The sequence below is a fragment of the Rubinisphaera margarita genome, from assembly GCF_022267515.1.
GTDB lineage: Bacteria > Planctomycetota > Planctomycetia > Planctomycetales > Planctomycetaceae > Rubinisphaera > Rubinisphaera margarita.
The window spans coordinates 230686-334569 of sequence record NZ_JAKFGB010000020.1; the positions used below are offsets into that span (position 1 = coordinate 230686).

Annotated in this window: 84 protein-coding genes (1 of these 84 only partly in view); 48 read left to right on the forward strand and 36 right to left on the reverse strand. The window is 57.9% G+C overall.

Going from position 1 to position 103884, the window contains the following annotated elements; all coding sequences use genetic code 11:
* Positions 1 to 940 carry the 3' portion of a proline racemase family protein gene (locus L1A08_RS19565; RefSeq protein ID WP_238758221.1) on the forward strand. It extends 14 nt beyond the left edge of the window, so 940 of the gene's 954 nt are visible here — the last part of the coding sequence; its start codon lies off the left edge, out of view; it ends in the stop codon at positions 938 to 940.
* Between the two features lie 103 nt (positions 941 to 1043).
* Positions 1044 to 1730, forward strand: a complete 687-nt coding sequence (locus L1A08_RS19570) for a response regulator transcription factor (protein WP_238758222.1) — start codon at positions 1044 to 1046, stop codon at positions 1728 to 1730.
* 46 nt (positions 1731 to 1776) lie between these two features.
* Here L1A08_RS19570 and L1A08_RS19575 read toward each other — a convergent pair whose 3' ends face one another.
* Complete coding sequence (locus L1A08_RS19575) at positions 1777 to 2286, reverse strand: peroxiredoxin-like family protein (RefSeq protein ID WP_238758223.1); 510 nt, start codon at positions 2284 to 2286, stop codon at positions 1777 to 1779.
* A gap of 287 nt (positions 2287 to 2573) precedes the next feature.
* On the opposite strand from L1A08_RS19575, the gene L1A08_RS19580 reads away from it, so the two are divergent.
* Genes L1A08_RS19580 through L1A08_RS19595 form a run of 4 tightly spaced genes read left to right on the forward strand, consistent with a single transcriptional unit; the run spans position 2574 to position 9460 of the window.
* A complete protein-coding gene (locus L1A08_RS19580) occupies positions 2574 to 4118 on the forward strand; it encodes a sulfatase family protein (RefSeq protein ID WP_238758224.1) in 1545 nt (514 codons plus the stop codon).
* 57 nt (positions 4119 to 4175) lie between these two features.
* Positions 4176 to 5585, forward strand: a complete 1410-nt coding sequence (locus tag L1A08_RS19585) for a sulfatase family protein (protein WP_238758225.1) — start codon at positions 4176 to 4178, stop codon at positions 5583 to 5585.
* 50 nt (positions 5586 to 5635) lie between these two features.
* Complete coding sequence (locus tag L1A08_RS19590; RefSeq protein WP_238758226.1) at positions 5636 to 7780, forward strand: sulfatase family protein; 2145 nt, start codon at positions 5636 to 5638, stop codon at positions 7778 to 7780.
* A gap of 60 nt (positions 7781 to 7840) precedes the next feature.
* On the forward strand, positions 7841 to 9460 hold the full coding sequence (locus tag L1A08_RS19595; protein WP_238758227.1) for an outer membrane protein assembly factor BamB family protein: 1620 nt from the start codon (positions 7841 to 7843) through the stop codon (positions 9458 to 9460).
* On the opposite strand, the gene L1A08_RS19600 is transcribed toward L1A08_RS19595, so the two are convergent.
* The 3 genes from L1A08_RS19600 to L1A08_RS19610 form a co-directional block, all read right to left on the reverse strand.
* Positions 9436 to 10695 (reverse strand): outer membrane protein assembly factor BamB family protein, encoded by a 1260-nt coding sequence (locus L1A08_RS19600; RefSeq protein ID WP_238758228.1) that lies wholly within the window; start codon positions 10693 to 10695, stop codon positions 9436 to 9438. The genes L1A08_RS19595 and L1A08_RS19600 overlap by 25 nt on opposite strands.
* A 95-nt stretch (positions 10696 to 10790) precedes the next feature.
* Positions 10791 to 13160, reverse strand: coding sequence for a serine/threonine-protein kinase (locus L1A08_RS19605; RefSeq protein WP_238758229.1), 2370 nt, complete (start codon positions 13158 to 13160; stop codon positions 10791 to 10793).
* A 116-nt stretch (positions 13161 to 13276) separates the two neighbouring features.
* The gene (locus L1A08_RS19610; RefSeq protein ID WP_238758230.1) at positions 13277 to 13879 is read right to left on the reverse strand and encodes an EF-hand domain-containing protein; all 603 of its coding nucleotides are present in this window, start codon (positions 13877 to 13879) and stop codon (positions 13277 to 13279) included.
* 168 nt (positions 13880 to 14047) lie between these two features.
* Here L1A08_RS19610 and L1A08_RS19615 point away from each other — a divergent pair, with 168 nt between their 5' ends.
* From L1A08_RS19615 to L1A08_RS19680, 14 genes are all read left to right on the forward strand, one after another.
* Positions 14048 to 14608, forward strand: coding sequence for an ECF-type sigma factor (locus tag L1A08_RS19615; RefSeq protein WP_238758231.1), 561 nt, complete (start codon positions 14048 to 14050; stop codon positions 14606 to 14608).
* A 68-nt stretch (positions 14609 to 14676) separates the two neighbouring features.
* Positions 14677 to 15612 carry a beta-propeller domain-containing protein gene (locus L1A08_RS19620; RefSeq protein WP_238758232.1) on the forward strand — a complete coding sequence of 312 codons (936 nt, stop codon included), beginning with the start codon at positions 14677 to 14679 and terminating at the stop codon, positions 15610 to 15612.
* 244 nt (positions 15613 to 15856) lie between these two features.
* Complete coding sequence (locus L1A08_RS19625) at positions 15857 to 17023, forward strand: zinc-binding metallopeptidase family protein (RefSeq protein ID WP_238758233.1); 1167 nt, start codon at positions 15857 to 15859, stop codon at positions 17021 to 17023.
* Positions 17024 to 17275: 252 nt separating this feature from the next.
* A complete protein-coding gene (locus L1A08_RS19630) occupies positions 17276 to 18676 on the forward strand; it encodes an MBL fold metallo-hydrolase (protein WP_238758234.1) in 1401 nt (466 codons plus the stop codon).
* Positions 18677 to 18703: 27 nt separating this feature from the next.
* Positions 18704 to 19231 (forward strand): YeeE/YedE thiosulfate transporter family protein, encoded by a 528-nt coding sequence (locus tag L1A08_RS19635; protein ID WP_238758235.1) that lies wholly within the window; start codon positions 18704 to 18706, stop codon positions 19229 to 19231.
* Positions 19224 to 19808 (forward strand): YeeE/YedE thiosulfate transporter family protein, encoded by a 585-nt coding sequence (locus L1A08_RS19640; protein ID WP_238758236.1) that lies wholly within the window; start codon positions 19224 to 19226, stop codon positions 19806 to 19808. Before L1A08_RS19635 ends, L1A08_RS19640 begins: the two co-directional genes overlap by 8 nt.
* A gap of 53 nt (positions 19809 to 19861) precedes the next feature.
* Entirely contained in the window at positions 19862 to 20458 is a 597-nt protein-coding gene (locus L1A08_RS19645) for a YeeE/YedE thiosulfate transporter family protein (protein WP_238758237.1), read from the forward strand.
* Between the two features lie 216 nt (positions 20459 to 20674).
* Positions 20675 to 21136, forward strand: coding sequence for a YeeE/YedE thiosulfate transporter family protein (locus tag L1A08_RS19650; RefSeq protein WP_238758238.1), 462 nt, complete (start codon positions 20675 to 20677; stop codon positions 21134 to 21136).
* 16 nt (positions 21137 to 21152) lie between these two features.
* A complete protein-coding gene (locus tag L1A08_RS19655; protein WP_238758239.1) occupies positions 21153 to 21644 on the forward strand; it encodes a cysteine dioxygenase in 492 nt (163 codons plus the stop codon).
* Positions 21645 to 21843: 199 nt separating this feature from the next.
* The gene (locus L1A08_RS19660) at positions 21844 to 22380 is read left to right on the forward strand and encodes a sigma-70 family RNA polymerase sigma factor (RefSeq protein WP_238758240.1); all 537 of its coding nucleotides are present in this window, start codon (positions 21844 to 21846) and stop codon (positions 22378 to 22380) included.
* On the forward strand, positions 22377 to 23762 hold the full coding sequence (locus L1A08_RS19665) for a FecR domain-containing protein (RefSeq protein ID WP_238758241.1): 1386 nt from the start codon (positions 22377 to 22379) through the stop codon (positions 23760 to 23762). The genes L1A08_RS19660 and L1A08_RS19665 overlap by 4 nt, the downstream gene beginning before the upstream one ends.
* A gap of 31 nt (positions 23763 to 23793) precedes the next feature.
* Entirely contained in the window at positions 23794 to 25065 is a 1272-nt protein-coding gene (locus tag L1A08_RS19670; protein WP_238758242.1) for a DUF1552 domain-containing protein, read from the forward strand.
* Positions 25066 to 25356: 291 nt separating this feature from the next.
* The gene (locus tag L1A08_RS19675) at positions 25357 to 27621 is read left to right on the forward strand and encodes a DUF1588 domain-containing protein (protein ID WP_238758243.1); all 2265 of its coding nucleotides are present in this window, start codon (positions 25357 to 25359) and stop codon (positions 27619 to 27621) included.
* Between the two features lie 223 nt (positions 27622 to 27844).
* Positions 27845 to 29449, forward strand: coding sequence for a sulfatase family protein (locus L1A08_RS19680; RefSeq protein WP_238758244.1), 1605 nt, complete (start codon positions 27845 to 27847; stop codon positions 29447 to 29449).
* 91 nt (positions 29450 to 29540) lie between these two features.
* Here L1A08_RS19680 and L1A08_RS19685 read toward each other — a convergent pair whose 3' ends face one another.
* From L1A08_RS19685 to ppdK, 3 genes are all read right to left on the reverse strand, one after another.
* Positions 29541 to 30539 (reverse strand): DUF1559 domain-containing protein, encoded by a 999-nt coding sequence (locus tag L1A08_RS19685; protein WP_261362968.1) that lies wholly within the window; start codon positions 30537 to 30539, stop codon positions 29541 to 29543.
* Between the two features lie 305 nt (positions 30540 to 30844).
* Positions 30845 to 31045, reverse strand: coding sequence for a hypothetical protein (locus L1A08_RS19695; RefSeq protein WP_238758245.1), 201 nt, complete (start codon positions 31043 to 31045; stop codon positions 30845 to 30847).
* A 305-nt stretch (positions 31046 to 31350) separates the two neighbouring features.
* Positions 31351 to 34083, reverse strand: a complete 2733-nt coding sequence (ppdK, locus tag L1A08_RS19700; RefSeq protein ID WP_261362969.1) for a pyruvate, phosphate dikinase — start codon at positions 34081 to 34083, stop codon at positions 31351 to 31353.
* 313 nt (positions 34084 to 34396) lie between these two features.
* Between ppdK and L1A08_RS19705 the strand changes: the two genes are divergently transcribed.
* Together L1A08_RS19705 and L1A08_RS19710 are read left to right on the forward strand one after the other, a co-directional pair.
* On the forward strand, positions 34397 to 35164 hold the full coding sequence (locus L1A08_RS19705) for a sialate O-acetylesterase (protein ID WP_238758247.1): 768 nt from the start codon (positions 34397 to 34399) through the stop codon (positions 35162 to 35164).
* A 33-nt stretch (positions 35165 to 35197) separates the two neighbouring features.
* The gene (locus L1A08_RS19710; RefSeq protein ID WP_238758248.1) at positions 35198 to 35518 is read left to right on the forward strand and encodes a hypothetical protein; all 321 of its coding nucleotides are present in this window, start codon (positions 35198 to 35200) and stop codon (positions 35516 to 35518) included.
* 193 nt (positions 35519 to 35711) lie between these two features.
* On the opposite strand, the gene L1A08_RS19715 is transcribed toward L1A08_RS19710, so the two are convergent.
* The 3 genes from L1A08_RS19715 to L1A08_RS19725 form a co-directional block, all read right to left on the reverse strand.
* Positions 35712 to 36821: a hypothetical protein gene (locus L1A08_RS19715; protein ID WP_238758249.1), complete on the reverse strand. Its 1110-nt coding sequence runs from the start codon at positions 36819 to 36821 to the stop codon at positions 35712 to 35714.
* Positions 36722 to 37279 carry a hypothetical protein gene (locus L1A08_RS19720; protein ID WP_238758250.1) on the reverse strand — a complete coding sequence of 186 codons (558 nt, stop codon included), beginning with the start codon at positions 37277 to 37279 and terminating at the stop codon, positions 36722 to 36724. Before L1A08_RS19720 ends, L1A08_RS19715 begins: the two co-directional genes overlap by 100 nt.
* A 321-nt stretch (positions 37280 to 37600) precedes the next feature.
* Positions 37601 to 39244: an Nramp family divalent metal transporter gene (locus L1A08_RS19725; RefSeq protein ID WP_238758251.1), complete on the reverse strand. Its 1644-nt coding sequence runs from the start codon at positions 39242 to 39244 to the stop codon at positions 37601 to 37603.
* Positions 39245 to 39598: 354 nt separating this feature from the next.
* Between L1A08_RS19725 and L1A08_RS19730 the strand changes: the two genes are divergently transcribed.
* From L1A08_RS19730 to L1A08_RS19745, 4 genes are all read left to right on the forward strand, one after another.
* On the forward strand, positions 39599 to 39877 hold the full coding sequence (locus tag L1A08_RS19730) for a ferredoxin family protein (protein ID WP_390896928.1): 279 nt from the start codon (positions 39599 to 39601) through the stop codon (positions 39875 to 39877).
* Positions 39878 to 40118: 241 nt separating this feature from the next.
* Positions 40119 to 41921 (forward strand): aspartate kinase, encoded by a 1803-nt coding sequence (locus L1A08_RS19735; RefSeq protein WP_238758252.1) that lies wholly within the window; start codon positions 40119 to 40121, stop codon positions 41919 to 41921.
* A gap of 269 nt (positions 41922 to 42190) precedes the next feature.
* On the forward strand, positions 42191 to 43201 hold the full coding sequence (locus L1A08_RS19740) for a DUF1559 domain-containing protein (protein ID WP_238758253.1): 1011 nt from the start codon (positions 42191 to 42193) through the stop codon (positions 43199 to 43201).
* 53 nt (positions 43202 to 43254) lie between these two features.
* Positions 43255 to 43587 carry a hypothetical protein gene (locus L1A08_RS19745; RefSeq protein WP_238758254.1) on the forward strand — a complete coding sequence of 111 codons (333 nt, stop codon included), beginning with the start codon at positions 43255 to 43257 and terminating at the stop codon, positions 43585 to 43587.
* Positions 43588 to 43725: 138 nt separating this feature from the next.
* Here the strand turns inward: L1A08_RS19745 and L1A08_RS19750 are convergent, their stop codons facing one another.
* The 8 genes from L1A08_RS19750 to L1A08_RS19785 all read right to left on the reverse strand — a co-directional run bounded on the left by L1A08_RS19750 (position 43726) and on the right by L1A08_RS19785 (position 53583).
* Positions 43726 to 44073 carry a hypothetical protein gene (locus L1A08_RS19750; RefSeq protein WP_238758255.1) on the reverse strand — a complete coding sequence of 116 codons (348 nt, stop codon included), beginning with the start codon at positions 44071 to 44073 and terminating at the stop codon, positions 43726 to 43728.
* Between the two features lie 216 nt (positions 44074 to 44289).
* Complete coding sequence (locus tag L1A08_RS19755) at positions 44290 to 45447, reverse strand: hypothetical protein (RefSeq protein ID WP_238758256.1); 1158 nt, start codon at positions 45445 to 45447, stop codon at positions 44290 to 44292.
* A 67-nt stretch (positions 45448 to 45514) separates the two neighbouring features.
* Positions 45515 to 46954: a glycosyltransferase gene (locus L1A08_RS19760; protein WP_238758257.1), complete on the reverse strand. Its 1440-nt coding sequence runs from the start codon at positions 46952 to 46954 to the stop codon at positions 45515 to 45517.
* Positions 46955 to 47100: 146 nt separating this feature from the next.
* Positions 47101 to 48276 carry a glycosyltransferase gene (locus L1A08_RS19765; protein WP_238758258.1) on the reverse strand — a complete coding sequence of 392 codons (1176 nt, stop codon included), beginning with the start codon at positions 48274 to 48276 and terminating at the stop codon, positions 47101 to 47103.
* Between the two features lie 84 nt (positions 48277 to 48360).
* A complete protein-coding gene (locus L1A08_RS19770; RefSeq protein WP_238758259.1) occupies positions 48361 to 49503 on the reverse strand; it encodes a glycosyltransferase in 1143 nt (380 codons plus the stop codon).
* A 10-nt stretch (positions 49504 to 49513) separates the two neighbouring features.
* Complete coding sequence (locus tag L1A08_RS19775; protein WP_238758260.1) at positions 49514 to 50713, reverse strand: GNAT family N-acetyltransferase; 1200 nt, start codon at positions 50711 to 50713, stop codon at positions 49514 to 49516.
* Between the two features lie 14 nt (positions 50714 to 50727).
* Entirely contained in the window at positions 50728 to 52227 is a 1500-nt protein-coding gene (locus L1A08_RS19780; RefSeq protein ID WP_238758261.1) for an MATE family efflux transporter, read from the reverse strand.
* A gap of 27 nt (positions 52228 to 52254) precedes the next feature.
* Positions 52255 to 53583 carry an O-antigen ligase family protein gene (locus tag L1A08_RS19785; RefSeq protein ID WP_238758262.1) on the reverse strand — a complete coding sequence of 443 codons (1329 nt, stop codon included), beginning with the start codon at positions 53581 to 53583 and terminating at the stop codon, positions 52255 to 52257.
* A 261-nt stretch (positions 53584 to 53844) separates the two neighbouring features.
* Here L1A08_RS19785 and L1A08_RS19790 point away from each other — a divergent pair, with 261 nt between their 5' ends.
* The gene (locus tag L1A08_RS19790) at positions 53845 to 54822 is read left to right on the forward strand and encodes an MDR/zinc-dependent alcohol dehydrogenase-like family protein (protein WP_238758263.1); all 978 of its coding nucleotides are present in this window, start codon (positions 53845 to 53847) and stop codon (positions 54820 to 54822) included.
* Positions 54819 to 55301: a DinB family protein gene (locus L1A08_RS19795; RefSeq protein ID WP_238758264.1), complete on the forward strand. Its 483-nt coding sequence runs from the start codon at positions 54819 to 54821 to the stop codon at positions 55299 to 55301. Before L1A08_RS19790 ends, L1A08_RS19795 begins: the two co-directional genes overlap by 4 nt.
* Positions 55302 to 55526: 225 nt before the next feature.
* Here L1A08_RS19795 and L1A08_RS19800 read toward each other — a convergent pair whose 3' ends face one another.
* From L1A08_RS19800 to L1A08_RS19810, 3 genes are all read right to left on the reverse strand, one after another.
* Positions 55527 to 56933 (reverse strand): UTP--glucose-1-phosphate uridylyltransferase, encoded by a 1407-nt coding sequence (locus L1A08_RS19800; protein WP_238758265.1) that lies wholly within the window; start codon positions 56931 to 56933, stop codon positions 55527 to 55529.
* A 193-nt stretch (positions 56934 to 57126) separates the two neighbouring features.
* The gene (locus tag L1A08_RS19805) at positions 57127 to 57498 is read right to left on the reverse strand and encodes a DUF5658 family protein (RefSeq protein WP_238758266.1); all 372 of its coding nucleotides are present in this window, start codon (positions 57496 to 57498) and stop codon (positions 57127 to 57129) included.
* A gap of 48 nt (positions 57499 to 57546) precedes the next feature.
* Positions 57547 to 58251, reverse strand: coding sequence for a zinc ribbon domain-containing protein (locus tag L1A08_RS19810; RefSeq protein WP_238758267.1), 705 nt, complete (start codon positions 58249 to 58251; stop codon positions 57547 to 57549).
* 343 nt (positions 58252 to 58594) lie between these two features.
* Between L1A08_RS19810 and L1A08_RS19815 the strand changes: the two genes are divergently transcribed.
* A complete protein-coding gene (locus L1A08_RS19815; RefSeq protein ID WP_238758268.1) occupies positions 58595 to 59416 on the forward strand; it encodes a metallophosphoesterase in 822 nt (273 codons plus the stop codon).
* Between the two features lie 12 nt (positions 59417 to 59428).
* On the opposite strand, the gene L1A08_RS19820 is transcribed toward L1A08_RS19815, so the two are convergent.
* From L1A08_RS19820 to L1A08_RS19845, 6 genes are all read right to left on the reverse strand, one after another.
* The gene (locus L1A08_RS19820; protein WP_238758269.1) at positions 59429 to 62002 is read right to left on the reverse strand and encodes a CehA/McbA family metallohydrolase; all 2574 of its coding nucleotides are present in this window, start codon (positions 62000 to 62002) and stop codon (positions 59429 to 59431) included.
* Positions 62003 to 62226: 224 nt separating this feature from the next.
* A complete protein-coding gene (locus tag L1A08_RS19825) occupies positions 62227 to 63162 on the reverse strand; it encodes a hypothetical protein (protein ID WP_238758270.1) in 936 nt (311 codons plus the stop codon).
* A gap of 66 nt (positions 63163 to 63228) precedes the next feature.
* Positions 63229 to 63702 (reverse strand): 30S ribosome-binding factor RbfA, encoded by a 474-nt coding sequence (gene rbfA, locus L1A08_RS19830; RefSeq protein WP_238758271.1) that lies wholly within the window; start codon positions 63700 to 63702, stop codon positions 63229 to 63231.
* 60 nt (positions 63703 to 63762) lie between these two features.
* On the reverse strand, positions 63763 to 66567 hold the full coding sequence (infB, locus tag L1A08_RS19835) for a translation initiation factor IF-2 (protein ID WP_261362970.1): 2805 nt from the start codon (positions 66565 to 66567) through the stop codon (positions 63763 to 63765).
* A 131-nt stretch (positions 66568 to 66698) separates the two neighbouring features.
* Positions 66699 to 68237, reverse strand: coding sequence for a transcription termination factor NusA (gene nusA, locus L1A08_RS19840; protein ID WP_238758273.1), 1539 nt, complete (start codon positions 68235 to 68237; stop codon positions 66699 to 66701).
* Between the two features lie 651 nt (positions 68238 to 68888).
* The gene (locus L1A08_RS19845; RefSeq protein WP_238758274.1) at positions 68889 to 72494 is read right to left on the reverse strand and encodes a class I tRNA ligase family protein; all 3606 of its coding nucleotides are present in this window, start codon (positions 72492 to 72494) and stop codon (positions 68889 to 68891) included.
* An 88-nt stretch (positions 72495 to 72582) separates the two neighbouring features.
* Between L1A08_RS19845 and L1A08_RS19850 the strand changes: the two genes are divergently transcribed.
* Together L1A08_RS19850 and L1A08_RS19855 are read left to right on the forward strand one after the other, a co-directional pair.
* A complete protein-coding gene (locus L1A08_RS19850; RefSeq protein WP_238758275.1) occupies positions 72583 to 72756 on the forward strand; it encodes a hypothetical protein in 174 nt (57 codons plus the stop codon).
* Between the two features lie 213 nt (positions 72757 to 72969).
* Positions 72970 to 75102: an ATP-binding protein gene (locus tag L1A08_RS19855; RefSeq protein WP_238758276.1), complete on the forward strand. Its 2133-nt coding sequence runs from the start codon at positions 72970 to 72972 to the stop codon at positions 75100 to 75102.
* 75 nt (positions 75103 to 75177) lie between these two features.
* Here the strand turns inward: L1A08_RS19855 and L1A08_RS19860 are convergent, their stop codons facing one another.
* Positions 75178 to 76770 carry a sulfatase family protein gene (locus L1A08_RS19860; RefSeq protein WP_238758277.1) on the reverse strand — a complete coding sequence of 531 codons (1593 nt, stop codon included), beginning with the start codon at positions 76768 to 76770 and terminating at the stop codon, positions 75178 to 75180.
* Between the two features lie 374 nt (positions 76771 to 77144).
* Between L1A08_RS19860 and L1A08_RS19865 the strand changes: the two genes are divergently transcribed.
* The 4 genes from L1A08_RS19865 to L1A08_RS19880 all read left to right on the forward strand — a co-directional run bounded on the left by L1A08_RS19865 (position 77145) and on the right by L1A08_RS19880 (position 83415).
* A complete protein-coding gene (locus L1A08_RS19865; protein ID WP_238758278.1) occupies positions 77145 to 78239 on the forward strand; it encodes an alpha/beta hydrolase family protein in 1095 nt (364 codons plus the stop codon).
* A gap of 90 nt (positions 78240 to 78329) precedes the next feature.
* Positions 78330 to 79184, forward strand: coding sequence for a squalene synthase HpnC (hpnC, locus tag L1A08_RS19870; protein ID WP_238758279.1), 855 nt, complete (start codon positions 78330 to 78332; stop codon positions 79182 to 79184).
* A 302-nt stretch (positions 79185 to 79486) separates the two neighbouring features.
* Positions 79487 to 82489 carry a M28 family peptidase gene (locus L1A08_RS19875; RefSeq protein ID WP_238758280.1) on the forward strand — a complete coding sequence of 1001 codons (3003 nt, stop codon included), beginning with the start codon at positions 79487 to 79489 and terminating at the stop codon, positions 82487 to 82489.
* A 374-nt stretch (positions 82490 to 82863) separates the two neighbouring features.
* Positions 82864 to 83415, forward strand: coding sequence for a hypothetical protein (locus L1A08_RS19880; RefSeq protein ID WP_238758281.1), 552 nt, complete (start codon positions 82864 to 82866; stop codon positions 83413 to 83415).
* 69 nt (positions 83416 to 83484) lie between these two features.
* Here L1A08_RS19880 and L1A08_RS19885 read toward each other — a convergent pair whose 3' ends face one another.
* Positions 83485 to 84006 carry an FHA domain-containing protein gene (locus tag L1A08_RS19885; protein ID WP_238758282.1) on the reverse strand — a complete coding sequence of 174 codons (522 nt, stop codon included), beginning with the start codon at positions 84004 to 84006 and terminating at the stop codon, positions 83485 to 83487.
* Between the two features lie 280 nt (positions 84007 to 84286).
* Between L1A08_RS19885 and L1A08_RS19890 the strand changes: the two genes are divergently transcribed.
* The 6 genes from L1A08_RS19890 (at position 84287) to L1A08_RS19915 (ending at position 89559) form a co-directional block, all read left to right on the forward strand.
* Positions 84287 to 85207 (forward strand): aminotransferase class IV, encoded by a 921-nt coding sequence (locus L1A08_RS19890; RefSeq protein WP_238758283.1) that lies wholly within the window; start codon positions 84287 to 84289, stop codon positions 85205 to 85207.
* 313 nt (positions 85208 to 85520) lie between these two features.
* Positions 85521 to 86444, forward strand: a complete 924-nt coding sequence (locus L1A08_RS19895; protein ID WP_238758284.1) for a hydroxypyruvate isomerase family protein — start codon at positions 85521 to 85523, stop codon at positions 86442 to 86444.
* Between the two features lie 111 nt (positions 86445 to 86555).
* The gene (locus tag L1A08_RS19900; RefSeq protein WP_238758285.1) at positions 86556 to 87596 is read left to right on the forward strand and encodes a phosphatidate phosphatase App1 family protein; all 1041 of its coding nucleotides are present in this window, start codon (positions 86556 to 86558) and stop codon (positions 87594 to 87596) included.
* 414 nt (positions 87597 to 88010) lie between these two features.
* A complete protein-coding gene (locus tag L1A08_RS19905; RefSeq protein ID WP_238758286.1) occupies positions 88011 to 88364 on the forward strand; it encodes an STAS domain-containing protein in 354 nt (117 codons plus the stop codon).
* A gap of 217 nt (positions 88365 to 88581) precedes the next feature.
* On the forward strand, positions 88582 to 89010 hold the full coding sequence (locus tag L1A08_RS19910) for an ATP-binding protein (protein ID WP_238758287.1): 429 nt from the start codon (positions 88582 to 88584) through the stop codon (positions 89008 to 89010).
* A 90-nt stretch (positions 89011 to 89100) separates the two neighbouring features.
* A complete protein-coding gene (locus tag L1A08_RS19915) occupies positions 89101 to 89559 on the forward strand; it encodes an ATP-binding protein (protein WP_238758288.1) in 459 nt (152 codons plus the stop codon).
* 894 nt (positions 89560 to 90453) lie between these two features.
* Here L1A08_RS19915 and hisA read toward each other — a convergent pair.
* The 7 genes from hisA to L1A08_RS19950 form a co-directional block, all read right to left on the reverse strand.
* Entirely contained in the window at positions 90454 to 91194 is a 741-nt protein-coding gene (gene hisA / locus L1A08_RS19920; RefSeq protein ID WP_238758289.1) for a 1-(5-phosphoribosyl)-5-[(5-phosphoribosylamino)methylideneamino]imidazole-4-carboxamide isomerase, read from the reverse strand.
* A 123-nt stretch (positions 91195 to 91317) separates the two neighbouring features.
* Entirely contained in the window at positions 91318 to 91926 is a 609-nt protein-coding gene (gene hisH, locus L1A08_RS19925; RefSeq protein ID WP_238758290.1) for an imidazole glycerol phosphate synthase subunit HisH, read from the reverse strand.
* A gap of 85 nt (positions 91927 to 92011) precedes the next feature.
* Complete coding sequence (locus L1A08_RS19930) at positions 92012 to 93313, reverse strand: prepilin peptidase (RefSeq protein WP_238758291.1); 1302 nt, start codon at positions 93311 to 93313, stop codon at positions 92012 to 92014.
* Positions 93310 to 93849, reverse strand: a complete 540-nt coding sequence (locus tag L1A08_RS19935) for a shikimate kinase (protein ID WP_238758292.1) — start codon at positions 93847 to 93849, stop codon at positions 93310 to 93312. Before L1A08_RS19935 ends, L1A08_RS19930 begins: the two co-directional genes overlap by 4 nt.
* A 4-nt stretch (positions 93850 to 93853) precedes the next feature.
* On the reverse strand, positions 93854 to 95368 hold the full coding sequence (gene aroE, locus L1A08_RS19940) for a shikimate dehydrogenase (RefSeq protein ID WP_261362971.1): 1515 nt from the start codon (positions 95366 to 95368) through the stop codon (positions 93854 to 93856).
* An 808-nt stretch (positions 95369 to 96176) separates the two neighbouring features.
* Positions 96177 to 97199, reverse strand: coding sequence for a hypothetical protein (locus tag L1A08_RS19945; protein ID WP_238758294.1), 1023 nt, complete (start codon positions 97197 to 97199; stop codon positions 96177 to 96179).
* Entirely contained in the window at positions 97200 to 97820 is a 621-nt protein-coding gene (locus L1A08_RS19950) for a DUF447 domain-containing protein (RefSeq protein ID WP_238758295.1), read from the reverse strand.
* 163 nt (positions 97821 to 97983) lie between these two features.
* On the opposite strand from L1A08_RS19950, the gene L1A08_RS19955 reads away from it, so the two are divergent.
* From L1A08_RS19955 to L1A08_RS19985, 7 genes are all read left to right on the forward strand, one after another.
* A complete protein-coding gene (locus L1A08_RS19955; protein WP_238758296.1) occupies positions 97984 to 98697 on the forward strand; it encodes a 3-keto-disaccharide hydrolase in 714 nt (237 codons plus the stop codon).
* Between the two features lie 239 nt (positions 98698 to 98936).
* Entirely contained in the window at positions 98937 to 99305 is a 369-nt protein-coding gene (locus tag L1A08_RS19960; protein ID WP_238758297.1) for a hypothetical protein, read from the forward strand.
* A 16-nt stretch (positions 99306 to 99321) separates the two neighbouring features.
* Complete coding sequence (locus L1A08_RS19965; protein WP_238758298.1) at positions 99322 to 99927, forward strand: hypothetical protein; 606 nt, start codon at positions 99322 to 99324, stop codon at positions 99925 to 99927.
* Positions 99928 to 100002: 75 nt separating this feature from the next.
* Positions 100003 to 101025, forward strand: coding sequence for a GTPase ObgE (gene obgE / locus L1A08_RS19970; RefSeq protein ID WP_238758299.1), 1023 nt, complete (start codon positions 100003 to 100005; stop codon positions 101023 to 101025).
* A gap of 91 nt (positions 101026 to 101116) precedes the next feature.
* Positions 101117 to 101722 (forward strand): hypothetical protein, encoded by a 606-nt coding sequence (locus L1A08_RS19975; protein ID WP_238758300.1) that lies wholly within the window; start codon positions 101117 to 101119, stop codon positions 101720 to 101722.
* 251 nt (positions 101723 to 101973) lie between these two features.
* Positions 101974 to 102792, forward strand: coding sequence for a sugar phosphate isomerase/epimerase family protein (locus L1A08_RS19980; protein WP_238758301.1), 819 nt, complete (start codon positions 101974 to 101976; stop codon positions 102790 to 102792).
* 123 nt (positions 102793 to 102915) lie between these two features.
* Positions 102916 to 103617 (forward strand): PTS sugar transporter subunit IIA, encoded by a 702-nt coding sequence (locus tag L1A08_RS19985; protein ID WP_238758302.1) that lies wholly within the window; start codon positions 102916 to 102918, stop codon positions 103615 to 103617.
* The last annotated feature ends 267 nt before the right edge of the window (positions 103618 to 103884 follow it).

Consider the following 103884-nt stretch of genomic DNA (forward strand, 5'->3'; position numbering starts at 1 on the left):
CTCACATACCGAAGGTGAACCAACCCGCGTCATTATTGCAGACGGTCCGGACCTGGGATCGGGCTCGCTGACAGATCGTCTCGCTCGTTTTGCCAGAAACTTCGACCACTACCGGCGAGCCGCAATGCTCGAACCTCGCGGGGCAGAGTCACTCGTGGGGGCACTGCTGTGCGAGCCGGATCATTCGCACTGTGCGGCGGCAGTTATCTTCTTCAATAACACGGGCTATCTGAAGATGTGCGGTCACGGCACGATCGGTCTGGCGGTGACGCTGGCACACATGGGGCGTCTGGAGACAGGGATCGCCGAGATTCAGTCACCGGTCGGAATCGTGAAAGTCGAACTGCTCGCCCCGAACGAAGCCGCCGTCGAAAATGTGCCGAGCTATCGCTACCGGAAGAACGTTGAAGTGAACGTCGACGGGCTGGGACTTATTCAGGGGGACATCGCCTGGGGCGGGAACTGGTTCTTCCTGGTCGAGCGGTCGCCAGCACCTTTGACGCCGGCCAGTATCCCGGAACTCTCCCGATGCGCCCGACTGATTCGGAGAGAATTGGGTCGGCAGGATATTACCGGAGAGAACGCCGAGGAAATCGACCACATCGAGTTCTTCGGCCCTCCAGCGGCCGCTGAGGCCCACAGCCGAAACTTCGTCTACTGCCCCGGCGGGGCGTTCGATCGCTCGCCGTGTGGAACTGGCACCAGTGCCAAACTGGCCTGTCTGGCAGCGGATGGGAAACTCGCCCCGGGCGAAATCTGGATCCAGGAAAGCATCATTGGCAGCCGATTTCGGGCTTCGTATCGAACGGGGGAATCGGGCACGATCATTCCCCGAATTGTCGGTACCGCCTTCATTTGCGCCGAAGGACGATTGATTCAGCAACCGGACGATCCGTTCCGGGATGGAATTGTACTTACCGACGGATGGGCGACGCTTTGAGAAGATTTTCAGGAAAATACCGATTGGCTTTCCGGGAATCTCGTCTAAGTTGAATGTTGGGACCCCAACGACTTCGAACTAGACGCAGTGAAAGGAGGCTCCGATGGCAGCGGCAGTCGCTACATCTCGCCTTGCGGCCCATCAGGTAATCAAAGTCTTCATCGTTGACGATCATCCCATTGTCCGGCAGGGATTGAGGCAACTGATCAGTCAGCAGGAAGATCTGATCGTCTGTGGTGAAGCCGAGGGGATGTCCCAGGCAATGCAACTTTTCTTCGAGACGAAGCCCCACGTCATGCTGGTGGACATCTCTCTGGAGAACGGCAATGGAATCGAACTGGTCAAGGAGTTGATCGCCCACGATCGGGGGCTGAACATCCTTGTCTGCTCCATGCACGACGAAGCTCTGTATGCAGAGCGGGCTCTTAGGGCGGGAGCGAAAGGGTACATCAACAAGGACGAAGCAACCGACCGGCTGATTGAAGCCGTGCGTCGTGTGGCGTCCGGACAGATCTTTCTCAGCGATGAAATGACGCACCGGTTCCTGTCACGGCAAGTCGGAAAGGGGGAAGTCGCCCCACCGGGTCCGATGGAATCGCTGTCAGACAGAGAACTTGAAGTCTTCGAGCAAATCGGCCATGGCATGAAGACCCGCCAGATCGCTGAACGACTGCATCTTAGTCCGAAGACCGTGGAGACCTATCGCGAAAACATCAAACGCAAACTGAACCTGGCGAACTCCGTGGAACTGACTCAGCACGCCGTCCAGTGGGTGTTGGAGAATACCTAAGCGGGTAAACTGCTCCAGAGCGAGGGACAGGTCATCAGGCTCGGTCTCAGGCTTCGCCGCGGCCGGGGTAGTCTTTCTCGATGATGAAGTCGATACCGGTGAGCAGTTCATCAATATCCGGTCGCGTAAACGGCATCGTCTGAATCGAAGCGGCGTACAACTCGCCATCCGGCCGCACGATGAACAGCCCCGGCTCACTAAAGATATCGGGCTCTCCCTGCTTGATGCCCTTCGAGACATACAGTCCCCACGTTCTCGCTTCCTCGATCGGCAGGCCATACCCGAGGGGAATCTTGCTGATTTTCCATTCTTCAGCCGAACGCTCGGCTCGCTCTTGAGTATCGCTGCTGATCGCGATTGCGGTGATTCCACGCGATGTGATCTCATCCATCTTCCGGTCGATACTGTGGAGATATTGCCGACAGATCGGACAATGGTAACCTCGGTAGAAGAACAGGAAGGTGAAGTGCTCCGGAGACTGGTCACCGAGGCTCCAGTCCTGACCACCGACCGTTTTGACTGTGAGTGATGGCACCTGCGTCTGCGGCTTCAGCATCTTGATCTCCCTGGTTGAATCTCCTGTCTGAGAGCTCCGTCCACGCTGGGAGAGAGGTCTCTATTCCGATTGTATCCGTCAGAAGAGAGATGCCCATCCCTTGGTCTGGAGACTCGGAGAAATCCGCGTCGAGACGGGAGTCTTTCCATCTGCTTCCGTTCTACGGGTGGCGGCGTACCGTCGAGCGATTAGCCGGAATGCTCCGCTTGTCGTTGACGGAACGTTCGCGTCGATCAATACTCGATCACATGCGCAAGTCTTCTTTGATCCATCGAGGGAAGTGTGAAATGCGACGAGCGTTCCGACGTACCGGTTTGATCGGGCCGGCAACTCAGAAACTGCCGCTCCTGATTGTCGCGGCGACATGGTTTCACTTGGCAGGCGGTTCGTCGAGCACCTGGGCCGAATCGCCCAAGGACGCTCCGAATTTCGTTCTGATCTACACCGACGATCAGGGTTATCAGGATGTCGGCTGTTTTGGTTCGCCGGACATCAGGACTCCTCGACTTGATGCGATGGCGGAGGCGGGGATGAAGTTCACCAGTTTCTACGCTCAGCCGGTCTGCGGGCCGTCACGGGCCTCACTGATGACGGGCTGTTATCCCATGCGGGTCGCAGAACGCGGCAACACGAAGCAGGTCCATCCCATTCTGCATGAGAATGAAATCACAATTGCCGAAATCCTGAAAACGAGAGGCTATGCCACCGCATGTTTTGGGAAATGGGACCTGGCGAAACATGCCCAGGAGGGATTCTTCCTGGACCTGTTTCCCACGCGGCAGGGATTCGATGAGTTCTACGGAACGCCGACCAGTAACGACCGAGTCGTCAATCTTTACCGCAACGAACAGTTGATCGAAAAGTCGTCCAACATGGCGACGCTCACCCGACGTTACACTGACGAAGCGATCGAGTTCATCAGGAAGAGTCAGAACGAGCCGTTCTTCGTCTACATGCCCCATACGATGCCGCACACGCGCCTGGCGGCCTCGGCGGAGTTCAAAGGAAAAAGCAAACGCGGGTTGTACGGCGACGTGATCGAGGAAATCGATTTCAATGTCGGCCGAATTCTGGATGTGCTCGACGAGCTGGGCCTGACCGACAACACGTATGTGTTCTACACAAGTGACAACGGTCCCTGGCTGATTAAGAACCGGAATCACGCAGACGGACATTTACCGGGCGACCACGGGGGATCCGCCGGACCACTTCGTAGCGGCAAGACCTCGACATTTGAAGGGGGTGTTCGCGTCCCGGCGATTCTGTGGGGGCCCGGACGCGTGCCTGCCGGAACAACGTGCGAGTCCATCGCAACGACGATGGACATTCTGCCAACGCTGGCGGCTCTGGCTGGTGCAGACGTTCCTGCTGATCGGGTGATCGACGGCGAAGATATTACTCATCTCTTTCAAGGCCGCTTCGAAGAGGCCGATCCCGACAAAACCTACTTTTATTATCTGCACGTTCATCTCCAGGCCGTGCGACAGGGACGATGGAAACTGCACCTGCCGCGGAAGCCGGAAGCGAGCGAGACGTCTCAGTTCCACCACAACCCGCACATCGCTCCCGCGGACAAGGCCGGATTCGACAGCCCGTTTCTGGTTGATCTGCACGAAGACCTCAGCGAGACTGAGAACGTCGCCGCCGAACACCCGCAGGTTGTTGAACATCTGCTGGAACTCGCGGAATCGATGCGGGCCGATCTCGGTGACTACGATCGCGTTGGCGAGAACATGCGGTTTTTCGATCTGGCGGATGTACGTCCGGCGAAGCCACCGGTTCCACCGCCCCGTCATCTACGGCGACAAAAGGCTCCCAGAGCGGAAAAGTGAACCGCTCCAGATCCCCGGCTCGAACTCCATTGAAACACTCCTTCGGACCCGCCATTTATGAAGCATGCATTCTGCGTTCTCGGCCTGATCTGCCTTGTCCTGAGTCCCTCGTGGAGAGGCGAAGCTGAAGCAGGGGACCGTCCCAATATCATTCTGTTGCTGGCGGACGACCTGGGCTACGGAGACCTTTCGTGCTTTGGAAGTCCCGCCGTCGAAACTCCTCACCTCGATCGGCTCGGGAAAGAGGGGATGAAGTGGACGCGGTTCTACGCTGCGTCGGCGGTTTGTTCTCCGACGCGAGCTTCGGTGTTGACCGGTCGCTACCCGTTACGTTTCGGAATTACGAAACATTTCAACGATGTGAATCGATGGCTGCCCGAGTCCGCAACGACCACGGCCGAGCTGCTGAAGGACGCCGGGTACAACACGGCTCACGTCGGCAAGTGGCATCTCGGCGGTCTGCATGTCGACGAAGAGGGGCAGCGGCTCGATAATCAACCGGGGCCGCGACAGCACGGGTTCGATTTCTATCAGACTCAGATCGAACAGCAGCCGGTTCGAGGCCGCATGGGCCGGGAGAAGACGCTCTTTCGCGAGGGAGGAACGGTCCTCCTGCGTAACGATCAACATGTCGGTCAGGACGATCCTTATTTCGACAAACATCTGACGGACGCGAATGGCGACTTCGCCGTCGAACTCATTGAGAAATTCGCCGACGAGAACAAGCCATTCTTTCTCAACGTCTGGTGGCTGGTCCCCCACAAACCGTACGAGCCTGCTCCCGAGCCCCACTGGTCAGAAACCGCGGCTGAAGGGATCAGCGAAGATCAACATCGTTTTCGCTCGATGGTGCAGCACATGGATGCCAAAGTCGGGCAAATTCTCGACAAGCTCGACGAACTGAAGATCGCCGACCGCACGCTCGTGCTTTTTACGAGCGACAATGGAGCGGCCTTCGAGGGATTCATCGGAGACCTGAAAGGGGGGAAGACCGATCTGCATGACGGCGGATTGCGCGTGCCAATGCTCGTCCGCTGGCCCGCGTCGATCCCAGCCGGCCAAACCTCGGAGACGTTCGGCCATACCAACGATCTGTTGCCCACATTCTGTGAAGCAGCCGGAGTTGAAGTGCCGGATCAACTGCCCCTTGATGGACTGAGCTTGTTAACGCACATGACGGGAGGTCCTCCCCCGGACGACGACGAACGGGGCACCGTCTTCTGGCAGCTTGATCTGTATCGAAGCATTCAACGCCATTATCCGAAGCCGAAACCATTCGCGACCGAAGTTGCCATGCGCGGACAATGGAAGTTGCTCGCGCTCAATGGGAAGCCTGTGGAGCTCTTCAACATCGAAGCGGACCCGAACGAGCGGCGAGACGTTCTCGACGATCACCCGGAACTGGTGGAGTCGTTGACAGCCGAACTCAATGCCTGGCTGCAGGCCCCTCGAACTGTCAGCGAGTAAAGCCTGAGGAAGAACTCTTCAAGACAGCCTCGATCTTCACAAGGGACACCATGAACCGATTGTCAGAACGTTGGATTCTGGGGCTCGTGATCGCCTCGACTGTCGCGATCACGTCTGCACCTGCTTTTGCGGATCGCGGTCCGAATGTCGTTCTGATCTTCGCCGATGATCTCGGTTATGGCGACCTCGGCTGCTACGGCGCGACGAAAGTGCAGACGCCCAATATTGACCGACTGGCGTCGGAAGGGCGGCGATTTACGGACGCGCACTCGGTCTCGGCTGTCTGCACACCGTCCCGTTATGCGCTGCTCACTGGGGAATACCCGCTGCGAGCCAACGGGGGGAGAGGCATCTGGGGACCGGCTCCTGTAACGTCGTCCCTGTTGATCGATACGGAGAAACTCACGATCGCTGACGTCTTCAAAATGAACGGCTACGAGACAGCAGTTCTGGGGAAATGGCACCTGGGATTCAAGGACGGATCGAATGACTGGCGGGAGCCGTTGCGACCCGGGCCGCAGGATCTCGGATTCGACTATTACTTCGGAATGCCTGTCGTGAACAGCGCTCCGCCGTATGTCTATGTGGAGAACGATCGTGTTGTCGGTAGCGATCCCGACGATCCGCTGGTCCATCGGCCGGGGAATGCCAAGGAAGTAACACCGATCACCCCCATTCCTCCAGAGGCCGCACAGCGATCACGCAATCAGTTCGGTGGGGCGGTGGAAGCTCACCAGCGATTCAACGACTATGAGGTCGGAACCACGTTTGCGAAGAAGGCGGTTGAATGGATCGAGGAACGAAAGGAGAAACCGTTCTTCCTGTATCTCGCGACGACCAATATTCATCACCCCTTCACGCCTGCCAAACGGTTTCAGGGCACTAGTCAGTGTGGTCTCTACGGGGACTTCATTCACGAACTCGACTGGATCGTTGGGGAAGTTCTCGCCTGTCTCGAAGACAACGGCCTGACCGAAAATACCCTGGTGATCTTCACCAGCGATAACGGCGGCATGTTCAACCACGGTGGACAAGCCGCGTTCAAAGCCGGGCATCGGCAGAATGGCGACCTGCTGGGCTTCAAGTTCGGCGTCTGGGAAGGCGGGCACCGTGTGCCATTCATCGTCCGCTGGCCCGGCAAAGTGAAGGCCGGGACGACATCCCATGAGCTGATCGGCCATGTCGATCTGCTGGCGACGTTTGCGGCTGTGACGGAGCAGGAGTTGAATGACGATCAACTGGCAGACAGCGTTAACATGCTGCCCGCGTTTCTGGGCGAACCGGAAACGCCGATTCGGGACCACCTGGTGCTCGCCCCGCATAAGGGAACGCATCTGTCGATTCGCAATGGGAAATGGATGTTTATTCCCCGGCAGGGAAGCGGCGGCTTCTCCGGCAGAAAGCCCGGCGACCATACGTTTGCCGGACCGCCGGCCGTCAGCTTCGTGGGATCGGTGAACAGCGACATCGAAGACGGCCGAATCAAAACGGATGCCCCGCCGGCCCAGCTTTACGATCTGGCGGCTGATCCCGGCCAGTCGGAGAATCTGTTCAACGCGTATCCTGAAGTCGTGAAGGAGCTGAGTTCTCTGCTGGAACGTTACAAGCCGCAAGTCGAGCCTGGTGTCGGAAACTCCAGACAGCGAGGATCGAGTGACCCTGCCAGGAAGACGCCAGCTCGGAAAAGTCCCCGGACCGCGTCTTTCGACTTCGAGTCTGGCAAGCTCGATCCGTGGAGGATAGTGGCAGGAGAGTTCGGCCATCTGATCGGAAGCCGATCCGAGTTTTTCAGAAGCGAAAAAGAATACAACAAGCAGGGGACTTACTACCTGACCACGCTCGAACCGTCGGCGACTGCGGAACGAGGGCAGGACAGTCAGACCGGCGTGATCGTTTCGCCGCTGTTCATCCCCACTCGAGGCACAATGACCTTTCGAATTGGGGGCGGGCGGGGGAAGGCAACTTATGTCGCGCTCTGCACTGCTGACGGTAAAGAGGTCGAGTTCGCCCGTGGCATTAACGATCAGGTTATGCAGAACGCCACGTGGGATCTCACGCCATACGCGGGGCGAAAGATGTTTATAAAAATCGTTGACCATTCCACGACCGGCTGGGGCCATATCACCGTCGACGATTTTCAGTTCGATGCTGAGGTGCTGAACGAGTACCCCGACACCCGTGTCCATTCGAAATAACCGATCTCGCTCTCTGCGAAGTTGTCCCCTGACTCGATAGCGTTCTGAACCGAGATGACTATGACAATCTTCCGCGCCGTCTTTGCCGGTCTCCTCCTGGCGTTCTGTCCTCAGATCAATGCCGATGACAACTGGCATCAACCGGCCGGCCCGAATGGCAACTGGCAGGTCAGCGGCAATCCGCCTGTTAAATGGAGCGTGACACGAAACGAGAATATTCGCTGGCGGACTCCGATGCCGGAAGCGGGGATGAGCGGCGTGACGGTCTGGGACGATCGAGTGTTCGTGACCACGCACGTGCCCATTCAGTCGCTGGAAGAGAAGAATGCGGTCACGGATATTCTCGGCTTCTGTCTGGACGCCAACACGGGAGAGGTGCTGTGGAAAGTCACGCTGCCCGGTAGCGCTTTCATCTCCCTCGCCGGCGGATTCACCGATGGAACAGTGTTCGCACCCGTCACCGACGGTGAACACGTCTGGTTCTTCAACCGCTGTGGTTCGATGGGCTGCTACGACTTTTCGGGCAGACAGGTCTGGCTTCGGGAGTGGAAGCCGCGATTCAAGCACAACAACCGTCAGGCCGAACCTTACCTCGTCGGAGAGACCATTCTGAATGTGGAAGTCGCCGACAAGAAGTTCGGTGCGAAGATCCAGAAATGGGCGGCTCCCGGAGTGAAGTCCCCGAACACCGACGTGCCGGAGGGGATTGATGAGAAGGCTGTGTGGACTTATCTGCACGGGATCGACAAACATACCGGCCAAGTTCTGTGGCGAGAAAACGTCGGCACGGTCATTCACAACACGCCGGTTGTGGGTGTCACGGCTGATGGCCGGCTTGCTGTCTCTCATGCACGCGGCGGCCCGCATCAGCCATTCGAGAAACCGGCCGGTCAGAGTCTGACCAGTCTGGCTCCTGGTGAAGAAGGCAGAACGCTGTGGAGCACCGAAATGGCGGGATACGATCCCTCGTTCGCCAATCACTGGAACGCGAAGTACGTCTTCGGTTTTCGCCGTGGTCATCACGTCGTGCTCGACGCTTCCTCAGGGACGCTCTTGCGCGAGCAGCCCCTTTATACCGGTGCGACGGTCTGGAAGTGGGGTTCCGCGGACAGGAAATGGACGAAGCAGATCAATGTCTCGGTGAAAGCCGGCAAAGGACACCCAAATACGAACCAGGCCAACATCGTCATTGGCGACTGGCACTGGTTCCTGTCTCACAACGTCCACTACCTCGGCCGCGTTCATGTCGAAACAGGAGTCGTGGAGTACCTCGAACTGCCCGCCCAGCTGATGGCGAGCCGGGATTCGCGAGATCAGGATGTCTGGCTCTGGGACAAAGGCCATCCTAAGAACCTTCCGCTCAATGCGTCTGGTTTCGCTGTTGGCGATCACGGACACACCGGAACCGGCTGGGGGCACATTTCGGCGGCGAGTCCAACTCTCATCGGCCGATACCTGTTTTTACCCGTCGTGACGGGAACGGTGTATGTGATCGACACGGAACGGGAAACACTGACTCCCGACGCTCTCGTCGCGATCAACGATCTCGGTCCGGGCGGAGAGACGTGGACACTGGCGACGGTCACCTCGGCGAAGAACCGTCTGTATGCTCACACGATGCAGGAGATCATCTGCATCGAAGCAGAATCTCGTCCTCATTCGGAAGCGGAAATACAGTAGAGTGCCTGGTTGCTGCGGAGATACAGCCTGCCATCTGAGACGACGGGAGAGGCGTTGAAGTCGGTTTCGTCGCCGGCGATGACGTTTCGCTTCATGGGCTCGAACGAATCCCCCGGCTTGTAGACGATCGTTCCATCACGTCTCGTCACGACATAGATCGAATCACCGATCAGAACGGGCGAGGCGTACACCGGACGACCGCTGCTTAAATCGGGGACGCGCTCCCGGTAGACGAGCTCTCCATCCGCCGAAGAGGTGCAGTAGGCGATGCCGTTGTCATCGATCCAGTAGAAACGACCGTCGTGGAGCAGCGGCGTGGCGACATACGAGCTCGTTCGGCTGGTCCATGCGACATGCGACTCGGTCACGTCATTCTCCCCGCCCGCCCTCACGGCGATGCTGCCCGATCCACGATAGCCGCCAAAACTGTAGATCGTCTGACCATCGACGATGACGGACGGGCAGACGTTCCCGGTCATCGGCGACTCGCAATACCATTTCAATTTTCCGCTTGCTGGATTCAATGCCCAGATCTCGCCCGGTACGCTGATGACGAGTTCATGACTGCCATCTTCGAGAGTGACGATGCGAGGCGTGCCGTACGTCAGTTCGAGCATGGCCGCTTCCTGCTTCCAGATCACCTTCCCGGTTGCCTTGTTCAGAGCGACGATCGCCTGCGATTCCTCGGAAGCATTCACGATGAGCATGTCCTTGAAGAGAATCAGGCTGGTCGCCGAACCCCACTCCCGGTTGCTCGATTCCTTGCCGACGTCGACGCTCCAGTTCTTCGTCCCGTCCAGACTGAGAGAGTGAACGCCCCCTTTGCCGAGAAAGACGTAGACGTTCTCACCATCGGTGACCGGCGTATTACTGGCGTAGCCGTGTTCGGTGATGTAGCCCTGATAGCGATCCTCACTGTAGTCGATTGGGAAATCGACGGACCACTGGGGAGTCCCCGTATTCTTGTCAAAACAGAGCACTTCGCGTTTCTGGTCCGTTTCGCTGGCGACATAACAGGTCACGATCAATTTCTTCCCGACGACAATAGGACTCGACGAGCCGGACCCGGGCAGATCGATCTGCCATGCAAGATTCTCCGAGTCGCTCCAGGTTGTGGGGACAACGTCAGCGGTTCGCGCGTCACCGTCGGGTCCGAGGAACTCCGGCCAGTCGGCGGCGACCAGTTGGGATGTGATCAGGAGTAGACAGAGAGAGGACATCGCAACGCGTTGCATCGGTTTGTGATTCCTTATATGGAATGAAGTCTGGGGGCGGATGGCCCGGTCTTGTTCGTTGGGCATAGACGCGTGGTTTTCACGAAGAGCGTCTTTCATTGCGACGATACTCCGTTGAGGAGCTTCTTCGCCGCGGCTCGGCGCTTATCGAGTTGTGCTGCCAGTGGTGAGGTCGTTCCGCGAATCACCTGCCAGGCTTCCCGATGAATCAACAATCCTTCCACGAGATCAAACCAGGGAGCCTGCGTGCTCTGCAGGGAACCTTCTTCGGAAGCCGAAAGCCATTCGCGGATCCCGGCGTCCGAATGTTCCAATGCCTCACTCGCCAGAGCAGTATCCCCATTCCAGTAGTGAGCCAGTGCAGCTGGGGCGTGCACGAGATATTGACCGGGCCACCGCCGATCCTGTTCAGCCTTCGCGAGTAAGTCGAGCGCCTGGTCAAACTCGCCAGCGCGGAGGAGGACCATTGCGGCGATGTAATGCCGAACCGCCAACGGCGTACTGTCCGAGAGAACGGGTTGTCCCAGATGATCCCGCCTCGGGCCGTGTTCTGGTCCACCCCGCATCCGGTCAGCAGGCGGTCCGAAGTCGAGATCCATCGGAGGCGGTTTCGGGCGGTGATCGAACTCACGTTCCCTCAGCCATTGCCGGGTCAGCTCGATGAATGGTTCGAGTTCACCCGAGGAGATCGGTCGATTGCTGACTGCGATATCCCGCAACAGCATCCATCCCGGAGTCGACGGGTTTCGCAAGATCTCTTCGCGTCGCCGTTCCAGGATTCTCTCGCACGGCTCATCGTAACCCGTGTAGAGAAACAGAGCGGGAACGCCCCACCACTGCGGTTGAGAGGTCGAGGCTCCCATGTTGATTGCTTTCGCATAATCCTGTGCCGCCTCGGGCCAGAGTCCCAGTCTCGTGAAGAGCTGCGCTCGCTGAACTCGAGGAAGATAATAGCTGGGCTGAATCTCGACCGCCGCCTCGTAGTCCCGCATCGCATCCTGCCAGCGACCGGCGTCGGCGTGGGACTGACCACTGACGACCAGTTCATTGGCTCGCACCAGGTCGGCCGCAAACCGTTCTACTTTTTGTTTGGCTGCGATGGCATCGGTCTTCGCCTGTGTCGCTTCCCGTAACGCGGTGTCTTTGGCGTTCCGTTCGCCGATGGCTTTCGACATCTGCCAGAGGCTTCCCGCTGTTCCCAGAATCAGACTGATGCTGACCAGTGTGGCGGTGAGGAACGCGACGCGATGTCGTCGGGCATACTTCCGCACGCGATAGAGAGTGCTCGGCGGTCGAGCCTGAATGGGCTGGTTTTCAAGATAGCGTTTCAGATCGTCGGCCAGTGCCGCCGCTGAGTCGTATCGGCGGGATCGATCTTTTTCGAGCGACTTCATTACGATCCAGTCGAGGTCGCCCGCAATCGCCGAAGCCAGACCACGGGGATCGATATGACGGCGATCCGCGATCGTGGTCGCTGCTTCGTTGCAGGTGGAAAGTCTTGTGCTGGGACGCGGCGGTTCTTCTTCCCGAATGATCCGCCGCAGTTCATCAAGTCCTGCTGAGTCGAGCCGCTTACGGTCGAAGGGAGTCTCTCCGGCGAGCAACTCGTACAGAACCACGCCGAGTGAAAAGATGTCGCTCCGCGTATCGACGTCCAGGCTGCTCATCTCGGCCTGTTCGGGGCTCATGTATAACGGCGTCCCGATCATCGAGAGAAAACTGGTGTAGATCGATTTGTCGGTCAGTTTCCCTCCGAGGGCCTTGGCGACGCCGAAGTCGATGACCTTCACCACGGGCCTGCCATCGTGAAGCGTGACCAGCACATTGGAAGGCTTCAGATCGCGATGGATTATGCCCTTCTGATGGGCATGATGAACGGCCGAGCAGACATCGATCATCAGCTCCAGACGCTGTGTGATGTTCAACCGCTTTTTGTCGCAAAACTCCGTGATCGGCAATCCGCGAACCAGCTCCATCACAAAATAAGGTCGGCCATCTTCGGTGACGCCAGCGTCAAACACCTGAGCGATGTTCGGGTGGTTCATCATCGCTACCGCCTGACGCTCCGCTTCAAAGCGTGCAATGATGGCTTTGGAACCGAGGCCCGGCTTAACGATCTTCAATGCGACCTTACGGCGGACCGGCTGTTCCTGTTCGGCGACAAAGACCAGGCCAAACCCGCCTTCGCCAATCTGCTCCTTCAATTTGTAGGGGCCGATCTGCGAGCTGATCTGATCGATCGATTCGCCCGGGACGGAAATCAGGAGGGTTGGGTGGCTGTCATCGGCTCCGATGGGATGGTCGAGCAACGCAGCCGGTTCGTCATGGGCGGCGAGCAGGGCTTCGATCGAAGCTCGCAACTCCCGATCATCGCCACATGCGGAATCGAGATACGCCTGGCGATCGTCGAGGTTCTCCTCTTCGACCGCTTGCAGAAAGATGGCTCGTTCTGTGGGATTGGGCATGATCGAATTCTACTTCATCTCGATTCGCACCGGCCAGTAGACGCTGTTGCGGAGTCGGGCCTCCGTCTCTCCCCCCGGTCATTCAACTGACAGGGAGAGAAGACCCGGGCCGAAGACTATTCCGCTCGCTGCGGACGTTGAGGCCGATCCACGGGACCTTCGCCTTCGTGGTGGGAGCCGTGAGGGGGCCGAGCGTTCTTCAACTGATCCATCTGCTTCTCTGTAAGAATCGACGCCAGACGCTTGTCGACGCCTGCCTGCAATGCGGCAATCTCGCGTGTCTGTTCCCGGCTCAACTTCAGTGATTCCGCGACCGGTTCCGGAAGGATCTGTCCCGGTTCCGGCGGCGGACCGTGATGGCCATGGGGATGATCTCCGTCGTGTCCTTCACGACCTTCGTGCCGTTCATGTCCTTCGTGAGCCGGCCGGCCCTCGGCTCCACGTTTCTCGCCCGACTTGTTGTGCTCCGGCGGCGGACCGTTACCTTCCGGATGGTTACCGCCCTTGTGATTCTTCAGTGCGGCAGTCAGTTCCGCTTTCGTCACGCTGCCATCGCGATCGGCGTCGGCTTGTTGAAAGAGGCGGAAGATCATCTCAGGTGGCGGAGCTCCTTGGGGGCCACCAGGCGGGCGGCCGCGTCCCGGCGGCTGAGCAGCAAGGACAGCCGGAACCGCGATGATCCCGGACAGGACGACACATTGGACACTACGACGAAGCATTCGACTTCTCCTCAGATTTCGTACTCTGTGAGTCGTTTCAAGGGTTGATCATGGCAAGACATTCGCCTGACAAACTACAATGCGCCCTTCCGGAACGGGGTGGGCCACGTTTTTCTGCTTTTCTTCGTTACTTCCAACTCATGCCGTTCGGCTCGACGAAGATGCCTCATGGATCGCGACGTTACACGCATTCTTTCCGCCATCGAAAATGGTGATCAGGCAGCGGCGAGCGAACTGCTGCCGCTGGTGTATGATGAATTGCGACGTCTGGCAGCGATCCGAATGAAACAGGAGCAGCCTGATCACACCCTGCAACCGACCGCATTGGTGCATGAGGCTTTCTTACGGCTCGTCGGGAACAATTCCCCGCAATGGGATGGTCGTGGTCATTTCTTCGCGGCAGCCGCCGAAGCAATGCGGCGGATTCTCATTGAGAATGCCCGTCGAAAAGGACGCATCAAACGGGGAGGCGAACTGCAGCAGCAGGAGTTCAACGACACCATCGGGGTGGACAGTGCTGAGAACGCCGAGGAGCTGCTCACGCTCGACGAAGCCTTAACGAAGCTGGCGGAAGAAGATCTGCAGCTGGCAAAGCTGGTTGAACTCAGATATTTCACAGGTCTGACAATCGAGGAAACGGCCAAAGTCCTTGGCGTCTCACCACGCACCACCAAACGCAACTGGACCTACGCCCGGGCGTGGCTTCAAAGGGAGATCAGCAAAGAATGAACGGCTCACAGATTTGCGGAACCGGAGAATCCCATTGCGAAATGTTTCCACAGAAAGCCAGGAAGACCATGAAACATCATCTGCTGTTGACCCTGTTCGTCCTCACCGTCCTTTCCGGTACGACGAAAGCTCAGGAGATCACCCATAGCTTTCTTGCCTGTGGTCAAAAGACCTACATCATGGGAGCCGACGGGCAGCCGAGTTGGATGTACCCGGTCGCCACTCGCGACGGCTATGTGCTGGATGACGGAACGATCATTCTCACGCTGAGCAAAGGAAAACGTTACAAGGGTGGGGCGGTCGTCAGCATCGACTCGAATAACAAGGCGTCTGTCATCTGGGCCGGCACGCAGAGTGAAGTGAACAGCGCACAGCCCACGGCCGAGGGCACGTATGTGATTACTGAAGCCGGTAACAATCCCCGGCTGCTCGAAGTCAGTGCTTCCGGCGAAGTGATGCTGGAATTCCCGCTGGCATGCCAGGTCAAGAACCATCACATGCAGACCCGAATGGCCCGCAAGCTGGACGACGGGACCTACCTCGCACCGCATCTTTTGGATTTCGCAGTTTTCCACTACGCCCCGGATGGAAACGTTCTCGAAAAGCTGGACACCACTGTGCCGGGCGACGACGAGCACCGGATTCATACCTGGCCGTTCACCGCGATCCGACATGCCGATGGACATACGCTGGTCTGCTGCACTCACGGGAACCGAGTCGTCGACTTCGACGCCGACGGCAACATTGTCTGGACGTTGACCAACGACGATCTCCCCGGGAACTGGTTACAGGATCCCTGTGGCGGCCAGGTCCTTCCCAATGGCAACGTCGTCATCACCAGCTATGCAGCCGGCCGTGCAGATCTCGACGCTCCCAAGATGTTCGAAGTGACGCGCGAGAAGAAAGTGGTGTGGCAGTACGCCGATGGCCAAAAGGGGGGAATCCATCACTTTCAGATTCTCACGACCAACGGCGAGAAACTATCGGGTCCCCCACTCAAGTAACTCCCGCCGAGCTTCGCTCGCTCTTCAGGCGAGCGAATACGCCTGAGGACGACGGCGAGTCAGCCGTCGATTTGCTGACACGACGCAAATGGTCCGGCTTGCCATTTGCAGTGTGATGTTGCTGACCCGAGTGACTGGTCACGATCGAAAGTATCGGCGTCTGTAACGAACGCACAATGCGTCGTTCTGCGTTAACTGCGACCCCGATGGGTCGAACATTCCCGCCTCTCCTGATGGAAATTGCATGTTAGAGATCTTTGAGTCGATCACGAAACGACTGATGGAGGCCTGGAAGCTGGGCGAGCCCTCCGGTCGGAAAGATGTCTTCACCTGTCGTTGTGAGAGGCCAGTTTATTTCGACAACAGCCTCTGTCTGGCCTGCGAGGCACCGCTGGGTTATGAGCCGTACATCCAGCAGGTTCGAGCGTTGTATCCCGGGCCCGAACCGGGAATCTGGATGCTTGAGGAAGAGCCGGAGGAAGCCGAGTACTGGAAACGCTGCGAGAATTTCAATTCACCGGCCGGTTGCAACTGGCTGGTTCGGGCGGATCAGGAGGAACCACTCTGCCGTTCGTGTCGGTTGAACAACACGATTCCGGATCTGAATGATCCCGACAATTGTCTCGGGTGGCGTAAAATCGAGAACGCGAAGCGCCGCCTTGTCGCCCAGTTAATGAACCTGGGGTTGCCGGTCGTCTCCAAGGTGAGTGAAGACCCGGAACGGGGCGTGATGTTCGACTTTTTGCGTTCCAAGGAGGGGGAGCCGAAAGTTCTCACCGGACACGCGAACGGCCTCATCACTCTGAATATCGAAGAGGCGAACGACTCGATTCGTGAGAAGATCCGACACGAGATGAACGAGCCCTATCGGACGCTGCTCGGTCATCTGCGGCACGAAATCGGCCACTATTACTGGGATCGCCTTATCGCCAATACGCCCTGGCAGGAGAAATTCCGCGATCTGTTTGGCGATGAGCGCGAGGATTACGGCGAGGCATTGAAGCGCAATTACGAGAACGGGCCCCCGGCGGATTGGGCCACCAATCACATCAGCTCCTATGCCTCCGTTCATCCCTGGGAAGACTGGGCGGAAACCTGGGCCCACTATCTGCATGTCGTCGACAGTCTCGACACCGCCCTCCGATTTGGACTCCGCGGCGAAGATGTCGAGCAGGAGATCGAACCCTTTACTCTTGATGATCTCTACGATCCGGAAGCCCCTGATGCGGAGAACATGATTCTCCTGATCAACTCCTGGGTCAAATTGACAACTGTTCTCAACGAACTTGCCCGCAGCATGGGGCAGCCTGACTTCTATCCGTTCGTCATGTCGAGTTCCGTTCTCCGAAAGATGCACTTCATTCAGATCGTTGTGAAAGATGCGCGCGGCGGAAGCGCGGTCGTTGAATAGATGCTTTCGCTGAGTCCACAGAGGTTGTGAACAGCAGTGAAGGATCGAGTCTGTTCACGTCTGATAGCCAACTGACCACGCTGGACAGTCAGGCGTCACTCCGCACGTTGGACGGCACGTCTGGAGCAGGTTCGGAAGCACTTCCCGCATTAATCCGTCGAAGACTCGGGACGGTACGATTGTTGCTATTTCTTATTGAACAGCACGTCACAGAGTTATCGCGACTGAAATCACCTGAGGGGAGGACGGACTATGACGATGGTCTTCGAGCGAGTACAGACGGATGGTATCGCACAGATCTCTTATCTGATCTCCGACGACAGCACCGGCGAAGCGGCAGTTATCGATCCGCGCCCCAATGTGGACGTGTATCTGGAATTGAGCCGGAAGTCGGGAGTGGCCATCACCCATATTTTTGAAACGCACATTCACGCGGACTTTATGAGTGGGGCCCGTGAACTTCAGAACCGACTCGGCTCGGCCAGCATCTACGCCAGTGGTGAGGAGGACGCCAGCTACGACTTCCCCGTGGAGCGGATTCACGCAGGGGACCGCTTTAAGTTCGGTTCGATCACGATGACCGTTCGCCATACTCCCGGCCATACGCCGGAGCACGTCGCCTATGAGCTGGCGAAGACCGGCAGTGAAGGGGCCCCTTGGGGCGTCTTAACGGGGGATTCCCTGTTCGTCGGGTCGGCAGGACGACCAGACCTGCTCGGCGAAGAAGAAACTGAAGAGCTGACAGAGAAGCTGTTTCACACTCTCCGGGACTATTACCTCAAGCTTGATGACGGCGTCATTATTTATCCCTGCCATGGAGCCGGTTCCGCCTGTGGAGCCGACATCGGCGAGCGGCCGATGAGCACGATCGGATTTGAACGGCGAACCAACGACTTCCTGCAGTACGACGACTTTGAGAAGTTCAAGAAGTTCGTGAAGGAAGGGGCTCCTCCAGTTCCTCAGCACTACCCAATCCTGAAGAAGATCAACGCTCGGGGACCAGAGGTAATTGGCAGCTCACCTGCGATCCCTCCGTTGTCTGCGGAGCAGTTTCAAAAGGCGATCGAGAGCGATGCCGACCAGCTGGTTGATACGCGACAGATGCTCGCCTTCGGCGGCGGACATATCCCGGGGGCGATTAATATCGGAGACCGGCCATCCCTTTCTGTCTGGGCCGGAGACATGCTTTCTTACGATCGTAAGATTCTGCTCGTGGTTGAGGATGAAGAAGACCTCGACTGGATTGCCTGGCATTTCGCGTACGTCGGGCTGACGAAATTCGCGGGATATCTCGCCGGGGGAATGAAGTCCTGGGAGAACAAAGGATTGCCCCTGCAGGCCCTTCCGCAAATTCCGGTGCAGGAGTTGGCGGAGAGGAAGGACGAGTTTCAGCTCCTCGATGTGCGGTCGCCGAGCGAATTCGAGTCGGGGCGGATCGCCGGAGCAAAACACAAGTTCGTTGGTGAGATGCGGGACGGGGTCAACGGCGATCTCGGCTTGAATCGCGACAACCCGATTGCCGTGTACTGCGGAAGTGGATACCGGGCGAGTATTGCGGCCAGCCTGCTTCAGCGGGAGAACTACAGCCGCGTCTACAACGTCCCCGGGAGTATGTCTGCCTGGAAGAATGTCGGCCTGGATGTCGAGAAGTAAATCTCTCCCGGAGAAGGGAAATGATCTATGTCCAATCCATTGAGCAGGAAATCGTGGTCTCCGTATCTGGTGGGGATCGCAATAGGAATATTGAGCTGGTTTGCGTTCTGGAGCGCGAATCATCCTCTCGGGATCACAACAGCCTTTGAGCATACGGCCGCGTTAATCTTCCAAGCCGTCTATCCGCCGATTGTCGAAACCAACAGTTATTTCGATGCGGAGTCCCCGAAGATCGGGTGGGAATGGATGGTCGTCCTTGGGGTATTTCTTGGAAGTCTACTGAGTACCCTTAGCTCCGGAGATGTCGAACGCATCAAGGTCCCGCAGATGTGGAAAGACCGGTTTGGATCGAGCGTCGCACTCCGGTTCACTGTCGCGGCACTCAGTGGAGGAGTGATGATGTTCGGAGCGCGGCTGGCTCAGGGCTGCACAAGCGGGCACGGAATCAGCGGCAACCTTCAGCTGGCGGCATCGAGCTGGTTGTTCTCAGTCACCTTCTTTGGAGCAGCCGTAGTCACGGCATTCCTTTGTTACGGGAGGACCCGCCATGTTTGACCCCATTTGGAAACTCCTGCTCGGACTGTTCACCGGGATCATCTTCGGCATCCTTCTGCAGAAAGGTCGGGTCGCCAAGTTTCGCGTGATTGTCAGCCAGTTTCTGTTCCGCGACTGGACCGTGGTCAAGATTATGGGAACGGCGGTCGTGGTGGGAGCCATGGGCATCTATGCCCTGCTTCCAGCCGGTCTTGTTTCGTTGCACATCAAACCGCTGGTCTGGCTGGGTGTTATCGCTGGTGGGGTTCTATTTGGCGTCGGCATGGCGTTATTTGGGTATTGCCCGGGCACCAGCGTGGCAGCCTGCGGGGAAGGGCGACGCGACGCCATGGTTGGTGTCGGAGGAATGCTCCTGGGAGCGGCTGTTTATGTCTGGTTCTACCCGCAGATCCAGTCGGTCATCACCATGTGGGGAAGTGCCGGCAAGCTCACGCTGCCAGAATGGACCGATGTGTCACCGTGGTTATGGATTACCGGACTTACGCTGGTCGCCATTGTGGCTGTTCTCTGGAGCAATCGGCGACGGATGCCTTCATTGGGAACAGATCCTCTGGCAGGGCAACAACACCCGACTTAGACATCCACCACACGTTAGACATCCGCTCGAATCGACAACTGGGGAGTTATCGAATGAAAACGACAGCACTTGCGATGGGCCTGGGGATCTCCCTCCTTCCGGGAGTCGCTCAGGCGGCAAACGCACTGCCCGATCCTTACCCTTATCCGGAGCCGGCGTGGTCTCCTTATCTCGCCGGTGGACTCATCGGAGGACTTGTCCTGCTCACACTGGCTCTGGCCAGCAAGAAAATCGGTGCCTCGAGCGCCTATGCCGACGGGGCAGGGTTAATCGGCCGGCTCGTCGCACCCCGGCACATCGCTTCGCTCCCTTATTACCGGGACAGCAAGCCGATGATTGGCTGGACCCTCGTGTTCGTTCTCGGAGCGATCATCGGCTCCTGGTTCGCCGCGTGGACGGGCGGTGAAATCGACGGGACTTACCTTCAGGAAATGTGGGTGGCCCGCTTCGGGGCCGACACCGTCGCGATGAGGACGTTCGTAGCCCTGGCGGGCGGAGCATTGATGGCCTTTGGAGCCCGAATGGCCGGCGGCTGCACGAGCGGACATGGTATCAGTGGGACGTTGCAGCTGGCGGTCAGCTCATGGATCTCGGTGATCTGTTTCTTCGTCGGCGGAATCGTGGTCGCGTTAACACTCTATCGCCTGTAGTCAGAGAGTCGATCAGCTATGAATACACCATCAACAGTTCAAACTCCGAAACCCAGCACATCATCCGTGGACACGTCGAAGCCGGCTGCTGCAGACAGTGACCGGCAGGTCGACGACGATCCACGCACGTGGAGTTGGCTCGAAACTTCTCCGGGAAAACTCACTGCCGCCCTTTTGTTTGGTGTACTGTTCGGCTTTCTCCTTCAGAAGGGCGGCGTGGCCAAATTTGATATCCTCATTGGCGTTCTTCTCCTGGAGAATTTCGTTGTCGTCAAGATCATGCTGACGGCGATCATCGTGGGGATGGTCGGTACTTACTTCATGCGAAAGCAGGGGATGATCGATCTCAAGATTAACGAGACGCGTTTGGGGGGAAACATTATTGGCGGACTGATCTTCGGCGCGGGCTTCGCACTTCTGGCCTATTGCCCTGGCACAAACGCAGCCGCCTTGGGGGAAGGGAATCTCGACGCCATTACCGGCGTGGCGGGACTTCTCCTCGGCTCTTATCTCTTTGCTCTATCTTCAAGATTCAGCGGAGGATCCGTGAGCAAGTGGGGGAGCTACGGAAAACTGACCCTCCCCGAAGTCGTGGGAATGCGTCAGGGTGTGTTCATCGCGATTGCGGTTCCGGTTCTGGTTGGTATCCTCGTCGCACTCGAAGTCGCTGGCTACTAACGGTTCCCCGCACCCAATGCATCGCCCCTGTGAGATCCTGACACTTAACGACCTCACCCACCGGCTGCGGTCCTGCGACCGTCCGCTGTCGATCGACGAACTTCGCGAGTTCGTCCGCGGCATTATCCTGCCGCCCCAAGAATGGAAGGCACTTCTGCGGTTCGATCCGGAAGAGTTCTGTTATCAAACCCTCTTTGAGTCGGCTTGGTTCGAGCTCAACCTGATCGGCTGGAAGCCCGGCCAGTTCAGTTCCATCCATGACCATCGCGGCACCGCCTGTTGCGTACTCGTACTGGACGGCACGCTGACGAACCGCGACTTTCAACGCGACGCGACCGGAAACCTGACGGAGCTCTCAAGCTTCGAGCTTCAGCCCGGAGATCTTCTCTGCCGCGAGAACCAACAGATCCACTCCTGTGGAAACGAAGCTTCGTCCCTCTCTGATCTCGCGACTCTCCACCTCTATTCCCCACCGCTCGCTCCGCTGACGCAAAGACGTCACGACTGAATCGGAGCAGCCAGGCCCTTCCGTTGACCGCGCGGCACAAATTCGAGACCCAAATGGACCGCGGAGTCACAGTCTAATCAGGTTGCCAGGGTTTGGAGGACATCGAATCAACCCGCTACGTCTGGCGATGCCAGGCTTATCTGGAAATAATGTCAGGAATACTTGCTAATTCCAGGCGTTGTAGCGGAATTACTTTTCGATGAGCGAAGAACCAATCCATCTCGACGAGCATACTCTGCGGGTTCAAACGCTGTTCGTGCAACACCAGCAGGCGGTAACGGCCTTCGTATTATCGTTTGAACCGGCGATTCATGACGCTGAGGAGATCGTTCAAGAGACGTTCGTCACGGCCAGCCGAAAAGCCTCGACGTGGACCGCCGGAACGAACTTTCTGGCTTGGGCCTGCGCAATCGCACGGTTCAAGACGATGAGTTTTCAACGGGACCGTGGACGGAGAAGCCGTCGGTTGGCGGAAGATGTCGTTGAACTCCTGGCGGGACACGCGGAAGACGACTTTTCGGAGTTTCAAAGACGAGTAGCGACGCTACGGGATTGTTTGAGAAAACTGGCCCCGAAATCACGCGAGCTCGTCAATCTTCGATATCACGCGGGCTTAATGCCTGAGCAGATTGCAGTCGACATCGACTGGACTGCCAATGCGGTTCGAGTCGCCCTGACCCGGGCTCGCAACGCACTTCGGGAATGTCTCGGGCGATCTGGGGAGAAGGCACTATGAATGATGAGCGGCTGAGCCAGTTAATCGACTCATGGCGTGATGATGATCTCTCTGAAGAGCAGGCCGACGAGTTGAATCAGATCCTTCGTGAGTCGGAAGAAGCGCGTCGGAAGTTCTCGGCGGAATCGCGGTTTCACGGCCTGTTGCACTGCGCAGCGGCAGAGGATGCCGTTCAGCGAGTCTCAGAGCTGTCTGCTGCGACCTTGCAAACCGGAAGCCGAACATCTCGAGCCACTTCGTGGCCCGCATGGCGGATGATGCTTTCAGCGATCGCAGCCGGCCTGTTTGTCGCAATCGGGTTTCAGTGGTGGCATTGGTCCTCCGAGTCCGGCTCTGTTGCAACGCTGACGTCGAGTGAGAACGCGGCCTGGGAAAGCGAGTTGCCAACAACACCGGGGTCGGAGTTAACGCCAGGCGTGCTGAGCTTGCGGACGGGTGTCGCCACGGTACGGTTTCATTCGGGCGCAGAGGTGATCGTTGAAGCACCAGCGCAACTGCAGTTGATATCCTCAATGCGCGGCAAGTTGTTGTCCGGGGCGGCTGTGATCGATGTGCCAGACTCGGCAATAGGGTTCGTGATCGAAACGCCCGATGGCTACGCCGTGGATTACGGGACTCGATTTGCAGTGCGCGTCGACCAACAAGAGCAGCAATCGAACTTTGAAATCCTCGAAGGCGAGATCGTTGTCCATCACCCCAGCAACGGCGAAGAGCTGCGTTTGACCGGTCAGGGCAAAGCTGCGCGAGTCTCCGCGGAGTCGGTGATCGCCATCGATCTCCAGCAGCAGGACGACAGTCCAGAACCGGACTTGAACGTTGTTCGCATTGATACCCAGGGGCGATCGAGTTCCGCTGTACGGAACAACAAACGGCGGAAGTACATTCATCCGGATTTCCTGTCTGTGAAGAATACAGAAGGCGGAAAGTGGGATCACCGTTCGTATTTCGATTTCGACCTTTCAACGGTGGACTTGAACCAGGCGGGCTCGGCACGGTTGCGGCTCAATCTTGTCCCCAGCCACCTTGGATTTGCGACCCGTCTCCCCCGAATCAATCGTTTTGGTATTTATGGATTGACGAACCCTGTCAAATCCAATTGGTCGATGACGAGTCTCTGGGAAGAATCGCCAGGGCCGGAAGATGGCGTCCTGCTGGGAACTTTTGAAGTCCCTCGCAGTCAGCAACAAGGCAGCTTTGGAATACGGAACGACGAACTGCTGGACTTCCTGAAGCAGCATCAGGTTGATGGATCAGTCACGCTGATTCTTGTTCGCGAAACAACTCAAATCGAAGGCAACGTCCCAGGTCTGACTCACATGTTCGCAAGTGATTCGCATCCCGAGTACGTAGGGCCAATGCTGGAGTTTGTCATGACCCGGTAGTGGTAGCTTCCACACTTATTGAGGATTCCACATGATTAATCGACGTTCATTTATCCAGACTCTTGGAGGTGGCGCGCTCGCTCTTCCGTTGCTTGAGTCGACCGCTCTGGCGACAGCGGCTAGCGCAAAGGGCACGCCTTCGCGCCTGCTGATCGTAGGCAACCCGTATGGTGCTCATCCGGAACACTTCTTTCCAACGCAGTTCGGCAAAGACTTCCGTTTTCCCAAAACGATCAGTTCGCTGGAGTGGCTGCGTGATCGGATCAGCATCCTGTCGCACACAGACCACAACATGAAAAGTGGACATGGACGGGAAATCTCATTCCTGAGCGGTGTGTTGCCGGAAATGAGTGCGGCGTTTCCTGAAAAGAATATGTCGATCGATCAGATTGTGGCTCGTCGTGTCGGTGCCAATACCCGCTACGCTTCGTTGCATGCCTGCCTGGGGCGAAGTATCCGGATGAGCTGGAATGCGAACGGTGTCGATATCAAGCCGTTTAATGACGTGCAAAGAATGTACGACCATCTGTTCCAGAACCTGACCGTACAAGAGCGGCAAACGGCGAAGCAGTTGCTGCATCAAAACAGGAGCGTTCTGGACGCTGTCCACGAACAGTTTGCCGGCGTGCGCAAACGCGCATCACGGAACGACCAGGTCCGATTGGACTTGTACGCCAATTCGTTGAGAGACATGGAGAAGAATCTCGTCAACAGAGAACAATGGGTCGATCGCGACAAACCCTCTCTCGATCTTTCGGAGTACTTTCAGGGAAGCGATATCACCATCGAGAACGACTACAACGCGGTTTTCGACATGGTGACCTATGCGTTTCAAACGGATCTCACTCGCGTTGCCGTCGTTGGTTATTCTCCAGAGTTGAACTACACCGACGTCGATGGTGTTAACCGTGGCTATCACGGCTGCACGCATAACGGCAAGAAGGCAGATACCGTCGCTGAACTGGTTGCGATTGAATCGTTCCAGGTCGAGCAGATGGCTCGCTGTCTGAAGAAGCTCGATGAGACTCCCGAACCAAATGCCGACGGCAGCATGCTGGACTACACGGTCGTGCTGTTCGGCAGTGGCATGGGCTACGGAGGCACGCACTCCAACAAAAACCTTCCAATCCTGGTCGCCGGCGGCGGCCTGGAACATTGCGGTCACGTCGACACGCGCGATTCCAGTGGCAACAACATGCCGTTGTGCAATCTGTACCTGACGTTGCTTCAGCATTTTGGTCTCGAATATGAGCAGTTTAATCAAAGCACGACGGCGTTCGATTTCAAACCCGGCAAAGCGTAGATCCAGGTGCAGAGCATGATCCCATCGACGTTAAACTCAATCGCAATGATCCGGCGAACTCAAATCGCGACCGCGAGTCTGCTCGCTCTGATCGCAATCCCGCATGTCGCTCACGCTGACCTGGGCCTTCTCAAGCAGCACTGTTCCGCGTGCCATACCGGCCCGAATCCGGAAGGTGATTTCAGCCTGCACGACTTGCGGAGATCACCGGATGAGAGAAACCTCGCACATTGGATCGAAAGCCTCCAACGGGTTCGCGATGGCGAAATGCCTCCCGCCGACGAAAACAAAATGACCAGGCAGGAAGGCGCCAGGCTTCAACAGTTTCTGCAAAAGCAAATCGTGCTTTTTGAAGAGCGCGTTGAACAACCGCTGGAAACACCGCCGCGACGATTGAATAATCGTGAGTTCGAGAACAGTATTCGTGATGTTCTTCGCCTCGAGCACATTGGCACCCACGATCCACTGGCCATGCTGCCCGGAGACACTCTGTATAACGGGTTTGATACCCACGGTGAGTCACTCGGCATGAGCGAGTTTCATCTCGATCAGCAAGTCACCGCCATCCGGCGGGTGCTGGACAACGTCATCCTCTCAGGCGAACAACCCTCATCGAAGCAGTTGACAGCCACCGCTGATCAGATGTTTGTTGTCGACACTGGCAATCGACGACGTGTTGACAAGACAATCCGTCGTGACGAGGGTGTTGAACTGAAAGACCCTGCAGATCAAGTCTATTGCGAAAACTTCCCGCACACGGAATCCGCTGGCTGGTATCGGATCACCGTGAAAGCCAAAGCACTCGACCGGCACGTCTACTCGCAGGACGAGACGGGTATTTATGACGGCGATCCATTGATTCTGAGAATGGAACTGGGGAGTCGCCATGTCGATTTACCGCTGGTCGAAGGAGCAATGCAGGAATTCACCGCGACCCACTGGCTGGCTGAAAACACGTCAATCAGGTTCTCATTCCAAACAGACGGACTGCGACTGATCGGCAATGGCAACTTCAAATTCCAGCATCGGATCGCTCACGATTACATCGAGACGCACAATCCAGACTTGTATCAACGCATCGTCGAGCAAGAAATCCCCAATGCAAACGTTCGAAGTGCTCAACCGAATCATTGGGTTCACTGGGTTTCGTATTGGCAGGGGCCACGACCTCTTTTGTCGCGTGTGGAAATTGAAGGCCCGTTCTACAAATCGTGGCCGCCGCAACGACAGGTCGCTTTAGTTGGCAAGCAGCCAAAGGTCGCCAATGCGGCCGCGATCCTGAAGCCGATCGCCCAGCGAGCCTGGCGTCGTGAAGTCTCCGATGAGGAACTGGCACCGATTCTCCGGCTGGTTGAATCTCATTCCTCATCGTTGGGAGAACTCGGTGCGATTAAAGAAGGCATCGTGGCCATTTTCGTTTCGCCTTCCTTCCTGCTGCTGAACTCCGAAGACGTGACTCCCGAAGAACTGTTTGCCGTCAAGCTCAGCTATTTGCTCGGCAGCACCACACCGGACGCGGAACTGGTTACCCGAGTCCGCAAGGGAGAACTCGATTCGTTTGAGGCCGTTCGCGATGAGCTGAAGCGACGGATTGCAAACGGCAAGGCGGACGAGTTTCTTCGCGAGTTCCCGTATGGATGGCTGGAACTGGACCGCATCAATTTCATGTCGCCTGATGTTGACCAGTATCCCCTGTACGAGAAAAAGCGGCTCAATGAAGATATGGTCAACGAAGTGCTGGCGTTGTTTCGTCACGTCGCGGAGAACAATCGGCCGCTCCCGGAGCTGCTCAGTGGCGACTACTCCTTTGTGAACGCCGACCTGGCGAAAGTCTACGGGCTTGAAGATGTCCCCAGCGATTCAGTGCTGCGGAAGGTCACCTTTCGCGACGGCAAACGCGGCGGCTTGCTGGGCGCTGCGGCTTTTCTGACGCTGACGGCCGATACGCTCAGCACCTCGCCCATCCATCGCGCGGTTTTCGTGATGGAGAATTTGATGGGCATCCATCCTTCCCCGCCGCCCGCAGATGTGGAGATTCTGGAACCCGATGTTCGCTCTGCGCGAACGATTCGAGAAGTACTGGAAGCCCACAAGAGCGACGCAACCTGTGCTGCGTGCCATCGGAACATTGATCCCTTCGGATATGCTTTTGAAAACTTTGATCCGGTCGGTGCATGGCGTGACGAGTACATTGCGGTATCGCAGACAGCGGAAGCTGTTGCCCTTCCTAAGAAACGCCGCAACCGCGAGCCTTCATTTGAAGCAATACCGATCGACGCGTCTTCCACGTTTGTCAGCGGTGCCCAGTACAAAGACATCACCGAATTCCGCCAGCTGATGCAAAGCGATTCCAACCGCGACCGCTTCGTCCGCTGCTTCGTCACGAAGGTCCTGACATACGCGAACGGAATCGAACCGGAGAATTTCACCGCAGTGGAATCGATCGTCGAGCAATCCGCCTCACACGACTACAGAAGCATCGAAACGCTCGCAGCCATCATCAACAGCCCCTTGTTCCGGGAACGCAAAACACCGGAGTCCGGGCGCGAGAAATGATTACGGTACCACGAAACGCAGAACACGAATCTGCAAGACAGCAGCAATCAGTCTGTTTCCAGTGCCAGGCCGAACCCTGCGATTGACGACGCTTCCTGGGCCTCGTTTTAGAGCGCTCTCCCGTTGATCGTGGAATTGTTCGGCGGTGGATTGACCATCGAGCCCAATCGACTGATACTCGTGGAGCACACCAGTGTATCGCTCACACAACTGGAGACGACAAATGGCACCCGACACCGAAACGCACCTCGCGACAGCTCAGCCGACCGAGTATTTACTAAATAAAATAACGACACTGCTTCTTACCGCGCTGGCGTTCTACTCGGGGTTTGGTTCGTCAAGAACAGCACTTTCTGCGTCCCCAGGCAATGCCCCCAACGTGCTCATCATCTACACCGACGACCAAGGCTACGGCGATGCGAGTTGTCTTAATGATGAGTCAAAGTTTCAAACGCCCGGGCTGGATCGGCTTGCTCGGGAAGGGATGACGTTGACCAATGGGCATTGTTCCGACACGGTCTGTACGCCGTCTCGTTACGGGCTGTTGGCTGGGCGATACAGTTGGCGAACGACCTTGAAGTCGGGAGTCTTCGGCGCGGAGGAGCCCTGTTTGCTCCCGGACGACCGAGTCAATCTGGCTTCGCTGCTGAAGGAGAATGGTTATCGTACCGGCATGGTCGGGAAGTGGCACCTGGGCATGGATTTTCCCGGCACGTTCGGGGAACGAGACTGGAGCAAACCGACGCGCGACATGCCGCTCGATAAAGGGTTTGATTACTTCTTCGGCATCCCGGCTTCGATGAACTTCGGCGTCCTGGCATGGTTTGAAGGTCGATATCCCCAAACGCCGCCCATGTTGTTTACCGATCGCAAACCGACGGATCTGGCGATGCAGGATTTTCGCTTCATGCCCCCTTATGATCAGCTACCGCCCAACAAGAAAGCGGTTGAGGTCGCGCCCGACTTCATCGATACGGCGTGCCTGACGCGCTTCACTGAGAAAGCGATCGAATTCATCGACACCAGTGCCGGGAGCGAGAAGCCTTTCTTTCTTTATCTGCCGTATACGTCTCCCCATAAGCCGGTTGTGCCTCTTCCGGAGTTCCGGGGGCAGGGCGAAGCGGGTGGCTACGGCGAGTTCATGATTGAAACCGACTACCACATCGGCCGCGTCCTGGACGCACTCGATCAACAGGAGTTGACGGAGAACACTCTGGTAATTTTCTCCAGCGATAATGGCCCCGAGAACACCTATCCGGAGCGGGTCGAAAAGTACGGACACGACAGTGCCGGACCCTACCGGGGCGGCAAGCGGGATGCTTACGAAGGGGGGCATCGGGTGCCGTTTTTCGTTCGCTGGCCAGCCGTAGTGAAACCGGGGACGGAGTGGGATGGACCGGTGTGTCAGACGGATGTCCTTGCCACGGTCGCGGAGATTCTGGATGTCGAACTGCCCGAGGATGCGGGCGAAGACAGCGTCAGCTTTCTGCCCGTGCTGAGAGGGGCGAAGAAGATTGCAATCCGCCCGGCGATGGTGCATCACGAATCGAATGGACGCTTTGCGGTCCGTGACACAATTGATGGGGATGAATGGAAGCTGCTCATGGAGTATCGGCGGGATAAGCGGGAACTTTATAACGTGACGAAAGATCCCGCTGAGAAGGAGAATCTCGTGAGTAAGCGGCCGGAGATCGTTGAGCAATTGAAGGAGACGCTGACACGGATCGTGATCAGCGGCCGGTCCGTTCCCGGCCCGCACGTCGGTAATGACACGGGCTGGTGGGACAACCTCACGTGGATTCCGGAGGACGAGTATACACAGCAGTAGACTGGCCATCCCGCAGTTTGCGAAAAGGAAACAGCTCCGGTCCAAAAAACACCGGAGCTGTTTCTGTACAGTTACGATCGTCGAGTAGGCTCTAGAATTCGCCGATCACTTCACCGCCTGAGCGGGTTGCCAGGTTGCGCCAGGTCGTCAGGTCAATATTCTCGCTGACGAAGCGGCAACTGCCATCAACGAGTTCGACCTGCACCCCCCCCTGATGGGCGCTGCGGGCACTCACCAGCGCGAAGTTGTGATAACCGTTGTGGCAATCGGCGTTCACCGCGGAGTTGGGTCCGTACCAGTGATTATACATCGTGTCAGCCAGATGGCCGTTGACCCATTTGGCCCCCCGCTGACCTGACCACGTGGTTGCAGTCGCGGGATCACAGGCTCCTGGAGTCGTTTGTGTTCCCATGCTTAACTCGATGACCCGGTGACGGTAATCATTCGCATTGGGAGCCGAGTTCGTTCCGTCTCCCAGCATTTGTTCCCCAAACGCGATGGTATTGCTGGTACCGTCGATGACGTCGCGAAACCCAATCTTTGATCGAGAGAAGATAACACCATCGGCGTTGCTGATAGCGCCATCGTCGGCGGTCCCTGACCCGTTCAGACCGGAACCTGCACAGGCCGGGTAGCTGATGCCGCCATAAGCGGATCCGGCTACCCGATCCTTGTCGCTTGGGCAGACGAGAATCGCCAGCGAGATCTGAGCAGCCGTGTCGTTCTGAGCGACAATCACCGGATCATACGAGCCGGCAAAAGCGTTCATCGGTGGATAGTCGTAGTTCAACAAATTCTGAAGGCCCGCCTGTTCAACGAATGGCAGGAGCTGTGCATGAGCCGACCAGACAAACGGATAGCCGAGTCCGCCGGGAGGGAAGATGCTGTGCGTTGCTTCGTAGTTGTGCAGAGCCAGTCCCAACTGCTTGAGATTGTTTTTGCAGGACGAACGTCGAGCGGCTTCCCGCGCCTGTTGAACGGCGGGCAGCAGCAGGGCCACCAGGATCGCAATGATTGCGATGACGACCAGAAGTTCGATTAACGTGAAACCCTTCGCGCGCACCGGGCGCGCAGAAACAGAAATGGCCATAAAGGCTCCCCTTTTGGATAGATGGAACGAGCACGCAAACCGGCGACGTGCCGGTGCGATCGATTGTTGAGGCGATGCTCAGAGATCAGATCGTGGCTCGTTCAGGCGGGGGAGTTTCAGGTCGCGGTGCGTCTTGAAGCAGAGGGGGATCGGAAAGCACGATCGCCTGCCCGTTCTCGGAAGCCGGGGACGGCTCGGTAACGGGCGGCATAATTCGCGGTTCCGCATTGATGAGCATGTCGAATACGATCGTCACTCCACAGGTGCAGGCGTTCCAGCCGGCGGGCTGAGGGGAGGAGGAGCGATCAGAAGGCGAACTGCTGCAGCATGTTTTTACCGGCGGTTCGGAATCGGCCTTCTTTGAGCAGCAACTCGGTACTGACGGCTTCGAGCAACAATCGGCTTTTGCCGGTGGACTGCAGCAGTCGGGTGAGGCCGAGGTTTTCGAACAGCAGGAAACCTGTTTCTCGCCAGCACAGCAGGATGTTTCCCTGGTCCGGCAGCACCCGCAGCCTTCTTCCGACGAGCAGTCGCCACAGCGGCAGCCTGACGTCGGAACGCCGGACGGCTTCAGTGGTAATCCCATGGATGAGCTGACAAACACCACGACCGTCAGCACACAGATGAGTTTGTGCCTGTCACGAAATCGCTGGAGTTGAAAGCAGAAACGCCGATACATGGGGAGAGCATCCGGGGCGGGAAATTCCGTGAGTGTACATTAAACGAGATGCCAGCCGGTTGGAAGCCGCGCAATAAAAAATCCGCAGAGCAACAGCCCTGCGGATCGTTTCGGTTTCAGGTCGAGAGACCGTTAGTCTTCCAGAGCAGCCTGAGCGGCAGCCAGGCGGGCGATGGGAATTCGGAACGGCGAACAGCTGACGTAGTTCAGTCCCAGCTTATGACAGAAGATCACGGAGGCCGGATCACCGCCGTGCTCGCCGCAGATGCCGATCTTCAGGTCCGAGCGGGTGCTGCGTCCGCGTTCGACGCCAAGCTTCATCAGGTCGCCCACACCGTTCTGATCGATCGTCTGGAACGGATCGTTCGGGACGATGTCGTTCTCCTGATAGTAGCCGATGAATCCACCGTAGTCATCGCGGCTCATACCGAGAGTCGTCTGCGTGAGGTCGTTGGTACCGAAGCTGAAGAACTCAGCGGTCTTGGCGATCTCATCGGCTCGGATGGCGGCACGGGGGATTTCGATCATCGTACCGACGGTGTACTCGATCTGTTGTCCCTGTTCTTTCAGGACTTCTTCAGCGACCTGCCGGACGACCTTTTCCTGGTTGTCGAGTTCGGTCTTGAAGCCGACCAGCGGAATCATGATTTCCGGGTGAACTTCGACGCCGGCCTTCTTGACGTTGCAGGCGGCTTCGATGATGGCCCGAGCCTGCATCGCGGTGATTTCCGGGTACACGATGCCCAGACGGCAACCGCGGTGTCCGAGCATCGGATTCGATTCCTTCAGCTCTTCGACGCGACGGTAGATGAACTCCTTGCCCGCTCCGACCATGTCGGCCAGCTTGTGAGCCAGGTCCGGCTGTTCGTGCAGGTGGTGTTCCGACAGGAACTCGTGCAACGGCGGATCCAACAGGCGGATCGTGACGGGACGGCCGGCCATTTCCTTGAACAGGATCTCGAAGTCTTCCCGCTGGAACGGCAACAGCTTGTTGATCGCCTTCTGACGAGTTTCCACTTCTTCGGCCAGAATCATCTCGCGGATTTCGTCGAGGTGGCTGAAGAACATGTGCTCGGTACGGCAGAGGCCGACCCCTTCGGCACCGAATGCGATCGCCTTCGCCGCATCGTCCGGTTCGGCGTTGGCTCGCACGCGAAGCTTGCGGGTTTCATCAACCCATTCCATCAGCTGAGCGTACCGCTGGTACATCTCGGCTTCTTCCGGCTTCTTGGTCTTGTGGATAAGCACTTCGATGATTTCGGATGGCTTAGTTTCGACCTTGCCTGCGAAAACTTCGCCCGTGAAGCCATCGATGCTGATCCAGTCGCCGGTTTTCAGAACCTTGTCGCCGACGGTCAGGCTGCCTTCGTGGTAGTCGATTTCGAGTTCCGAGCAACCGACGATACAGGTTTTACCCATCTGACGGCTGACCAGAGCGGCGTGAGACGAAGCTCCACCGAAAGCGGTCAGAATTCCCTTGGCGATTCGCATCCCGCGGAGGTCTTCCGGGCTCGTTTCGCGACGAACGAGGATCAGCTGAATGTTGGGATCCTTGGCATACAGAGCTTCGGCGTCTTCGGCGTGGAAGCAGATCACACCCGTCGCTGCACCGGGCCCGGCATTAATTCCGGTTGCCAGATAGGTTCCATCTTCGATGGCCTTCTTCTTGGCGGCTGGATCGAAGATCGGCTGCAGCAGCTGGTTCAGGTCGTCAGCCGGAATACGCTTCTTGGTCAGAGCCTGCTTCTTGTCGATGAGACCTTCGTTGACCAGGTCGACGGCGATGCGGACGGCAGCGAAACCGGTTCGTTTGGCGTTACGAGTCTGGAGCATCCAGACTTTGCCCTTCTGAACGGTGAACTCGATGTCCTGCACGTCTTTGTAGTGCTGTTCGAGCGTCTGACCGATGTTGGTCAGCTGCTCGAAGGCATCCGGCATATCGTCCTTCAGCGTTCGTTCGATTCGCTTCGGAGTGCGGATACCCGCCACAACGTCTTCACCCTGAGCGTTGATGAGATAGTCGCCGTTGAAGCCGGGCGATCCCATCGAGCAGTCACGGGTCAGGCCGACACCGGTGGCACAATCGTCGCCGAGGTTACCGAAGACCATCGCCTGAACGTTAACGGCTGTGCCCCACTCATGAGGGATGCCGTACTGGCGACGGTAAACGATGGCGCGGTCGTTCATCCAGCTGCGGAACACGGCTCCGACGGCTCCCCAGACCTGTTCCATCGGATCGGTCGGGAAGTCCTTGCCAGCCTTGTCGCGGATCATCTTCTTGAACTTGGCGACAACATCCTTCAGCTGATCGACGTTGAGCTGAGAATCGTACTCGGCGCCGGCCTTTTCGCGGGCTTCGTCGAGGATCAGCTCGTAGCCGTCTTCTTCTTTACCTTCCGGACGAACTTCCATCACCACGTCGCCGTACATCTGAATGAAGCGGCGGTAGCTGTCCCAGGCGAAGGCCGGATTGCCGGACTTCTTGGCCAGAACTTCGACGGTATCGTCGTTCAGACCAATGTTAAGGACGGTGTCCATCATCCCAGGCATCGATTCGCGAGCACCGGAACGGCAGGAGAGGAGCAGCGGATTTTCCTGGGATCCGAACTCGGCTCCCATCGTCTGCTCGACCTGCTTCAGGGCGTCCTGGACCTGCTGCTTCAGTTCCGGCGGATAGGTGCGATCGTTGTCGTAATAATAAGTACAGAGTTCGGTCGTGATCGTGAAGCCGGCTGGCACGGGAAGACCGATGTTGCTCATTTCAGCCAGGTTGGCCCCTTTGCCACCCAGCAGATTCCGCATGGACGAATCTCCGTCCGACTTCCCACCACCGAAAAAGTACACATACTTTGTACCAGAGGACATAGTTTGTCTTGCTCCAGATTTGACCGAAATACAGGCGTAAACGTTGTGACGTAGCGCGAACCGTGCGCGAACTTTGTGAGCCGAAACGGTAGCAACCGTGGATAACCCTTGCAAGGGACTGGAATTTCGAGCCATTTCGGGGCCTGTCGGCGACATTTCCACCTCCCAGGCGAGTTGGTTTCAGCCATCGGAAGCCACTTTTCGACGAAAACTCGATGAGGACGGGTTTTCAGTGCCCGATTGTCCCCCGCAAACCGGTTCCGGGGCGGTATTATCACAGAATCCTTATGTGTTCGCTTACTGGAGAATTTCCATGCCCAACTGGTTCCGCATTCCGCTCGTTTCCTGCTTCGCACTGTTGTTCGCCGTTTCTCCCGCCGTCGCCGCCGATAAGCCGACGCATCTGTTCATCCTGTCGGGGCAATCCAATATGGCGGGAATGAAACCGGACCTGGGCTTCGTCCCGGAACTGTCCGAAGAATTCAAAGAGGGCGAGACTGCCTACATCAAGATTGCCGAAGGCGGAAAGCCGATTCGCTTCTGGTTACCTGACGACTGGAACATGCTGGCGGAACGCTACAACCTCGAAACAAAGCTCACCGGAGCAGCCTCGGAGAAGAATTACTATTCACGGATTCTCGATGAGTACGAAAAGTACACTGAGAAGAATGGCTGGCCGAAACGCGTGACGTTTTGCTGGATGCAGGGAGAACGGGATGCCCGGGAACGGTTGAGTTCCGCCTATGCCGATGCTCTCAAGTTGTTGATCGCCAATCTGCGGCGTGATCTGAAGCAACCGGAGATGACGTTTGTCATCGGACGACTGAGCGACTTCCGACCGGAGCCGCAACGGGCTCACTGGGAGATCGTGCGACAGGCCCAGGTTCAGGTGGCTGAGGACGATCCTCTCGGCGCCTGGGTTGATTGCGATGATCTCAATAATAAGAAGAAAGGCGAAATCACAGTCAACGATCTGCATTACACGCAGGAAGGTTATGAACTCCTCGGGCGTCGATATGTGCGTCAGGCGAAAGCTCTCGTCGAGGGCAGGAAACCAGCAGACAACGGACGTCCTGAATAGGGGGGACAGACAGTTCAATTGGAGAGCGGAGCCATGAAAGAACCCCAGGAGGAGGATCGCAGGGAGGACTATCAGCACGAAGAGTTCGGACCCAAACGGGAATCACTACGGGGGGAATATCCCCGTGTCGCCCCGGGAAACAAACATGCCTGGGACGAACCGGTCATCTCCGAAGAACCCGTCGGCTGGAATCATAACAGCGAATTCTCACAGGTTCCTTCGGGACGTGCCATGCATCAGTTCGCCGGCGGCATTCTGATCAGCATTTTCATGCTGATGCTCGTCGGAATGGGAGCGTACGTGATTTACCGTCTCATGCAGACCTTCGATGGCTATCTTCAGGAGGGCTTCTAGAGCAGTTTACTTTTTGGTGTAACCGTTCGGTCCGCGAAAGATGCAGCGTTTCAGGCGATTCGACGCTCATTCGCGGACATCCGATAGAGCGATCCGCTCTAAGCGGGGCGTTTGCTTCAGCCTGAGGCCTGAAACGAAAAAAGGGGAGTAGAACATTCGTTCTACTCCCCTTTGTCATTCATCAGCTTGTCGCTTACGACTCGTTAGGAGACGGCAGGCGAACCATCAACCACGACTCAGTCACTTCAGGTCCGAAGTGAACAAGCACGGTCGCTTCTTCTTTCGTCAGATTGAAGAAGGCGGTTTCCATGACGACTTCGCTGTTTTCCTGGTCAGCAAAGCTCCAGACGGCGCGCTGCGTGTCAGGATCGACCTTACCTCGAAGCGGATGCGTTTCCTCGGTTTCTTCATCGTAGAAGGTTCCCGAGAGGACGCCATCCTTGTTGATCGCCAACTGGACGATCAGGCTGGGATTTTCCTGACTTTCTTCTGTCGTCAGGGCATAAACCCCGAGCGGCTTCCATTCGTGCTTCTCAATTTCTTCCACACGATAGTCGGGGGCGGATCGGCAGATACGAACGGCCTGCTGATAGTACTGCGGGCCAGTCACGTAACGGTCGCCGTTCATGTAAACGTAACCGTCGCGGTAGTAAACCGTTCCACCCGGGCCATAGTTGTAATAAACCGGACGTCCCCAGTTACCGACAACAAAGCTGGTCAGAACATCAGCCGAAGTGGGCTGCCACCAGTAACCGCGATCATAGTTTCGGCCACGGTTGGTGTTGTAGGCTCCGTAGAAGTGGTAGTACTGGTTCCGCTGGTTTTCGCGAATCGACGACCGCCAGAAGTCCTGGTCAAATCGTGGTCCACGGTACTGATTGCCCTGGGTGATGCTGCCACGAATACGGGCGGCGATCTGTCCAGAGTCGTTCCACTGACGCAGCTGGCGCTGGCCAAGCTCGCGGCGATCTCCATCACGGAACTGGTCTCCGCGATCACGGTCGCCACGCTCATTCTCTTCGCCTCGCAGACGGTCGCGAAAACGATCGGCTGCGGTGCGATCTTCAACTTCTTCTCGAGCACCACGATCTCCACGCGCATCGCGTTGACCGGGACGCCAGTCACCCTGCAGATAGTTCCGCAGGCGCTGTGAACCGGTGAAATCCCGGTTTCCGTCCTGTCGTCCTTCCCGATCGCCACGGTTCATTTCCGGGCGATCGCCGTTCGGGCGGTTGCCATCACGATCCGTCTCTCGGTTTTCCGGTTGATTTCCCTCGCGATCGCCGCGTCCTTCACGATCCATGTTTCGCTCGCCACGGCCTTCCTGTCCATCCAGCGGACCGCGGAAGTTCGACTCACGTCGCTCTCCGTCACGCTGTTGTCCGTCCGGACGTTCCATGTTGCGGCCTTCGCCGCGATTCTGGTCGCCACGCTGAACATCGCGGTCGCCATCGGCACGATCACGGGGGCTCTGCTGATCCGAGCCGCGGTTTCCCGCTCCTCGTTGACCGGAGTTGCCCCGGGGAGCTTGACCGCTGCCCTGAACCTCGCCGCCACCTTGAACGGACCCGCCGCCATCGGTTGATCCGCCACCTTGAACAGCGCCTCCACCCTGCGCGGAACCACCTCCGCCCTGGGCCGAGCCTCCGCCCTGAACTGAGCCGCCGCCTTGAGCGGAACCCCCGCCTCCTTGTGCCGAGCCGCCGCCTTGTGCTGAGCCTCCGCCTTGTGCTGAGCCTCCGCCCTGTGCAGAGCCACCACCCTGGGCGCCTCCTTCTTGTGCGTACAATCCGCTGGCTGCGAATGCGGCCATCCCGCAGATCGTCGCTGCTGCGATTTTTCCAAATGGTCTCATAGTCATCCCTCTTTCAATAATGTCCTTCGATGTGGGGCAAGCGCACTGCCCGCATCTCATACCGGCTGCAACGGGCATGCCGAGAAACCGGGAGCTGCGGAATATCGAAGAAACAACGCCATTAAGAAGGATTGGTGGTCGCCGGGCAGTCAACAGCCGCGACATCAGATGGTCGCTTAACCGCCATGCTGGTCCTAGAACGACTTCGCGGAAACGACGTCAGCCGCCTAGAAGGCGTTGGAGAACAGAGGGAGCACGTTTTCGTACACGCCCCAGCCGCCGGTAATCAGAAATCCGATACAGGAGGCCAGCAGGCAAATGTCGAACAGAAGCGATGGCTTAAGTCGTTCTTCAGTCTGCCAGTAACGGAAGAAGAGGGCACCGATCCCCAGCATCGGCAGCAGCAGTGCCTGCATGATACCGGCTGCCAGGACTGCCAGGTCCGGTTTCACGTTCATGCAGAAGATGGTCAGGCAGAGGACCGGGAGGATGCAGCCGAGCGTCGAGATCGATCGCCAGTGCTTTTCCCGATCGCCTCGGGGAATCCACCCCACTAATTTAAAAAGGTCAGTATAAGTCCGAGTGTGGCTGGCGTTAGCAACCAGGAACGTGGAGTAAAGCACAGCGATGGCACCGATCAGGAACAGCCAGCGTGCGTAGTCCCCGAAAATCGGCACGTAGGCTTCGGCCAGAGTGCTCGTCATTCGCATGCCTTCCGGATCGAGACCGTATCGATACAGCACGGTCACGCCGACCATGTAGAAGGCGACCGTCGCCAGTGTGTAAACGATCATTGAAAGAAACACGTCGATGTGCATCACCCGCAACCAGCCTTTAGCGCGGCGATACCAGGCCTCCGAGCCATCGTGTGGACCGGTGCGCAGAGCATAGCCTTTCTCCAGGCACCAATACGGATAGGAGACCAGTTCCGCGGCTCCCACTCCGATGATTCCGAACGTCGCCAGCGCGGTCGCCAGCGGACGCATCCCTTCGGTCGTGGGAGGAAGACCGAAGCTGAGCCCCTGCGAAATCTCGGACCAGGACAGGCTCCATTCCGCCGTGGACTGCAGCGCGAGACAGTTGCCGATAGTCACGAAGGTGAACATGACCACGAGGACGGTTGTGATGTTCTGAATCAATCCGTAGCGACCCCGATAGAGCAGGGCGACGGTAATCAGCGTCGCGGCCAGGGCCCAGTACTTGTCGTCCCAGGTGTACGGATCGGGCAGCGGCTTGCCGTCCCGCACGGCCTGCACGGCGGTGGTACCGCGATCGCCAATCGCGTCGAGCTTTTGACGCAGACGCTTTCTCCCTTCGATGACCCGCTGCTGCTGTGCCGGTCCCAGGGCTTCAAATCGTTCGGGCTCATTCTGACGCCGCTCTTCCCACGTCAGCAGCCACTTCAGTTCTTTTGACGAAGGGACGGCGATTGCATCGCGATAATCGCCCGTAATCGGCATCGCGATCGCTGCGGCCTGTCCCACGCCCCCGACAATGCCGCCGAGTTGAACGATGCCGGAGACCATCATCGCCAGCCAGAACCAGACGATCCAGTTGAGCGACAGAAACCGGCCCGGGACCTGATTGAGCGCCTGGAGGGCGGTCTGCCCGTGGATGATGGTATGCCGTCCCAGTTCGATCTGAACGAAGACTTTGATCACGCAGCCGAGCAGAATCAGCCAGAGCAGCGAGATGCCCGCCTGAGCTCCGGTTTTGGTCGTCGCAATCAACTCGCCGGATCCGACAATACTTCCCGCGATAATGAGGCCAGGGCCGAGTTGCTTCAGCGTGGGCCAGACGGCCGTGGGGGCATCGCGGACTTCCTGCTCCGGGCGGATATCGACAGGGGGAAGTTCGGCTGCTGATTTCATGGTGATGAACTCTATGAGGGGCCGAAAGGCGGATCGAAAGGGGAGCGCCGGGAACGAATTCACCGCAGCGCGACTCATGCATCAATAAGTGTGAATATTTGTGCTTATAACGGCGAGGACGAGCGAACGCAAACGGGCCGTCGAAGGACGGGGTCGACCCTGAAAACGGGCGTAATTCTGAGATTGAATGTCAGTTGGTGGCGAAGGGTCAGATCATCTTGAATTCCATTCAAGCCAACACTAGCATTGGGGGCGAATAATAAGAGAGAGCAGCCGCGGATTTCCGGGATGCTTGAGTTGATTATCCGTTTGAACTGACTCCGTTCGGAACTGCACGTCGTTGAAGGACCAGCTATGCCTCATATCGTTTGCGAACCCTGTAATAACTGCAAGTACACCGATTGCGTCGTTGTCTGCCCGGTAGAATGCTTCTACGAAGGCGAGACAATGGTCTACATCCATCCGGATGAATGCATCGATTGTGAGGCCTGCGTTCCCGAGTGCCCCGTTGAGGCGATCTTCCACGAAGACAACGTGCCCGACGAGTGGAACAGCTTCATCGAGCTCAACGCCGATAAGAGCAAGGAACTGCCGGTCATTACCGAGAAGAAAGAGCCGCTCGCCGAAGGTTAAGCCGAACAGGCTGACTCGAGCGGTCACTGCCGTAAACCTGCCGTAAAGACGAAGGATCAGCACTCGCTGCTGGTCCTTTTCTATGCGCGCCTCGCGAAGTTGGTCGTGCGAGAACGGCGGAGGAACAGCCCCTGTTCTCTCTTCCGTCACACGGCTGGCGGGCATCGCGTGAAGTTGCTTCCCGCATCTGATATTCTGCTGACCAGTTTGAATTCCAGCAGAAAACTCATGGGAGGCATTTGTGTCGATCATTGTTCAGAAATTCGGCGGAACGAGCGTTGCGTCCGCCGAGAAAATTCGAAACGCAGCTCGTCGGGCTGTCGCGGCTCATCAGAACGGACATCAGGTTGTGGTCGTTGTCAGTGCCCGCGGCAAGAAGACCGATGAACTGATCGGCCTGGCTGCGGAGATCACCGAGCGTCCATCCCCTCGCGAAATGGATGTGCTGCTGAGCACCGGCGAGCAGGAAACGATCGCCCTGATGTCGATGGCCATTCACGCTCTGGGCGAGAAGGCGATCAGTCTGACAGGCCCCCAGATCGGCATCGTCACCGACGAGGCGAGCACCAAGGCTCGGATCCGGCAGATCGACACCAGCCGCCTGCACAGCTATCTCGAAGCGGGCAACATTGTCGTCGCCGCCGGCTTTCAGGGGATGGATCAGCACGGAAACATCACCACGCTCGGTCGCGGGGGAAGTGATACCACGGCGACCGCCCTGGCAGCCGTTCTCAGCGCCTCGCTCTGTGAGATCTATACCGACGTCGAAGGTGTTTTCACGACCGATCCGCGGATCGTGCCCGATGCCCGTCAGGTGCCCAAGATTTCCTACGACGAAATGCTTGAACTGGCCAGCCTCGGTGCAGGGGTCATGCATTCCCGATCGATCGAGTTCGCCAAGAAGTACCGCGTTCCTTTGAGAGTGCGGCCGTCATTCAACGACGGAGCAGGAACTCTGATCGCGATGGAACCGGAAGATCCCGCACCCGTTGTGACCGGAGTCGCTCTGGTGAAGGACGAACTTCGCGTCAGTCTTCGTGGCGTTCCCGACCGACCGGGCGTTATGAGTCTGATCTTCACGAAGATGGCGGCTCGGAAGATTCCGCTCGATCTGGTCGTTCAGGATATCGCCGACTCAGGCATTGCCGAAATTTCGTTCACAGTTCCCCGCGCCGACTTTGCCGATGCCCTGACCGCAGCTGGCGAAGCCGTTGAAGAACTCGGGGAGGGAACGGTCCACCACGGGACGCAGCTCGCGAAGGTCTCCATCGTTGGCAGCGGCATGCAGACGCATTCTGGCGTCGCCGCTCAGCTCTTCCAGACGATCGCCGACGCCGGCATCAACGTGCTGATGATCTCCACGGGCGACATCAAAATTTCTGCTCTGATCGAAGCGGATCACGCGATCGATGCCGTCAAGGCGATCCACAAGAGCTTTGCGCTGGATCAGGTCAAGAATATTACGCCTCCGCTCGGATCGACTCTGCCTGGGGCAGCGACCGAAGCGATTCAGGTCGACGAAAAACGCGAGCGTCAGGTCGTTCTTCAGCTCGCCAATATGGAAGACATCGTTGTCAGTGATGTCATCGTCGACACGAACCAGGCCCGTGTGACGATCCTGAATCTGGCCGACGAACCGGGGATTGCTGCCGGCCTGTTCACCCTGGTCGCTCGTGGCGGCGTCATGATTGACATGATTGTCCAGAACGTGAGCCAGCAGGGGCGGACGAACATTACGTTCACGGTCCCGCGGGGCGATCTGCAGAAGTGTCTTGAGCTAGTCCGGGGAGCGATCGACCTCTCCGATGGCGTCACTCTCAACTGGGACGAAGAAATTGCCAAAGTGTCCGTTGCAGGAATCGGCCTCCGCAGCCATACCGGCGTCGGGCAGAAGATGTTCCATGCTCTGGCAGAGAACGATATCAATATTCTGCTTGTAGGCACCAGCGAAATGCGGATGACGGCGGTCATCAGGCGGGATCAGGCCGAAAAGGCGGAGAAAGCACTCACGGCCATGTTCCTGAACGCGGTGGCGACCACTTAGTGGCGAAGTCTCACTGAATACGCAAAAAGCCCGGTCATTCTGAACGTCTGACCGGGCATTTTTATTAGTTTTTGAAACGTTCGTTCAGGTATTTGCCGGGTGTAAGTCCTTGGCCCCGTTTATTTTTCGTCGATTGACGCTTGGCATCCAGTCATCTAAGATTATTAATGGATTACGCTTGTCGTCTTTCCCTCTGGTCACTCGCAATTCTTGCGAACTGCCGACGGGATTCTATTTGTTTTTCTAATTCTTCATCAAAGGATGTACACATGAGTGCGCGAACTTCGCAATTGAGCCCTCGGCGCAGGTGGGCATTTACGTTGATCGAGCTGCTGGTGGTCATCGCGATCATCGCCATTCTGGTGGCACTGCTGCTGCCGGCCGTTCAACAGGCACGTGAAGCTGCTCGCCGCAGCTCCTGCAAGAACAACCTGAAGCAGCTGGGCCTCGCGCTGCACAACTATCACGACACCTACACGATGTTCCCTCAGGGGCAGTTCTACATTCAGGGTGGTTCCAGCTGGCACGGCCACAGTGCCTGGGTCTCGCTGCTGCCGAATCTGGAGCAGGGCGCGATCTTTGATCAGTGGGATAACTCACTGCATTGCTACAGCGGGATTAACAACACGCTGCGTCAGAACAATCTGTCGGCCTTCCGTTGTCCGTCCGATACCGACTTCGGTTCCGGCGGCGGTCCGGGTAACAACTACGCCGGCTGTGCAGGTTCGACCTGGAACATCTGGACGGGAGCCGATACGCACGGTGTGATTACCCGTCGTAACTGCATTGGAATGCGGGACATCCTCGACGGGACCTCGAACGTCATTATGGTTGGTGAGATCCTGACCGGTGACGGCAACCAGGGACGCGTTTCCGACAGCGACATCGTTCGCCTGGGAACAGCTCCGACCTTCGCCGATCCTGAGTTCATCACCGAGGCGGAACTCAACACCGCCGGTGCGGCGATTGATGCCGAAGACCCCGCTGCCGCTGGCTCTTACAGCAACTGTGGCCGCGACTGGGCCGCAGGGCACGCGTATCAGACGATGTTCAACACGGCTGCTCCGCCAAACTGGAAGCACCGTTCCGCAGCCTTCGGGGGCGGATTCGGTGAATGTGCCGACCGCAGCGGGCTGTACGTTTCCCGAAGTCGTCACCAGGGCGGCGTTCAGGCCGGTCTGGCCGATGGTTCGGTCCGCTTCATCTCCGAAAACGTCGACCTGATGACATGGCATCGTCTCGGCGTTCGCGACGACGGCGAAGTGCTGGGCGAATTCTAAATCCTTTGAACTCTTGAGTATTCTTCTTTTTTGCAGAGATGGACGGACTGATGATGCGAGCTGGAATTTGCGTGTGCCTGCTGGGAATTGGGCTTCTGCTGCCCGGCTGTGGTGGTGGATCGGTCTCTGATCAGGAGTTGCCTGCTGGTTCAAATGCTCCCAGCCCGACTGAGAATGTTCGCGTCTGGCTTGAGGGGGTCGCCGAGAGCGGCCAGCTCGACAGCGGCATTTCGATGATGCACGAAGAAGCCGAGAAGATGAAGGCGAATGGCGTGGCCAACGCCGATGAGATTGCCACGGGGCTGAAAGAGCTGGAAACAGCGAGCGGCTCCTCGGCGATCAAGTCCAAGGCCAACGCCCTGCTTCAGAAGGTGCCGAACGAATAGTTCGTCCTTCGAGCGACAAATGGAACAGGCCATCCGAGTGGGTGGCCTGTTTTCGTTACGAAGCCGTTGGACCCAGTCAATGCGAAAGGCGACGAGGAAAGATCCTCGTCGCCTTATTTGATTCAACGGTTCCTGACGCTAGTTCTGCTGATCGGGAACGAAGGTCATCGTCGGCTCGGCGACTTTGCGGTAACCGAGGTCGCGGATCACTTCCAGGACTTCGCTCCAGGTCGGGAACTGACGTCCGCTGCGTCGCTTGTAGTTGTCAATCGCCCGCATGAATTCGACTTCGTCGCCGGAGTAATCGCGTTCACATGTTGTCGGGTCGATCTGACGGCGGCGTTCGACCTTCCGTCGATCTCCCTTGCGATTCTCGGCCCCGTCAGGGCCCTTCTGATTGTCATCCTGGCGACGTTCGCTCATTGCGCGTCGCAGCTTAGTGCGACGATCGGCAACGAGTTCCTCACCCGTTACGTCCTTCAGCATTGTCCACCTCATTGTGGTCAGAGTCTCTATGCAACCTCCTGCGCGCTTCGATGGCGGATTATCCCACTATCAATCAGCGACAGCACATTGCAACTCTGCCACACGCTGGCAGGTTTGGCAAAACAGGAACGTGGTAAGACCAGCGGAAACTGCGGCCTTGTGGAGAGTCTTAACGGTTCTGAGGATTCTCAGGACGATTGTTCGTGGTCATCTCCCTCAACCTCGCGTGGGAACCGTTTCCCGAAGGGTCGCGGCGGCTGAACCCTGTTCGATCTGCCGAATCAGGCCGGCCATTTCCCAGGCGGTCACGTAGTGATAACGGAACCGTGGATCCTGCTCGCTGCGTTTGCGAAGGTTCAGGTGAAACTCGACCATCTGCGGCCCCAGCAGCATGTCGATGTTTCCCTCTTTGCAGCCATGCGTATGCAGCTTCACGAACTTCCAGTTCGGCTTCCCAAGAGCATGCACATTGGCCTGCAACCAGAGATCGAGCCGTCCCATCGTCGGGGGACGGGTCCCGTGGAGGTCTCCGTTCTCGATTCTCGGAAAGATTCCAAGCTTCGGTCTGGTCCAGTCAGGCACCAATGGGCCCTGAACCATCAGCAGGGAGTCCTGAGGCGGCTTCCGACCGACTTTGACCCGTTGGCCCGTCGCATGTGAGGCGGGCTGGCCGGGGCGGTCCCAGGCGTGATACAGGCTGTTGATGGTGCAGACCTGAGTCGGGGAAGGAGCGGACGGCATCGTAAAGTCGGCGTAACAGCCCGTTTCCCGAAGAATGGTCAGCTCTTCGTTCACGCCACAGAACCAGCCTTTCGGATGGGAATTGCAGAGTGCCCAGTTGCCGTGAATGAAACCGTAGGTGATCTCGCCAGTGGCCGGATCTCTCCGAAGCAGTCCGTGACGATGAAATAGCGTATCGCGGAACGTGCTCAGTTTTTCCGTCAGGGATTCCACGGTGTCGTTCTCGTGATGCAGATGGATCTCGACATCGCCGAATCCGGCTTCGCAGAGTTCACGCAGGGCATCGAGGTATTCCGGCTGATACTCATCCTGCGGAAAGAAGAACGAATGCTGCGGCGGGCGGCCGGTGACATCGACCAGTTCTTTGAACAGCTTCGGATACTCGCTGCACCAGCGGTTCACCAGTTCCAGCGCCTGCGGTTTCGGCAGATTGCCCCGCTCTGGTTCGTAGTGATCGCAAATCGCGATAAAGACGTCGAGCGGCTCATCAGGCAGATCGACGGGCACTTCGCGGTCCGTGGGGAAATAATAACTCCCCAGCCAGCGATGCATCTCCCGCTTCCGCAGTGCCAGCAGATAACCGCCGACAAGTCCGAGGGCGATAACGGGAATAAAAGCAAGCAGATACCACATGCGGCTGTTGTTCTTGCGAGTTCTGAATGAGAAAATCTTCGCCAGAATGCGTACGACGGGTTCAGGCTTATCGGGATATTAGCGTATCGACCGCGTTCTCAGAATGCGGTTTCTTGTCGCGTGCGAAATCGGAGTTCGCTCCGGTCAGACCGTCGAGAATCGCCGCCAGCTGTTCGGCCCGCTGACGCCGCCCATGGGCGGCCGGAGACCAGATCGCTCGTTCGCGCGGAATCCCCGCCTGATGCCGCTCCATTTCCGTTGCGAGACTCAGAGCAATCTGCTCTGGTTTCAGCGGATCGCAGGGCAGGGCATACGGACAATCGGCCGTCATGTCCCACATATCTCCCTGCGGCGAGATCAGCAGGAACGGCTTTTCGCAGGCGAGATATTCGAAGATTTTACCGTTCACAATCCGCTCCGCGCCAGGAACCGGGGCATTGAGCAGTGTCAGGCAGTCCGAAGTCTGCATCAGTCGAACAGCCTCGTCGTGGCTGATGAAAGGCAGCCGAACGAGACGGCATCCGGTGTTGGTCAGTCGATCGAGGACGGCTTCCTGGTCAGGGGTGCGACGTCCGGCAATGACCAGCTCGAGTTGGGACAGAAGTAGCGGCGAGGTCTGGTGCAACTGCTCGATGGCCTTCACGAGCGGTTCGATCGGATTCAGATTCCACAGCGTGCCGACGTAGGCGAGGCGGAACAGATCCCTCCCGTTTCCGTAGTCCTTTCGGCTGCCGGCAGCGGCGGTGAAGTCCTCGGGGTCGAACCCGTTGTAAATGTATTCGCACCGCAGCGATGTGCCTGCGGCGATGGCCGAGTTCTTCACGGACTGGCGACTGGAGGGAGTCGTCGCGATGGCCATTGTCGCCTGACGCAGCAGTCGGCTCTGCATTCGCTGCTGGATCCGCTGAGAGAGTCGGCTCTGCTGCTTGTTTTCCCAGTACGTGTTGCTGATGCCCCATTCATCGCGATAGTCGAGCACAAGCGGGATCCCGAACTTCTTCGAGAGCCGTGCGCCGACAAGAAACGATGAGAACGGCGGAGCGGTCGCGACGATGACATCGTGCTGTTTTCGGCGCAGTAATTCGCAACCTGCGCGGTACGCGTTCGGACCCCACAACACCTGCATGTCGGGCTGAAAAACGAGGTTGGCCGCTCCTCGGGCCAGACCCTTGATTAAACGGGCCGGGCTCAAAGACGGCTTGCTCGGCCCTGGATCAGTTGAAGGCGTTCGTGCTGCCGCAGTCTTCTTCCTGCTTCCCGAAAAGCGTTCTTTGAACTCATAGCTTGGCTCCAGGGTCCGGGCTCGCACGATTTCCGTCGAGGCGGGAACGTCTCGGAGCAACGATTCATCTTTCAGGGGGACGGAGGGGTTGGCGACGGTGAGCACCGAGCTCTCCCAGCCGAAGTCGGGAAGATACTTGGTGAACTTCACCACGCGATGGACGCCAATTCCCCCCGACGGCGGAAACTGATAGGCGATAAATAGAACTCTCCGTGGTGCCTGCACCAGATTGGCCCTGTCTGCGTGGATCGGATCGGGCCCCGCCTCCGAGCGGCGAGACTGTTCGCGTTTTTCAACGCTTCAAGTATAGGTCGCAAAACCTGATGGTGCGGAACGGCAGCCGGTTCTTTGTTCAGGCTCGCGTATGGGACTCAGGCCTGGTGCGTCGCCGGCAGTGAGTTCACAATCTCGATGATTTCATCAGCCATGTCGTCCCAGCTGCGAACGGCAGTGCTTTCAGCGCCAACCTGATAGTGCCCCGACAGAACCTCGTCGATACCGTCGACCAGAGCTTCCGTATCGCCGGACGGAACGAGAACCGAATACTCATCGCCCGCGATCTCGGCGATGCTGCCGACGTCGGTGCTGACAAACGGCGTCCCGCAGGCCAGCGACTCGCGCAACACGTTTGGCAAGCCTTCGGAATGACTGCAGAGCACGGTCGCATCGGCCGCCTGATACCAGTTCGGCAAATCGCGGTGGCTCACCGAGCCGATTACCGAGACGATTGAATCGAGTCCTTTCTGGCGGATCTTTTGTTCGATCTCCGCCCGCTGCGGCCCATCGCCGACAAGGCAGAGAACAAAATCGTCGCCCCGGTTCGCTTTGATCTCTGCGGCGGCCAGCAGCATGTTCAGATTCTTGATCGCCACCATCCGTCCGACCCAGACAAGAAGTGGACGTTCGGGATCCATACCGAGCCATGCCCGGGCATTCTCTTTGTCGGCCGGACGAAAGTGTTCGGTGTCGACCCCCTGATAGACCGGGAAAATTCGCGAGCTGGGGGTGTCGAAACTCTCGACCACGTCAGCCAGTCCCTGACTGACGGTCAGAACGGCATCCGATTCCTGCAGAACCTGCATGATCGGCTTCCGACGGGAACGGTCCTGCGGCAGCACGAGCACGTCGGAACCGCCAATGATCACGCCGCACGGTTTATTCAACTGTTGAGCCAGACGCAGACCGGCGTCTCCATCGGGATGCGCCCAGTAAGAAAGAATGAAGTCCGGGTTCCAGCCCGACAGCGTGTCCGAGAGAGCCTGTTGAATCGACTTCCAGTAAAAGTGTCCGTACTTCGAACGCAGAATCTTCGGCGGGTACCAGTAGGTCGGATATCGGACGGGAATCTGATGGCTGACCAGGCCTTCAGTCGGTTCGACCGGACTGTGCCGCATTTTGCGAGACATCATCTCCCGCCAGGCCTGAGGGGCGATGACGCGGACGTCCACGCCGGCTCGCTGAAGTGCGCAGCAGGTTTCGTAGTTGAACGTTCCCCGCGACGGATTCTGCGCGTCGGGAAAGATCGAACTTAGAAACAGAATATTCATCGGCGGGCCCGCACTTTCAGATCTGAAGGTTACCTTCACCGCGTTCCGTCAGTCGGATACCAGCTCCGGTCGACGAAAGAGATACTAAACTTTTCCCCACGATTCCGACATCAAACTTCGATACAACGACTCGTACTCGCGAATCATGCGATCAATGTGAAACTTCTGTTCGACCTGATGCCGGGCGACCGTGCCCATGCTCTTCCATGTATCGCGGCGTTCCAGATGTCCACAGATCGCTCCGGCCAATTGTTCCGGCTCAGCGGGGGGAACCAGATATCCGGTGACGTCGGGCGTAACAATCTCCGGATTGCCGCCGACCGATGTGGTGATGATCGGCAACCCGACGGCCATGGCTTCCAGAAGCGTCAGCGAGATCCCTTCGGTCGAAGAGGATGAGACAAACATGGCCGACTTCGCCAGCAGTTCCGGGATGTCCGATCGTTCGCCAAGAAATGTCACAGTGCCGCCCAGATTCAGCTCGGCTGCCAGCTGTTCGAGCGAATCTCGTTCCTTGCCGTCGCCCACGAGTGTCAGACGGAAATCGGGATGTCGATCAGCGACGATTCGTGTCGCCTTAAGCAATGTCGGGAAATCCTTCTCAGGACTCAGCCGGGCGACGCTGATGGCGTGCGGCTCATCAACCGGCCCCGAATACGCAAACCGATTCACGTCGATGCCGTTCCACAGCGGTTCAATCTTGCGTTGGCTTAATCGATCCTGACCGCGACAGATGCGGGCCGAGTCTTCGGAGACCGCGAGGACGCGATCGGCGAGACGATTGGCCAGCAGGAAATGAAGCCGCTGTTTCCAGTGGTGACCGCATCCTCGGCCATGTTGGGTGTTGATGGCGACCGGAATCCCGGCAGCTCGAGCGGCCGGTGTCGCGTAGAAATGGGCATACGTGTTATGCGAATGAACGACATCAATGCCGTGATCGAGGAACAGGCGTCGCAGACCGGCCCATTTCGCGAACCGCCCTCCGGATTGATCCTTCAACGAGATGACTTTACAGCCCAGAGCTTCGATCTCCGCGGCTGGCTGACCGATCTGGTCCAGAGCGACAAAGATGGTCTCGAACTGGGAGCGGTTCCGCCGTCGGGCGAACTCGACGAGCAGTCGCTCCAGTCCACCAGTGCTCAGGCACATGCTCACGTGACAGATGCGAATCTTCGTTCCGTCCGTCGTGCCGGGGCCCGCGGTTGGCGTGGAATGGGTTGTCGGCATTGTGACGTTCTCAGTCATTCTGGCCAGCTTTCGGGGTACGTATCATAAGTTGCTTAAGCTGCCGCAGCTGATCCCGAACGGTGAAGGCGAGCCGCTTTCGTTCGCAGGAAATCCACTGAAGTTGATTCGACGATTTGCCAAGGTTTTCTTTGTGGCGTTTGTCTCCGACCAGGAAGTCGTAAGCGTCGTAACCTCGCAGGAGGGCTTCGTTCATACAGAGAAAGTGGGACACGAGCCCCGGGCTGGAAACCTGTTCGAACGATGCAAAGCCGGAGACATAGTCAAGCAGGCGATTGCGGTCATTGAGCAGATACAGACAGCCAATGGTCTCTCCGGCCGAACGGATTCGCGTGAGCACGACGGCCCGCTGCTTAAAGCCTTGTTCAATCAACTGTCTTTGGAACTGATCGAAACGCGGGCTGGCAAAGGCGCCCGGTTCTCCGACTGCCTGCCATCGAGCCTGGTGAAGTTCGACGAGTTCGCGGTAAATGTCACGAGCCTGATCCAGCGATTCGGCCCACTCAACTTCCACCGGATCGAGTTGCTTCACACGACGCTTGAGATTGGAACGGGTACTCTTGCCGAGGTGTTCCAGGACCTCGGCTCCGCTTTCGCGGCAGCCCTTAAGATCGAAGTATCGTGATTCCCTCGAGCGGACCGAAGCTTCTGTGATCCCGGACCTCGGCGGCGGGATCAGGTCCCGGCTGTTGGCCTCGTCCACGCCGCTGAGTACGAACTGATCCCAGTCTTTACGCGACGACAGGAGTTGTTGCAGGGCAGCCAGAAACGGCTCGCGACAGGTGTCCTCGGTGAGCACTTCGTTGTACTCGACGCATACACTGTGTCCGTGCGGCTCTCCGGCGGTTCCGAGGTAGAGGCTGCGAATGGGGAACAGGCGAAGGAGTTTGTGACGAACTTCGCTGATCAGACAGACGGCGCGAACCGTTCCGTCTATTGTGCCGATGGCAAAGACCGGACGGACGACGTTGCTGTAGTTGGCCAGCCAGGTCGAGGTCCACAACCAGGAACACGTCAGCGGCACATTCGCGAGTCGGAGTTCAAGGTCTTCCCAGGCGGCTTTGACCTGTGTGTAGTCGTCCATCGAATGGAGCGAGATTATCATCGAAGCGGGGGCGCCGACAGGCAATGTGTCTCGAAGGCTGGAGGATGCGACCGTTGTGGCGGTCGACGAAGTCGTAGTGTCGATCATCAAACGGGTTCCCTCTATTGGTTTAACAGCGATGGTGTGGGTCTCGGCAGGTCGTCGGAAAGCCTCAGCCGTTCGGCGGCGGCCAGACCGGCCAGCAGGACAACCAGTGCGCCAACGAGGATGCCGAACACGTGCATCCACGTTGCCTGGGGATGCAGGCCATCGATCAGCAGCGAGTAAATCAAAATCAGGCACAGCGGCAGCAGTTGAGGGACGACCCCGCGCCGCAGAACCTGTCGCACGGTCAATCCGAGATGTCGCGCTCCCATTGGGAGAAGAATGCCGCCCTCGAAAACAACCAGCGGAACCAGGGTTCCGATCGCCACGCCGTAGACGCCGAGCCACGGCAGTAATGCCAGCGACAGGCACAAATTGGTGACGGCTTCCGCCAGGAAGAGCAGAGCCGGCAGTCGGACGTAGCCGGTTCCTGTCAGAACGTGGCGAATGAGCTGCGTTGGCAGAGCAATTAACTGACCGGCCAGGAGAATCAACAGCAGCCAGCTGCTTTGCAGGTAGCCGTTGCCAATCCAGACCTCAATCAACAGATGGCTGAAGAAATAGACGCCGATAAGAGCCGACCCCGTCAGCACGACGGCGAGTCCAAAGCCGCGGCAAACCAGCGATTGCAGTTCTTCATTCTGACTCGTCGAGTGCAGTTGTCCCGCTCGCGGCATGAAAACGTAGCCGACCTGGATCACAGGGGCTCGAATCATTTCGCAGACTCGAGACGCGATGTAATACGGCACTACAGCCAACGGTCCCAGCAGGAAACCGATGACAATCGTGTCGGTCATGTAGATCAGATGTTCCGCGATCAGCGACAGGAACGTGAACATGCTGAACGAGAGGCAACGCTGGTAGACCCGTCGGCGAAGATGTCGGAAGCGAAACTGTAGCGTCGGCACGAAACGAAAGGCGCAGATGCAGGTTGCAACGTTCTCGGCGACCGTCACGGCCAGGAAGATCAGAGCGAGCGTCAATAGATTCGGCTGCACATGCAGGAACACGAGAGTCAGGACGAGTCGGAGAATGTTGATCGAGATGACAATCGTTCGCTCGACATCGAACCGCTGGATCCCCATCAGGATCCCACCGAACGAGCTGCCGCCAATCGAGATCGCGGCATTCAGAGCCAGAATCACGATGGTCCAGCGGATCTCTGCAACGGCGTGGCCCGGCCAGTCGTTGATGAAGGGCGCAGCAATCGCCAGCCCGATACCGAGCAGAAATGCGATGCAGCCGGAGATCAGGTAGATCGACGTGATGCAGCTGAACGTCCGATTGAGTTCGATCCACTTCTCTTCCGTGTGATACTTCGAAGTGAACCGCGAGATCGCTTCGCCGAAGCCGAAGTAGAGCAGACCGGCATGACCGGCAATCGAGTTCAACAACAGCCACGTTCCGTACGTACTGTCTCCGACAGTGTGCAGGATATACGGCATCAAGAGGAAGCCGATTCCCAGCGTCACCGCATGCGCGAGCCAGCTGATCAGAACGTTAACTTTGACCGACATCGAATTCTGTCTTCTTCGGTTCTCGACTTAGAAACGGGCGAAAATCTTGGTGGCGGTAAACATCGCGACAAACACCAGCATGCTGCTGGCCAGCCAGCGTTGAGTCAGCGCGTAATCGAGTCTTAACACGGGACGTCTCGGATAGAGATGAATTCCCGTAATGTTCAGATACGCCGCGGCCATGCCGATAATGGTGTACGTCGGCGTGGGATAGCAGCGAGACAGCGACAGGAAACCGGCGGCCCAGGCGGCGATGATGGCGGCGACGAACGGCTGAAAGTATTTCAGATCCGCGTCGTAAACGGTTTCGTCATCCCGCTTGAGTCGGAACATGCCGTACGCTGCAAAGAACAGGCAGCCGACGAACATCGACCCGCCGAACAGTCCCAGTTCGACGAAGGAATGCACGTAGGAGTTGTGAGCAACGTAGTCTGTCAGCCCTTCATACATGCCCTGACCGATGCCAAAGAAAATCTTCGGCGACTGAATCGCCTGAAATCCTTCAGCCCACAGACGAATTCGTTGCTGACCGGTTCCGCCGGACAGATCGAAATTGGCCATGCGACCCAGCATCAACGGAGCCGCTGCGACTCCACAGCAGATCGCCGCAATGGCGAAAGCCCGGCCTCGCTTCATCGTCAGATAAGCCATGATGCCTGCGGCGGCTGCAATCAGGCCGCCGCGCGAGTGGGTATCGTGAATGGCGAGCAGAAGAAGCGGAAAGGCAAGCAACCAGACAAGCCGGGCCCAGCCCCAGTGGCGATCCATCAACTGAGACATGCAGAGAAAGCCGGTCGTGATGATTAGCAGCGACATATCGTTCGGGTCATGGAACATGCCCAGCCCACAGAGCCGAATCAGGAACTGATCCTGTCCGGAAGCCGAGTAGCCGATGCGTTCTTTGATATGCGTCAACGACTCAATTTTGATGAGATCGTGATAGTCGGCGTCCGCGATGCCGATGCTGAGCAGTCCGCAGATCGCCAGCGTCATGAGGAAGGCGCGGAATCGCCGTGTTGAGTCCACCACTGCGACGAGGACCAGGTAATAGACGACCGTCTTGAGCATCATTACGGTTCCCTGGATGGCTCCACCCAGATAACCGTTCGCGAGATGCGAAATCGGCACCGAGACCAGGACACCGAGAACGCACAGCGTGATCGGCTGGGCCAGCAGGCAACGGACTTTAATGTGATGCTGGATCTGCTTGTAGCTCAGCAGGCCAGCCGTCAGAATGAGGAACTCGTAAACCTGAAAGCCTTCCAGTTCGGGCAGCACTTCCCACGGGCGCACGAAGATTGTTGCGTTCGCGAGTACGAACAGAACAAACCCGATCTGGGATGGCGTGACGTTCATGAAGTCGGTCGATCTGGAGGATTTCCGGGACTTTCGGGCAGCGTGGGAAGTGGCCCTGCACAGTGCAGACCCTCGCCGCTGTCCCGAAAACGAGACGTTCCCTTTTGGAAACATAGGTCACTAAACTCCACTCGGTGGCCATCTTTCCCGATGCCTCCCTGAAATTCATCGCGGAGGGATACGAGCAACTTGCCGTTGTTGCCGAACGGAACGATTGAGCCGGTTACGCGGTTCGTACACAAACACGGAAAGGAATCAGGGATGCTGGGATTGGTTCTGACGGCCAATGGTCTGACGGTGCAGAGGGATTTACCTGAACCTCAGCCGCTGCCGCACGAAGTCGTCCTGGACGTCAAACTGGCTGGCGTCTGCGAGACCGATCTGCAGCTGGTTCAGGGCTACATGGGATTTGAAGGAATTCCGGGTCATGAATTCGTCGGCGTGCCGACTTCGGGACGCTATCAGGGCCAACGCGTGGCTCCGGATATCAATTGCTGCCCCACGGTCCGGTGTGATCGCTGTCCCGAGAATCGGCACCATTGTGCGGATCGAACCGTAATTGGAATCCTCGGCCGAAGCGGAGGCTTCGCAGAACGAATCGCCGTTCCGGAAGAGAATCTCTACGAGATCCCCGACAGCATTCCCGACGAGCAGGCGGTCTTCATCGAACCGCTGGCGGCCGCGTTCGAAATTCTGGAACAGATCGAGATCGCCCCGCGGACACCGGTCACCGTCCTTGGCGACGGCCGGCTCGGTTACCTGTGCTCTCAGGTGCTGGACGCGGCGGGTGGAAATGTGACCGTAATTGGGAAGCATGCGAACAAGCTGGAGCGATTCCGCGCCCGTGGGTTGACCACGATTGTCCTCGACGAACTCACCCCAGAGCGGAATGCCGAAGTTGTAGTTGACTGCACCGGATCGGAATCGGGACTGGAGCTGGCCTTGAAGCTGGTTCGTCCACGCGGAACAATTGTGATGAAGACGACAATCGCGGGCCGATACGATCTGGACATGGCTCAAATTGTCATCGACGAATTGCGGCTGGTTGGTTCGCGGTGCGGCCCCTTTCCTCGGGCCATTGAAGCGCTGGCCAATCAGGAGATCGAAGTGGAGTCGCTGATCACGTCACGATTCCCGCTGCAGCAGGCCGATCAGGCTCTTCAGACTGCAGCCGAGAAAGGTCAGCACAAAGTTCTGATCATCATGGACCCGAATATCGAAAGCAGGAACACGCGATGAAGTACGCTCACCTTCTCGAAGAATACGCCGCTGGCCCGGATCAACTCGCCGAGATGATTTCGGAGATGACCTCGGAACAGATCGACGCCCGCCCCGTTCCCGGTAAGTGGTCCACACGCGAGGTCGTCTGTCACCTGGCCGACTTCGAGCCGATCTACGCCGATCGCATCAAGCGGGTCCTCGTCGAAGACAAACCGCTGCTCATGGGCGGCGATCCCGATACCTTCGCGGAAGGACTCGGCTACGACGTGCGAAATCTGGATAACGAACTCACGCTGATGCGAGCCGTCCGGCAGCAGATCCGTGAGATTCTCAGCAATGTCCCCGAAGAAGCGTTCCAGCGGGTCGGTCAGCACTCCCGCGACGGAGAAATCAGCATCGAAGTGCTGCTGAAACGAATCACCGGTCACATCCCGCATCACGTGGCATTGATTGAAGAGAAGAAGCGCGCCCTTGGCATCTACCCGCCGCAGCCGTGATCCAGCGTTGCAATCGACTTGAAGAGCAAGCAACCCAAGCCGGGAGGACACAGAGATTCATCTCCGTGTTGCAAATCAACAAGCGGCTTGTCTTTCGCGTCGCTCCCACCGCGAGCGGTTTGCGCCATCCCGAAAGAATCTTTCGGGACCGCCCTGGCGGTGACGCACGAGCACTCCGGCAAGATTATCAACGACTGAGGAATGTCTGCGACACCCTGAGCTCTGCTAGGGCTCCAGCACAATCGAGTCGCCTTCAAGCTGCTCGGGCTGAAGTTTGTCGCGAAGGTCTTCATGATCCAGAGCCACCAGCGGGCTGATCTCAATGCTTGCGTTCTCGTCGACCTTGTAGCCGGCGTCCCGCAACCAGCGATGGGCGCGGGCGTTGAGGGCGGCTTTTGACGTGGCGGGAGAGTCGTCTCCTTCGGCGTTCTTCACCGGGTTGAACTCTTCCTGACGGGACGTCTCGATGACGAGGGGATTCTGTGCGAGTGGAATCGAGTCGAAGATGAACCGCTCGAACTTGTAAGCGTTCGGCGAGTCGGCTTCTTTTTCTGAGCCGTCCGGGAGTACGTGCCCCACTTTCTTATGGGCAATATGCACTGGCAGCCGGGTTTCGCCAGTGGCGAGCCGTTCGAGCAAGTCGCGATTCATCACGTGAATCGCGATGTTGCCGGCCCAGTACTTGAGTCCACCCGAGTCATCGGTATCGCGGGACATGTCTTCCGGCAGGTCGCTGTATTCGATAATCATCTGCGTGCCGTTCACTTCCGCCAGCACGCCGACCTTCTCCCCCGCGTCCCGCTTGGCGACGACCTTGGTGGAAATCTCGGCTTCGCGTTGCTTGTGGAATCCGAGCATGGCCGGATCGCAGATGTTGACGCAGGGATTGTCGACCTGATGGTAGTACAGATACTCGATTCCCCGCCGCTGCATTTCTTCGAACAGATTCGCCCGATGCAATGCGTTCAGCAGGCCGCCGTGGCCATCCGGGCTCATGGCGATGGAATGCTTCTCACTGAGGAGGATCTTGCCTTCCTGGTCGTCAACGGCTGGCATCGTTCCCTGCTTGAAGAGAAAGACGTCTTCTTCCGGATAGCCGAACCAGTCGTTCTCCTTGAGGAAGTCGATTGTCTCCTGATGCGTCGCGTCGCTCGTCATGATGAAGTACGGAATGCGAACACCATGCTTCTTTGAGAGGGCGACGAGTTGCTCAAAGAAAATCCGGAACAGCGTGCGATCGGTGACCGGTCCGACCGGGAACATTCCTTTCGGATGCGGAAATCCAAGTCGGCTTCCCTGTCCGCCGGCGACGAGAATGGCTCCGACCTTGCCGGCATCAAGGATCTCATGACCGGTCTTGCGGGCTTCGACCCAGGCCTGTTCTTCACCCTGTTCAGGCAACCGAATCGCCTGCGTGAGCGGGCTGATGGCGGACGGATCGATCGACTTGCCGGAATCCTTATCGAAAGCCTGTGCGATCAGTTTCTTGAACTCGTCGAAATCGATGCTTGAGCACTGCTCCTGCAGATGCTGCCGCTCGGAGTCGGAAAGCTCTTCCCAGTGCCGCAACAGATGATCCTGTTCATGTTTTTTCAGCTGGTCAACGACTTGTGAATCACAGGAAACGGGCATCGGTTCTTCTTTCGTTGGGACAATCTCGATGTTGCAGGTTCAGCAGACTGACCGCCGGGAAGGTCTCAGCCAGATAGATCGGGCTGTCGCAGAGCGGTCGTCCGTGCAGGTATGTGCGAAGCAGCCGAAGACGCGAAGCAGTCTCGCGGCATCAATTCGGAACGAGTCCTTATAAGGTAGTCGGCCCAGTTTGCTACGCAAGACCATTTGCCCGCAGCCAGAGCACGAAGCTGTAGACGACAACCGCTCCCACCACAGCCGTACCGAACAGAAGCAGCAGGCGTGCGAGGCGAAGATTCTTCGAGGCGACGATCTGGGCTATTACGCAGACGACAGCGACCGAGGCGAACTTGAAACCGACGAACCCCTTGCGGCCCCAGCGATCAAGGAAGTATTTCGCGATCGGATTCGATTCGCGGAAGCCATCGCCCGACAGCAGAATCCATGTCATGAAGATATCGAGCGCGCTGACGAGGATGAAAATCGTCGTCTCCGACTCCAGCGGCAACTGGTGTCGAAAGAGTTTGTGAAAGAGAGATTGATCCGAATCTCCAGATTTTTTCACACGAAAATCCTGTCCGCAGACTCTGTGTTCAGATTGACCAGTCGGGTCTCAAAGCGTTTCATCAATGTAGAGCAACGAGCCGCAGCTGCTGCAGAACAGGACGATTCCCGTCTTGATCTGAATCCGCTGCTGAGCCGTGAGATTCACATAGCAGTTTCCGCAGGCTCCGTTGGACACGGCCGACATCGCTTTTGCGCCGCGACTGGCGACCAAACGGCGATATTGCTGCTTCGGTTCGCTGGGCAGCAGACTCTCCAGGCTGGCGAGATGCCTCTCAAGATCCTTGATGGAATCCTGAAGGTCGCGGGATTTCGATTCGAACTGAGACCGGAAGGAATCGAGTTCTTCTTTGGCTTTGACGACCGCCTGCTCGTAATCGGCCTGTTTGGCTGTTTCGGTATCAACCCGGTCAATGATCTCGAGAATCTCGTCTTCCAGGACGGACATGGCCATTTCGTCGGCGCGAATCTGCTCTTTGAAGATATCGAACTCTCGATTGGACGAAGCCGAGTTCAATTTGACCTTCAGATCGACGATCTTCTTCTCCAGGGCATTCAGATCGAGCGACTTCGAATCGGCGAACATTTTCTGCCGCTTCAGTTCAGCATGATAGTCGACCAGGTCCTGCTCCCGCTTGCGGACGATCGATTCGCGAGCTTTGATCTGAATCGGGCCTCGTTCGAGCTGTTGCCGTGCGTCCTCCAGTTGCTGGTGCGTCAGGTGCAGTTGTCTCAATGAATTGGTGGCAGGCATGCCGCGTTAACTCCGTTCCTCTGGCTGACGGACAGATAGACAGGAATGCATGAGAATGCGTGCTGGAAGCAGACTGTGACAGCCAAAACAGCCTTTCCCGCATTGTATCGCCGGAGAGGAACCAGGGCCAACGCCAGGGGGCGGGTCTCCCAAAACCTGCCGGGATCGCTCGACCAGAAGTTCCGTTTAACCGGTCCCGGACAGTTTTCTGACGGACCAACCCCAGGTTTGAAGGCGTGTCCGCTCGACTTCACCTTGTCCCGGAGGAATGGAACTGACAGAATACCGTGATCGTTCAACACCCGAAAACAGTGGGAACTTGCAAGAAGAGATGGTTTTCGAAATGGATCTCGAAACAAATATTTCAGGGCCGATCGCCGTAATCGGAGATGTACACGGTCAGGTCGACAAGCTCGGAATCATTCTGGATCGCATTCAGGATGCTCCCCGTTTCGATGAACGCTGGATCGTGTTCGTGGGCGACTTCGTCGACCGTGGTCCCGAAACCCGCGAAACAATCGACATGATTCTCGAGTTCGTTGATTATCACCCGCGGACCACAGCTGTGGCGGGGAATCACGATTTCGCGATGTGCGCGTCCCTGGGTCTGATCCCCGCTCCGGAATACTCCAACTGGGCGGGACGCTGGATCGACCATTACGATTCCGAAGCGACATTCGCCTCTTACGACGTACCCTTCGGCGACCTGAAGGCCCTGAAGGAAGCGTTGCCGGAGGCCCATCGCGATTTTCTGGCCAATCTTCCCTGGGTGGTAGAGCATCCCGACTATCTGGTCGTGCATGCCGGCCTCGATCCGCTGACGCCGACCGAGATGCAGCTGCGGATTCTGCGGCAGAAAGACTTCTCACTCAACCGGCCCCAGTGGCTGTGCGAAAAGAACTACGCCGAAGACCCCGTCCCCGACGACTGCCGCCAGACGGTCGTCTCCGGCCATGTCTGGTTTCGCGACGTCATCTTTGGCGACCGCCGCATTCTCTGCGACACCACGGGGGGCCGCGAAGGAGCATTGAGCGCCGTTCTGCTCCCTGAACGGCAAGTGCTGACATCGAGCCGGCAGCGACGGGCTGTTTCCGCTCCTCCGCCTCAGCCGGTCGGCTACAGCCGCGAGCCGGACCAGGCCCGCAGCTGGTGGAAGTTCTGGTAAACCGCGAGCCGTCTACTGCTGCTTCACCGGCAAGCCGTCATCCAGCACGTCGTTATTGGCGGCGAATCCATTGCCGTCGACATCGACGAAAATAGGGTTGCTGATCGCGGTGGGCTGCTGCGAGCCCCACCCGGTGCCGAGCACGGAACCGAGTTGGGAATTCTCCCCGGCGGCAACCACGACCAGATGCGTGTCTGCTGGGAATTCGTGGTTGAGTGTCTGGCGGAACTTCACAGCTCCGTCTCCGAACATGTCGGCATTCTTCTCCCGCGTCAGGTCGAGTTCGGGAACGTGCTTGCCGTTAGCGAGGACGAACACACGGTCGATGTCGAACCAGTTCGGACATTGAACGGAAATCGCCAGTGCGACTTTACCGTCTGGGCACGCGAACTCTCCACCAGGCAGAACCGGGTTGCCTTTCGATTGACCGGCTGGGCGGGCTTCAACCGTGAGGAATGGACCGTTCGACATGATCACGCAGCCCCTGGTCACCTGTTCGACGATTTCGTCAGTCTTGATTTCGGACGGAACATCGGTCGAGCACTTCACCCAGTTTCGCAATCCGCCCGAACCATGAAAGTTGTAGTGGGCATCGGTATTGACCACGCCGGTGAAACGGTATCCCTGGTTGAGAAGCTGGAGCCAGTTGAAGACGCGGTTACTGTTGGGGATTGCTGTCGAGCCGTCGAGATCAGCCGGAATCTTCAGCACCGCGGATGGCGGGTGGATCTCGATGCAGTCGATGTAAGGGAACGACTGTGCGTGCCCCTCGTCTTTTACGCCGTCCCCGTTCTTGTCGTAGAACAGCCAGCCGAGATCGGGATGATTCTGCTGTACCACTTTCTCACTTCGATCGTCCCAGAGTGCGACGCGTTGCAGCTGGGTTTCCGGGCTGTCGTCCGTCACGGGGGCTCCGCCATCCTGCTGGCCCGGATGATGCTTCAGCGGAAACACATTCTGATGATTGAGTGGCAGCGGTTTGCCTGTCAGTTCCATTCCCGTGCAGGTCGCCAGCAGATCTTCAATCTTCAATGTCTTGAGATGCGGCGCGTAAGTATCGATGCGGTTGTGTTCGGTGCAGGGGGCATATTCGAGATGTTCGCACAGCAGGTTGAGGACGCGACCCATCTGATGAGAAGTGTTATCCCCCGAGGGACTGCTGTGGCTGTGAAACTCGGTACTGACCCAGCCGGTTGTGTCGACAGTCCTCTCGAGTTGAGCGGTCAGACGAGTTGTTCCGTCCGCTTTCACTGCGACATCCATGAAGGCGGCGTCGAACTCCGGCCCGTGACTGATGATCGCTTCATAGTCTCCGGCGGGAAGCAGGATGTTTTCCTTGCCACGAGGCAAATAGAGCAAGTTCTTGACCTGCCGGATTGCGGACTCCGGACCAAGATCGAGCGGCGTTGATTCGCCCCGACGTCGCAACTCGACCTTGCAGGGAAGAGGTGTGCCGTCTGCTCCGTCGACATCGATCTCAAGCGTGCCGACTTCAAGCGGAACCTCCAGGTCGATCAGAGCGCTTTCCTCACTGACTTCGAACGGATATGACGCTCCGACAGGCACACCACAGAAGGAGACTGCGAGCGCGTAGTCTCCCTGCAGCAGCTTCTGATCGATCCGTCCGCTGCCATCGGCCCAGAGCGTGCCGTAGTAGTCGCCGTCCCGCGTCAACTCCACACGAGCATTCGGAATTCGACGCCCCCCACCGGTGATGGTGATCGTCGACGCGACCGGAGTATCGTCGTGAGTCGACGCATGAAGGTTTCTCAATGTGCATGTATTGCCCGCGACGAGCAGATTGACTTCGAGGGAATACTGCTCACCGGGCTTCAGCGTGACATCCGGCTGGCGACTCCCGCGACCGTAACGCAACACAGACGTTCGGGAATCACTGCGAGAGGTCACGGTGCGACCGGGAATCGAAACACCGTATGCCTGGCCCCAGTAGCGATCATCCGTATAAAACAGATCAGACTTCCCATTGGCCGCCTTGATGGAATCCTCTTTGCCGGCATCGTAGCGGAGATCATCGCTTAGCAGGACGTCGACCTCCGACTTGCCGGAATTGCGAAACGTCTGCCGTACGATCAGATGGGGACTGTCCGCTTCGAGCCGATACGTCACCAGCATCTCCGCACGATCTTCTGCGCCCGGCGCAATCATGGTCAACTCGATGGCCTGCTCATCCGAGAAGGTATTGCGGTCGTCAAACTCCAGTGATTCATGAGCTGCGTTCCGAAGCCGCACGGAGCGGAACGGATATACGCGGCTGCCTGGGTAGTACGCGGTGAGCTGATCGGCGGGATGAAGACGCGTGGTGTAGTCGATTAAACAGCCGCCGACAGCATGCGTTGTCATGTTGGCATTGCGAGTCGCGAGCGGTTGTGCGACGACGGCGACGACATGATCGTTGCGAAGAACGAAGTCGCCATGGATGGCATCGACTTCCTTGCCGTCCGGGACGACATCACCCCAGTTGTCCCCGCCGATGCGGAAGACTTCAACCGGTCCGGCCTCGATTAACTCTGTTGAAATCAGTCCGATTGCGAGGAACGCGATCGATCGAAGGAAATCCGCACGCATAGCGCTTCTCCTCGAACTCGGGGAACGCTAGGTGACCCCGGGTCGCAGTGGTTCGGTGACAACCGCCGGATGGTGAGCTTTCCCGGCAGCATGAAACTCAGGCAGGTCCGCAGGGACGCAAACACATGTCCCAGCGCTGATCTGAGGCTACTCGAACGGAACCGAATCTGCAATTGAACGCGACGTGCCAGAGTGGGCTTATGGCTCAAAAAGAAGGAGTCGTTTCAGGACTTCTTTTTGGTTTTCTTTTTGGTCGCGGTGCTGCTCTTGGGAGGTGCCGAAGCTTTAGAAGCGGACTTCGACGGAGCTTTGTCGCCGCCACTGCTCTTGGTGGCTTTCTTCTTCGTCGTCTTCTTGGTGGTCTTGCCGGACGAAGCTTTTTCCGCGGTTTTGCTCTTCGATTTGGCGGACGAGGATACCGCCTTCGCGGGGGCGGGTTTCACTTTGCCGTCCAGCAAATCTTTCAGACGGGCAATGGATCCCTTGAGGACATCCAGCGGATCTTCCTGAGTTGGAGCCGGCAGGCTGTTAAAGATCGGCGTGTACTCAGGGTCGTTAGCCAGTTCGTGAATCAGATGGAAGAACTGCGGCACATCGGCCTTGCGGACAGCGGCTTTGAGTTGATCGGAACCGTTGGAAACGTCGGCGTCTTCAGGCAACAGGCCCAGCCAGATGCTGCACTTGAGCAACGAAGTGTCGACCGGGACGGTATGTGTCCCCAGCGTCGTCATCATCGTGTGAGACATGACGAATGGTGTCAGCGAGCTGATCTGCTTCAGGTACTTCTCGGCTGCATCCAGGTTCTTCTTTTTGAAGTCTTCGAGGTCGTAGCTGTAGCGGCCTTCGAAGACCTGTTGCAGCGACTCCCGGACGCGCATAGCCCGCCACTCCGGCTCGGATTCTTCAACGAAGACATGCTGAACTTCAGTGATGGAGCTGACGCGGATTTCGTTGTAGTCGAAGAACGCTTCGTGCAATCGGACGATCGTTGCCTCGGCACGCTCGTGCGTCGCGTCTTCAAGGCAGATGGCGAACAGCAGGGAGTCGAGAACGTTATGGTCCGATTTTGGAACGCGCGACCCGTACTTCTTCTTCAGCTGCGTGACGATCTGTTGACAGACTTTCGTGCGGTCAGCGGCTTTGATCCGGTTTGTTGACATTATTGCAGGTCCACCTCAGTCGGTATGTGTATGATCGCTTCTGCCTGTTGAGCCAGCTCCCGGCTCTCAGGCGTCTTCGCGGGACTCGGAGTCGTCTTCGGTCTCGTCGTCTGCTGTCGACGAATCAGAGTCGTCCGGTTGGTCCGCAGAAAGTTCGTCGTCGGTCGCGACTTCGTCTTCGGCAGGAATTTCGCCCCGTTCGATCGCGAGATCTCGAAGGATCTTCGCCGTTTCGATGCTCTTTTTGACGCTGTTGTCGAGCACGAACGTGAGGACGGGGGTGTAGCGGGTGTCAATGCGGTCGGCGACGAGCTTCTGCAGGAAGCCACGAGCGGAGTTGAGGCCGTGGAGGCTCAACTGCTGCGACTTCTCATCGCCCATGACGCTGACATAGACCTTGGCCGAACGCATGTCCGTGGCGACATCGACGTCGAGGACGGTTACGTTCTTGATGCGGGGATCGTTCAGTTCGAACAGGATCGCCGTGCTGATCACTTCCCGCACGGCTCGGGAAGCTTTAGCTGTTCGACGTGTCGACATTCAGTGCGGATTCCTTCTTGGGAGCGAAAACAGAGAACTCGGTGATTAAGCCAGTCAGCATTAATCATCCAGTGTCCGCTGCAGCTTATCGATGCGATATGCTTCGAGCAGGTCGCCTTCCTTGATGTCGTTAAACCCGTCGAGCCGGATCCCGCATTCCATGCCTTCACGAACCGTCTTCACATCTTCCTTCTCGCGTCGCAGCGAAGCGATCGAATAGTTGTTAATGATGGTCTGGTCCCGAATCACGTGCACGCGATCATTGCGGTCGATCGTGCCGTTCAGCACGCGACAACCGGCAATCGTTCCCGTGCGGCTGATGCTGAAGGTCTGGAGGACGATCGCGCGGCCTGTGGAGACCTCAACGGTTTCCGGTGACAGCAACCCTTCGAGAGCCCGCTTAATATCCTGCGTGATCTCGTAGATAATGTTGTACCGGCGAATATCGACACCCTCGTTCTGGGCGAGGTGAGCGGCCCGGTCTTCGGCGATGACGTGGAAGGCGATGATGATCGCTCCCGACGCCGCGGCCAGCGACACGTCGCTCTCGTTCACGCCACCGACGTTCGAATGCAGAATCTCGGTGCGGACTTCCGGATGTTCAAACTTCTCGATTTCGCCACGCAGGGCTTCGATTGAGCCTGGTGTATCGGCCTTGAGAATAACGGGCAGCTTCTTCTCGCCGCCGCTTCCCAGGATCTGTTCCAGCGTTTTCGGACCACCACGGCTCGCGAGAGACTCGGTTCGCCCCTGATGAATGCGTTGCTCGGCAATCGTTCGCGCCTCTTCGATGTCGGGCATCACAAAGAAGTGATCTCCGGCAGCGGGGACGGTATCGAGACCGGCAATTCGCACAGGCTGGGACGGACCGGCTTCGGTCAGTTCCTGGTCGTAGTCGTTGAACATCGCCCGCACACGTCCGTAAGCCGTGCCGCAGACAATCACGTCTCCGACGCGCAAGGTTCCCTGCTGGACGATCGCCCAGGCAATGGGACCACGTCCTTCGTCGCGGAAGGCTTCGAGGCAGGCCCCGTAGGCATCGGCACTCGGAGCGGCTTTGTACTCGTGAAGTTCCGCGGTCAGGAGAATTGTTTCCAGCAGATCGTCGATTCCGATGTTCTTCAGACCAGAAGTTCGAACGACTTCGACGTCGCCACCCCATTCGGAAACGAGCACGTCGTGCGAAGCGAGTTCCTGAAGAACTTTCTGTTCGTTCACATCGGGCAGGTCGACCTTGTTCATAGCCACGATCATCGGCACACCAGCCGCTTTGGCGTGACTGATACATTCGACCGTCTGTGGCATGACGCCGTCGTTGGCGGCGACCACGAGCACGATGATGTCGGTGACGTTCGCACCGCGAGATCGCATCTCCCCGAACGCGGCATGACCCGGCGTATCGACGAAGGTGATCTTCTGGTCGTTCTTTTCAACCTGGTAGGCCGCGATATGCTGCGTGATTCCCCCGGCTTCGCCGGCAACCACGTTGGACGTGCGAAGCGTATCGACCAGGGTGGTCTTTCCGTGGTCGACGTGACCGAGAATCGTCACGATCGGCGGACGGGAAATCAGGTCGTTGGCCTCGAATTCCTGTTCCCGTCGCAGAGCGAGCAGGTCTTCGACACTTTCCTCGCGTTTGATGGTCAGGTCGACACCCAGTTCGATGGCCAGATCGGTCGCCGTGTCTTCGTCGAGCGAATCGTTGATCTGGGCCATGATGCCCTGCTTGAACAGAATCGTCAGCAGGTCCTTCGCGGGACGCCCCATGGCTTCCGAAAGGCTTCGCACCGTAATCGGCTGTTCGATCATCGCGGACGATTTGTACTCGACATTGCGATTCCGACGCTGGCGGATGCCACGACGTCCTGACAGCGAATCATCACGATCGTCTTCGGATGTTTTGCGTCGACCACGCTGGCCGCGGCGGATTTCGCGATCGGCAACGCCGCCGAACCGGCCGCGTGTCTTGGGACGATCGTCCGACTCCGTCGCGCCTGGAGCTTTGCCGCCCTTACCTCGTGTTTTATCTTCGCCGTGCTTGCGGATGTGTGCGGCAAGCGGGCTCTGGCCATCCAGAATTTCCGCCGTGAGCTTCACGTCCGGTTTCTGAGCCGGCGCTTCATCCTTTTTGCGGACCGGACCTTCGGTCTTGAATTTCGGGGGAGTCGCCAGACTCGGCATCGCCGGACGGGGTTTCGGCTTCGGCTTACGCGGTCCTGATTCCTGGATACTGGCCCGTGGCTTCATATCCCGGATCTTCGAGCCGAGATTGCCCGTGGGGGACATGTATTCCGGCTGCGTCGGAGAGGACTCATCCGAGTCATCGTCTTCGACGCTCTCCTCGACAGAAGCATCGGCGACGGCTTCTGTTTCGGGCTCAGCTTCGCGAGCTGCTGGCGCCTCAGTCTCGGCGACAACTTCCGGAACCTGTTTTTCTTCAGGAGCAGTCTTCGGCTCTTCCGCTTCGGCGGCGACTTCGGGAGCCTGAACTTCCTGCTCTTCCTGCGGTTCCTCGGCAACTTCCTCTGCGGGAGGCTGCTCTGCAGCGGGAGGAGCCTGCTTCGGCTCTTCCTGACGCGGACTCGGCGTCGGACGCGGGGTCATGGTACGAATCGATCGCACCTTGCCGACGGTCTTTTCGGGAGCGAATTCGGGAGACGGAGTCTGGGCGGACGATGAGGACGCTGTCGCCACCTTGTTGCCTTTCAGCGAATCAAGGTAGTTCAGCAAATGGTCCCGCTCTTCTGGAGAAATGCTGGCCAGAGCCGAGCTTTTCACGGGAATTCCTGCATCGTTGCAATGCTTGATCAGCTCTTTACTATCGTAATCGAGCTCTTTCGCCAAAGCGAAAATCCGTATCTTCAAAACGCAACCCCTCTGATAAACCCTCTGTGAACCGGATCAGATCGATCACACGCAGTGAATGACCTGTCCTGTCCTTACGTCTTGTCCAGTTCTTCAGGAAAAATGACAATCTGAGACGTGCCATTTCCTGATCACGCCTCTTGTTCCGGTTTTTGTTCGTCTTCCTCGACGCCACCTTCGGCTCCGGGTTGAGTCACATCCTGAACTTCTGCCTCTTCTCCAAGAACGGCTTCTTCTTCGACAGAAGCCTGCGGATCGATCCGCGTTTCAGCCGATTCCGGAGCAACTTCAGTTTCTTCGGTTGTACCGACTTCCGCTGTTTCCTCACCGGGTTCTTCTGTGGAAGCCTCCTCTGCGGTGGCTTCCGCGACCGGTGCTTCCTCCGTCGGAGCTTCACTGGTCTCTACAGCTGTGGAGACGCTCGGAGCCGACTGTTCGGAGGATGTGCCTCCACTGCTTGGAACCGCCAGTTTTTCCTGAGCTCGAGCAGTTCGAGCCGCGGCTTTGGCGATCTTTTCTTCTTCCTCGAGTCGCAGACTTTCGACGTCTGCGTACGCAATGATTTCATCGCACTGCTCAGCAGACAACCCGCTTAGTTCGATCAGATGCTCCGGCTCGATGACCGACAGGTCGTCAAAGCTGAAGAAGCCCTGGGAAACCAGCGACTCGGCCAGATCTTCGGAAAGGTCCGGAACCTGCGAAAAAGCGGCCACGGAGCGCTCAAGCTGCTCGTCCAGTTCATCGCGAGTCATCACTTCGATGTCCCAGCCGACCAGTTTCGACGCCAGTCGAACGTTCTGACCTTTCTTGCCAATTGCGAGCGACAGCTGATCGTCCCGGACCAGGACGATGACGCGTCCCAGCATCGGGCAGAGAATTACGTCCTCGACTTCGGCCGGCTGCAGTGCGTTAGGAATCAACACCTGCAGGGAATCGTTCCAGCGAACGATATCGATCCGCTCGCCGCTGAGTTCGTCGACGATGTTCCGAATACGGGCTCCGCGGACACCCACACAGGCTCCGACGGCATCAATGCTGTTGTCGTAGCAGGAAACGGCGACTTTGGTCCGGTAACCGGCTTCACGAGCCAGCGAGCGAACTTCAATCACGTTCTCAGCGACTTCAGGAATTTCGATCTCAAAGAGCCGTCGAACGAAGTCTGGATGCACGCGGGACAGCACGATCTTGATACGGCTGCCTGCCTTTTTGATATCCAGAATAACGGCTCGGATCCGCTCATTCACACGGTGGCTTTCGCCGGGAATCTGTTCGCTGCGAGGCAGAATCGCCTCGGCCTTGCCAATATTGACCGTCGCCACGCCGTATTCAAGCCGGGTGATCGTGCCGGTCATGAGTTGACTTTTCTGCTCGATGAATTCGTCGTAGAGAGAATCGCGTTCGGCTTCACGAATCTTCTGAATCATCACCTGCTTGGCCGTCTGAGCGGCAATGCGGCCCAGAATATCCGGATCCAGGTCTTCCCCATTGTGCGTAACGGTCGGCTCGCCAGAGGTTCGATCGATGAGGACGGAAAGCTCGTCTTCTTCACCGTAGTACTTTCGCAACGCCGTCAGGATCGCCTGTTCGATGCCCTCGAACACAATTTCCTTATCGATGCTTTTGTCCCGGTGGATGGCATCGACAATTCTGAGGACTTCACTGGCGTTCATATTTCTCCTTCCGAACGAAAGCGCGATGGTCTCATCGCGTCATTCTAGAGGTCGCTGACAGAATTCCGTCCGGGTGACATTCCCCGCCCGCGACAACTCGGCAATTTATTCCGCTGTAAAAATAAAAAAGCGGGTTCCAAAAAACCCACTTCTATCGAACCGTTCTGTGCCATCGGCAGTTCCAGGGAACTCCATGCGATGACTGAGATGGGGAAAATCCCACATTTCGGCGCTCACATAAGAGTTGCCTTTCTGCTGATTTGCTTCACGCGGAGGACAGCAAACCGGAGAATTGCCGCAAGAATGACGGTTACGATCATTTTTGACCTCGATCGTTGGTCATCTCACGCAACTCCACATTGCCCGCTCCTGACACGCTGACAAACAGTCCAACGAATTCCGGAGAATTCGAGTGGATATTGACTTCAATCGCAGTTTCTCGCCTCTTTAACGTCTGGCAGGACCGCCGCGATTCATCAATCAATGCAAAAAATGGAAGCGCAATCTTTGCAAGATTGCACCCCGGTGCTTCTATAAAATTATCCGCCAACTACTGAACTGTCAATCGTCTCTGCGGCCCGCAGGGGGAGGAAACGTTGAATTTCGGCGTCACTCCAGTAGATCTTCGCCGGCTGGAACAACTGACCGCCTTCAGCTGACCGCTACTGCGAGATCAACCGAAAAATCGCCGACGTTGACCGTCTTCCCGTTCTGAACGCTGTCCTGACGGGAGATGGAGTCAGCCAGCGTTTCGGTGGAGATGTAGTCCTGCCACGCCTCGATCATCTGCTGGATCTGGTCTTCTCCTGCCGCGTAGCGAATCTGGATGCGGTCTTCGATTTCGAGATTGGCGTCCTTGCGGGCCTGCTGGATATGTCGGACGAAGTCGCGAGCCATTCCTTCGGCAATGAGTTCCTCACTCAGAACGGTCGAAATCGCCACCTGGACACCCTGCTCGTCAGCCGTTCCCCATTCGCTCGACTGCTCGGTGCTCACGAGGACATCTTCCGGCTCCAGCGTGATCGATTCGCCCCCGATTTCGACCGTCACCGCCTGACCCGACCGCAGCGGTGCGAGCAGCTGTCCGTCGAGGTTCGGAAGGTCCTGTCGGATCTTGCCGAGTAACTTGCCATATTTCGGGCCGACGGTCTTCAGATTTGGCTTATAGGCGTACTGAACGATGCCATCGAGATTCTCGACCGCGGTGATCTTCTTAACGTTGAGCTCGTCCTGAATCACGCCCGCGAACTGTTCGATCGCCGCCTTCTGAGCCGCATCGCTGCATGTGACACGAATCTCGGCGAGCGGCTGGCGAACGCGCATGTTGGTCATCTCGCGAACCTGGTGCCCCAGTTTGACGACCCGCTGAGCGGTCGCGGTGCGGGCATTCAGCTCTTCATCGAGCAGTTCCGCCTTCACCTGGGGATAATCGCAGAGATGGACCGATTCGGGCCAGCTGGAGTCCGCGGAACTGTCGGCGTTTCCAGCCACGAGATCCCGGCCGAACACCAGATTCTGGTAAATCCGCTCCGCCAGGAAGGGGATCACAGGCGCGAGCAGCTGGCAGAGCGTCACAATCACTTCGTGCAGCGTCTGGTAGGCGGCTCGTTTGTCGCTGTCGTTGACATCCTTGCTCCGCCAGAACCGGCGGCGATTGCGGCGGATGTACCAGTTCGACAGATCGTCGATGAACTGTCCGGCGGTCGTCACGAAGCGGGACGTGTCGTACGCCTGAAAGCTCTCGTGAGCGACTTGAATCAACGTCTGCAGCCGGGACAGAATCCAGCGGTCGATCTCCTGCCGGTCCGCATACGGAATCTGTTCATCGTTCGGGTTGAACTCATCGAGGCGGGCGTAGTTCACGAAGAACGCGTACGAGTTCCACAGCGGAATCAGGAACTGGCGGCGAATTTCATCGGCCGGCTTGCTGGTCACCTTGCAGGTCGGCGAGCCTTCCAGGGTTTCGGTGATCGTCCCTTCGGGCGTTTCCAGAGCCACTGGCTGATCTCTGTCCCGCAGGCCGAAACGCAGATCGACCGCCGGGTTCTGATTCAGGTACATCCAGCGAAGCGTATCGACGCCGAGCTGTTCGGCCGCTTCTTCAAACCAGATCGCCGTGCCATCCGACTTGTGCATCGGCCGGCCGAGTTCATCCATGACCAGGCGGTGTCCGAGCAGCGTTTTGAAGGGGCGCTTCATCGCCGGATCATCGGTCTCGTCGTACCGCATCATCGTGGAGAGCGACAGCAGCGAGTAGAACCAGTTACGGAACTGGCCGGGGAAACATTCGGTGACGAAGTCGGCCGGGTACCACTTCTCCCACATGTCGCGATGCGTGTTGTAACCCATCGTGGAGAAGGGGGTGATCCCCGCGTCGAGCCACGGGTTGCCGACGTCTTCAATGCGAGACAGAACCGCCCCGGTTTTCTCGCTCTTGATTTTGACCGCGTCGATCCACGGACGGTGAGGCGTATTCCCTTCGAGAACGTCCCAGCCTTCGACAGCCCGTTCTTTCAATTCCGCCAGCGAGCCGATGACTTCGAAGTCACTCGGATCATCCGGATTGATCCAGATCGGCAGAGCCAGACCCCAGAAGCGTTTCTTGGAGATCATCCAGTCCCGCATGTTAGTCAGCCATTCGACCTCGCGGTTCTGGCCGTCGATGCTGTCGGGCAGCCATTTGATCTGCCGGGTGACGTCCTTGATCTCTTCCCGCCAGTCCATGTCGATGAACCATTCGTCGACCAGTCGGAAGACAAGTTCGTCCCCCGTTCGCCAGCAGTGCGGATAGATGTGCGGATACTTCTCGACCGAAACCAGCAGGCCCTTTTCCTGCAGCTTTTCGATCACCAGATCGACCGTTTCCTGATCGATCGCATTCCGGCCGGTGAATTCGCCGAAGCCTTCCTGGAACAATCCGTTCTCGCCGAGTGGAGCAATGCCGACGATTCCCAGCTCGATCCCGATTTTATGGTCGACATCCCCGCAACCGGGGGCGGTGTGGACAATCCCGGTTCCTTCGCCGGCGACGACGTGGGCGTTGCCTTTGGAATCGCGACCGCCATCGACGACCAGATGGCAATCGACCGCGGTCTTGTCCATCAGGTTCTTTTCCGGAGGATAGCCGCCCGGCTGGCTCTGAGCGGGAAGTTCATCGAAGGGGCCGGTGTATTTCCATCCGACCATCTCGGCTCCCTTGATGGTGCCCAGCTCTTCGAAGCCGCCCTGTTCCTTAAGAATCTGGGCCAGCGTCTTCAGCTTGCCGATGTCGTCCGGCCAGGACCATTCGGGTCGTCCAAAGCCTTCCTTGAACTCTTTGTCGAGTCGCTTGTAGTTGAGGTTCTCTTTGGCGAAGTAGTAGATCTGCCCGTCCCGCTTCATGCGGACTTTGAGGTAATCGAGATCCGGATTCACAGCGGCCGCGACGTTGCTGGTCAGCGTCCACGGCGTCGTCGTCCAGACGAGCAGGCTTTCGTTTTCCCGCTCTTTCAGGGGGAACTTCACGAACAGCGAACGGTGCACAGTCAGTTTGCGGCCGTCGGCGATTTCCATCTGCGAGTACGCACTGCCGCTGCGGCCCGACCAGGGCATGACATCGTGACCGCGATAGACCTTGCCGCGATTGAAACACTTCTTCAGGAAGGTCCAGATCGTTTCGTTGTTCTCGGTCGAGAAGGTGAAGTACGACCCGCCCCAGTCGGGGTTGCCGAGCCTGGAGACGATCCGATGAGCCGCATCAGAGACTTTCTCGCCGCGAGCCGTTTCGTACTCGATGGCTCCGTCTGAGCCAACGTTCTCGGCCAGTTTCCGCAGTTCGTTCGGGCTGTCCCACTCCATCCAGTAGCCGAGCCGCTGCGACTGTTCAGTCTGGCGAGCCGCGAAATTGAGCACACGACGCTTGCATTCGTTCACGAACTGATCGATGCCGTAATCGTTGATCGCGGTCTTGGTGCCGAGGCCGAGCTGCTTTTCCACCTCGACTTCGACCCACAGGCCCTGGCAGTCGAATCCGTTCTGATAGCGAAGTTCGTGCCCGGACATGGCGAAATAGCGCTGAAATGCATCCTTATACGTCCGTCCCCACGCATGGTGCACGCCCATGGGGTTGTTGGCCGTGATCGGGCCATCCAGGAACGACCATTTCGGGCGACCGGCGTTCTTTTCCCGCAGCTTGCGGAAAATCTCGCGGCTGGACCAGAACTTCAGAGCCGAATGTTCGCCGCGAATGAAGTCGGAATCGGAGACCTTTTGAAACATTGTGTGCAACAGCCTTGTCGGTCGATGAAAAGCGGGTTCTGGAAGTCGGGACATCAGACCTGAGAACCGTACGGAATCGGCCCGGAAAATGAAAGCGCAGCCCCCGATCGCTGAACATCAGACCGCTGCCTGGGTAATGACCCCCGCTCCGAATGTCCTGCGTCCGACGCTTCCTGTCGAACATCCGACATCGATCGACTATGCAGGTTCTGCGGCTCTCATGTGCCGATTGCGTCCCAAGCTCCTGATGTACTTCCTGTAAACACATGAGAGCACCCGGAACAACGGGGATCTTCCGCGCAATCGAGCGATTCGACACAAGGGGAAGTGGTGCTCCCTGTCACTAACTTTCTTTGTGAGCTGCTCAGTGTTTTTACTGAAACTTCAGTTGCGGGGTCCAAACACACTCCAGTCTTTAGCTAGGAAACTCGGATGTCTCCCACGATTGAAGTCTGAATTACGGAGCTGTTTACGGATGTCCCTCAAGACACTTTCATCTCGACTGGCCCCCTGGATCGGGGGGGGAGTCGCACTGCTGATCTGCCTGGCCGGAGTTCTCCTGATCGAGAGCTTCGAGAATGAACGCTATCACCACGAAGTCCGTGCCGATATCGTTGAAGAACTTGGATTGATTCGTTCCCGGGCAGAATCGGCCGTCAACGCCCGGATGTCGCTCACGATCGCACTCCGCGCTTTTGTTTCTTCCGATCCCAGTGTCGCCATTGACCCCGAGCGTTTCGGCCGTCTCGGCGCGACCATGATTTCGGCCACTCCGGGCATCCGCAATATCGCCCTTTCTCGCGGTACGACCATCTGCAACGTCTGGCCGTATGAGCCGAACAAAGAAGCTCTAGGCGTCAATCTGCTCGAGATTCCCCACCAGCGCGAAGCGATTGAACACGTCATGTCCACGAAGGATCCGGTGCTGGCCGGCCCGTTGAAGCTCATACAGGGGGGCGGAAAGGCTTTTATCAATCGTGCGTCTATCTTCGTGCCTGATCCTGATGACCCAGCCTCCGAAAAGTACTGGGGAATGGCGGCAATCGTCATCGACGGGCAGACGCTCCTCGACGAAGTCCTTCAAGGGGCTCCCAAGTCGCTGGAGATCGCGATCCGTGGGAAGGACGGAAGAGGAGACGCTGGCGAGTACTTCTACGGAAGCGAAGACATCGAACAGCGGGAGCCGATCCGACAGGGGATTTCGCTGTTGGGAGGCTCCTGGCAGATTCTGGCAGCTCCAATGCATGGCTGGCAGGCCCATTCGCCTTACGTCTATTCCATTCGGATTCTCGGAGGCATCGGCTCGATTCTTGTCGCGCTGACTCTCGGATGTCTGATCACGGCCAATATCCGCTCGCGTAATGCGAAACTGGTTGCTGAAGACGCGTCCCGGGCAAAGACTCAGTTCCTGGGGCGAATGAGTCACGAGATCCGCACTCCGCTGACAGCCATCTCCGGCTTCACCGAAGAACTGCGGAATGTCATGAAGTCGGAGGATGCGCTGGAGCACATTGAAGTCATCGAGCGGAACAGCGATCACCTGATGCTGATCGTCAACGACATCCTTGACGTCGCGCAGATCGAATCCCGAAAGATGAAGATCAACCACACGCGGTTCGATCTCCTTTCCCTGATCAACGACGTTGTGAACCTCTACAAGCCGCAGGCCGAGCGAAACGGCGTCGATTTCAAAGCCATCATTGCCGACGACGTGCCAAGACAAATCCATTCCGATCCTGTCCGCATCCGTCAGGTATTGATGAACCTCGTCGGAAACGCCATCAAGTTTACGAAAGATGGGTTGGTCGAGATCGAGGTCGAGTCGCGAACACTGGATCTGGCAATGAGAGAAATTCAATTCATCGTTCGCGATACGGGGATTGGAATCTCATCCAAAGTTCTGCCGCACATTTTTGAACCCTTCGTCCAGGAAGATGCTTCCACGAACCGTCGGTTCGGCGGGACAGGCCTGGGGCTGGTCATCTGCCGTAGCCTCTGCCGGTGTCTCGGCGGTGAAGTCTCGGTCAAAAGCGAAGTCGGTAAGGGGAGCGAATTTCTCGCGACCCTCAAAGTCGAAGTTCGTCCCGAGCGGCCGCTCGCGGTGGATGACAACCGGCCGAACAGATCCTCGCTGGCGCATGCTCTCGACGGCCGCAAGATTCTGTTGGCCGAAGACGGGATCGACAATCAGCGGCTCGTCCAGTTCATTATTGAAAAGGCGGGAGCCGAGATCGTCATCGTCGAGAACGGACAGCAGGCCCTGGACGTGATGAACTCGAACGAAGCTTCTTCAATCGATGTCATCCTGATGGATATGCAGATGCCGATCGTCGATGGCTACACCGCGACCCGCAGGCTCCGCGAGCAGCAGCACACGCTGCCTATCATTGCCCTCACAGCTCACGTCTTTCCCGGTGAGATCGAACGATGCTTGAAGGCGGGCTGCGATGTCTACATGTCCAAGCCGATTGATCGCCGGGCTCTCATCGAGAAGATTCGCGAGATGATCGGCAACGCCGCTCAGGGACGGCCCAGCGGTCCGATGCGAGACCAGCCGAGTTGGCATCGAGTCAGGAACAACAACATCCGCATGGATCGACACGGCTGATTCTACGAAGTAACGAGAAAAAGGCTGGGACGACAGCGTCGATCCCAGCCTTTCTTGCGTTAATGGGAAACCGAATCAGGACTCGGCTCGCATTTTCTTCTTCCAGTCGTCGGGCATCTCGCTGATGTCCGAATCATCTTTGTAATGCTCGGCCAGTTGGTCGAGCTTCTGCTTCATCTCGGCGATTTTCTCGGCATGCTCTTCCTTGCCGTACAGGTTGGTCAGTTCTTCCGGATCTTCCTGCAGATCGTAGAACTCCCATTCGCCGAACTGATAGAACTGAATCAGCTTGTAGCGATCGGTACGGATGCCCCGATGCTTCGCGACCATGTGCACGCTGGGGTACTCGTAGTAGTGGTAATAAATCGCGTCCCGCCAGTCGTCCGGAGTTTCTCCCTTCATCAGCGGCACCAGCGATTTGCCCTGCATGTTCTCAGGAATTTCGACTCCGGCGATGTCGAGGAACGTCTCGGCGTAATCGAGGTTCTGGACGAGGTCGGTATTCACAGAACCCGGCTCGATGACACCCGGCCACTTCGCGATCAGCGGCATCTTCAGCGATTCTTCGTACATCCAGCGTTTGTCGTACCAGCCGTGGTCACCCAGATAGAAACCCTGGTCCGAAGAGTAGATGACGATCGTGTTCTCATCGAGCCCCGACTCTTTCAGGTAATCCATCAGCCGCCCGACACTGTCGTCGACACCTTTCACGCAACGAAGGTAGTTGCGGATGTAGCGATGATACTTCCAGCGGATCAGCTCCCTGCCGGTGAGGTTCAGCTTCTTCAGTTCGTTGTTCTTCATGTCGAAGACAGCGTTCCACTGCTTCAGCTGTTCCGGCGTCATCTTCTCGAGGTTCTTCGCTCCCGAGCGGTCGACCGACTTCCCGGCATACGGGTCCCAGCCATGAATCGGCGGGCCAAAGCAGTCGAAGACGATATTCAGATGCCCGTCGATTTCCATCTCCTGATGCCGGGCCGGACTGGCGTTGTCTTCCCATTCGTCGAACAACGTCTTTGGCTCGGGAATGTCGACATCGTCGTACAGCGTCAGGTAGTGCAGGGGAGGCATCCACGTGCGGTGCGGGGCCTTGTGCTGGCACATCAGCATGAACGGCTTTGAGTCGTCCCGTTGTTCCTTGAGCCAGTTCAGCGCTTCATCGGTCACCAAGTCGGTGCAGTAACCTTCCTGAACTTCGCGGCCTTTCGGCGTTTTGAAGGCCGGGTTGTAGTAGTCTCCCTGACCGGGCAGCACCTTCCAGTGATCGAATCCCTGCGGATCGGTGCCGAGATGCCATTTGCCGAGCATCACGGTTTGATAGCCCTTTTTCTGGAGCAGCTTCGGGAATGTCTGCTGATCGCCGTTGAAGCGGTCGCCGTTGTCCATAAAACCGTTCAAATGACTGTGCAGGCCGGTCTGGATTACCGCCCGGCTCGGTCCGCAGATCGAGTTCGAGCAGAAACTGTTGCGGAACAGCATGCCCTGCTCGGCGAGCTTGTCGATGTTCGGCGTCGGATTCACATTCTGCAGCCAGCCTTCATAGGCCCCAATGGCGTGCGGAGCGTGATCGTCGGTGAAGATGAACAGAATATTCGGCCGTTCGGCTGCGGACAGCGGAGACGCAGCCGCGATCATCACGGCAAACACAAATGCAAAGACTGTTTTCACAGGGACCTCTTCTTCCGGTGAGCGAGACAGGAATTCCTTAACCACAGCAAACGAAGCTTCGGTTGCTGTCCCTTACGATAATCGTCTCCAGCGCGGATGCAACTCTCCCGCCTTCCTGTCGCTGGTCCACGGCGGTGGACTCTGTGGCGGCGGCATCTTGCCGCCGAAGCCGCGCGACGACCAATTGAGACGTCCTGCATTTCAAATCGTGAACTGCGTTGGATTTCATCATCTTTCAGGACCACACACCAGCGGGGAGTGGTAAGAAGCCGAATGCTGAAACTCCCCGCAACCGGAGCTTTTCATGAAACCTTCGGCGGGGTTTCGTGGTTAAATCAGTAAGACGACAACCTTCAGCCGGCCGGGATATCACGATGCGAATTTTTGTAGCTGCCATGACCATCTGCCTGCTTCTCCCTCATGCGGCCTCGGCTCAGAGAGAACGGCGGATCTCGCCGGAGCGGTTGGAGCAGATCCGGAACTATCTGGCCGGCAGAAACGAAGAATCGATTCCGGCTCAGATCGATCCGCAGAACTCCGAGCTCTACGGCACCGAGGCGGGGACGTTTAGTTTCGAGGCCCATGAGTTCGACCTGGACGATGCGACTCGTGGCAAGACGCTTCCGCTGCGAATCACAGTGCCGGAGGTCGAAGGGGCTCTTCCGTTGATCGTCCATTGCCACGGAGCCGGCGGCTCGCGTGACGGTTACGAGCCGCTCGTCGAGCACTGGGCCAGTCACGGCTATGTCGTCATTCAGCCGACGTTCGGCGATTCGATTTCGTTGCTGACGCCTGCAGAACGCCGGGAGTTTGGTTCGATCGGCGACTTCGTTAACTCGCCCGCCGTCACGCGTGTCTGGAACGAACGACCGCAGGATGTGACGTTCCTTCTCGATTCGCTCGATCGGCTGGAAGAGACGATTCCTGAACTGAAGGGGAAGATCGATCGCGAAAAGATGGCCGTCACCGGGCACTCTTACGGAGCGCATACCACGATGCTCCTCAGCGGGCTCGATATCCCGGGGGTGGGGCAGCAGCTTTCCGAACCACGCTTTCAATGTGCAATCGCCATCAGTCCACAGGGGACGGGCGGGTTGTTCCAGCCGGCGGGTTACAAATCAATCCGCGGCCCCATTCTGATGATTACCGGCGATAACGACGGCACGCCGCGGCGGGGTCGGGAGAGCAGCAAAGGTGAATGGCGGAAAGAAGCGTTCGATCATCTCGCGCCCGGCGAGAAGTATCTGTTGTGGATTGACGGAGCCCACCATAACTTCGGCGGCATCAGCGGTGTTCGCACTCGGGCGAATACGGGACCCGTCGCTCCCGATCATTCGCTGCTCGTGAAAAGTACAACGCTCACGTTTCTCGACTGCTATCTGAAAGGCAACTCGGTTGCGAAGGACGCTCTGCATTCGCCAGAATTCCGCCAGCGAGCCGCCGATCTGGCCTCGCTGACCGTGAAGTAATCTGGCCAGAACGAGGATAGTCCCATTTCGACCGCAACGATTTTTCAGCGTGAGCTCGAACAGTGGGGGCCCGATTCTCCGTCTCGAACCGTGACGCTGGCCGAAGCCGAAGAATACACGCGGACACTCGCTCACACCCATTACGAGAACTTCCCGGTCGTTACGAAACTGCTCCCCCGCGACCTGCGGCAACCGTTCTACAACGTCTACGCCTTTTGCCGCTGGGCCGATGACCTTGGCGATGAAGTCGAATCGAGCGAGGAATCCCTCTCGCTGCTTGCCTGGTGGCGAAGCGGGCTCGAAGATTGCCTGAACAACCGCGCTCAGCATCCCGTTTATGTCGCCCTCGGCCATACGATCCGCCAGCGGAACGTGCCGCCCGATCTGTTCCACGATCTGATTTCAGCGTTCGAACGCGACCAGCGGCAAACCCGCTACGAGACCTTCGCCGATCTGCAATCTTACTGCGTACAGAGCGCCAACCCTGTCGGGCGAATCCTGCTGCATCTGGCCGAGGCGGCGAACGACGAAACACTCCGGCTCTCTGATGATGTCTGCACCGGACTGCAACTGATCAACTTCTGGCAGGACGTACATCGCGATCTGCAAATCGGAAGAGTCTATCTGCCGCAGGAAGATTTGAATCGCTACGGCGTCAACGAAAGTGATCTCGCTCACGGCCGGTCAACGCCCGCGTTTCAAAGGCTGCTCGCATTCCAGGTCGATCGAGCCGAGCAGCTTCTACTCAGCGGCGGCCCGCTCGGCCAGCGCGTCCCGCGGAACATCCGCTTCGATATCCGCCTGTTCGCCCTCGGCGGCCTGCATCTCTGCGACAAAATTCGGCAGATCGACTACCGAGTCCTCGAACAGCGCCCCAAACTCTCCAAAGCCGACCTGCTCAGCCTCGCCTGGAAAGCCACCACGGGCACCGGCTTCCGGAAGTAAGAAAGGACCGGCGGCATCCCTGCCGCCGCTACGGCGGGGGTTCCGCGAGTGTTGTCAAAGTCTTCCCGCTTCCCATAATGGTATTCCGTCGGCGAAGCTGTTGATCGTCATTCGGACAATGGGCTTCGTCCTGGCAACGAACGGCAAAACAGCAAAGTGCCATTAGTACGTCTGAATGCAGCCTCCAACGGCTGCGCCGCCCTGATAGCCGAGCTGTCAGGGCCACCCTGGTTTCAACTTGCCGCGTGCGTTTTGCTTCCAGGGGCGAGATAACATCGATCATCGCGAGAGAATCAATCCCCATGAAAGTGATCCTCATGTCCCGCCTTTTGCTTCTTGTCCTCTGCGGACTGTTCGCCATTCCCGCCCTCGCAGCCGAGCCGGATGCTCAGGAACAGGAATCGCTCCTGCTCTCCAACACCCGCCAGCTGACCTTTGCCGGGCGGCGGTCCGGGGAAGGCTACTTCAGTGCCGATGGCTCCCAGCTCATCTTCCAGAGCGAACGCGAGCCGGGGAATCCGTTCTTCCAGATTTACGTCCTCGACCTCGAAACCGGTGATGAAACCCGCATCTCCCCCGGTTCCGGCAAAACAACCTGTGCCTGGATCCACCCGAGTGGAGACAAGTATCTGTTCGCTTCCACGCACGCCGATCCCGAAGCGGTCGCCAAGCAGAAAGCCGAGTTGCAGTTTCGGGCGGAAGGGAAAGAGAAGCGATATTCCTGGGACTACGATCCGCAGTACGACCTGTATCAGTACGACAGCGAGAACGAAGAGTACACCGCTCTCACTAATGAACTCGGCTACGACGCGGAAGGTTCGTATTCCCCCGATGGCAAGCTGATCGCCTTTGCTTCGAACCGGCAGGCGTATGAACGGGAGTTGACTCCGAAAGAGAAGGAGCTGTTCGAACTCGATCCGGCGTCCATGATGGAGATCTACATCATGAACTCCGACGGCTCGAATGTGCGCAAGTTGACCGATACGCTCGGCTACGATGGCGGGCCCTTCTTCTCGCCGGACGGGCAGCGGATCTGCTGGCGTCGCTTCAACGAGAACGGAGCGGTCGCCGAGATCATGACGATGAACATCGACGGCAGCGACGTGAAGCAGATCACCGACTGGGGTGTGATGTCGTGGGCTCCGTTCTACCATCCTTCCGGCAAGTACCTCATCTTCACCACAAACCGTCTCGGCTTCGCCAACTTCGAGCTCTACATCGTCTCGACGGACGGCAAGTCGGGTCCGATGCGCGTGACGTACACCGATGGCTTCGACGGACTCCCCGCCTTCAGCCCTGATGGCGAACAACTCGTGTGGACCTCGAATCGCACGAGCAGCAACGATTCTCAGCTCTTTATCGCCGACTGGAACCACGAAGCCGCGCTTGAACTGCTCGGCTCCTCCGGACTGACGGACGCCGAGGTCGCAAAGTCGGCTTCCGAAAGTTACCGACAGTCGGCTGCCGATTTCCGCGCCGCCGATGTCGCCCGACACGTCAACTTTCTCTGCCGCGAAGAACTGGCCGGCCGCCTCACCGGCACCGAAGGGGAACGGCTCGCGACACAGTATGTGGCCACGTACTTCGAAGAACTCGGCCTCGAACCGGGCGGCGATGGCGACAGCTATTTCCAGAAGTTCGAATTCACAGCCGGGATCGATCTCGGCGACAGCAATCAGCTGACCTTCGATGGTGAAGAGCACGAACTGCACGAAGACTGGCGTCCGATTTCGTTTTCCGAAACCGGTGAGTTCAAGTCGGATCAGTTCGCCTTCGCCGGCTACGGCATCGTCGCTCCCGGCAACGACACGTACGAAGAATACGACTCGTTCGTGCATCTGGATGTCAAAGACAAATGGGTCGTCGTCTTCCGCTATCTGCCGGAAGACATCAGCCCCGAACAGCGGCAGTACTGGGCTACGTATGCGTCGCTGCGATACAAGGCGATGGTCGCCCGGGATCGTGGTGCCAAGGGGCTGATTGTCGTCTCCGGACCGAACTCGCAGGTCAACAGTCAGCTGATCGAACTGCGATACGACGGATCAATGGCCGGGACGAGTATCCCCGTCATCAGCGTGACCGATGAGCTCGCCTCCACCCTGCTCGGAAACGCGAAGAAGTCGCTCAAGGATTACCAGACCGAGCTCGACTCCGGCAATCCGGTCATGGGCTTCGCGGGCAAGGGGAAGGAACTGGCCGTCACCATCGATATCAAGCAGGTGACGAAGACGGGGCGCAATGTGATCGGTATTCTCAAAGCGAATGATCTCCCGCATCCGCTCCCAGCCGTGCTCGTGGGCGCTCACGTGGACCATCTTGGTCGCGGCGGCACCTCGTCTTCACTCGCTTCCGATAAAGAGTCGGAGCAGATTCACTACGGAGCTGACGACAACGCCTCCGGCACGGCGGCCATGCTCGAGATCGCCGAGTATCTTTCCAACTCGGCCAAAGACAAGAAACTCAAGCTCGAACGCGATGTCATTTTCGTTGCCTGGTCGGGTGAGGAACTCGGCCTGTTCGGAGCGAATCACTTCGTGAAGGAGCTCAACAAGGAACTGGAGCCGTTCAAGAATTTCGCTCCCAAGAAAAAGGACGGCGAGAAGAAGGAGGGCGAAGAAAACCCGCACGAGATGGAAGTGACACTGCGGATGATCATTGCCGCCTGCCTGAACATGGACATGGTCGGCCGCTTCGATAAGGCGCTCGTCCTGCAGGGCGTCGGCTCCTCGTCGATCTGGAAGTCGGTCATCGAACAGCGGAACGCCCCGGTCGGGCTTCCGCTCACGCTGCAGAACGACAGCTACATCCCGACCGATGCCAGTGTCTTCTTCATGAACGGCGTCCCGATTCTCTCCGCCTTCACCGGCACGCACGAGGATTATCACACGCCGAGGGATACGCCGGAGAAGATCAACTACGAGATGGCCGCGAAGATCGCACGGCTCATGGGCCTGATCGCCCGAGGTCTGGCGACGAGCAAAACGACACCCGATTACATCAACCAGCCGCGGCCGGAAGATCAGCGCCGCGCCAACCTCCGCGCCTACCTCGGCACCATCCCCGATTACTCAGCCTCCGACGTGAAGGGCGTTCAACTCTCCGGCGTCGGCAAAGGCGGCCCGGCCGATGAAGCCGGCATCCAGGGAGGCGATGTCATCACCGAACTGGCCGGGAGAAAGATCGAGAACATCTACGACTACACCTACGCCATCGAAGCCCTGAAGATCGGCGAAACGGTGAAGATCCAACTCCAGCGTGGCGACAAAACTCTGAACCTGGAAATCACCCCAGGCTCCCGGGATTAAGCCCCGAGAAACCAACAACGGGTGCCATGCCCACGCTTGCGTGGGCATGCTCTTTTTCATTGATTAGAACAGGGGATGGCACAGAGATTCATCTCTGTGTTGCCAGGCAACAAGCGACTTGTCTTCAATTTTCGACTGTTCTCTCACATAATAAACATTACGGAAAAGTCCTCGAAGCTAGACCAACAGGTCAGCAAGAGGAATCGCGTTGCGGCCAGTTGCCAAAACGTCTTTGCATCGCTGGCCTTCAACTGGAAATCGTTGAACTCGGATAAGACAGGCGACTGCCGCTCACAAGCATGCCCACGCGAGCGTGGGCATGGCACCCATTCGATTGTTTTGGCTGAGCTTAACTTAGTTGCCGAGAGGTTCTTATGCGACGTTTTAGCCCCCGTCCGTTAATTGCTTCCGCGTTGCCAATCGTTTTCTCGCTCTTTGTGCTGCTGGAAACTGACGAAGCGATTATTGCGACGCAGCCGGCGGAGAAGCCTGTCGACTGGCTCATTGTGCGAGAGGAACTCGACGATGTGGTCTGGTCGGAAGACGAGTTGACCTTCAATGCTCGCCTGGACGCGTTTGCGAGGAAGCATCTGCATTCGGTCTACAAGCCCTTCAACAAGGGACCATTCTCGTACTATCTCGCTGATGATCGCCACTACAGCGTCTCTGGATGTGACGAGTTGAAAATCTACAGCGACGGCGGTTACTTCAGCGGTAAAGAGGTTGAAGTCTTTCTCAAGAAGAAACTGCCCGCGTATGCCGTGATCGACAGCTCGGGCAATGTGCAGGGCGGACGCTGTGACAACGCTGAATCGGCGATCTTCGTTCTGGAGGACGATTTCCTCATCATCAACTTCAGAAAGAAAACCGTCCTCTGGCAGGAAACGTCGCTAGGGAGGCATTTCGGCGTTCCCGATGACGAATGAGTTCAATGTGCCTGCATGCCCACGCGAGCGTGGGCATGGCACCTGGCACGTGATGTTGCGTGGATCACGTTAGTTCCGCGAGTCACTTCCGCTCAGGAGGTCGTCGTAGCTGGGGCCGTCGGAGTAGTCTTCGAAGGCTTCGTCCTCTTCGTCGATCATGACCGGGATGTCGCTGCTGAGTTCGTGGTCGTAGTGGACGATCTCGCGCGAGTCGGTCTTGGAGTCGGTGTTGTCGCGGAAGGGGACGCCGTCGTCGGAGAGAGGGGGACTCGGCGGTGGGGCGGCGGCTTTCTGTTTGGGAGCCGAGGCGTCGAAGAAGGTGTAGACGACATCGCCGACGACCAGTTCGTCACCCGAGTTGAGTTCCTTCGTTCCGGAAACCCGCTTGCCGTTAATCTGCACGCCGTTCGTGCTGCCCAGGTCGCGGACCAGGAACTTGCCGTTGATTTCGGCCAGACAGCAGTGCTTTCTCGACACCTTGCGGCTGGTGTTGATGACCAGATCGCACTCCGGGTGGCGGCCGACAAACAGAATCGGTTTGTCGACGGAAACAGTGCGAGTCGAATCTAAAGGTTGCAGACGCGCCGGCATATCGAGGATCCTTCGAGTAAGTGCAGTGGCCGCGATTCGCAAAGAGAGTTCCCGGCTCGTACGATGTCTCGATCGTACTGACGCGAAATCCATTCTCCAGATCTGAAACGAAGCGGATTGGAGAATTCTGCGCATTTGACGCGGTCCGGCCCTCTTTCGATTATATCGGTCCCGCCCCGGCTTTGAAGCCTGCTGTTTACCGGAAATGGCCGATTGCCGACACTGGCGGTCGCACCGGTTCTACCGATTCCGCCAAAGTCCCCTTTGACGAATGAACAGAATGTCCCAGCTCAACCCGATTGCTTATCTCAACGAACGAATCATCGACGCAGCCGATCTGAAGCTCCCCGTTTCGGACATGGGCATCGTCCACGGCGTCTCCATCACCGAGATGCTGCGGACCTTCCGCGGGCGAATCTTCGAATGGGACGCCCACTGGAAGCGGCTTGAAAACTCGGCGGCTGTGCTCGGCATTCCGCTGCCCGATCAGAGCCGGGTTGCCGAGGCAATAAAGGAAATCGTTGACCACAACTTTCAGGATTTGGGCGAACACGGCGAGCTCGGCGTGATTCTCTCAGCGACGCCGGGGCCGAACCGGACGTATGTCGGAGCAGGGGCGGTCATCGAGCCGACGTTCTTTGCTCACACGTTCGAACTGCCGGGAGAGCTCTGGGCTCCGGCGACGCTTCAGGGGCAGCATCTGGCGATTTCGAGTGTGCCGCAGGTGCCCGACCGCTGTGTACCGGTCGCGGCGAAGACCCGCAGCCGGGTCAGCTGGTATCTGGCCGACCGTGATGTGCAGCAGCGGTATCCGGGATCGCGGGCGATTGTCTGCGATCAGTTCGGCTTTATTCGCGAAACGACCACGGCCAATCTGTTTCTCGTCCGCGATGGGGAGCTGCGAACGCCCGCCGAAGAAACCGTTCTGCCCGGCGTGACGCGAGCGATCACGATCGAACTGGCGAAAGAACTCGGACTGCCGTTTTCGGTTCAGGAAATGACGGTCGATGATCTGCTGCAGTCACAGGAGATCTTTACAACCTCGACGCCGTACTGTCTGCTCGGCGTCTCCCGGCTGAACAGTGCCGTGGCCGGCCTGTCGTGCCCCGGCGAGTTCACGCAGAAACTGCTGGAGAAGTGGAATGAACGGGTTGGGGTCGACATTCACGAGCAACTCCGGCAGCAGGCGACGAGCCGATAGTTTCTCGGACGGGGGCTTCATGGAGATGTGCTCCTCGGGTGGGATTTGACGGGATCAGTCATTGAGTCGAGACAATGCCTGGGGGAGCAGTGCTCAGCTTGAAGCACGCGTCAGATGGCATTCTCCGACGGCTTCGCCGCCCCGATAGCAGAGCTATCGCGGCCACCCTCTGCGTGGGCGAAAGTTGCCGCCGGAATGGGGGCTTCACGGTCAATTCATCGGACGTTGCTCGACAGTTAAAACCTCGCCAAGTATGCTGACTCGGTGATGCACTGTCGTGAGTTAACATTGTCCCAGCTGAGGAGCCAGAGAGATGAGTCAGACACCGGAACAGACTTCCGCCGAACAGGGTTTCCTCAGCAATCGCCGCACGCTGCTGCAGGGAGCGGTTGCCGCTTCCGCCGGGTTGCTGGTCGGACGGCAGGCGGTCGGGAAAGAGGCGGCCTCGGGAAAGGTTGCGAAGAACGGACGAATCAAGCAGTCGCTGGTTCACTGGTGCTACAGGCCGTACTGGAATGTTGAAGAGATGTGCCAGTTGTGCGTCGATCTGGGCGTGCCGAGTATCGAGCTGATCGATCCGGAACACTGGCCGACGCTGAAAAAGCATGGCCTCACCTGTGCGATCGCCGGCAGCCACGGCTTCAAGGCCGGGCCGAACGATCCGAAGAACTGGGAGGCTTGCGAAGAGATTCTGACGAAGCGAATCAAACAGGCCGCCGAGTTCGGTTGTCCGAGCGTGATCACGTTCACCGGCATGAGCGGCGATCTGACCCCGGAAGAAGGGGCGGACAATTGTGTGAAGTTTTTCAAGCGAATCATGCCGCTCGCCGAAAAGCATAAGATCAATGTCTGCCTGGAACATCTGAATACTCGCGACGACACCCATCCGATGAAGGGGCATCCGGGGTATCAGGGCAATCACGTTGAGTACTGCATCGATCTGTGCGAACGGGTCGGCTCGGAGCGAATGAAACTGCTCTTCGATATCTATCACGTGCAGATCATGGATGGCGATGTGATCCGCCGCATCCGGCAGCACAAGGATTATCTGGGGCACATTCACACGGCTGGCAATCCGGGCCGGGGTGAACTCGACAACACGCAGGAGATTAACTATCCCGCCGTGATGCAGGCTCTGCTGGACGTCGGTTACGACGGCTACGTCGGTCAGGAATACATTCCGACACGCGACGCCCTGACTGGTCTGCAGCAGGCCGTTGCCCTGTGCGATGTTTAATACGACTCGCGGCGTCCGAGCGGATTGATCAGAAGGGGGAGGGCTGGGAGCCGTCCTAAATCCAGCGCGGGAGTGGACCGCGCTGGAAATGCGTTTAACCGGGAGTCTGTTTTGAGCCTTGTTGGCGAGAGTCTGGTCCTGTTTCCAACAGTGGCCCATCACGATGCGATGACGGAGACGTGGCTGGCGGATGTGCACGGCTGGTGCTTCAACAGTGTCGAAGAAGTGCAGTTTCAGCGGGCACGGGCGGCGATTTTACGCCGGACTCTCAAACTGGACCGCGGCGTACCTGACCCGCCCTTTTTCCGCGAACGGGCACTCGGTTTCGTGGTCGACAATCGCAAGAAGATCGTCGTCGAAGTCGCGGATCGGGAAACGGTCAAGCTGGCCGTCAAATCGAAGCGGAACGGGCACTTCAAGTCGGCTCTCAATCTGGCGCTGCCGAGTGAGGAACTGTGCACGCACACGTCGTTCGGGAGTCTCAAAACGAGCCTGAGGGCCTTGCGGACCGATTGCGATTTGAAGGCAGCCGGCGACGTTTATCTGATTCCGCCGACCGGGCTGTCGGTCATTTCCGATATTGACGACACGATCAAGTTCTCGAATGTGGCCAATAAGTCGGAATTGCTGGCCAATACATTTCTGCGTCCGTTCCGTGCCATCGAAGGGATGGCCGAAGTCTTTCAAAAGCTGGCGGCTCGCGACAGTAGCTTTCACTACATCTCGGCGACTCCCTGGCAGATGATCGCGACGGTTTCACGGTTTTTGGGAGAACACGGCTTCCCGGAAGGTTCTATTCATTTGCGGAAGTTTGACCTGAAAGACGTGACGTTTCTGAAGAAGATTTTTCCGTCTCACAAGAAGAAACGGAAGGTGATCGCGAACCTGATGGAGCGGTTTCCCGAGCGGAGATTTCTGCTGTTTGGCGATACCGGCGAGAAGGACCCGGAGATGTACGGCGACATTGCCCGCCGCTATCCCGATCAGGTGCTTGGCATCTGCGTTCGCAATGTGACGCCGGATCCGCCGGACTCACTGCGGTTTCGTCGAGCGTTCGCTGAGGTGCCGACTAAGAAATGGACGGTCTTTGAGGATGCTATGCGGCTGGAATCGATTGTACTGCCGGAGTTGCTGGGAAGAACGCTTCCCTGATCGCCGGCGCGAATCCTGGTTGACAATTACCGGAAAGTCGCTCAATATAAACAAATTCTTATGTCGATTTTCTGATTGTCGACAACGATCAATTCCTATTGAGTTTCTCAGAGTTTCGGTGGTTCGCATCGACTCGTTGCCGCGAATTCGAACGACGGTTTCCACGGTCTGTTTTCGCGTGTAATCTGATGCGACCAGTGATATACTCGTCCCCATTGTTCTTCACAGGACAGAAGTTCGTCAGAATTCAGCGCTCAATCCGGTCCTGGTGGCTCTTTGAGTTTCCGGTCTGGACAAGACCTGTCGGATAGTCCATCTTCGACAGGGAGCACCCGGGACTTCGACTGTCATCCCGGAATCTGGACGACGAACGCTCTGCGGGTCCATTACTTTAGTCGTGTTAGGAAGAAAAATATGGCAACAGGCCGACGCATTGATGTCGAAGAAGTCGGTGATGTGACAATCGCAACCTTTGTTGATCGCAAGATTCTGGACGAGAACAATATTCAGCAGATCGGCAGTCAGCTGTTCGCGCTCGTCGAGGAAGATGGTCGGAAACGGATCATCCTCGACTTCTCGAATGTCGAGTATCTGTCCAGCGCAGCACTGGGGAAATTGATCACGATGGACAAGAAGGTGAAGGGAGCCGGCGGCAAGCTGCGGCTGTGCGCCATTCGTCCCGACATCTATGAAGTGTTCGCGATCACCAAGCTCAACAAGCTGTTTGATATCAAAGACACTCAGGAAGACGCCCTGCAGGGCTTTTAACCCAGGACCTGTCCCTGCGGCTGGTCGAGAGTGTTGATCGGCGTCCGGAGGGCTCAGGCGCGGACGCGGTCCGCGATCACAGCAGTTCCCGGCTGTCTCAGAGTGTCAACGTTCTCGGGCAGCGGGGAGATCTCTTTTGGCGAGTTCCAGAAGTCATTGAACGAGTGGAATTCGTTTTCAATTTTCCGGCAGTTCGCGAGACGCGGTAACTGGTGAGATGATTTTGGCCGAGAAATTCGACGAATTCTTCAGCGAACGGATTCCGAGCGACACGGCTCGCGGGCAGGAAATCCAGGAGCGAATTATCGCTCTGATGGAGAAGTACGAATTCTCTGAACGCGACGTATTCAGTACACGCCTGGCGCTTGAAGAAGGCATTATCAACGCGATCAAACACGGCAATCGAATGGATCTGGACAAGACCGTTCTGATTGAGTGGGGGATCACGCACGAGGTAGTTAAGGTCGTGATCGAAGATCAGGGCGAAGGCTTCCGCATGGAAGACGTTCCAGATCCCACGGCCGATGAAAATCTTGAACGGCCTTGCGGGCGTGGCATCATGTTGATGCGGGCCTTCATGGATGTCATTGAGTACAATTCAAAGGGCAACGTGCTCACCATCGAGAAACGTCGGGGTAGCGAATAGCATGCGACTGACTCTGTCGGTTTCCTGGTTCCTTTCTGATTGAACTCCCTGATCGACATCTTTCCGCGGGCCTGGAAATGCGACGGGATTATGCAACAGCCGAAAAGTTCACAGTCTTCCAGTTCCGGCTGTCCGACCACCACACGTGTCGTCATCCCGAGTGACGACGCCTGCGCTCTCGATCTGCAGGACCAGATTATTGAGCAGATGGAGCAGCAGTCGTTCAGCTCCCGCGATCTGTTCAGCACGCGGCTCGCACTCTCCGAGCTGCTGACCAATGCGATCCGTCACGGGAACCGAATGGACTACGACAAGTCGGTGACCGTGGAATGGAACCTGTCAGCGACGCGGATCGATGTCACCATTACCGATGAAGGGGAAGGCTTCGATCCTTCTCATCTGCCCGACCCGACCGATGAGGAAAACCTCGAACGCTGCGGCGGCCGCGGCGTCCTGCTGGTCCGCAGTTTCCTCGATGAAGTCTGCTACAACGAACGCGGCAATTCGGTCCACATCGTCAAGCACGCCAGCTCCGGCGACGACGCCTGACGTCGCTTCGCCCGCTCCGCTCAAAGTAAGGCTCCCTCCCACCGGGATGACACAGAGATTGATCTCTGTGTTGCGAAGGAACAGGAGGCCTGTCTTCAGCGTGAGAGCCCCAAGCCTGTGGCACAGACATTCCTGACTGTGCACCAACGACTCAGGGATGGCCCAGACGTGTACGTCTGGGTGACGAAGTCACAGGAAGAGGCTGTCCGGTGTTGCACTGTCCGACGCTGCAGCAGTGTGAGAGTCTGGCGGTTCCGACAGGGAACATCGGTCAGCGACGTCTTGTGGCTGCGCCACTCAGACGCATGCGTCTGATCCAACCACCAGCGGCCAGGGTGGTACAGACATTCCTGTCTGTGCGTCATTGGACGGTGTTTTGCAGTGGGACGTCAGATCCCGTTCTCCGACGGCTGCGCCGCCCCGAAAGAATCTTTCGGGGCCACCCGTGGTTGAGCTTTCCTTCCTGTAAGCCGACGACTCAGGGACGGCCCAGACGTGTACGTCTGGGTGACGAAGTCACAGGAAGAGGCTGTCCGGCGCTGCAGTAGTGTGAGAGTCTGGCGGTTCCGATAGGGAACATCGGTCGGCGACCTCTTGTGGCTGCGCCACTCAGACGCACGCGTCTGTGCCAACCACCAGCGGCCAGGGTGGTACAGAGAGTCCTGTCTATGCATCATTGGGCGGTGTTTTGCAGTGGGACGTCAAATCCCGTTCTCCGACGGCTGCGCCGCCCCGAAAGAATCTTTCGGGGCCACCCGAAGTAGCTGTCCGGCGTTGCAGGTTCCGACAGGGAATATCGGTTAGCGACCTCTTGTGGCTGCGCCACTCAGACGCACGCGTCTGAGCCAGCCGTTCTATTGCTGCGTCCGTTCGGCAAGCTGGGTACTTGGGAACTCAGCTCTGGTTGACCAGCTTCAGGGCTTCCGGGAGTTCGATAGTGCCTTCGTACAGGGCTCGGCCGATGATGGCGGAGGAGACGAGTGGACTGCGTTCTTCGACTTCGAGCAGGTTTTCGATGTCCTTGAGCGTCGTCACGCCGCCGGAGGCGATGATCGGGATGCCGAACTGGGCGAGTTCTTCGAAGTCCTTGAGCGTTCCTCCATCGATGCCCTGCATCATGCCGTCGTTTGCGATGTTGGTGTAGATGATGGCGGCCAGTTCCGTGCCCTCGAACTGACGCGCCAGGTCAACCGCCGAGGTCTGCGACACGTCGAGCCAGCCTGCCGTGGCGACCATCGAGTTTTTGGCATCGAGCCCGAGAGCCAGATGACCGGGATGTTCTTCGATCTCGTGGCGGAACCAGGCGGGTTGTTTCAGGGCCTGCGTGCCGATGATGGCCCGGTCGATGCCGAGATCGAGAATCGTCTTGATCGACTCGCTGTTGCGGAGACCGCCGCCGAGCTGGCAGGGGACGTCGACCGCATTGACGATTCGCGAGATGACGTCGCCGTTGACCACTTTGCCCGCTTTGGCTCCGTCGAGATCGACCAGGTGAATTCGCGTCGCTCCCTGATCGGCCCACTGTTTGGCGACGGCGACAGGATCATCGTTGAAGACGGTTTCCTGATTGTAGTCGCCCTGACGCAGGCGGACGCAGCGGCCGTTCAGTAGATCGATAGCTGGAATCAATTCCATCTCAGGAATCCCTCGTAACAGAAACCGGGCGCAAGGAGCCCCGAAAAAATGAGAATGCGAGTCCGCACGCTATCGTTCGGGCAAAGCGGAATCAACCCATTCGCGGTTCCAGGCTGCAGGCGATCAGATGGCGGCGAAGTTCTTCAGCAGGTGCAGGCCATGATCCTGGCTTTTTTCCGGGTGGAACTGAGCGGCGTGGACGTTGTTCTTCCAGGCCATTGCCACGACGTTTTCGCCGTGCTCGGTTTTCGAGGCGACGACCGCTGCATCGGACGGAACGACGTGATAGCTGTGGACAAAATAGAACCAGGCGTCCGAGGGAATATCCTTCAGGATCGGATTGTCCGGACGGACATCGTTGAGCTGATTCCAGCCCATGTGGGGGATCTTCAGGCCCGGCGTCTCTTTGAAGCGAACGACCTCGCCGGGAATGATGCCGAGCCCTTTGTATTCGCCGTCTTCATAGCTGACATCGAACAGCAGTTGCAGCCCCAGGCAGATACCGAGGAATGGGCGACCCGACTCGACGTGCTCCAGAATCGGCTCGACAAAATCGCCGTCTCTCAGGTGGGCCATCGCATCGCGGAAGGCACCGACTCCGGGGAGGACGAGATGATCGGCGTGGCGGATTTCCTCGGGGGTGGTGCAGATCTTCACGTCTGCTCCGACCTTCTGAAAGCCTTTCTCCACCGAGCGGAGATTTCCCATGCCGTAGTCGATAATGTGAATCATGATTTCTGTTTTCTCTGGACGTATTTCCGGAGCTGAGGGAGTCCGTGGAGCGTGACGGGCGGCGAGCTCGGGCCTTCTCTCTACCCTATCGACAGTCGCCTCGCCAGTGGCGTTCGTGCAATTTTCCACGACTGGCCGCAATTCCGCTCCAGGAACGCTGTTTCCAGTCCGTCGGCTGCCGATCGTTCTTGTTGCCCATGTAGAAATGGAGCTGATCGGCTGATCGCCAGCCGCCTTCTTCGTCTTCCCAGGCTTCAATTCCGATGAGTCGCTTGAGAAGCTGCAGGGCGAAGAGCGACATCACGAGGAAGACGAGCATCAGTCCCGCGAACAGGATCAGCAGCGGGCCCATCATGAAGATGCGTTCAACGGCTGGCCAGATGTGATTCCAGCCGAAGACGACGAACAGCGTCGCCAGCGACAGGTACGGCCCGTAAGGCAGCTCGGCGGGGAACTTCCAGATCGAGAGACTACGGAGAATCGTCACGATCAGAAGCACGCCGAGGGCCATGACGGGAGCCATGAAGAAGACTATGACGACGGGTTGCCAGCCGATGAACGAGCCGATCATCGCCATGAGAATGACATCGCCGAAGCCCATCGCTTCCCGCTTCAGAACGAAGTGACCAATGATGCGCACGGACCAGACGATGCCGCCGCCGACAACGAATCCAGCCGTCGAATTCGCCAGGGCATGCCAGTGATGGTTGTACAGAATCCACTGCGGGAAGTAGCCCATCTGCAGCCAGAGTTCGAGGACCGGGAAGAGTTGCTTCGAGAACTCCACCATGGAGGGATCCTGGACCCAGACCGGCAGCAGGAAGAAGCCGACGCCGAGAAACTGACCGATGAATCCGACGAACATCGCCGGGACGGTGACACCATCGGGGATGATCCACAGATCGAAATCAATGAACGTCGCCACGAACAGCGTTTCGACCAGGATCAGGAAGAAGATGAAGCGGCCCCAGCAGAAGAGCGGGGAAAGTTCCTGCCAGCCGAACAACTGTTGAGCATTGAAGCTGCTGACGACGCTCGCCTTCTCGCAGCCGCCCCATTGTTCGGGGGGCAAGAGACAAACGAACGTGATGACGACGAGGAGTCCGTTGAGAACTTCCAACCAGGGCTCGCGGCTCAGTTTGCGACGTCCGCTGAATGGAGACCGCCCGACAATGCGGGATGTTCCCCAGACGGGTAACGCATGATGCCAGCTCGACTTCGGATAATGTCCGACGCGCTGCTCTTTCGAGGCAACCCACTTCCAGGCGGGCCACACATGAAAGTGATCGGGCAGTCGGATGATGCAGCGGTTGAGGAATCGCCCGAGCACCAGCCCGAGCAGAAACAGTCCGCAACAGACGAAGAGATACGGCACGGGCCACGTCATTGAGCATCGTCCTTTGCCGCTGTTCCATTGATTCGGCTGAGAATCTCGTCGACGAGGCTTTCGGGATCGCGATTCGTGGTCGCGACTTCGAAGTCACTCACGTCGCGATACAACGGCTCCCGCTGTTCGAGCAGCGAGCGGATTTCTTCTTCGAAGTTGAGATCGGTTAGAGCAGGGCGGCTGGCGGCTGAAGTTTCATCGCTCCGCATTCGTCGGGCAATCTCGCTCACTTCGGCGGTCAGCCAGATGACGGGACCGGCCTGCTGCAATCGTTTGCGTGTGTCGGCATTCAGAATCGCTCCGCCGCCCGTTGCGATGATCAATCCATCGTGGCCGCAGAGCTCGGCAATCGCTTCCGCTTCGAGACGACGGAACTCGGCTTCACCGCTGCGGGCGAAGATTTCCGCGATCGAGCAGCCGGCTCGTTCTTCGATCACGCGATCGGAATCGACAGCCCGAGCATGCAGGCGTTGAGCAAGCATGCCTGCGAGCAGACTCTTTCCGGTGCCGCGATACCCAACCAGAGAAATGATCATGGCCTCACGACTCGGATTCGGACTCTTGAGTGGTTTTGACCAGCGAGATGGCTCCCCGCAGCGAGCTTCGCATCTGATCAAGCGGAGCTTTCTGACCGGTGAAGCACTCGAACTGGGCGGCTGCCTGGCGAACGAACATCTCCAGTCCGCTGGCGATGTAGCACTTCCGCTGGCGGGCGTGCTTGATGAGCAGCGTGTTCTCCGGATTATAGATGGTGTCGAAGACGACCATGTTGTCCTTGATCCAGTTCGGCTCGAACGGGCTTTCGTCCATGTTGGGGAACATGCCGATCGGCGTGCAGTTGATGAGGACGTCCGGCGTCTGTGCTCCCCGGTTTTCCCAGGTGCAGTGCAGGCACTTGAGATGGTCGGCCAGTTCTTTGACTTTGGAGCGAGTGCGGCCCGCGATCGTGAGGTGCCCGCCGCCGTTCACAATGCCCAGGCCAATTGCCCGGGCGACGCCGCCGGTGCCGAGAATGAGCACCTTGCGATCCTTGAACGATCCCTCCGGCCAGCCCGCTTCGGTCACGGCCTGTTTCAGCGTCGCCATAGCGGCTTCGTAATCGGTGTTGGCGGCGAACCAGATGCCGCGATTGTTCTTGTAGAGCGTGTTCGTCGCTCCGATGGTCGAGATTTCTGGATCGAGATGATCGGCAAATTTCGTCACTCGCTGCTTATGCGGAATCGTGACGCTGTACCCGTCGACATTGAGCCGCTTGAGCGCTTTCAGGGAGTCTTCGAAATGCTGCTCGGAAATCCGGAAGGGAAGATAAACGGCGTTGATGCCTTCGCGGGCGAATGCGTCGTTGTGAATCCGCGGGCTGTAGCTGTGAGCGATCGGATCGCCGAGGACGCCAAAGACTCGAGTCTCGGAATTGATATTCTGATACCGATACAGCTTGAGCATCTCGGTGAATGAGATCTGTCCGGGAGCGAGTTCCCGTTCGCTGCTGAAGCTGGCGTACGTGAACGGAGAACCGTATTTTTTGCAGAGAAGTCGCGTGAACAGGCCGAATTCTCCCATGCAGAAGCCGACCGTAGGCTTCTCGGCATTGGCGACCAGTTCAAGCATCCGCACGCCATCAGCCGGGCTGTTGGCCATGGTCACGATCTTCAGCACATCGGCATCGTGATCCGACATCTGTTCGTAGATTTCGTTCAGATTGGCAGGCGTCTCTTCGAAGTTGTGATAACTGATGATCCGCTTTGTGCGTCCGTAACGGGGAATTTTCTTCGCGATGTCGACTTCCAGGTCGACAAAATCGACCCCGTCGACAATGGCCGATCGCAGCAGCGTCTGCCGCTCCTCTTCCGTTCCGCGCCAGCGACCCCGATCTTCCGCCCGGCGGCAGGTGACCACCGTCGGCGTGGGGCGATTCTTCAGCAGGACCGAGATATCGCTGATCTGCTTGATCCAGTCGAGCCGCAACTCGACCAACTCGGCTCCTGCCTGAGCAAGCGCTTCATGTTCCTTACGCATCATTTTGAGGCGTGTTCGTCCAACGCTGACGCAAATCATCGCAGATCTAATTCCGGTTAACAGGTCGACAGGCAACTGGGCTTCGAGGTGAAGGGTGGGAGAAGACTATACTCAAATGGAATTCGAGGGGGAATGCAATGGTCTCAGGGAATGTTCTCGGGGTGAGATTGAGGCTCGTTGTCGTCCGGGCTGTATCCAGCTGCACTTATTGCTGAGGACACCGGAGTACCGACAGGGTGGCACAGACATTCCTGTCTGTGCGTCATTCGACGCTGGATTGTTGTGGGGCTGTTGCAGGTTAGAGCATTGGGGACAGTCATTCTCCGCTGCGGCGGTTCTTTCCCACAGACAGGAATGTCTGTGCTACTGGCCTGGGGTGACGAGGTGTTCGCTCATGCTGAAGGCAGGCCTCCTGTTGCTTCGTGACAAAGAGATGAATCTCTGTGTCATCCAGTCGCTGACCGACGTTCCCTATCGGAACAGCCAGACTTTCACACGGCCGCAGCGTCGGACAGCCTCTTCCTGTGACTTCGTCACCCAGACGTACACGTCTGGGCCATCCTCGGTTCGTTGACGCGCTGTCAGTGCGGAAAACGCGAAGAAGCATGGGTGGCCCCGAAAGATTCTTTCGGGGCGGCGCCGCTGTGGGAGAACGGGATTTGACGTCTTACTTCAGAAGGGCGTCGAATGATGCACAGACAGGAATGTCTGTGCTACTCGCCTGGGGGGACGAGGGAGGATGGTCCCTCGCTCACGCTGCGGATTGGGATTGAGGCGGGACGCTGCGGGTTGGGATTGGATAGTCACGCTTCGGGGCGTGGGGGATAATGTGTCGCGTGTGCAGGCTTTATTCTGTCTCGGAGGTCGGGGTGACCGTTGCTCCGCGGTTTCCGGCACGGGTGATGCGGACAGTGGCGGACGGGACCGTGGAGAAGACGCGTTCGATGACGGCCTGGACGCTGTCGTCGTCTTTGCAGACGCCGAACATCGTCGGACCCCAGGAAGACTGGGCGATTCCCTGGATGCCGGCCTGTTCGAAGCAGTCGAAGATGGTTTCGCAGACGGGATGCCGAAATCGTCCTCCCTGAACCGGGGCGAATGTGTCGCCGACGAGATTGCCGAACCGCTGCAGGGTCTCGGAAAAGGCCTTGAAGCTGGAGCAATCCTCTTCGATGGTCTGCAACAGGTCTTCGAGTTCATCGAGTCGATCCGGGGCGATTTCGGGCATCGACTGAAATGCACGCTCTTCCTGCTCGCCCGAATAACCGGCGATCTGGTCCGGCGTGACCAGGACGAATCGCCACGTTTCCGGCAGGGAGGCGGCGAAGCGATAAATCCCGGCATCTTCATCCGGGCTGATGCCGCGATCGATCAGCAGTCCACCCCGGTGGAATCCGAAGGTGCCGATGCAGGAGCGTTTGCCGCGGCCAAGGACCCGCGAGAGTTCCGGGGCGGCGACGTCGACGCCCGCCAGTTGAGCCCAGCAGGTGCCGATGGCCAGATCGAACTGGGTTCCCGCTCCGAGCCCGGCATGAAACGGAATGAGCGAATCGAACTCGACAGCAATCGCAGGCTTCACGGCGGGCCAGCGGGCTTCGCAGCGTTCGATGACACTGAGGAAGCGGTCTCGAATGAGATCGGCTGGGACGCTGGTTTCCTCTTCAGCCAGTTCATTGATGAGATCCGGCGAATAGCCGAGTTCGTGGTCGTCGCCATCGATGCGTTCGGCCAGCAGGTCGAAGCCGGGCTCATCGATCATGAGGCCGAAGCCCTGGAACAGCTTTCCGCCGGGACGATGGTCGGAGAAGAGACCGCAATGCAGGCGGGCTCCGGTGGATACCGAGACGTTCGTAACGTGTGGACCGGTCATCTAATCATCCCTGGCCGAATCTGCATGGTTTCCTGTTTGCTGCGTTTCGGCGTGAATGAAATGAACCAGCAGGTCGAAAGCCGCTCGACCTTCGGCATCCGCAGTTTTCTCAATGAGAACTTTGAGTCTGTCGAGTTCGTGAAGAATGACGTTCCGTTCCAGAATGTGCAATCGCGAAGCCAGAATCGCCGCTTCAATTACGGCATGGGCTCCGCGGTTAAAGCCGAGGAACGGTCGCAGGTTGTGAGATTGAACGACTTCGGCGGTCAGGACCATCCGCTGTCCCGTCTCGTCGCGGTTTCGAATGCGGAATTCATACGCCTGGCAGGCGTCGGGGAAGAGTCGGCCGTGAATTGTCTTTGTGGGTAACCAGTCCACCGAAGTAGAGGCGAAGCTGCGGCTGATCGCCTGGGCGAGGGGCAGGACTCGGTCGGTGACGTGAAAGACCCCTTCGGGGTGTGCGATCAAATTCCGGTAGGTGCGGGACTCGGGGAAGGGGCGGAAAATCAATTCCTGAATCTGGCCCTCGGCATCGAGCGTAGGGATGGGGCCCATCGGTGCCAGATTGACGCTGGCGTCTTCGTTCAGCGTGGTGACGAGACCTTCGAGGACGTAGGGCACGGGGACGAACCTTCAGTTCGTGGAAGCGAAGAATGGACCGGTAGGTTGAGATCGAGGGAAGAGGGGTGGTATCCTGCCTGACATCGAAGACCGGACATACGAGCCGGTCCTGACTACAGTCCATGGTGACTGTTCCTCAATGATTCCGCAACAGGGGCCCCCCATGCAAGTGAACTCCGCACCACGCCTGTCCCTCCTCCTCACCGCAGTTGTCGCCGTGCTCGCCGTGACTGCCTCACCGATTCTCGCCGAAGAGAAACTCAACACGCCTCCCAAGGGCTTTAAAGCTCTGTTCAACGGGAAAGACCTGACCAACTGGCAGGGGCTGGTTGGGAACCCGAAGACCCGAGCCGAGATGTCGGACGAAGAGCTCGCCGAAGCTCAGAAGAAAGCCGACGAAGAAATGCGGGCCCACTGGGAACCCAAAGATGGCATTCTCGTCTTCGACGGCAAAGGCAAGAACCTGTGCACGAAGAAGAAGTACGGCAACTTCGAACTGTACGTTGACTGGAAAATCGAGCCGAAGGGCGACAGCGGGATCTACCTGCGTGGAACGCCGCAGGTGCAGATCTGGGATCCGACGGTCGAAGTCGAACGGAACAGCGTCGGCTCCGGCGGTTTGTTCAACAACAAGATTCACCCGAGTACGCCCAGCAAGTGTGCCGACAACCCGATCGGCGAGTGGAACACGTTTTGGATCAAGATGGTGGACGACAAGGTCAGCGTGAAGCTGAACGGCGAACTGGTCGTCGATAACGTCGTGCTGGAAAACTACTGGGAACGCGACAAGCCGATCTACCCGAAAGAAGCAATCGAACTCCAGAACCACGGCAACACGCTCTACTTCCGGAACATCTACGTGAAAGAGCTTCCGTAAGCGAGCGTGTGATGGGATCCAGATCGGTGGCACAGACATTCGCGTCTGTGTCACCGGTTGGAACGTAGCGGCGGCATCCTGCCGCCGGGAAAGCGTGGTTGGAGAGATGACGTTCCGATGCCATGGATTTCTCGGAGCGGAAAGTCGGTGACATGATCCACGCGGATTGACATGGTGCGTCCATTCGGCGGCAGGATAGCGCCGGTACGGTTTTGGCACCCTGGACAGGAAAGCCTTTCATGCTCGAAATTGAACGTCCGCGGTCAGGGGCTCAGTTTGAGCCGGGACAGGTGGTTCCGGTTGATGTCCGGTGGAGCCTGCTGGAGGATCAGAGTCGGGTCGAGCTGCGGCTGGTCTGGAATACGGTCGGCAAGGGCGATCAGAATCTGAGCATCGAGGAGACCTGGACTTACAGCAACATCGGACTGAGCGGTCAAAAGCACGAAGAGATTCAGCTGCCGGACGGACCCTACAGTTGTTCCGGCAAGCTGCTGTCTCTGGTCTGGGCGTTCGAGCTGATTGTCTTCCCGAGTGGCGAATCGACTCGCACGGAGTTCCTGATGGCTCCGGGAGCGAGCGAAATCATCCTGCATTCCGCAGCTGAGTGACGGGGGGACGTCTTTCATGTCTGTCCAGGCGGCTCGCTTCAATCCGTTCGCCACCGAACATCTCGTGAAGATCCGGTATCAGTTTGAGACCGATTCGCTGGAAGGTCTGATCGGACAACTGGACGCGATGAACCGTCGGGCCGCTCTGGTGGGGCCGGAAGGACATGGCAAGACGACTCTGCAGAGAGAGATCGCCGCTCACTACGAATCACGCGGGGTGACCGTTCACTGGATTCGCCTGACCCGTGACCGACGGGTGCTGCCGACGGGGGCGATCCCGGAACTGCGTCGCATTCTGAAGGCGGACGATCTGCTCTGTGTCGACGGAGCCGAGCAGATGAACTGGTGGACCTGGCGAAAACTGATCCGCTCTCTGCCTGCTGAAACGGGGTGCCTGATTACAACGCATCAACCAGGACTGCTGCCGACGCTGCGACAGTGCGAGACGACGCCGGAACTGCTTGATCGCATTGTCGCCGAGCTGCTGAGATCAGGGTTTCCGGATTGGAAGATTCCGACGAAAGACGTCTTCGCCCGGCATCGCGGAGACCTGCGACTGTGCCTGTTCGAGCTGTACGATGCGTATGCCTCGGGAGAGCTGCACGAACTCCAGCGTTCTTGATCACCCGCAATGGCATTTCTTCAGGAGTTAGTTATCCTTAAAGAGAAATTCTTCTTGAGGCGGTGCGGTTAAACGATGTTTATTGACGAAATTACGCTGATCTGTCATGCCGGTGACGGTGGTCGAGGCTGCATGAGCTTCCGACGTGAAGCTCACGTTCCCCGAGGCGGCCCCGACGGGGGCGATGGCGGCGACGGGGGCGATGTCGTTCTCGTCGTGAACGAGCACCTCAACAGCCTGGGACACCTGGCTGGTCATATGCACTGGAACGCGAAGCGGGGCTCTCACGGTGAAGGGGCGCTCTGTCGCGGCAAGAACGGTGCGGACGCCATTATCGAAGTGCCGCCCGGAACCATTGTCAAAGACGCGGAACGGGGACACGTGCTTCGCGATCTGGCTTCGCCGGGCGACCGTGTCATCGTGGCCAAAGGCGGACGCGGAGGACGCGGCAACAAACGCTTTGCCACTCCGATTAACCGCGCTCCGAAAGAGTTCGAAGTCGGTGAAGAGGGCGAAGATCGAACGATCACGCTCGAACTGAAAATGATTGCCGATGTCGGTCTGGTCGGAAAGCCGAATGCCGGCAAGTCGACACTGCTGAGTCGCGTTTCGCGGGCCACGCCGGAGATCGCCGATTATCCCTTCACGACCAAGACCCCGAATCTCGGTGTTGTCCAGGTCGGCTGGGATCAGGATTTCGTCGTCGCAGATATCCCGGGGCTGATCGAAGGGGCTCACGCCGGGATCGGGCTGGGCCATGAATTTCTGCGTCATATCGAACGGACCAGACTGCTCGTGCATCTGGTGGAACCCGCGCCGATGGATCAGACCGATCCAGTCGAGAACTATCATCAGATCCGCGAAGAACTTCGTCTGTACGATCTGAAACTCGATGAGCGGCCGGAAATCATTGTCATCACCAAAGCCGAACTGCCCGACTCCGAGGCCGCCGCGGAACTGCTCCGCGAGACCGTTAACGAGCCGGTCCTGGTCATCTCAGCAGTAACGGGTCAGGGACTCGACGAACTGAAGCGGACGATCGTCCGCAAGCTTGCAGAAATCCGCGAGTCGGAATCTCAACCGACCTCGTCGGAGTAGTCCGATCCCATCCTTGCGAAAGTCGATCGCTCCACTGGCGTTTCCGATCGAAACGCACTCTGTGTCCGCTCTTCCTTTTAAGGATCATGAAATGCGACATGCGTTCGCCGCCGTGCTCTGTTCGCTGCTGTTCGTTTCCACGTTCACGGAAGCGGCAGGCAAGGACGGGAATCCCTCGAAGCTGCCTTCCAGCTGGTACGCGAACTTCGGCTACTGGGAACTGAACGACGACACGCTCGTCTGTCGCGAGCTGAAGGAAGACAAGCACGCGGGAGCGGCCCGTCTGAAGACACCCCTGACGGACGGATCGATTACCTGTCGCGTGAAATTCGAGGACGGAGCGAAGTTCTTTCACATCGGCTTCGATCCCGCTCCCGGAACGCTCGACAAGAAAGGGCACCTCTACTCGCTGGTGCTCACGCCGCAGTCGGCGATGATCAAGAAGCATCGCGACAAGAACAGGGAGGATTCCAAAGACGAGACGCTGGCGACGGTGCGTTTCGAGAAACCCCTGGAGGGCTGGCATTCGGTGAAGCTGACCGCCTCCGGGAAGGACGTTCGCGTCAGCATCGACAATCAGTATCAGCTTACGGCGTCCGATGATTCGTTCGGCGTGAAGAAGCCGGGCGTGGTGTTTCGCGTCGGAGGCGGAGACGTTCATGTCGACCAGATTGAAGTGGCTGTCGAGAAGCCGTAGTTCTGCCATTCCGCTTCAGGAATGAGACGTTACACTTCATGTCAGGCCTCTGCGGAGGCGATGATTTCCCGCCAGCGGATCGTTACGATCGCCAGCCACGGACCACATCATACAACCTAAGGAATGACCTCGTGCCAAGCCGTTTGAACGCAGACGACTTCTATCCTCGAGAGGATCGGCACGAAGCGGGCAAGGAGTCGGTGTCTCCCGGGACAAGCCGACAGCAAAGCGCCCAGGAGTGTTCACCGTTGATGCATCGACTTTCGCTCAGTCAGATGACGACCAAGAAGTGGAGTTTCGAAGACGACCTGGAAGCGGTCCAGAAACTCGGACTCCGGCACATTGGCCTCTGGCGATGGAAATACGAAGAAATGTCCGAGCAGGCCGCCGCGAGCCTGCTCGAAAAATATCAGCTGCGACCTTCCAGTATTTCCTGGGTGGGCGGCTTCACAGGAACCAACGGCTATCTGCTCGAAGATTCTCTGGCTGAAGCCGAGGAAGTGATCCGCTTTGCAAGCTGGATCGGTTCGCGCAATGTGATTGTCTGCACCGGCGAGCAGGGGCGACACATTCATTCGCACGCTCTCCGCCTCGCAGTTGAATCGCTCAAGTACCTGGGCGATTACGCAGCGGAGTACGGCATTGAGCTGGCCGTGATGCCGATGTCGGCTTCCGCCTCTTACGGGTGGACTTTCCTGACCTCGCTGCGAAAATGCAGAGAGCTGATCGAGGAATGCGACCATCCCTATGTCGGCGTTTGTCTGCACAGTTATTACGCGTTGCAGGAGCGTCACTGGAAGAGCGAGATCCGAAGCCTGCTGCCCACCGTGAAGCTGGTTCGGCTCTGCGATGGTCAGTCGTCGGCGAAACCGCGTCGGCAGTGCCTGCCTTATTCCGGAAAGATGAACCTGACGGGCTGGCTGGATTTCCTCGAATCGAATGGATACCGTGATATTTACGAGATCGACACGTGGTGCGATGAAGTGTGGCAAAGTGATCACATTGAACCGTTCCAGCGATCTCTTGAAGCCCTCAACGCTCACTTTCCTTCCTTCCGCGACGAAGGGTAGATCGCGTGGGTCGTCGTAGCGTGTGCCACCCGGACGCCGTTCAAGGATGTTCAACACCAGCCGCTATGATTCCCGGACAAGGTCTAACCGCGTCGCAGCGACTTGCCAGGCGACGCGAACAGAATGTCCAGCCCCCATCTTCTGACGATTGAAGAACTGGCCCGCGAAATGGGCCGGGATCTGCGTGAGGTCGAACGACTTGCGGCCAAGGGGAATATTCCCGGTCGCCGCGTCGACGGTAACTGGGTCTTCCAGGCCAACGAGATCCGCGAGTGGATCGAGAAAGAGTTCGAGAACTACTCGCCCGATCAATGGGAAGCCCTCGAAAGCTCGCAGCAGTCCGAAGAAGTCGATCAGGAATGCCCCGTCACCAGTCTGCTGCAGCTGGAAACGATGGAGGTCCCGATTCAGGCCCGGACGAAACGTTCGGTGCTTGAGCGGCTCGTCAAGCTGGCCGGAAACACCTATCAGGTCTGGACCCCCGACGAAGTCCTGAAGGCCGTCATCGAACGCGAGAACATTCAGAGCACGGCTATGGATGAAGGGGTCGCCATCCCTCACCCCCGCAACCCGATGCCGGATGCAATCGGTGAATCGATCATCGCCTTCGGCAGCTCCAGCAATGGCATCCCTTTCGGTGGCACCCGCGGCCTGACGCACCTGTTCTTCCTGATCCTCTGCCGCGACAACACCACGCACCTGCAGGTTCTGGCCCGCCTCGGCCGCCTGTTCAAAATCCCCGGCTTCCTGCGAGACCTCAGCCACGCCGAGACCTCGGAAGAAGCCTACCGCATCATCGAAGACGCCGAAAAAACGCTCTCGTAGATGAACCGGTCAGAGACCGGGGGTGGCCCAACAAGGTTGGCTCAGACGCGTGCGTCTGAGTGACGCAGTCACAGGAAGCACGTCACCCGCGTAGAGCGTTCCCAGACGCTGCTTTCTGAAGTCTCGCCGCCGCGCAGGGTGGCCGTGATAGTTCCGCTATCAAGGCGGCGCAGCCGTAGGAGGCCGCCGTTTGACGTTGGTATAAAATCAGCCCTGCTTCGTCATTCCCCTGAATCAAGTCTCTCACCGATACGCCCGCCCAACTCC

What these genes read in the sequence shown, in the direction of transcription:
- L1A08_RS19590 (WP_238758226.1), top strand. Translation starts at nt 5,636, where the DNA reads ATGAACCGATTGTCAGAACGTTGGATTCTGGGGCTCGTGATCGCCTCG.
- L1A08_RS19685 (WP_261362968.1), bottom strand. Translation starts at nt 30,539, where the DNA reads ATGGCCATTTCTGTTTCTGCGCGCCCGGTGCGCGCGAAGGGTTTCACG.
- L1A08_RS19615 (WP_238758231.1), top strand. Translation starts at nt 14,048, where the DNA reads ATGGATCGCGACGTTACACGCATTCTTTCCGCCATCGAAAATGGTGAT.
- L1A08_RS19610 (WP_238758230.1), bottom strand. Translation starts at nt 13,879, where the DNA reads ATGCTTCGTCGTAGTGTCCAATGTGTCGTCCTGTCCGGGATCATCGCG.
- L1A08_RS19815 (WP_238758268.1), top strand. Translation starts at nt 58,595, where the DNA reads ATGGATCTCGAAACAAATATTTCAGGGCCGATCGCCGTAATCGGAGAT.
- L1A08_RS19875 (WP_238758280.1), top strand. Translation starts at nt 79,487, where the DNA reads ATGAAAGTGATCCTCATGTCCCGCCTTTTGCTTCTTGTCCTCTGCGGA.
- L1A08_RS19890 (WP_238758283.1), top strand. Translation starts at nt 84,287, where the DNA reads ATGTCCCAGCTCAACCCGATTGCTTATCTCAACGAACGAATCATCGAC.
- obgE (WP_238758299.1), top strand. Translation starts at nt 100,003, where the DNA reads ATGTTTATTGACGAAATTACGCTGATCTGTCATGCCGGTGACGGTGGT.
- L1A08_RS19965 (WP_238758298.1), top strand. Translation starts at nt 99,322, where the DNA reads ATGTCTGTCCAGGCGGCTCGCTTCAATCCGTTCGCCACCGAACATCTC.
- L1A08_RS19790 (WP_238758263.1), top strand. Translation starts at nt 53,845, where the DNA reads ATGCTGGGATTGGTTCTGACGGCCAATGGTCTGACGGTGCAGAGGGAT.
- L1A08_RS19740 (WP_238758253.1), top strand. Translation starts at nt 42,191, where the DNA reads ATGAGTGCGCGAACTTCGCAATTGAGCCCTCGGCGCAGGTGGGCATTT.
- L1A08_RS19725 (WP_238758251.1), bottom strand. Translation starts at nt 39,244, where the DNA reads ATGAAATCAGCAGCCGAACTTCCCCCTGTCGATATCCGCCCGGAGCAG.
- L1A08_RS19755 (WP_238758256.1), bottom strand. Translation starts at nt 45,447, where the DNA reads ATGTGGTATCTGCTTGCTTTTATTCCCGTTATCGCCCTCGGACTTGTC.
- L1A08_RS19580 (WP_238758224.1), top strand. Translation starts at nt 2,574, where the DNA reads ATGCGACGAGCGTTCCGACGTACCGGTTTGATCGGGCCGGCAACTCAG.
- L1A08_RS19935 (WP_238758292.1), bottom strand. Translation starts at nt 93,849, where the DNA reads ATGATCATTTCTCTGGTTGGGTATCGCGGCACCGGAAAGAGTCTGCTC.
- L1A08_RS19930 (WP_238758291.1), bottom strand. Translation starts at nt 93,313, where the DNA reads ATGACGTGGCCCGTGCCGTATCTCTTCGTCTGTTGCGGACTGTTTCTG.
- L1A08_RS19765 (WP_238758258.1), bottom strand. Translation starts at nt 48,276, where the DNA reads ATGAATATTCTGTTTCTAAGTTCGATCTTTCCCGACGCGCAGAATCCG.
- L1A08_RS19625 (WP_238758233.1), top strand. Translation starts at nt 15,857, where the DNA reads ATGTTAGAGATCTTTGAGTCGATCACGAAACGACTGATGGAGGCCTGG.
- L1A08_RS19705 (WP_238758247.1), top strand. Translation starts at nt 34,397, where the DNA reads ATGCCCAACTGGTTCCGCATTCCGCTCGTTTCCTGCTTCGCACTGTTG.
- L1A08_RS19945 (WP_238758294.1), bottom strand. Translation starts at nt 97,199, where the DNA reads ATGACCGGTCCACACGTTACGAACGTCTCGGTATCCACCGGAGCCCGC.
- L1A08_RS19730 (WP_390896928.1), top strand. Translation starts at nt 39,599, where the DNA reads ATGCCTCATATCGTTTGCGAACCCTGTAATAACTGCAAGTACACCGAT.
- L1A08_RS19640 (WP_238758236.1), top strand. Translation starts at nt 19,224, where the DNA reads ATGTTTGACCCCATTTGGAAACTCCTGCTCGGACTGTTCACCGGGATC.
- L1A08_RS19780 (WP_238758261.1), bottom strand. Translation starts at nt 52,227, where the DNA reads ATGTCGGTCAAAGTTAACGTTCTGATCAGCTGGCTCGCGCATGCGGTG.
- ppdK (WP_261362969.1), bottom strand. Translation starts at nt 34,083, where the DNA reads ATGTCCTCTGGTACAAAGTATGTGTACTTTTTCGGTGGTGGGAAGTCG.
- L1A08_RS19955 (WP_238758296.1), top strand. Translation starts at nt 97,984, where the DNA reads ATGCAAGTGAACTCCGCACCACGCCTGTCCCTCCTCCTCACCGCAGTT.
- L1A08_RS19605 (WP_238758229.1), bottom strand. Translation starts at nt 13,160, where the DNA reads ATGCCCAATCCCACAGAACGAGCCATCTTTCTGCAAGCGGTCGAAGAG.
- L1A08_RS19645 (WP_238758237.1), top strand. Translation starts at nt 19,862, where the DNA reads ATGAAAACGACAGCACTTGCGATGGGCCTGGGGATCTCCCTCCTTCCG.
- L1A08_RS19885 (WP_238758282.1), bottom strand. Translation starts at nt 84,006, where the DNA reads ATGCCGGCGCGTCTGCAACCTTTAGATTCGACTCGCACTGTTTCCGTC.
- L1A08_RS19980 (WP_238758301.1), top strand. Translation starts at nt 101,974, where the DNA reads ATGCATCGACTTTCGCTCAGTCAGATGACGACCAAGAAGTGGAGTTTC.
- L1A08_RS19960 (WP_238758297.1), top strand. Translation starts at nt 98,937, where the DNA reads ATGCTCGAAATTGAACGTCCGCGGTCAGGGGCTCAGTTTGAGCCGGGA.
- L1A08_RS19630 (WP_238758234.1), top strand. Translation starts at nt 17,276, where the DNA reads ATGACGATGGTCTTCGAGCGAGTACAGACGGATGGTATCGCACAGATC.
- L1A08_RS19575 (WP_238758223.1), bottom strand. Translation starts at nt 2,286, where the DNA reads ATGCTGAAGCCGCAGACGCAGGTGCCATCACTCACAGTCAAAACGGTC.
- L1A08_RS19810 (WP_238758267.1), bottom strand. Translation starts at nt 58,251, where the DNA reads ATGCCTGCCACCAATTCATTGAGACAACTGCACCTGACGCACCAGCAA.
- hisA (WP_238758289.1), bottom strand. Translation starts at nt 91,194, where the DNA reads ATGGAATTGATTCCAGCTATCGATCTACTGAACGGCCGCTGCGTCCGC.
- L1A08_RS19620 (WP_238758232.1), top strand. Translation starts at nt 14,677, where the DNA reads ATGAAACATCATCTGCTGTTGACCCTGTTCGTCCTCACCGTCCTTTCC.
- L1A08_RS19595 (WP_238758227.1), top strand. Translation starts at nt 7,841, where the DNA reads ATGACAATCTTCCGCGCCGTCTTTGCCGGTCTCCTCCTGGCGTTCTGT.
- L1A08_RS19910 (WP_238758287.1), top strand. Translation starts at nt 88,582, where the DNA reads ATGATTTTGGCCGAGAAATTCGACGAATTCTTCAGCGAACGGATTCCG.
- L1A08_RS19680 (WP_238758244.1), top strand. Translation starts at nt 27,845, where the DNA reads ATGGCACCCGACACCGAAACGCACCTCGCGACAGCTCAGCCGACCGAG.
- L1A08_RS19895 (WP_238758284.1), top strand. Translation starts at nt 85,521, where the DNA reads ATGAGTCAGACACCGGAACAGACTTCCGCCGAACAGGGTTTCCTCAGC.
- L1A08_RS19710 (WP_238758248.1), top strand. Translation starts at nt 35,198, where the DNA reads ATGAAAGAACCCCAGGAGGAGGATCGCAGGGAGGACTATCAGCACGAA.
- L1A08_RS19750 (WP_238758255.1), bottom strand. Translation starts at nt 44,073, where the DNA reads ATGCTGAAGGACGTAACGGGTGAGGAACTCGTTGCCGATCGTCGCACT.
- L1A08_RS19975 (WP_238758300.1), top strand. Translation starts at nt 101,117, where the DNA reads ATGCGACATGCGTTCGCCGCCGTGCTCTGTTCGCTGCTGTTCGTTTCC.
- L1A08_RS19600 (WP_238758228.1), bottom strand. Translation starts at nt 10,695, where the DNA reads ATGCAACGCGTTGCGATGTCCTCTCTCTGTCTACTCCTGATCACATCC.
- L1A08_RS19670 (WP_238758242.1), top strand. Translation starts at nt 23,794, where the DNA reads ATGATTAATCGACGTTCATTTATCCAGACTCTTGGAGGTGGCGCGCTC.
- L1A08_RS19795 (WP_238758264.1), top strand. Translation starts at nt 54,819, where the DNA reads ATGAAGTACGCTCACCTTCTCGAAGAATACGCCGCTGGCCCGGATCAA.
- L1A08_RS19585 (WP_238758225.1), top strand. Translation starts at nt 4,176, where the DNA reads ATGAAGCATGCATTCTGCGTTCTCGGCCTGATCTGCCTTGTCCTGAGT.
- L1A08_RS19570 (WP_238758222.1), top strand. Translation starts at nt 1,044, where the DNA reads ATGGCAGCGGCAGTCGCTACATCTCGCCTTGCGGCCCATCAGGTAATC.
- L1A08_RS19800 (WP_238758265.1), bottom strand. Translation starts at nt 56,933, where the DNA reads ATGCCCGTTTCCTGTGATTCACAAGTCGTTGACCAGCTGAAAAAACAT.
- L1A08_RS19635 (WP_238758235.1), top strand. Translation starts at nt 18,704, where the DNA reads ATGTCCAATCCATTGAGCAGGAAATCGTGGTCTCCGTATCTGGTGGGG.
- hisH (WP_238758290.1), bottom strand. Translation starts at nt 91,926, where the DNA reads ATGATTCACATTATCGACTACGGCATGGGAAATCTCCGCTCGGTGGAG.
- L1A08_RS19775 (WP_238758260.1), bottom strand. Translation starts at nt 50,713, where the DNA reads ATGATCGACACTACGACTTCGTCGACCGCCACAACGGTCGCATCCTCC.
- L1A08_RS19770 (WP_238758259.1), bottom strand. Translation starts at nt 49,503, where the DNA reads ATGCCGACAACCCATTCCACGCCAACCGCGGGCCCCGGCACGACGGAC.
- L1A08_RS19915 (WP_238758288.1), top strand. Translation starts at nt 89,101, where the DNA reads ATGCAACAGCCGAAAAGTTCACAGTCTTCCAGTTCCGGCTGTCCGACC.
- L1A08_RS19820 (WP_238758269.1), bottom strand. Translation starts at nt 62,002, where the DNA reads ATGCGTGCGGATTTCCTTCGATCGATCGCGTTCCTCGCAATCGGACTG.
- rbfA (WP_238758271.1), bottom strand. Translation starts at nt 63,702, where the DNA reads ATGTCGACACGTCGAACAGCTAAAGCTTCCCGAGCCGTGCGGGAAGTG.
- L1A08_RS19825 (WP_238758270.1), bottom strand. Translation starts at nt 63,162, where the DNA reads ATGTCAACAAACCGGATCAAAGCCGCTGACCGCACGAAAGTCTGTCAA.
- L1A08_RS19985 (WP_238758302.1), top strand. Translation starts at nt 102,916, where the DNA reads ATGTCCAGCCCCCATCTTCTGACGATTGAAGAACTGGCCCGCGAAATG.
- L1A08_RS19660 (WP_238758240.1), top strand. Translation starts at nt 21,844, where the DNA reads ATGAGCGAAGAACCAATCCATCTCGACGAGCATACTCTGCGGGTTCAA.
- L1A08_RS19865 (WP_238758278.1), top strand. Translation starts at nt 77,145, where the DNA reads ATGCGAATTTTTGTAGCTGCCATGACCATCTGCCTGCTTCTCCCTCAT.
- L1A08_RS19905 (WP_238758286.1), top strand. Translation starts at nt 88,011, where the DNA reads ATGGCAACAGGCCGACGCATTGATGTCGAAGAAGTCGGTGATGTGACA.
- L1A08_RS19845 (WP_238758274.1), bottom strand. Translation starts at nt 72,494, where the DNA reads ATGTTTCAAAAGGTCTCCGATTCCGACTTCATTCGCGGCGAACATTCG.
- L1A08_RS19655 (WP_238758239.1), top strand. Translation starts at nt 21,153, where the DNA reads ATGCATCGCCCCTGTGAGATCCTGACACTTAACGACCTCACCCACCGG.
- nusA (WP_238758273.1), bottom strand. Translation starts at nt 68,237, where the DNA reads ATGAACGCCAGTGAAGTCCTCAGAATTGTCGATGCCATCCACCGGGAC.
- L1A08_RS19675 (WP_238758243.1), top strand. Translation starts at nt 25,357, where the DNA reads ATGACCAGGCAGGAAGGCGCCAGGCTTCAACAGTTTCTGCAAAAGCAA.
- L1A08_RS19745 (WP_238758254.1), top strand. Translation starts at nt 43,255, where the DNA reads ATGCGAGCTGGAATTTGCGTGTGCCTGCTGGGAATTGGGCTTCTGCTG.
- L1A08_RS19855 (WP_238758276.1), top strand. Translation starts at nt 72,970, where the DNA reads ATGTCCCTCAAGACACTTTCATCTCGACTGGCCCCCTGGATCGGGGGG.
- L1A08_RS19785 (WP_238758262.1), bottom strand. Translation starts at nt 53,583, where the DNA reads ATGAACGTCACGCCATCCCAGATCGGGTTTGTTCTGTTCGTACTCGCG.
- L1A08_RS19880 (WP_238758281.1), top strand. Translation starts at nt 82,864, where the DNA reads ATGCGACGTTTTAGCCCCCGTCCGTTAATTGCTTCCGCGTTGCCAATC.
- L1A08_RS19715 (WP_238758249.1), bottom strand. Translation starts at nt 36,821, where the DNA reads ATGGATCGTGAAGGACGCGGCGATCGCGAGGGAAATCAACCGGAAAAC.
- L1A08_RS19665 (WP_238758241.1), top strand. Translation starts at nt 22,377, where the DNA reads ATGAATGATGAGCGGCTGAGCCAGTTAATCGACTCATGGCGTGATGAT.
- L1A08_RS19850 (WP_238758275.1), top strand. Translation starts at nt 72,583, where the DNA reads ATGAAAGCGCAGCCCCCGATCGCTGAACATCAGACCGCTGCCTGGGTA.
- aroE (WP_261362971.1), bottom strand. Translation starts at nt 95,368, where the DNA reads ATGATTTGCGTCAGCGTTGGACGAACACGCCTCAAAATGATGCGTAAG.